This is a genomic window from Parafrankia sp. BMG5.11 (genome assembly GCF_004337455.1).
Window position 1 is genome coordinate 1 of record NZ_SJXI01000007.1, and the last position, 115,343, is coordinate 115,343.

At 72.4% G+C, this 115,343-nt stretch carries 91 protein-coding genes, 2 tRNA genes and 1 pseudogene; 37 read left to right on the forward strand and 57 right to left on the reverse strand.

All coding sequences use genetic code 11. The features are described from left to right. The 3 genes from E0504_RS05105 to E0504_RS05115 form a co-directional block, all read right to left on the reverse strand. Positions 1 to 2,001 (reverse strand): protein meaA, encoded by a 2,001-nt coding sequence (locus E0504_RS05105; protein ID WP_131622235.1) that lies wholly within the window; start codon positions 1,999 to 2,001, stop codon positions 1 to 3. A 358-nt stretch (positions 2,002 to 2,359) separates the two neighbouring features. Then, the gene (locus E0504_RS05110; RefSeq protein ID WP_071059416.1) at positions 2,360 to 2,992 is read right to left on the reverse strand and encodes a hypothetical protein; all 633 of its coding nucleotides are present in this window, start codon (positions 2,990 to 2,992) and stop codon (positions 2,360 to 2,362) included. A 212-nt stretch (positions 2,993 to 3,204) separates the two neighbouring features. Further along, positions 3,205 to 3,633 carry an STAS domain-containing protein gene (locus E0504_RS05115; RefSeq protein ID WP_112106202.1) on the reverse strand — a complete coding sequence of 143 codons (429 nt, stop codon included), beginning with the start codon at positions 3,631 to 3,633 and terminating at the stop codon, positions 3,205 to 3,207. Positions 3,634 to 3,971: 338 nt separating this feature from the next. Between E0504_RS05115 and E0504_RS05120 the strand changes: the two genes are divergently transcribed. Further along, positions 3,972 to 4,427, forward strand: coding sequence for a hypothetical protein (locus E0504_RS05120; protein WP_112106206.1), 456 nt, complete (start codon positions 3,972 to 3,974; stop codon positions 4,425 to 4,427). A gap of 77 nt (positions 4,428 to 4,504) precedes the next feature. Here the strand turns inward: E0504_RS05120 and murA are convergent, their stop codons facing one another. After that, complete coding sequence (gene murA / locus E0504_RS05125) at positions 4,505 to 5,767, reverse strand: UDP-N-acetylglucosamine 1-carboxyvinyltransferase (protein WP_112106205.1); 1,263 nt, start codon at positions 5,765 to 5,767, stop codon at positions 4,505 to 4,507. A 147-nt stretch (positions 5,768 to 5,914) separates the two neighbouring features. Then, positions 5,915 to 6,384, reverse strand: a pseudogene (locus E0504_RS54045) (NUDIX hydrolase). On the opposite strand from E0504_RS54045, the gene E0504_RS05135 reads away from it, so the two are divergent. The 3 genes from E0504_RS05135 to E0504_RS05145 are packed head-to-tail and all read left to right on the forward strand — an operon-like array spanning position 6,383 to position 8,933. Then, the gene (locus E0504_RS05135) at positions 6,383 to 7,426 is read left to right on the forward strand and encodes a hypothetical protein (RefSeq protein WP_243657421.1); all 1,044 of its coding nucleotides are present in this window, start codon (positions 6,383 to 6,385) and stop codon (positions 7,424 to 7,426) included. The pseudogene E0504_RS54045 and the gene E0504_RS05135 sit on opposite strands and share 2 nt — an antisense overlap. A 40-nt stretch (positions 7,427 to 7,466) precedes the next feature. Continuing rightward, entirely contained in the window at positions 7,467 to 8,315 is an 849-nt protein-coding gene (locus E0504_RS05140) for a hypothetical protein (RefSeq protein WP_112106201.1), read from the forward strand. Between the two features lie 45 nt (positions 8,316 to 8,360). After that, positions 8,361 to 8,933, forward strand: coding sequence for a cob(I)yrinic acid a,c-diamide adenosyltransferase (locus E0504_RS05145; protein WP_071059412.1), 573 nt, complete (start codon positions 8,361 to 8,363; stop codon positions 8,931 to 8,933). Between the two features lie 124 nt (positions 8,934 to 9,057). Here the strand turns inward: E0504_RS05145 and E0504_RS05150 are convergent, their stop codons facing one another. The 22 genes from E0504_RS05150 to E0504_RS05255 form a co-directional block, all read right to left on the reverse strand. Beyond that, positions 9,058 to 9,315, reverse strand: coding sequence for a F0F1 ATP synthase subunit epsilon (locus tag E0504_RS05150; RefSeq protein WP_018502335.1), 258 nt, complete (start codon positions 9,313 to 9,315; stop codon positions 9,058 to 9,060). Continuing rightward, positions 9,315 to 10,754, reverse strand: coding sequence for a F0F1 ATP synthase subunit beta (atpD, locus tag E0504_RS05155; RefSeq protein ID WP_020458662.1), 1,440 nt, complete (start codon positions 10,752 to 10,754; stop codon positions 9,315 to 9,317). The genes E0504_RS05150 and atpD overlap by 1 nt, the downstream gene beginning before the upstream one ends. Positions 10,755 to 10,942: 188 nt before the next feature. Next, positions 10,943 to 11,839 (reverse strand): F0F1 ATP synthase subunit gamma, encoded by an 897-nt coding sequence (locus E0504_RS05160; protein WP_071059411.1) that lies wholly within the window; start codon positions 11,837 to 11,839, stop codon positions 10,943 to 10,945. A gap of 3 nt (positions 11,840 to 11,842) precedes the next feature. Beyond that, positions 11,843 to 13,504, reverse strand: a complete 1,662-nt coding sequence (gene atpA, locus E0504_RS05165) for a F0F1 ATP synthase subunit alpha (protein WP_071059410.1) — start codon at positions 13,502 to 13,504, stop codon at positions 11,843 to 11,845. Between the two features lie 99 nt (positions 13,505 to 13,603). Beyond that, complete coding sequence (locus tag E0504_RS05170; RefSeq protein WP_071059409.1) at positions 13,604 to 14,443, reverse strand: F0F1 ATP synthase subunit delta; 840 nt, start codon at positions 14,441 to 14,443, stop codon at positions 13,604 to 13,606. Between the two features lie 2 nt (positions 14,444 to 14,445). Then, positions 14,446 to 15,027: a F0F1 ATP synthase subunit B gene (locus tag E0504_RS05175; RefSeq protein WP_020458658.1), complete on the reverse strand. Its 582-nt coding sequence runs from the start codon at positions 15,025 to 15,027 to the stop codon at positions 14,446 to 14,448. Between the two features lie 13 nt (positions 15,028 to 15,040). Beyond that, positions 15,041 to 15,289, reverse strand: a complete 249-nt coding sequence (locus E0504_RS05180) for an ATP synthase subunit C (RefSeq protein WP_020458657.1) — start codon at positions 15,287 to 15,289, stop codon at positions 15,041 to 15,043. Positions 15,290 to 15,358: 69 nt separating this feature from the next. Continuing rightward, a complete protein-coding gene (gene atpB, locus E0504_RS05185) occupies positions 15,359 to 16,246 on the reverse strand; it encodes a F0F1 ATP synthase subunit A (RefSeq protein WP_071059408.1) in 888 nt (295 codons plus the stop codon). Between the two features lie 372 nt (positions 16,247 to 16,618). Continuing rightward, a complete protein-coding gene (locus E0504_RS51930) occupies positions 16,619 to 16,906 on the reverse strand; it encodes an AtpZ/AtpI family protein (RefSeq protein ID WP_020458654.1) in 288 nt (95 codons plus the stop codon). A 188-nt stretch (positions 16,907 to 17,094) separates the two neighbouring features. Continuing rightward, positions 17,095 to 17,616: a hypothetical protein gene (locus E0504_RS05195; protein WP_071059407.1), complete on the reverse strand. Its 522-nt coding sequence runs from the start codon at positions 17,614 to 17,616 to the stop codon at positions 17,095 to 17,097. Next, a complete protein-coding gene (locus E0504_RS05200) occupies positions 17,613 to 18,722 on the reverse strand; it encodes an MraY family glycosyltransferase (RefSeq protein WP_112106199.1) in 1,110 nt (369 codons plus the stop codon). The genes E0504_RS05195 and E0504_RS05200 overlap by 4 nt, the downstream gene beginning before the upstream one ends. Positions 18,723 to 18,839: 117 nt before the next feature. Beyond that, positions 18,840 to 20,096, reverse strand: a complete 1,257-nt coding sequence (gene glyA / locus E0504_RS05205; RefSeq protein ID WP_112106198.1) for a serine hydroxymethyltransferase — start codon at positions 20,094 to 20,096, stop codon at positions 18,840 to 18,842. 171 nt (positions 20,097 to 20,267) lie between these two features. Continuing rightward, the gene (locus E0504_RS05210) at positions 20,268 to 20,918 is read right to left on the reverse strand and encodes an L-threonylcarbamoyladenylate synthase (protein ID WP_071059404.1); all 651 of its coding nucleotides are present in this window, start codon (positions 20,916 to 20,918) and stop codon (positions 20,268 to 20,270) included. Beyond that, positions 20,918 to 21,922, reverse strand: coding sequence for a peptide chain release factor N(5)-glutamine methyltransferase (gene prmC / locus E0504_RS05215; RefSeq protein WP_112106197.1), 1,005 nt, complete (start codon positions 21,920 to 21,922; stop codon positions 20,918 to 20,920). Before prmC ends, E0504_RS05210 begins: the two co-directional genes overlap by 1 nt. Then, positions 21,919 to 22,989: a peptide chain release factor 1 gene (prfA, locus tag E0504_RS05220; protein WP_112106196.1), complete on the reverse strand. Its 1,071-nt coding sequence runs from the start codon at positions 22,987 to 22,989 to the stop codon at positions 21,919 to 21,921. Before prfA ends, prmC begins: the two co-directional genes overlap by 4 nt. A 72-nt stretch (positions 22,990 to 23,061) precedes the next feature. Then, positions 23,062 to 23,298: a 50S ribosomal protein L31 gene (rpmE, locus tag E0504_RS05225; protein WP_018502318.1), complete on the reverse strand. Its 237-nt coding sequence runs from the start codon at positions 23,296 to 23,298 to the stop codon at positions 23,062 to 23,064. 182 nt (positions 23,299 to 23,480) lie between these two features. After that, positions 23,481 to 25,901, reverse strand: a complete 2,421-nt coding sequence (gene rho / locus E0504_RS05230; RefSeq protein WP_131622237.1) for a transcription termination factor Rho — start codon at positions 25,899 to 25,901, stop codon at positions 23,481 to 23,483. 508 nt (positions 25,902 to 26,409) lie between these two features. Next, positions 26,410 to 27,363 (reverse strand): homoserine kinase, encoded by a 954-nt coding sequence (gene thrB / locus E0504_RS05235; protein WP_112106203.1) that lies wholly within the window; start codon positions 27,361 to 27,363, stop codon positions 26,410 to 26,412. A gap of 128 nt (positions 27,364 to 27,491) precedes the next feature. Continuing rightward, a complete protein-coding gene (thrC, locus tag E0504_RS05240) occupies positions 27,492 to 28,616 on the reverse strand; it encodes a threonine synthase (protein ID WP_020458645.1) in 1,125 nt (374 codons plus the stop codon). Next, positions 28,613 to 29,932 carry a homoserine dehydrogenase gene (locus E0504_RS05245; RefSeq protein WP_083390627.1) on the reverse strand — a complete coding sequence of 440 codons (1,320 nt, stop codon included), beginning with the start codon at positions 29,930 to 29,932 and terminating at the stop codon, positions 28,613 to 28,615. Before E0504_RS05245 ends, thrC begins: the two co-directional genes overlap by 4 nt. Before the next feature lie 7 nt (positions 29,933 to 29,939). After that, positions 29,940 to 31,652 carry an arginine--tRNA ligase gene (gene argS / locus E0504_RS05250; protein WP_071059400.1) on the reverse strand — a complete coding sequence of 571 codons (1,713 nt, stop codon included), beginning with the start codon at positions 31,650 to 31,652 and terminating at the stop codon, positions 29,940 to 29,942. A gap of 219 nt (positions 31,653 to 31,871) precedes the next feature. Continuing rightward, positions 31,872 to 32,258 carry a response regulator transcription factor gene (locus E0504_RS05255; RefSeq protein WP_018502312.1) on the reverse strand — a complete coding sequence of 129 codons (387 nt, stop codon included), beginning with the start codon at positions 32,256 to 32,258 and terminating at the stop codon, positions 31,872 to 31,874. 73 nt (positions 32,259 to 32,331) lie between these two features. On the opposite strand from E0504_RS05255, the gene E0504_RS05260 reads away from it, so the two are divergent. Further along, positions 32,332 to 32,403: transfer RNA gene (locus tag E0504_RS05260), tRNA-Arg, on the forward strand. A gap of 603 nt (positions 32,404 to 33,006) precedes the next feature. Here E0504_RS05260 and E0504_RS05265 read toward each other — a convergent pair. Together E0504_RS05265 and E0504_RS05270 are read right to left on the reverse strand one after the other, a co-directional pair. Continuing rightward, the gene (locus E0504_RS05265) at positions 33,007 to 33,699 is read right to left on the reverse strand and encodes a hypothetical protein (RefSeq protein WP_235013939.1); all 693 of its coding nucleotides are present in this window, start codon (positions 33,697 to 33,699) and stop codon (positions 33,007 to 33,009) included. 339 nt (positions 33,700 to 34,038) lie between these two features. Then, on the reverse strand, positions 34,039 to 35,241 hold the full coding sequence (locus tag E0504_RS05270) for a DNA methyltransferase (protein ID WP_071059398.1): 1,203 nt from the start codon (positions 35,239 to 35,241) through the stop codon (positions 34,039 to 34,041). Positions 35,242 to 35,569: 328 nt separating this feature from the next. Between E0504_RS05270 and E0504_RS05275 the strand changes: the two genes are divergently transcribed. Next, positions 35,570 to 36,400: a patatin-like phospholipase family protein gene (locus E0504_RS05275; protein ID WP_071059397.1), complete on the forward strand. Its 831-nt coding sequence runs from the start codon at positions 35,570 to 35,572 to the stop codon at positions 36,398 to 36,400. Between the two features lie 134 nt (positions 36,401 to 36,534). Here the strand turns inward: E0504_RS05275 and E0504_RS05280 are convergent, their stop codons facing one another. After that, the gene (locus E0504_RS05280) at positions 36,535 to 37,407 is read right to left on the reverse strand and encodes an LLM class F420-dependent oxidoreductase (protein WP_020458637.1); all 873 of its coding nucleotides are present in this window, start codon (positions 37,405 to 37,407) and stop codon (positions 36,535 to 36,537) included. A gap of 922 nt (positions 37,408 to 38,329) precedes the next feature. Between E0504_RS05280 and E0504_RS05285 the strand changes: the two genes are divergently transcribed. Next, on the forward strand, positions 38,330 to 40,885 hold the full coding sequence (locus tag E0504_RS05285) for a putative bifunctional diguanylate cyclase/phosphodiesterase (RefSeq protein WP_373693868.1): 2,556 nt from the start codon (positions 38,330 to 38,332) through the stop codon (positions 40,883 to 40,885). Next, positions 40,876 to 41,847, forward strand: a complete 972-nt coding sequence (gene aat / locus E0504_RS05290) for a leucyl/phenylalanyl-tRNA--protein transferase (protein ID WP_131622239.1) — start codon at positions 40,876 to 40,878, stop codon at positions 41,845 to 41,847. The genes E0504_RS05285 and aat overlap by 10 nt, the downstream gene beginning before the upstream one ends. Before the next feature lie 43 nt (positions 41,848 to 41,890). Here the strand turns inward: aat and E0504_RS05295 are convergent, their stop codons facing one another. Next, a complete protein-coding gene (locus E0504_RS05295; RefSeq protein WP_020458633.1) occupies positions 41,891 to 42,628 on the reverse strand; it encodes a class I SAM-dependent methyltransferase in 738 nt (245 codons plus the stop codon). Positions 42,629 to 43,165: 537 nt separating this feature from the next. Here E0504_RS05295 and E0504_RS05300 point away from each other — a divergent pair. Beyond that, positions 43,166 to 44,626 (forward strand): pyridoxal phosphate-dependent aminotransferase family protein, encoded by a 1,461-nt coding sequence (locus E0504_RS05300; RefSeq protein ID WP_243657428.1) that lies wholly within the window; start codon positions 43,166 to 43,168, stop codon positions 44,624 to 44,626. A 102-nt stretch (positions 44,627 to 44,728) separates the two neighbouring features. On the opposite strand, the gene E0504_RS05305 is transcribed toward E0504_RS05300, so the two are convergent. Beyond that, entirely contained in the window at positions 44,729 to 48,172 is a 3,444-nt protein-coding gene (locus E0504_RS05305) for a UvrD-helicase domain-containing protein (RefSeq protein ID WP_131622241.1), read from the reverse strand. Between the two features lie 339 nt (positions 48,173 to 48,511). Between E0504_RS05305 and E0504_RS05310 the strand changes: the two genes are divergently transcribed. Further along, on the forward strand, positions 48,512 to 56,452 hold the full coding sequence (locus E0504_RS05310; protein ID WP_131622243.1) for an AAA domain-containing protein: 7,941 nt from the start codon (positions 48,512 to 48,514) through the stop codon (positions 56,450 to 56,452). 81 nt (positions 56,453 to 56,533) lie between these two features. On the opposite strand, the gene E0504_RS05315 is transcribed toward E0504_RS05310, so the two are convergent. After that, entirely contained in the window at positions 56,534 to 58,009 is a 1,476-nt protein-coding gene (locus E0504_RS05315; RefSeq protein ID WP_131622244.1) for an acetamidase/formamidase family protein, read from the reverse strand. A 436-nt stretch (positions 58,010 to 58,445) separates the two neighbouring features. Between E0504_RS05315 and E0504_RS05320 the strand changes: the two genes are divergently transcribed. Beyond that, positions 58,446 to 59,561: a thiamine-phosphate kinase gene (locus tag E0504_RS05320; protein WP_131622246.1), complete on the forward strand. Its 1,116-nt coding sequence runs from the start codon at positions 58,446 to 58,448 to the stop codon at positions 59,559 to 59,561. Between the two features lie 269 nt (positions 59,562 to 59,830). Here the strand turns inward: E0504_RS05320 and E0504_RS05325 are convergent, their stop codons facing one another. After that, a complete protein-coding gene (locus E0504_RS05325) occupies positions 59,831 to 61,966 on the reverse strand; it encodes a hydantoinase/oxoprolinase family protein (RefSeq protein WP_112107912.1) in 2,136 nt (711 codons plus the stop codon). 429 nt (positions 61,967 to 62,395) lie between these two features. On the opposite strand from E0504_RS05325, the gene E0504_RS05330 reads away from it, so the two are divergent. Beyond that, the gene (locus tag E0504_RS05330; protein ID WP_112107913.1) at positions 62,396 to 66,118 is read left to right on the forward strand and encodes a multifunctional oxoglutarate decarboxylase/oxoglutarate dehydrogenase thiamine pyrophosphate-binding subunit/dihydrolipoyllysine-residue succinyltransferase subunit; all 3,723 of its coding nucleotides are present in this window, start codon (positions 62,396 to 62,398) and stop codon (positions 66,116 to 66,118) included. 144 nt (positions 66,119 to 66,262) lie between these two features. Beyond that, complete coding sequence (locus E0504_RS05335; RefSeq protein WP_018502297.1) at positions 66,263 to 66,442, forward strand: DUF6104 family protein; 180 nt, start codon at positions 66,263 to 66,265, stop codon at positions 66,440 to 66,442. Between the two features lie 44 nt (positions 66,443 to 66,486). On the opposite strand, the gene E0504_RS05340 is transcribed toward E0504_RS05335, so the two are convergent. Beyond that, positions 66,487 to 68,508: a serine/threonine-protein kinase gene (locus E0504_RS05340; protein ID WP_243657422.1), complete on the reverse strand. Its 2,022-nt coding sequence runs from the start codon at positions 68,506 to 68,508 to the stop codon at positions 66,487 to 66,489. A 192-nt stretch (positions 68,509 to 68,700) separates the two neighbouring features. Then, entirely contained in the window at positions 68,701 to 69,675 is a 975-nt protein-coding gene (locus tag E0504_RS05345; protein ID WP_112107915.1) for a zinc-binding dehydrogenase, read from the reverse strand. 393 nt (positions 69,676 to 70,068) lie between these two features. Here E0504_RS05345 and E0504_RS51935 point away from each other — a divergent pair, with 393 nt between their 5' ends. After that, positions 70,069 to 70,212 (forward strand): hypothetical protein, encoded by a 144-nt coding sequence (locus E0504_RS51935; RefSeq protein WP_198145458.1) that lies wholly within the window; start codon positions 70,069 to 70,071, stop codon positions 70,210 to 70,212. Between the two features lie 152 nt (positions 70,213 to 70,364). Here the strand turns inward: E0504_RS51935 and E0504_RS05355 are convergent, their stop codons facing one another. Next, the gene (locus tag E0504_RS05355; RefSeq protein ID WP_112107916.1) at positions 70,365 to 71,639 is read right to left on the reverse strand and encodes an NADP-dependent malic enzyme; all 1,275 of its coding nucleotides are present in this window, start codon (positions 71,637 to 71,639) and stop codon (positions 70,365 to 70,367) included. A gap of 1,049 nt (positions 71,640 to 72,688) precedes the next feature. Between E0504_RS05355 and E0504_RS05360 the strand changes: the two genes are divergently transcribed. After that, positions 72,689 to 73,312: a dTDP-4-dehydrorhamnose 3,5-epimerase family protein gene (locus tag E0504_RS05360; RefSeq protein ID WP_018502293.1), complete on the forward strand. Its 624-nt coding sequence runs from the start codon at positions 72,689 to 72,691 to the stop codon at positions 73,310 to 73,312. Positions 73,313 to 73,333: 21 nt separating this feature from the next. Here the strand turns inward: E0504_RS05360 and E0504_RS05365 are convergent, their stop codons facing one another. Then, entirely contained in the window at positions 73,334 to 73,669 is a 336-nt protein-coding gene (locus E0504_RS05365; protein ID WP_112107917.1) for a S24/S26 family peptidase, read from the reverse strand. Between the two features lie 152 nt (positions 73,670 to 73,821). On the opposite strand from E0504_RS05365, the gene sodN reads away from it, so the two are divergent. From sodN to E0504_RS05385, 4 genes are all read left to right on the forward strand, one after another. Then, positions 73,822 to 74,220 carry a superoxide dismutase, Ni gene (gene sodN / locus E0504_RS05370; protein ID WP_018502291.1) on the forward strand — a complete coding sequence of 133 codons (399 nt, stop codon included), beginning with the start codon at positions 73,822 to 73,824 and terminating at the stop codon, positions 74,218 to 74,220. Between the two features lie 164 nt (positions 74,221 to 74,384). Next, positions 74,385 to 74,897 (forward strand): GNAT family N-acetyltransferase, encoded by a 513-nt coding sequence (locus tag E0504_RS05375; RefSeq protein WP_112107918.1) that lies wholly within the window; start codon positions 74,385 to 74,387, stop codon positions 74,895 to 74,897. Positions 74,898 to 75,447: 550 nt separating this feature from the next. Further along, a complete protein-coding gene (locus E0504_RS05380) occupies positions 75,448 to 75,984 on the forward strand; it encodes an anti-sigma factor (protein ID WP_018502289.1) in 537 nt (178 codons plus the stop codon). Then, positions 75,981 to 77,066 carry an RNA polymerase sigma factor SigF gene (locus tag E0504_RS05385; protein ID WP_083390624.1) on the forward strand — a complete coding sequence of 362 codons (1,086 nt, stop codon included), beginning with the start codon at positions 75,981 to 75,983 and terminating at the stop codon, positions 77,064 to 77,066. Before E0504_RS05380 ends, E0504_RS05385 begins: the two co-directional genes overlap by 4 nt. A 260-nt stretch (positions 77,067 to 77,326) precedes the next feature. On the opposite strand, the gene E0504_RS05390 is transcribed toward E0504_RS05385, so the two are convergent. Beyond that, positions 77,327 to 77,767 carry a hypothetical protein gene (locus tag E0504_RS05390; protein ID WP_071059380.1) on the reverse strand — a complete coding sequence of 147 codons (441 nt, stop codon included), beginning with the start codon at positions 77,765 to 77,767 and terminating at the stop codon, positions 77,327 to 77,329. 141 nt (positions 77,768 to 77,908) lie between these two features. On the opposite strand from E0504_RS05390, the gene E0504_RS05395 reads away from it, so the two are divergent. Further along, positions 77,909 to 79,006: a diacylglycerol kinase family protein gene (locus E0504_RS05395; protein WP_112107919.1), complete on the forward strand. Its 1,098-nt coding sequence runs from the start codon at positions 77,909 to 77,911 to the stop codon at positions 79,004 to 79,006. An 89-nt stretch (positions 79,007 to 79,095) separates the two neighbouring features. Here E0504_RS05395 and E0504_RS05400 read toward each other — a convergent pair whose 3' ends face one another. Beyond that, a complete protein-coding gene (locus E0504_RS05400; protein WP_112107928.1) occupies positions 79,096 to 80,088 on the reverse strand; it encodes a glycerophosphodiester phosphodiesterase in 993 nt (330 codons plus the stop codon). Positions 80,089 to 80,758: 670 nt separating this feature from the next. On the opposite strand from E0504_RS05400, the gene E0504_RS05405 reads away from it, so the two are divergent. Beyond that, positions 80,759 to 81,073 carry a WhiB family transcriptional regulator gene (locus tag E0504_RS05405; RefSeq protein ID WP_243657423.1) on the forward strand — a complete coding sequence of 105 codons (315 nt, stop codon included), beginning with the start codon at positions 80,759 to 80,761 and terminating at the stop codon, positions 81,071 to 81,073. Positions 81,074 to 81,463: 390 nt separating this feature from the next. Here E0504_RS05405 and E0504_RS05410 read toward each other — a convergent pair whose 3' ends face one another. After that, the gene (locus E0504_RS05410; RefSeq protein ID WP_041253694.1) at positions 81,464 to 82,933 is read right to left on the reverse strand and encodes a sensor histidine kinase; all 1,470 of its coding nucleotides are present in this window, start codon (positions 82,931 to 82,933) and stop codon (positions 81,464 to 81,466) included. 52 nt (positions 82,934 to 82,985) lie between these two features. Here E0504_RS05410 and E0504_RS05415 point away from each other — a divergent pair, with 52 nt between their 5' ends. The 3 genes from E0504_RS05415 to bioB all read left to right on the forward strand — a co-directional run bounded on the left by E0504_RS05415 (position 82,986) and on the right by bioB (position 86,323). Then, on the forward strand, positions 82,986 to 84,335 hold the full coding sequence (locus tag E0504_RS05415) for an 8-amino-7-oxononanoate synthase (protein WP_207912180.1): 1,350 nt from the start codon (positions 82,986 to 82,988) through the stop codon (positions 84,333 to 84,335). Continuing rightward, positions 84,332 to 85,048: a dethiobiotin synthase gene (gene bioD, locus E0504_RS05420; RefSeq protein ID WP_071059377.1), complete on the forward strand. Its 717-nt coding sequence runs from the start codon at positions 84,332 to 84,334 to the stop codon at positions 85,046 to 85,048. Before E0504_RS05415 ends, bioD begins: the two co-directional genes overlap by 4 nt. 195 nt (positions 85,049 to 85,243) lie before the next feature. Further along, positions 85,244 to 86,323, forward strand: coding sequence for a biotin synthase BioB (bioB, locus tag E0504_RS05425; RefSeq protein ID WP_131622248.1), 1,080 nt, complete (start codon positions 85,244 to 85,246; stop codon positions 86,321 to 86,323). A gap of 472 nt (positions 86,324 to 86,795) precedes the next feature. On the opposite strand, the gene E0504_RS05430 is transcribed toward bioB, so the two are convergent. Continuing rightward, entirely contained in the window at positions 86,796 to 86,984 is a 189-nt protein-coding gene (locus tag E0504_RS05430) for a hypothetical protein (protein ID WP_131622250.1), read from the reverse strand. A gap of 153 nt (positions 86,985 to 87,137) precedes the next feature. Further along, entirely contained in the window at positions 87,138 to 87,356 is a 219-nt protein-coding gene (locus E0504_RS05435) for a biotin/lipoyl-binding carrier protein (RefSeq protein ID WP_020458608.1), read from the reverse strand. A gap of 377 nt (positions 87,357 to 87,733) precedes the next feature. On the opposite strand from E0504_RS05435, the gene E0504_RS05440 reads away from it, so the two are divergent. Next, complete coding sequence (locus tag E0504_RS05440) at positions 87,734 to 88,801, forward strand: DUF5317 domain-containing protein (protein ID WP_243657424.1); 1,068 nt, start codon at positions 87,734 to 87,736, stop codon at positions 88,799 to 88,801. A 98-nt stretch (positions 88,802 to 88,899) separates the two neighbouring features. Further along, a complete protein-coding gene (locus tag E0504_RS54050) occupies positions 88,900 to 88,974 on the forward strand; it encodes a 50S ribosomal protein bL37 (RefSeq protein WP_369299096.1) in 75 nt (24 codons plus the stop codon). 43 nt (positions 88,975 to 89,017) lie between these two features. On the opposite strand, the gene E0504_RS05445 is transcribed toward E0504_RS54050, so the two are convergent. The 4 genes from E0504_RS05445 to E0504_RS05460 form a co-directional block, all read right to left on the reverse strand. After that, complete coding sequence (locus E0504_RS05445; RefSeq protein ID WP_131622253.1) at positions 89,018 to 90,001, reverse strand: NAD-dependent epimerase/dehydratase family protein; 984 nt, start codon at positions 89,999 to 90,001, stop codon at positions 89,018 to 89,020. A 57-nt stretch (positions 90,002 to 90,058) separates the two neighbouring features. Continuing rightward, positions 90,059 to 90,343, reverse strand: a complete 285-nt coding sequence (rsrA, locus tag E0504_RS05450) for a mycothiol system anti-sigma-R factor (protein ID WP_020458605.1) — start codon at positions 90,341 to 90,343, stop codon at positions 90,059 to 90,061. Beyond that, positions 90,340 to 91,152: a sigma-70 family RNA polymerase sigma factor gene (locus E0504_RS05455; RefSeq protein WP_020458604.1), complete on the reverse strand. Its 813-nt coding sequence runs from the start codon at positions 91,150 to 91,152 to the stop codon at positions 90,340 to 90,342. The genes rsrA and E0504_RS05455 overlap by 4 nt, the downstream gene beginning before the upstream one ends. Positions 91,153 to 91,363: 211 nt before the next feature. Next, positions 91,364 to 92,218 (reverse strand): alpha/beta family hydrolase, encoded by an 855-nt coding sequence (locus E0504_RS05460; protein ID WP_112107929.1) that lies wholly within the window; start codon positions 92,216 to 92,218, stop codon positions 91,364 to 91,366. A gap of 29 nt (positions 92,219 to 92,247) precedes the next feature. Here E0504_RS05460 and E0504_RS05465 point away from each other — a divergent pair, with 29 nt between their 5' ends. The 6 genes from E0504_RS05465 to E0504_RS05490 all read left to right on the forward strand — a co-directional run bounded on the left by E0504_RS05465 (position 92,248) and on the right by E0504_RS05490 (position 98,044). Beyond that, the gene (locus E0504_RS05465; protein WP_020458602.1) at positions 92,248 to 93,054 is read left to right on the forward strand and encodes a methyltransferase domain-containing protein; all 807 of its coding nucleotides are present in this window, start codon (positions 92,248 to 92,250) and stop codon (positions 93,052 to 93,054) included. Positions 93,055 to 93,080: 26 nt separating this feature from the next. Beyond that, entirely contained in the window at positions 93,081 to 94,478 is a 1,398-nt protein-coding gene (gene aroA / locus E0504_RS05470) for a 3-phosphoshikimate 1-carboxyvinyltransferase (RefSeq protein WP_235014384.1), read from the forward strand. Between the two features lie 14 nt (positions 94,479 to 94,492). Next, positions 94,493 to 95,521 carry a ribosome small subunit-dependent GTPase A gene (gene rsgA / locus E0504_RS05475; RefSeq protein ID WP_071059459.1) on the forward strand — a complete coding sequence of 343 codons (1,029 nt, stop codon included), beginning with the start codon at positions 94,493 to 94,495 and terminating at the stop codon, positions 95,519 to 95,521. 145 nt (positions 95,522 to 95,666) lie between these two features. Continuing rightward, positions 95,667 to 96,368 carry a TetR/AcrR family transcriptional regulator gene (locus E0504_RS05480; protein ID WP_131622255.1) on the forward strand — a complete coding sequence of 234 codons (702 nt, stop codon included), beginning with the start codon at positions 95,667 to 95,669 and terminating at the stop codon, positions 96,366 to 96,368. Between the two features lie 45 nt (positions 96,369 to 96,413). Continuing rightward, positions 96,414 to 97,256 (forward strand): histidinol-phosphatase, encoded by an 843-nt coding sequence (hisN, locus tag E0504_RS05485; RefSeq protein ID WP_020458598.1) that lies wholly within the window; start codon positions 96,414 to 96,416, stop codon positions 97,254 to 97,256. Between the two features lie 23 nt (positions 97,257 to 97,279). Next, positions 97,280 to 98,044 (forward strand): glycerophosphodiester phosphodiesterase, encoded by a 765-nt coding sequence (locus E0504_RS05490; RefSeq protein ID WP_131622257.1) that lies wholly within the window; start codon positions 97,280 to 97,282, stop codon positions 98,042 to 98,044. 393 nt (positions 98,045 to 98,437) lie between these two features. On the opposite strand, the gene E0504_RS05495 is transcribed toward E0504_RS05490, so the two are convergent. The 3 genes from E0504_RS05495 to E0504_RS05505 form a co-directional block, all read right to left on the reverse strand. After that, entirely contained in the window at positions 98,438 to 98,635 is a 198-nt protein-coding gene (locus E0504_RS05495; protein WP_131622259.1) for a hypothetical protein, read from the reverse strand. A gap of 476 nt (positions 98,636 to 99,111) precedes the next feature. Then, complete coding sequence (locus E0504_RS05500; RefSeq protein WP_373693869.1) at positions 99,112 to 100,164, reverse strand: alpha/beta fold hydrolase; 1,053 nt, start codon at positions 100,162 to 100,164, stop codon at positions 99,112 to 99,114. A gap of 5 nt (positions 100,165 to 100,169) precedes the next feature. After that, positions 100,170 to 101,621 (reverse strand): gamma-aminobutyraldehyde dehydrogenase, encoded by a 1,452-nt coding sequence (locus E0504_RS05505; RefSeq protein ID WP_112107925.1) that lies wholly within the window; start codon positions 101,619 to 101,621, stop codon positions 100,170 to 100,172. Between the two features lie 394 nt (positions 101,622 to 102,015). Here E0504_RS05505 and E0504_RS05510 point away from each other — a divergent pair, with 394 nt between their 5' ends. Then, on the forward strand, positions 102,016 to 103,335 hold the full coding sequence (locus E0504_RS05510; protein ID WP_235014393.1) for an FAD-dependent oxidoreductase: 1,320 nt from the start codon (positions 102,016 to 102,018) through the stop codon (positions 103,333 to 103,335). Positions 103,336 to 103,407: 72 nt separating this feature from the next. On the opposite strand, the gene E0504_RS05515 is transcribed toward E0504_RS05510, so the two are convergent. Then, a complete protein-coding gene (locus E0504_RS05515; RefSeq protein WP_112107931.1) occupies positions 103,408 to 104,775 on the reverse strand; it encodes an aspartate aminotransferase family protein in 1,368 nt (455 codons plus the stop codon). A gap of 242 nt (positions 104,776 to 105,017) precedes the next feature. On the opposite strand from E0504_RS05515, the gene E0504_RS05520 reads away from it, so the two are divergent. After that, positions 105,018 to 105,506 carry an Lrp/AsnC family transcriptional regulator gene (locus tag E0504_RS05520; RefSeq protein ID WP_071059368.1) on the forward strand — a complete coding sequence of 163 codons (489 nt, stop codon included), beginning with the start codon at positions 105,018 to 105,020 and terminating at the stop codon, positions 105,504 to 105,506. A gap of 145 nt (positions 105,507 to 105,651) precedes the next feature. Here E0504_RS05520 and E0504_RS05525 read toward each other — a convergent pair whose 3' ends face one another. Both E0504_RS05525 and tnpA read right to left on the reverse strand, forming a co-directional pair. Next, complete coding sequence (locus tag E0504_RS05525) at positions 105,652 to 106,851, reverse strand: RNA-guided endonuclease TnpB family protein (protein ID WP_112108637.1); 1,200 nt, start codon at positions 106,849 to 106,851, stop codon at positions 105,652 to 105,654. Beyond that, a complete protein-coding gene (gene tnpA / locus E0504_RS05530; RefSeq protein WP_112108629.1) occupies positions 106,848 to 107,270 on the reverse strand; it encodes an IS200/IS605 family transposase in 423 nt (140 codons plus the stop codon). Before tnpA ends, E0504_RS05525 begins: the two co-directional genes overlap by 4 nt. A 95-nt stretch (positions 107,271 to 107,365) precedes the next feature. Between tnpA and E0504_RS05535 the strand changes: the two genes are divergently transcribed. Together E0504_RS05535 and E0504_RS05540 are read left to right on the forward strand one after the other, a co-directional pair. Further along, positions 107,366 to 107,632, forward strand: coding sequence for a hypothetical protein (locus E0504_RS05535; RefSeq protein WP_041253688.1), 267 nt, complete (start codon positions 107,366 to 107,368; stop codon positions 107,630 to 107,632). Between the two features lie 76 nt (positions 107,633 to 107,708). After that, positions 107,709 to 109,628, forward strand: a complete 1,920-nt coding sequence (locus E0504_RS05540) for an ABC transporter ATP-binding protein (RefSeq protein ID WP_112108628.1) — start codon at positions 107,709 to 107,711, stop codon at positions 109,626 to 109,628. A gap of 175 nt (positions 109,629 to 109,803) precedes the next feature. Here the strand turns inward: E0504_RS05540 and E0504_RS05545 are convergent. Both E0504_RS05545 and E0504_RS05550 read right to left on the reverse strand, forming a co-directional pair. Further along, positions 109,804 to 109,877: transfer RNA gene (locus tag E0504_RS05545), tRNA-Met, on the reverse strand. Positions 109,878 to 109,990: 113 nt separating this feature from the next. Beyond that, positions 109,991 to 113,080, reverse strand: coding sequence for a UPF0182 family protein (locus tag E0504_RS05550; protein ID WP_112108627.1), 3,090 nt, complete (start codon positions 113,078 to 113,080; stop codon positions 109,991 to 109,993). A 93-nt stretch (positions 113,081 to 113,173) separates the two neighbouring features. On the opposite strand from E0504_RS05550, the gene E0504_RS05555 reads away from it, so the two are divergent. Beyond that, positions 113,174 to 113,680, forward strand: coding sequence for a PPA1309 family protein (locus tag E0504_RS05555; RefSeq protein ID WP_018502257.1), 507 nt, complete (start codon positions 113,174 to 113,176; stop codon positions 113,678 to 113,680). Positions 113,681 to 113,832: 152 nt separating this feature from the next. On the opposite strand, the gene E0504_RS05560 is transcribed toward E0504_RS05555, so the two are convergent. Beyond that, positions 113,833 to 114,879 carry a PDZ domain-containing protein gene (locus E0504_RS05560; protein ID WP_112108626.1) on the reverse strand — a complete coding sequence of 349 codons (1,047 nt, stop codon included), beginning with the start codon at positions 114,877 to 114,879 and terminating at the stop codon, positions 113,833 to 113,835. Positions 114,880 to 114,995: 116 nt separating this feature from the next. Continuing rightward, the gene (locus tag E0504_RS05565) at positions 114,996 to 115,307 is read right to left on the reverse strand and encodes a hypothetical protein (RefSeq protein ID WP_131622261.1); all 312 of its coding nucleotides are present in this window, start codon (positions 115,305 to 115,307) and stop codon (positions 114,996 to 114,998) included. Positions 115,308 to 115,343 lie beyond the last annotated feature (36 nt).

A 115,343-nucleotide genomic window follows, 5' to 3' on the forward strand; every position in this document is an offset into this window, starting at 1 on the left:
TCAGGCACTCGCGAGGCCGTTTGAGGTGCGCACGATGTTCACGATGCCACGCATGATGTCGGTCAGCCCGTAGTCCTTCGGTGTGAAGACGGCCGCAACACCGAGCGTCGCCAGGCGTTCCGCGTCCGCGGGCGGAATGATCCCGCCGACCACGACCGGGACGTCCCCGAGACCAGCCGCACGCAGCCCGTCCAGCACCTCGGGCACCAGGTTCATATGCGAACCGGAGAGCACCGACAGCCCGACCACGTGGACGTCCTCCTCCACAGCCGCGGCGACGATCTGCGCCGGCGTGAGACGGATCCCCTGATAGACCACCTCAAAGCCCACATCACGAGCCCGTACCGCGATCTGCTCGGCACCGTTGGAATGCCCGTCCAACCCGGGCTTACCCACCAGCAGCCGCGGCCGGCGACCCAACTCACCGGCGGTCACGGTCACCAGGTCACGCACCTCCCCCAGCCCGGCGCCCGCAGCGGCGGCCGACGGCGCGGCGGACACCCCGGTCGGCGCACGGTACTCACCGAACACCTCACGCAGCACACCCGCCCACTCCCCCGTCGTCACACCGGCACGAGCACACGCCAACGTCGCCGGCACCAGGTTCGCATCCGTCTTCGCCGCCTCACGCAACCCCAGCAGCGCCTCGTCGACAACGGAGGCATCACGGGCGGCCCGCCACGCCGCGACCTGGACCCGAGCCGCCTCCTCACCAGCCGGATCCACCGTCTGCACGGCCGCGTCCAGGTCGGCGAGCAGCGGACTCGGCTCGGTCTCGGTGAACCGGTTCACCCCGACAACAACGTCCTCACCGGACTCGATCCGCGCCCGCCGCATCGCCTGCGAGGCCACCAACCGGGACTTCATGTAGCCGCTCTCCACAGCGGCGACAGCCCCACCCATCGCCTGCACCCGGTCGATCTCCTCGGTCGCGGCGGCAACCAGCTCCTCCACCCGCCGGGCCACCACCACCGAGCCCTCGAACAGATCCGGGTACTCCAACAGATCCGTCTCATAGGCCAGGATCTGCTGGATACGCAACGACCACTGCTGATCCCACGGACGCGGCAGGCCGAGGGCCTCGTTCCACGCAGGCAGCTGCAACGCGCGGCAACGGGCATCCTTCGACAACGTGACCCCGAGCGCCTCCAACACGATCCGGATCACGTTGTTCTCCGGCTGCGCCTCGGTCAACCCCAACGAGTTGACCTGCACCCCGTAACGGAACCGGCGGTGACGCGGATCCGTCACCCCGTAACGAGTCCGCAGCAGATCATCCCACAGGGCGACGAACGCCCGCATCTTGCACATCTCCTCCACGAAACGCACCCCGGCGTTCACGAAGAACGACATCCGGGCACACACCTCACCCATCCGCTCCGCCGGCACCTGACCGGAAGCGACCACCGCGTCGAGCACCGCGATCACCGTGCACAACGAGTACGCCAACTCCTGCACCGGCGTCGCACCCGCCTCCTGCAGGTGATAGCTACAGATGTTGATCGGGTTCCAGCGCGGGATCTCCGTCACCGTGTACGCCACAATGTCCGTGATCAGCCGCAGCGACGGGCCGGGCGGGAACACATACGTCCCCCGCGACAGGTACTCCTTGATGATGTCGTTCTGGGTCGTGCCGGTCAGCTCCTCGGCCGCGACACCCTGCTCCTCCGCCACCACCTGGTACAACGCCAGCAACCACATCGCCGTCGCGTTGATGGTCATGGACGTGTTCATCCGGCCCAACGGGATCTGCTCGAACAACGCCCGCATGTCACCGAGATGCGCGACCGGCACACCCACCTTCCCGACCTCACCACGCGCCAGCACATGATCCGGGTCGTACCCGGTCTGCGTCGGCAGATCGAAGGCCACCGACAGACCCGTCTGCCCCTTCGCCAGATTGCGCCGGTACAGAGCGTTACTCTCCGCCGGACTCGAATGACCCGCGTAGGTCCGGACGATCCACGGCCGGTCACGCTCCGACCTGGCCACATCCGTCATCGCCGCCTCCTAGCGCTCCGTGCGACGCCCAGGAACCGGCAGCCGGACGGACGCCGCCCCCGCGCGCAGAGCCACAGGCACGGGCCGTGCGCACGGACCTCGGGGCACATCCGACGCCGAGCCAGGACGGGGATCAATGGCCGCCGATCCTCGCGAGATCCGGCGACGGCAGCAGCGTAGCCGCCGATGCCGGTCCGGCGCCCCCAGTGCGCAGGGCCCGGGCCGGCCGAGAGCTCCTACGGAGAGTTACCCGGAACAGGGCTACCCAGACGCTGGACGTCCAGGCGGCTGCCGTTCAGCGGCGGACGTTCAGGCGACGGAAGGGCTCGACGGCGGCGGACGCGGGTGGCGGCGGGCCTCAGGCGGAGGAGCAGGCGCTCGGGCCCCAGATGTTCTTCAGGTCGGCGGGGATCAGGTCGCAGGCCGCGGTGCCGCGGCCGACCAGGGTCCACGGGGCGCTGCCGACGCGCTTCCACACGTGCGGGTCGGGGGCGTCCGTCTCGGCGACCCCACGGATCTCGGTCATACCGACGGCCCAGAACTCGTCGCGTTCCTTGTCGACGCCCTCGACGGCGCCGTAGAACATCCCGTTGGGGATCGTGACGTCCGACGCGACCGGGGCGGCGGCACCGGTCTTCTTGCGCACCTCGTAGGCGGCGAGCCACATCAGCGGCTGGCGCAGGGTCGTGGGCTCGTTGCCCTTGAGCGCCAGCGTCCGCGCCCTGCCGGCGACCCGGCTGGTCTCCCAGGGGACCGAGGGCAGCGGGGGGCTGAGGATCGCGTCGTCGGGCTGCTCGACGGCGACGGCGCCCGGCGTGGCGGAGTCGTCGGAGGCCCAGACGAGCCCGATGACCACCCCGAGCACGACCGCGACCACGAAGGAGGCGGCCACGAGGAGCGGCCGCTGCTGCTGGGTCCAGGCCGCGGCCCCCGGCCGGGCCGCCCGACCACCGGCTGGGTCCACCCCCGCGGGCACCTCCACGTCCAGCATGTCTGTGTCTTACCTCCACCATGCCACGACCCGGCCCGATTATCGGGAAAGCATGCCCTATGCCGGCTCGGCGCCCGCCAACGGGGACTTGCCGATCACTCAGCGTCCACGGACGATCGTCGCCGGTGACGAATCTCACGGGACGAAGCCGCACCCCCGGGGGCGCTCTCTCAGGCTGCGGGCACGCTCAGGCCACGGACCCGGTGGGGACTTCAGGCCGCGGGGACGCTCAGGCCGCGGGCGCGGCGGGCGTGGCCGACCGTGCCGTGCCCGCCAGCACCGGGAGGCACGGCAGCGAGCCGGTCGGGCGCGATCTGGACGCGCAGCAGACGTCCAAGGCGGTCGACCGCGAGCAGGCGTCCGAGGGCCGCGGAGGCGTCCACCAGGACGAGCGTGCGGCCGAGGGCGCGGGCCCGGCGGGCGCCCCCGAGCAGCACCCCGACACCCGCGTGGTCGCCCAGCTCCAGCCCGCCGACGTCGACGTGCAGTGGGCCGCGACCGGCGTCGATCGCGTTGTGCAGCAGCATCCGGAGCTCCCCGACGGATCGGACGTCCACCGTCCCCACCAGTCGGAGGGTCTGGTTCCCGCCCTCGCCGGGACAGTCCGCCTCCACCGCCCGCACCGTCGACGACTCGCCCATCGCGGCCTCCGATTCCCCATGCACCGGCAGGCCGAGACTGTCGCGTCGGGCCCGCCGTTGGGCACCTGCACCTGCGCTCGGCTTGCCGCACACAGCTGGACGAGTCCCGCGGACAGCCGATCGCAGTGGGGGGCTACTCGGAACCCACCCATGGCGATGATCTCACCAATCTCTCCCATATGTTCCATTTGACTGGTGTGACGATCCAGCTCAGGCCCAAAGACCCATCCGAACGTCGGTGTCGGTGCGACGATGGACCTGGCGGGAAACGAACCTGGGACCAGGGCACCGAAGGCCCCGGGCGCCCCGCGACAGACCAGACGGACCAAGGGGTGATCATGGAGACCACCGCTCTCGGCTTCCTCTATGGACCCACCCTGGTCCTGATCGCCGTCGGTGTGCTGGTCGCCGTCTGCCGGCTGACCTCGACGCCGGACGCGCACACCGATCACGACGCCGATCACGACGCCGACCACGACCCGGACGCGGATGGCGGCGCCGATGGCGGTACCGGTCATCCGGGCGGCGACCGGCGCGCGGATGACTTCGGCCTGCTGGTCGCCGTCGCCACCGTGCCTAGCGAGCGGGCCGAGCGGCTGCGGGCGACCCTCATCGGCAGCGGCGTGCGCGCCACCCTGGCGCCCGCGCGGCCGGTGCCCGCCCCGGTGAGCCCCCGCGGCGACCTGCTCTACCTGGCCGGGGAGCTCCAGCACGTGCTCGTCTTCGCCGCCGACCTGCCCAGGGCCGTGCACGCGCTCGCCCAGAGCCGCCGCGAGCCCACCGACGGCGCCTGACCCGCCCGCCGACACCCGTACCAGTCCTGGCCCAGGTCCGCCGGTCGGTTGTCGCGGTCAGCTCGGCCGCGGTCGACTCAGGCCGCGGCCGCCGAGGACGGCTCGCGGCGGATCTCGGCGCCGAGCGCGGTGAGGTTCTCCACGAAGTGCGCGTACCCGCGGTCGATGTGGTGGACGTCACGGACCACGGTCGTGCCCTCCGCCACCAGGCCTGCCAGCACCAGCGCCGCGCCGGCGCGGACGTCCGAGGCGAGCACGGAGGCGCCGGTCAGCCGCGGGGTGGGCCGGACGACCACGTGATGGCCGTCGGTGCGCAGGTCGGCGCCGAGCGCGTGCAGCTCCCGGCAGAACACGAACCTGCTGTCGAAGACGTTCTCGGTGATCAGCGAGATTCCCTCGCTGACCGCCTCCAGTGCGATCACCTGCGGCAGGAGGTCGGTCGGGAAGCCCGGGTAGGGCAGCGTGACGACGTCGATCGAGCGCGGCCGCCCGTCCGCGCTCACCCGGAAGCCGTCCTCGACGAGCTCGACGGCCGCCCCCGCGCCCGCGAGCTTCTCCAGGACGATCCCGAGGTGCTCGGCCCGGCCGTGCCGGATGGTCACGTCGCCACCGGTCATCAGCGCGCCGATCGCCCACGTACCCGCGACGATCCGGTCCGGGACGGTGCGGTGCAGCACCGGCCGCAGCCCCTCCACCCCCTCGATGACGAGCGTGGACGTGCCCGCGCCGTCGATCCGGGCGCCCATGGCGGTGAGCAGCGCGCACAGGTCGGCGATCTCCGGCTCCTGGGCCGCGTTGTCGATCACGGTCGTGCCCTTGGCGAGCGCCCCGGCCATCAGCAGGTTCTCGGTGGCCCCGACGCTCGGGAAGTCCAGCCAGATCGAGGCGCCCTGCAGCCGCCCGGAGCAGCGGGCCACCAGTACCCCGGCCTCGACGTCCACCACGGCACCGAGCTTCGTCAGGCCGTTCATGTGGATGTCGAGCGCGCGCGAGCCGATCGCGTCGCCACCGGGCAGCGCCACCCGGGCCTCCCCGCGGCGGGCGACGAGCGGCCCCAGGATGGCCACCGACGCCCGGATCCGGCGGACGAGCTCGGCGTCCGCGGTGGCATCGACCACCTCGGGTATGTCGATGACGATCCGACCCCCGGCCCGGTCACGCTCCGCCCCGGCCCCGAGGCCACGCAGGACGTCGGCCATCACCGAGACGTCAAGGATGTCGGGTACCGCGTCCAACGTGGTGCGGCCGGGCGCGAGCAGGCTCGCCGCCATCAGCTTCAGCACCGAGTTCTTCGCGCCCGGAACGGCGACCTCGCCGACCAGCCTGGTCCCGCCTGTCACGACGAAGCACTCCACGGGCTCCGATGCTAGGTGCTCCGTGGAAGATCTTCAGCGCGGCCTCGGCAAACGGCGCGCCCCGGCCACAACCGGACACCAACGAAGACCTCCGGGGACCACCGACATCCATCCGACGATCTGACCGGATTGCTATGCATGCGGCGCCGAGGCAGAGTCCACGGCAGCACCGGGCGAACCGGCGACGCCCAGCACGCGCACTCCGTCGTGGTGACGCAGGAAAGGCTCCGGCTGGCCGGCGAGCGCGTCGGTGACCCGCACGGCGAACGCGGGCACCGACCGCTGGACGACCTCGTCCACGGTGAGCCAGTCGACCGCCACGGACTCGTCGGTCTGGGAGCTGATCACGGCGGAGACCGCACGGCAGAGGAAGACCATCGCCACGACGCCCATGGGCAGGTTGAGGTAGATGCCGTAAGGCGAACCGGCTCCACGAGCGCCCCGGTCTCCTCCCGCACCTCGCGGCGAAGCCCGTCCTCGAAGGTCTCACCACGCTCGAGGACTCCGCCCGGAATCTGCCACGCGCCGGTGTCCCGCCGCTGGATGCAGAGCACGCGACCGTCATCTCTGCGTGTCACACCGGCTACGCTTACGGAATGCATGCGCGGAACCTACCAATTGGGTTACGTCGACTTGGATTACCTGGACCTGACCTGGACTTCGGTTTCGGTGCTCCTAGCGCGCCTTGAGTCCCTGCCGCCGGAAACCCACGCCTCGTACGGGACCGAGGCCCGGGCGTTGCTCGAGGATCCGATCGCCACGGATGACGCGCTCGCCGCGATTCTGGGCGACCCGTCCCAATCCGAACAGGCGCGATTCAACGCGTTCTATTGCGTGCAGGCGCGCGCCTGGCGTCGCAGGGATCACCTGACTCACCGGGCGAACGTGGACCAGTACCAGTCCGCGTTCGGCGATCATCCGATGTTCTACTTCATGCAGGCCGAGTACTACTCCTCACTCGACGGCGAGCCGGCGAACAGACAGGCAGCTCTCACTTTCGCGCTCGAAGCGGTGCGCCGGCTGTCGTCGATCCCAGGGGTCCTCCATCTGGCGGCCTCGATCATCGCGGATCAGTACGAGGCGGACACGGACCCGGATCCCCAGCTCCTGCTGGAGGGAGAACGGCTGATCCGGCAGGCGATCGCCCTCAGCCACGGCGCCTACCCGCGTTATCACGGCACTCATGCCCGCATAGCCACTCTCCGGGGCGCATACGCCACGGCTCGAGCGAGCATCGCGCGAGCCATCGACGAGGAGGACAGCTCGGGAGCCGAGTACGCGCTGCGAATCGGTGACTACCAGTTGATCCGCGCCCGCATCCAGTACGCGCAACAGGCCGATCTGCTCCGGATAGGACAGAACGAGGCGACCACGGAACTGCGCGGTATCCGGACCCAGATCCTCGAGATCATGGGCCTGCTCGCGGCGGTGATCGCGTTCATCACGACCGCCGCCAACATCGCGGCCGGGCAACCTCCGGGACCGGCGTCGGGCCTCCTCACCTGCGCCGGAGGCGTGACGCTCCTGGTGTTCTGGGGCTTCCACATCCTGGTCATCGGTGGCGGAGACTCCCGACGGCGCCTACTTCCCCTCCTCCTGGGGGCGATACTCCTCGGCGTCGGCCTGGCACTCGCCGGACACTGACCGACGAAGCAGGGGCGAGAGGGGAAGGTGACTGGCGGAGATGCAGGTGACGGTGGCCTCGAGCTGGTCGGCAAAGGCCCACAACGAGGACGCTTGCGGATTTCGAGCGGACGGCGCCTGGGTGGTCGACGGAGCGACAGCCCTCGAAGCCGGACCGCCGATCGAGGGCCTTCCCGCCGCCGCCTGGCTGAGCTCGGTGGCCGACGACTACCTGCGCAGCGTCGACTGGGACGGTGCCGAGCTCGCGGACGTCCTCGCACGGCTGGTCGGACACGTGACGGCGCGGGCGCGGCTCGCCGGGCTGCCGTACGCGGGCACGTGCCGCTCCACCGGGTTCCCCACCGCCGCGATCTCGGTGGTGCGGCAACGCGGTGACCTGCTGGACCTGTGCCTTCTCGGCGACGTCCCCGTCGTGCTGGCCCCGGCCGGCGGCCGGCCGTCTCCAACCGTGTTCGTGGATCCTCAGTTCGCGACGACCGAGCGGACGATCCTCGATGCCATCCGGGCGGACATCGACCACGGCGACGATCCGGCGGCAGCTTATGGACGGGCACGCGGGACCCTGCTGGAGCGCCGCCGGCGGCGTAACACGTCGCGCGGGTCGTGGATCCTCGGGGACGTCCCGGAGGCCACCCGTCACGCGCACTGCCGCACTCTTCGCCTGACCGGCGGCGAGGACCTGCTGCTGCTCTCGGACGGCTTCGCCCGGCTTGTCGAGCCGTTCGCCCTGGTGGACGGGTACGGGGCTCTCGTTGACGCGGTGCGCCGCGGAGCCGCGGAGGAGCTGGTGCACCGGCTCCGCGAGACCGAACAGGCGGACCCCGAGTGCCGGCGCCATCCGAGGTTCGGGGTCAGTGACGACGCGAGCGTCGTGCATGCCGTGATCTGAAGGTCTTCACGGGCACCGGGACGGCGGCGCCCATACAGTGACGCCATGGCGGTGCACCTGACCCGGATCTACACCCGTACCGGCGACGACGGCACGACGGCGCTGGGTGACATGTCGCGGGTGGCGAAGACGTCGCCACGGCTGGCCGCCTACGCCGACGTCGACGAGGCGAACGCGGCGATCGGGGTGGCGCTGGCGCTGGGCGAGCTGGGCCCGGACATCCGCGAGACGCTCGGGCAGGTGCAGAACGACCTGTTCGACGTGGGTGCCGACCTGTGCACCCCGGTGGTCGCCGAGCCGAAGTACCCGCCGTTGCGGATCACCGACAGCTACGTCGACCGTCTTGAGCAGGCCTGCGACCACTACAACGAGAACCTGGCGAAGCTCAGCTCGTTCATCCTGCCCGGTGGCACGCGCGGGGCGGCCCTGCTGCACGTGGCGCGCACGGTGGCGCGCCGGGCCGAGCGGGCCTGCTGGGCGCTGGTCGAGGCGGAGCCGGAGGCGACGAGCCCGTTGCCGGCCCGTTACCTGAACCGCCTGTCCGACCTGCTGTTCATCCTGTCCCGGGTCGCGAACCCGGACGGGGACGTCCTGTGGAAGCCGGGCGCCGGCGGCTGAGCAGAGCCCCGGCGACGGCCTGGGGCCGACGGAGCCTGGGGCTCTGCCGGCCTCTGGAGCCGCCGTCTCGGCTTCGACGCCGACAGGTGTCAGCGCCGAAGCCGGGGTGTTCCGGCGAACCGCGTCAGGCGATCGTCGCGCTCTCGGCGAGGATGCTGACGCCCTCCTTGGTGACGGAGACGAAGCCCCCGTCGACGGCGGCCGAGATCTCCTGGCCGCCGACCTTCACCCGCACGGTCTGGTCGCGCACGAGCACGGCCAGCATGGGGATGTGTCCCGGCAGGACACCGATGTCGCCGTCGACGGTCCGGGCGACGACCATGTCGGCGTCGCCGGACCACACCTCCTGCTCGGGCGAGACGATCGCCACCCGCATCGGCATTACAGGTTCTCCGCGTTCTTCTCGGCGTCCTCGATCCCGCCGCACATGAAGAACGCCTGCTCGGGCAGGTGGTCGTAGTCGCCCTGGGTGAGCCGGCGGAACGAGTCGATCGTCTCGTCGAGCGGGACGAACTTGCCGGGGATGCCGGTGAACTGCTCGGCGACGAAGAACGGCTGGGACAGGAACCGCTGGATGCGGCGAGCCCGGTTGACGAGGATCTTGTCCTCTTCGGAGAGCTCGTCGATACCGAGGATGGCGATGATGTCCTGCAGGTCCTTGTAGCGCTGCAGGATCCGCTGCACCTCGCGGGCGGTGTCGTAGTGCTCCTGCCCGATGTACCGGGCGTCGAGGATCCGGGAGTTCGAGTCCAGCGGGCTCACGGCCGGGTAGATGCCGAGGTCGGAGATCGCCCGGTCGAGCACCGTGTTGGCGTCGAGGTGGGTGAACGTCGTCGCCGGGGCCGGGTCGGTCAGGTCGTCCGCGGGGACGTAGATCGCCTGCAGCGAGGTGATCGAGTGACCGCGGGTCGAGGTGATCCGCTCCTGCAGGGCGCCCATCTCGTCGGCCAGCGTCGGCTGGTAGCCGACGGCGCTGGGCATCCGGCCGAGCAGCGTCGACACCTCGGAGCCGGCCTGGGTGAACCGGAAGATGTTGTCGATGAACAGGAGCACGTCCTGCTTCTGCACATCCCGGAAGTACTCGGCCATGGTGAGCGCGCCGAGGGCGACCCGGAGCCGGGTGCCGGGCGGCTCGTCCATCTGGCCGAAGACGAGCGCGGTGTCCTCGATGACGCCGGCCTCGGTCATCTCCAGGAACAGGTCGTTGCCCTCACGGGTGCGCTCGCCGACGCCGGCGAACACCGACACGCCACCGAACTCCTTGGCGACCCGGCGGATCATCTCCTGGATGATGACGGTCTTGCCGACGCCGGCGCCGCCCATCAGACCGATCTTGCCGCCTCGCACGTACGGGGCGAGCAGGTCGATGACCTTGATGCCGGTGGTGAACATCTCCGTCTTCGACTCGAGCTGGTCGAAGGCCGGCGCCGAGCGGTGGATCGGCCAGTAGGTCTCGGCGTCGACCTTGTCCACGTCGAGCGGGTTGCCGAGCACGTTGAACACGTGGCCCTTGGTGGCGTTCCCGACCGGGACGGAGATCGGCGCGCCGGTGTCGCGGACCGGAGCCCCGCGCACGAGGCCGTCGGTCTGCTGCATGGAGATGGCGCGGATGGTGTTGTCGCCGATGTGCTGCGCGACCTCAAGGGTCAGGACCGCGGTCTCGCCGTCGATCGTGCGGTCGACGTGCAGCGCGGTGTAGATCTCGGGAAGCTCGTCGGGGGCGAACTCGACGTCGACGACCGGTCCGATGACTCGGGCGACTCGGCCGATCCCCGGAGTCCGGCCCTCCGCCGTGGTCGGCGAGCTGGTGGTGACGGTCATGGCGTCCTCGGTTTCACTGTCGTTGCCCGCCGCCGCGGGCTTCGGCTTGACGTTCGTCGGTGTCGACGCCGGCAGCGGAGTCGATGCCGGCTGTGAGCCCAGTGTCCACACCGGTCCGCCCGCCGCCTAGTGCGTCGGCCCGCCGCGGTGCACGCCGGGGCAGGGGTGGCCGGAAGATCACAGGTCTCCTACGCGCCGGACGCCAGGGCGTTCGCGCCACCCACGATCTCGGAGATCTCCTGGGTGATGGCGTCCTGGCGGGCCCGGTTGGCCGCGCGGGTGTAGGTCTTGATGAGGTCCTCGGCGTTGTCCGTCGCCGACTTCATCGCGCGCTGGCGGGCCGCCGACTCGGAGGCCGCCGACTCCAGCAGCGCCGCGTAGAGACGGCTCTCGACGTACCGCGGGAGCAGCGCGTCGAGGACGGCCTCGGCCGACGGCTCGAACTCGTAGTTCGGCAGCGGCCCACCGGCCGGCGGCTCGTCGTGCTCGCGCAGGACCATCGGGAGCAGGCGGTGCGCCACCGCGTTCTGGGTCATGGCGCTGACGTACTCGGTGAAGACGAGATGGATCTCGTCGACACCGCCCTCCTCGGTGGGCGTGGTGAAGGCCGTGATGAGGGCGTCCGCCACCGCCTTCGCGTCGCTGTAGCTCGGCTGCTCGGAGAAGCCGGTGTAGTCGCCGGCCAGCGCCCGGCCGCGGAAGCGGTAGTACGTCCCCGCCTTGCGGCCGACCGCGTAGAGCAGCGGCTCCTTGCCCTCCTCACGCAGCAGCTCGACCAGCTCCCCGGCGCGCTTGAGCGCGTTGGAACTGTAGCCGCCGGCGAGGCCGCGGTCGCTGGTGATCACGACCACGGCTGCCCGCGTCGGCTCCGGGCGCTCGGTGGTGAGCGGATGAGCGATCGTCGTCTGCGACGCCACGGCACTGATCACTCGCGTGATCTCCTCCGCGTACGGCCGGGACGCGGCGACCCGCGCCCTGGCCTTGGCGATCCGCGAGGCGGCGATGAGCTCCATCGCCTTGGTGATCTTCTTGGTGGACTGGACCGTCTTGATCCGCCGCCGATATTCGCGAAGCTGGCCCGCCATGGGTCAGTGACCCGCGGTCTCGTCGGACGGCTTGCGGTGGTGGACGGCGATCTCCTCGCGCTCCACCGCGGACGGGTCGAGCGCCTCGGGGACCGCCTCGTTCACCAGCTGCTTGCCGCTCGACAGCGTGAACTGCTCCTTGAACTCGGCGATGGCCGACTCCAGGGAGGAGACGAGGTCGTCGCCGAGCTTCCCGGTGTTCACGATGGTGTCGTAGATGGCGCTGTGGGTCCGCCCGACGAAGTCGAGGAACTCGGCCTCGAAGCGGCGGATGTCCTCCACCGGCACGTCGTCCAGCTTGCCGGTGGTGCCGGCCCAGATCGACACGACCTGGCGCTCGACGGAGAACGGCTTGTTCTGGGGCTGCTTGAGCAGCTCCACCAGCCGGGCGCCGCGGGCGAGCTGGTCGCGGGAGGCCTTGTCCAGGTCGGAGCCGAACGCCGAGAAGGCCTCCAGCTCGCGGTACTGGGCGAGGTCGAGGCGCAGGCGGCCGGCGACGGACTTCATCGCCTTGACCTGCGCGCTGCCGCCCACTCGGGAGACCGAGGTACCGACGTTGATCGCCGGCCGGACGCCCTGGTTGAACAGGTCCGACTCCAGGAAGATCTGGCCGTCGGTGATCGAGATGACGTTCGTCGGGATGTAGGCCGAGATGTCGTTGGCCTTGGTCTCGATGATCGGCAGCCCGGTCAGCGACCCGCCCCCGAGCTCGTCCGAGAGCTTCGCGCAGCGCTCCAGCAGACGGGAGTGCAAGTAGAAGACGTCGCCCGGGTAGGCCTCACGGCCCGGCGGGCGGCGCAGCAGCAGCGAGATCGCGCGGTACGCCTCGGCCTGCTTGGAGAGGTCGTCGAAGACCACCAGCGAGTGCTGGCCATTGTACATCCAGTACTGCCCGATCGCCGAGCCGGTGTACGGGGCGATGTACTTGAAGCCCGCCGGCTGGTCGGCCGGGGCGGCGACGATCGTGGTGTAGGCCAGCGCGCCGGCCTCCTCGAGGGTGTTCACCACCTCGCGGATGGTCGTCTTCTTCTGGCCGATGGCCACGTAGACGCACTTGACCTGCTTCTTCGGGTCACCGCTCGCCCAGTTGTCACGCTGGTTGATGATCGCGTCGATCGCGACGGTGGTCTTCCCGGTCTGCCGGTCGCCGATGATCAGCTGACGCTGACCCCGGCCGATGGCGGTCATCGCGTCGATGGCCTTGATGCCGGTCTGCAGCGGCTCCTTGACGGGCTGGCGCTGCACCACCGACGGGGCCTGCAGCTCGAGCGCCCGGGTGCCGGCCGCGGCGATGTCACCGAGGCCGTCGATCGGGCGCCCTAGCGGGTCGACGACCCGGCCGAGGAAGCCGTCGCCCACCGGGACGGCGAGGATCTCGCCGGTCCGGCGGACCTCCTGGCCCTCCTCGATGTGCTCGGCGTCGCCGAGGATGACGCAGCCGATCTCGCCGACCTCGAGGTTGAGGGCCAGTCCCAGCACGCCGCCGGAGAACTCCAGCAGCTCGTTGGTCATGGTGTGCGGAAGGCCCTCGACCCGCGCGATCCCGTCACCGGTCACGACGACACGGCCGACCTCCTCCCGGTCACCGGAGGTGGCCTGGAAGGAGTCGACGTACTCCCGGAGGGCGTCGCGGATCTCCTCCGGCCGGATGGACAGCTCAGTCATCGCGTTGGTCCTTCATGGCTGGCGTGGATCTGGTCATCGGTCGTCTCTGCCGGTTCTGGGATCGGTCCCGGCTTCAGCTCACCCATCGCGCTCCGCGGCCTAACGGGTCAGCCCGCGGCGGGCTGCCGCGAGGCGGCGCAGGACGGTGCCGTCCACGACCTCGTCACCGACCCGTACGGCGACACCACCGAGGACAGCGGGGTCGAGATCGATCTGGAGCTGGATCTGCCGGCCGAAGAAGCGGCTGACCGCCACCTTCAGCCGCGCGATCTGGTCGTCGTCGAGCACGGTCGCGGTACGGACGACGGCGACCACCCGCCCGCGGCGGGCGGCCGCGATCCGGCTGAGCTGCTCCAGGCGCCGCTCGATGTCGCCCTGCTCGCGGTCGGCCACCGCCTGCTCGGCCAGCCGCAGGGTCACCGGGTGGGCGCGGCCGGACAGCAGCCGCGTCACCAGTCCCACCTTCGCGGACGTCGGCGCCGCCGGGTCGGTGAGGGCGAGCGAGAGCTGCGGGTTCTGGCCGAGGATCCGGCCGAACCGGAACAGCTCGTCCTCGACCTCGTCGAGGGCGTCGGCCGCCTCCGCCTCCGCCAGCGTCGCCTCGACGGCGAGCTCCTCGAGCGCGTACCTGAGGTCGACGGGACGCGACCAGCGACCGGCGACGGCCGCCGAGACGACGGCGAGCGCCCCCTGGCTGATCTGCCCGCCGAGCAGACGGGCCGCGAGGCCCGTCCGCGACTGGGGCGGCGCGCCCGGGTCGGTGAGGGCGCGCCGAACCGTCGGCTCGCCCCCGACGAGGGTGGCGACCGCGCTGAGATCGCCGGCGATCCGACGGACCTCGGGCGCGACCGTACCGGCGGTTGCGCCGATCGGCACCGCCGTCACCTGGTCGAGGACCGACCTGGCGGCGGCGAGCGACTGCCGGCTGGCTCCCTCCACCGTCAGACTCCCGGCCCGGCCGGGACGGCGTCAGGCTGCGGAGCCTCGTCGAGACCCGCGATGAAGTCGTCGACGAGCTGCCGCTGGCGGGTGTCGTTCTCCAGCTCGCGGCCGACGATCCGGGTCGCGAGCTCGAGCGCGATCTCACCGATCTCACGGCGCACGGAGGCCACGACCTGGGCACGTTCCGCGACCAGCGCCGCGTCCGCCCGCTCGCGGATCTCGGCGACCTCCTGCTGCACCTGCGTGCGCAGCTCCTCGACGATCTGCCGCCCCTGTGCCTGGGCGTCCTCGCGGATGCGAGCCGCCTCCGAGCGTGCTTCGGCGAGCTGGGAACGGTACTGCTCGAGCAGGGCCTGTGCCTCGCGCTCCGCCCGTTCGGCGCGGTTGAGACCACCTTCGATACGTTCGGCCCGCTCGGCATAGGTCTTACGGATCTGTGGGTAGATCTTCCAGAAGAAGAATCCGACGAGAAGACCGAAGGCCAGCAGGCCGACGATCAGCTCGGCGAGCGGCGGCACAAGGACGCTGTCCTCGTGTTCCGCGCCTTCTTCGGCGGCGGCTAGAACTAGATTCTGCAGCACAGGGCGCCCCGGATCAGGTGAAGACGAACGGCACGACGAAGCCGATGAGGGCGAGCGCCTCGACGACAGCGAAGCCGATCAGCATGTAACGGAAGGCCACCTGCTCGGCCTCGGGCTGGCGGGCGATGGCCTGGATACCCAGACCGAAGATGATGCCGACGCCGATGCCAGGGCCGAGGGTCGCGATGCCGTAGGCCACCGTGCCGATGTTGCCGCTGATCGCGTCATCAGCGGCGAGCAACGTGGCCGCGGAAAGAGACATCGTAGGGATCCGTCCTTCTGTGGTCGGTGCACCGGGGCTCTCCCACGGTGCGCGTGGGTCGATTCAGGTTCAGGCCCGCGCCACCGCGCCAGCGGCGGTGACCGGCGCACTTGTTTCGTGGCCGTGGATCGGGGAGTGGTCCGCCGCGTGGTCTCCGCCGCCGTGCGAGGAGATCGCGCCGCCGATGTAGGCAGCTGTGAGGACCGTGAAGATGTAGGCCTGCAGCACGTCGATCATCAGCTCGAACAGCGTGAGAGCGATCGCCATCAGGCCGGAGACCAGCCCGAACACGAACTGGGGCTTCGGCAGCAGGTAGTCGGCGCCCAACGCGAAGACCAGCAGCAGCATGTGGCCGGCGAACATGTTGGCGAACAGCCGGATGGCGAGGGTGGCGGGGCGGGCGATCATCGTCGAGACGAACTCGATCGGAGCCAGGATGACCTTCACGAACAGCGGCGCGGTCGGCGCCGGCACCAGCATGTCCTTGAAGTAGGTACCGGCCCCGTGTTCGCGGATACCGACGATGTTGAAGATGAACCAGCTCACCGCGGCCAGGATCATCGGCAGCGCGATCCGCGACGTCGTCGGGAACTGCGCGACCGGAATGACCGCCATGACGTTGGAGAGCAGGATGAAGCAGAAGAGAATTGTCAGGTACGGGGAGAACGTCCTGCCTCGCTCGCCGATGACGTTCTGAGCGATCTGGAGATCGACGAAGTCGTAGATCGACTCGCAGAAGTTCTGGAGCCCGCGCGGCACCAGCGTCGCCTTGCGGAACCCCAGCCAGAGGAAGCCGCCGACGAACAGCGCGACGAACAGAGTCAGCGCGGACCACTTGTTGAAGTAGAAGTCGATCGGGCCCAGGTCGAACTCGAACCAGCTCTTCGGCTTGAAGACATCGGGAGTCGGCCCGTGGAAGCCGTCATCGGCCGCCAAGAGCACCGATCCGCTCGGCACTTCCGATACCTCCAAGATCATTTATGCTGACAAAGTTCGCGATCCCCCCGGGGTCGGATCGACCTCACCCTATACGGGATGGGCCGCCGCTCCGGGCAATCGAAGACACGCGGATGACCGTCGGACGCGACCCGCTCACAGCCCCGGTGGCAAGGGACACGCTGTCCCGGACCCGGCGCGTTCGACGCGGGGACGTCCTGTGTCGAAGGCATCTTCACGACGCTCTTCGACAGGGCAGATGCTATCTGCCCGGGCGCTGGAGAGCACTGGTTGCAGGACTAAGATCTCCGACAGACAGTCGAACGTTCATCTTCCGTTGGGTTTTTGGACATGTTGTCACACTACGTCATCGACACACTGCCCTGAGCACCGTCAGCGGCGGGCTCCGAACCGGTAGATGACCAGATAGAGCGACGCGATGATGCCGACGATGAGCCCGATCGGGAAGAACAGGGCGTCGAAGCCGGCGAGCCGATCGATCCCCAGACCGACCAACCCCCAGAAGCCGCCGCCGGCGATGAGCGTGCCGATGACGCCCCAGGCTTCGCCCGGCGGTGGATTCGGTGACGCGGCCGAGCCCGAGCTTAGTCTTTCTTCCCTTTCACTATTGTCCTTTTTGCCCGAATCTTCGCGATCGGGCCCGTTGGTGCCGTTCGCCATCACGTTGTTCCTAATCCTGGATCACCGCTGATCCGCTGATCCCCGGCCGCCCCGAGGCTCGTCCTCACCGGTCCGGCGGCCTGTCCTCGCCGGTCCCCCGACTGGTCCGCACCGGCCGCCGGCCGATCCGCACCCGGCTCCCGGCTGGGCGCACGGCCACCGGTCATCGCGGTGGCGGCCGCCACGGTCTACGGCTGTTCGCCGGACGCCCGCGGCGGGCGCGCGGCCGCGGATGACGGATTCCCCCGGACGGGGCCGCCGGGGCGAGCGACCCGCGACGGATCGAGCGGAGCGACGCGGGACGGATCGAAGGTCGCCGGATCGTAGAACGGCACGCGCAGCCTGGTGGCGGCCCAGACCTCGGCGCCCACCCAGCACAGTGTCGCGGCCATGATCGACCAGGCGAAGCTGGGCAGGTCGATCGCCGTCGCGTCGCGCAGCGCCACCAGGACGACCCCCAGAGTGGCGACCTTCGCCGCGTAGATCCCGAGCGCGGCCGGCAGCAGCATCGTGGTGGCGCCGCGCCGGGCGACCGCGACCAGGGCGAGCTTGCCGAGCGCGAAGAACGCCGCCACCAGGCCGACCGCGAGGGCTCCGCCGGCGATTCCGGCCGCGCCCCGAATGGCGCCGGTCAGCACAAGGACCACAGCCAGCAGCACCGCCATCGTGCACAACCCGGCGCGCAGCGCCGGGCGAGCCGCGGCGATCATGCGCGCCGGGCCGCGCGCTGGCCCGTCAGAAGAAGGGCGAGCAGCGCGAGCAGCCCCACGCCGACTGTGGCGACGAGGATCGGCAGCGGCGAGTCGGAGAAGGAGGCCGCCACTCCCCCGAAGCCGACGAGCGCGGCCCAGAAGTACATCAGCAGAACCGCCCTGACGTGGGAGTTGCCAATCGAAAGAATTCGATGATGCAGGTGCATCTTGTCCGCCGCGAACGGCGAGCGCCCCGCCTTCGTCCGCCGGATGACCGCGAGCCCGAAGTCGAGCACCGGGACGGCCAGCACCGCCAGCGGGATGGCCAGCGGAATCAGCGACGGAAGCTGTTGGGAGGGTCCAGCGTAACCCCCGTACGCGACCTGACCGGTCACCGAGATCATCGAGGCGGCCGAGAGCAGCCCGATGAGCATCGAGCCGGAATCCCCCATGAACAACCGGGCTGGGTTGAAATTGTGCGGAAGGAAGCCGACACACACCCCGGCGGTGACCGCGGCGAGCAGCGCGGCCGGTGAGGCCCGGTAGAAGCCGTTGGTCACCGCGATCTGGTAGGCGAAATAGAACGTGGCACCGGCCGCGATCGCGGCGACCCCGGCGGCCAGGCCGTCCAGGCCGTCGATGAAGTTCATCGCGTTGACCAGGATGAGCGTGGCGAAGATGGACAGCGGGACGGCGGTCTCCGGCCCGAAGCTGAGTGTGGTCTCGCTGTTCCGGTCGATCGCGAAGGACCACTGCACGCCGAGCAGGACCATGACGCCGGCGGCCGCGACCTGACCGGCGAGCTTGGTCAGCGAGTCCAGCTCCCAGCGGTCGTCGGCCGCCCCCAGCAGGCAGATCAGCGTGCCGGCGACCAGGACGGCACGAGTCTCCGACCAGTCCTGGGAGACCACGGAGAGGAACGGCAGTTGATCGGCCACCTCGAGGCCCGCATAGAGCCCGGCCAGCATCGCCAGGCCACCGAGCCGCGGGGTGGGCGTCGCGTGCACGTCCCGGGCCCGGGGCCGGGCGACCGCCCCGACACGGAAGGCGATCCAGCGGGCGATCGGCGTCGTGAGGAAGGTGACCGCCGCCGCCACCGCGAAGACGAGCAGATACTCGCGCATCCCTACCTGTTCCGCCGTTTCATCCTGCGCCGTTCCGGGCTCTCATCGTGCGCCAGCCGGCGCGGTCGCCCGCCGCCACCCGCAGCCGCGAACGGGCCGTGGCCCGCGGCCGCCCGGCTATCTCGGATAGGCCGGATGGCGGTTGACCAGCACGGACACCGCGGCGGAGACGTCGGCCGCCGCGGACGGGTCACGCACCGCACGGGCGATCAGACCGGCGATCTCCTTCATTTCGCCCTCCCGCATGCCCTGCGTCGTCACCGCGGGAGTGCCCACCCGGATGCCGGAGGAGATCGCGGGCGGCTGCGGGTCGTACGGGATGGCGTTCTTGTTGAGCGTGATGCCCGCCGCGTCGCAGCGTGCCTCGGCGTCGCGGCCGGTCACGCCGAGCTCCCGCAGGTCGAGCAGGGTCAGGTGGGTGTCGGTGCCGCCCGCCACCGGCCGGACGCCCTCGGCCGCCAGCCCCTCGGCGAGGGCCTGGGCGTTCGCGATCACCTGGTGGGCGTAGATGGCGTACTCGGGGGTCGCGGCCTCCTTGAGCGCCACCGCCTTCGCCGCGACGGCGTGCATCAGCGGCCCGCCCTGGCTGAACGGGAACACCGCCTTGTCGATGCGGGCGGCCAGCTCCTCCCGGCAGAGGATCATGCCGCCGCGCGGGCCGCGCAGCACCTTGTGCGTGGTGAAGCTGACGACGTCGGCGTGCGGCACCGGGCTCGGCAGCGCGCCGCCGGCGACCAGCCCGATGAAGTGCGCCGCGTCCACCATCAGCCAGGCGCCGACCTCGTCGGCGATCGAGCGGAACGCGGCGAAGTCGATGCGGCGGGGGTAGGCCGTCGCCCCGCAAATGATCATCTTGGGCCGGTGCTGCAGGGCCAGCTCACGGACCTGGTCGTAGTCGATGAGCTCGGTGTCCTCCCGGACCCCGTAGGCCACGACGTCGAACCACCGCCCGGAGAAGTTGACCCGGCTGCCGTGCGTCAGGTGCCCGCCGTGCGGCAGCGACATCGCCAGGACGGTGTCCCCCGGTGTGAGCAGGGCGGCGTAGACGGCGAAGTTCGCCTGCGTGCCGGAGTGCGGCTGCAGGTTCGCGTGCTCGGCGCCGAACAGCTCCCGGGCCCGCGCGATGCCGATCTCCTCGGCGCGGTCGACCACCTGGCACCCGCCGTAGTAGCGGCGCCCCGGGTAGCCCTCGGCGTACTTGTTCGACAGCGTGGAGCCGAGCGCCGCGAGCACCGCCGGCGAGGTGAAGTTCTCGCTCGCGATGAGCTGGAGGCCGCCGCGCAGCCGCTCCAACTCGTCGACCACGACGGCGGCGATGTCCGGATCGGTGGCCCGCAGCTGGTCGAAGTCCGGGCCCCAGAACGGAGTACTCACGATGACCCACCTCCCGCCGGCTCGATGCCCAGGATATGACCGGCCGCCCCGGGCCCGCGCGTCGCCCGCCGGGTCAGCCGCCGGCTCGCGCGGGGCCCAGCCGGCGGCCAGCCCGGGACGGCGGCCGGCCCGCGCAGGTCAGCGGGCGGCGCACAGCGGTCCGCGCGCCGGTCAGCGGGCGGCCGGTTCCCGCACGAGGGGCAGCACCGAGCGCAGCGCCGCGAGGTCGACCGCCCCCTCACGGACCACAGTGGGAACCGGCCCCGTGCAGTCCACGATCGTCGACGCGGTGCCCACCGGGGTGGTCCCGCCGTCCAGGTAGACCGCTGCGGCACCGCCGAGCTGCGCCACCGCGTCGATCGCGCTCGTCGCCGGCGGACGTCCGCTGATGTTGGCGCTGGAGACGGCCATCGGCCCCGTGCGCCCGAGCAGCTCGATGGCCACCGGGTGCAGCGGCATGCGGACGGCGACTGTCCCCCGGGCGTCGCCGAGATCCCAGCGCAGGGACGGTGCGTGGTTGACGACCAGCGTCAGCCCACCGGGCCAGAACGCCCGGACGAGATCCCGGATGTGCCCCGTGACCTGCTCGGCCAGGCCGTCGAGGGTCCGCCACGAGCCGACCAGCACGGGCACCGGCATGTTCCGCCCGCGCCCCTTCGCCGCGAGCAGCGCGGTGACGGCGTCCCGGTTGAACGCGTCGGCGCCGATCCCGTAGAGGGTGTCGGTCGGCAGCACGACGAGCTTGCCGCGGCCCACCGCGTCGGTGGCGGCGTCCAGCCCGGCCTTGCGCTGCCCCTCGTCGGAGCAGTCGAAAACCTGCATCACACGTCCTCTCCGGCGCTGCGCGGCGGGCGCGGCCCCGGCGGGTTCCAGCGGGCGGTGACGAACCGGTCCCGCCCAGCGAGATCGGGATGATCCACGATTTCGGACCACGAACCAGCCCACCAGCCCTCGCCGGCGAGCAGCGCGGGCACCGTCTGGCCATGTCCGTCCGCGTGTTCCATGACCAGTAAACCGCCTGGCCGCAAGAGTCCCCCGGCGGCGGCCACGACCGCGCGCGGCCCGTCCAGGCCGTCGGGCCCGCCCCACAGGGCCGCCGGCGGGTCGTGCCGGCCGACCTCGGGCTCGACCCTCGGCCGTTCATGATCGGGCAGATACGGCGGGTTGCTGATGACGACGTCGACCCGTCCCGCGAGGTCCGTCAGGACCGTGCCGACCGGCGCGACCGGCCTGCCCGCGTCTGTTGGCGACCGTGGGATGCCGACGTCGGCCTGGTGCACCCGCACCGGCAGGCCCGTGCGCTCGACGTTGCGGCGCAGCCAGCCGAGCGCCGCCGGCTCCAGCTCCACCGCGTGCACCTCGGCGTTCGGCACCTCATCGGCCACCGACAGGGCGATCGCCCCCGAACCCGCACAAAGATCAACACAGATTGGACGTCCAGCCACGACCGCGTCGGGCGATCGCAGGGCCGCGATCGCCCACTCGGCCACCCACTCGGTCTCCGGGCGGGGGATGAACACCCCGGGCCCGACGGCGATGTCCAGGTGGCGGAAGCCGGCAAGGCCGGTCAGGTGCTGCAGTGGGACCCGGCTCGCCCGCCGCTCCACCAGCGCGCGCAGCTCGCCGGCCGCGGCCGGTTCGACCCGGGTGACCAGCACGAGCCGGCCGCGCGACACCCCGAGCACGTGCGCCGCCAGCTGCTCGGCGTCGCCGCGGGGGCTGGCGACACCGGCCGCGGCCAGCCGGGCCGTCGCGGCGGCGAGCTCGACGGCGAGCGTGGCGTCCGCGTGGTCGGCCCGCGTCGTGGACGCGGCCGGGCCTGTCACGGCGTGGCCGCCATCCGGGATTCCAGGTCCGCCTCGGTCAGGGCCTCGATCACGGCGTCGAGGTCGCCGTCCAGCACGGCCTCCAGGTTGTGCGCCTTGTAGCCGATGCGGTGGTCGCTGATCCGGTTCTCGGGGAAGTTGTAGGTGCGGACCTTCTCCGAGCGGTCGACCGTGCGCACCTGGCTCGCCCGCGCCGCCGCCGCCGCCGTCTCGGCCTTCTCCCGCGCCGCGGCGAGCAGCCGGGCCCGCAGGATGCGCATCGCCGACTCCTTGTTCTGGAGCTGGCTCTTCTCGTTCTGGCAGGAGACGACCACCCCGGTGGGCAGGTGCGTGATGCGCACCGCCGAGTCGGTGGTGTTGACGCTCTGGCCGCCCGGCCCGGACGAGCGGAACACGTCGATCCGCAGGTCGTTCGGGTCGACTTCGATGTCGACGTCGGCCGCCTCGGGCAGCACCAGCACCCCGGCCGCGGAGGTGTGGATCCGCCCCGCCGACTCGGTCACCGGCACCCGCTGCACCCGGTGCACACCGCCCTCGAACCGCAGCCGGCCGAAGACCCCCTGGCCGGGGGCCGCCGTCCCGCGGGACTTGACGGCCACACTGACGTCCCGGTAGCCGCCCAGGTCGCTGGGGTTCGCGTCCAGGATCTGGGTGCGCCACCCGCGCCGCTCGGCGTAGCGCAGGTACATGCGCAGCAGGTCGCCCGCGAACAGCGCGGACTCCTCACCGCCCGCGCCCGCCTTGACCTCGAGGATGGCGTCCCGGCTGTCGTCGGGGTCGACGGGCACCAGGTAGGCCCGCAGGCGGGCGGCGAGATCGGCCTGGCTCGCCTCTAGGGCCACGACCTCGTCGCGGAAAGACGGGTCCTGCTCGGCGAACTCGCGGGCGGTCTCCAGGTCACCCTCGACGCGCTCCAGCCGCTGCGCGAGGTCGACGGGGGTGGCGAGCTCGGCGTACCGGCGCGTCAGCTCCCGGGCCCGCGCCGGATCGTTGTGGATGTCCGGATCCGCGAGCCGCTTCTCGATGTCGGCGTGCTCGGCGATCATGCCAACGAGCGGGGAGGTCATCAGGGGTTCCTTCAGGTCGTCGGGACGCGAACGGCGCCCGCCCGGGGATCCGGGACGGGCGCCGAGGACGACCTACTTCGCGCCGCCGACCTTCTGGCCCGGCTGCCGGCGACCGAAGCGCCGCTCGAACTTCTCGACCCGGCCACCGACGTCGAGGATCTTCTGCTTGCCGGTGTAGAACGGGTGGCACTGCGAGCAGACCTCGGCGCTGATGGCGCCGTTCTCCTTGGTCGACCGCGTGGTGAACGTGCTGCCGCACGTACAGGTCACCGTGGTCTCGTGGTACTGCGGGTGAATATCAGCCTTCATGATCCCTCTTCCGATGTGGCCGCCGGGTCGCCGCCGCGGGAGCGGACGGCGTGAACCGGAGCCGGTTGTCGCCAGTGTGCCAGACCCGGCGCCCCGGGCCGGACCAGCCAGCCGCCGACGACAACGCCGCCGCCGGGCCCTGATGTTCCCGGGCCCGGCCGGGGGCTGCCGCCGGGCGGCGGTCAGTCCTGGGGCGGTGCCGTCTTCGCGATCTGCATCAGGAACTCGTAGTTCGTCCTGGTCTGCTTCAGCCGGTCGAGCAGGAGGTCGAGAGCCTGCTGCGGCTCCCGGGTATGCAGGACCCGCCGGAGCTTGTGCATGATCGCAAGCTCGTCGGGGGCCAGCAGGATGTCCTCCTTGCGGGTGCCGGAGGCGTCGACGTCCACCGCCGGGAAGACCCGCTTGTCGGCGATCTTCCGGTCCAGCTTGAGCTCGGCGTTGCCGGTGCCCTTGAACTCCTCGAAGATCACCGTGTCCATCGTCGAACCGGTCTCGACCAGCGCGGTCGCGATGATCGTCAGGGAGCCGCCGTTCTCGATGTTGCGCGCCGCGCCGAGGAACCGCTTCGGCGGGTAGAGCGCCGTCGAGTCGACACCACCGGACAGAATGCGCCCCGACGCCGGTGCCGCGAGGTTGTAGGCGCGACCCAGCCGGGTGATCGAGTCGAGCAGCACGACCACGTCGTGGCCGAGCTCGACGAGCCGCTTGGCCCGCTCGATGGACAGCTCGGCGACGTTGGTGTGGTCGGCCGGCGGGCGGTCGAAGGTCGAGGCGACGACCTCGCCCTTCACCGACCGCTGCATGTCGGTGACCTCCTCGGGCCGCTCGTCGACGAGGACGACCATGAGGTGGCATTCCGGGTTGTTCGTGGTGATCGCGTTCGCGATGGACTGGAGCACCATCGTCTTGCCGGCCTTCGGCGGGCTCACGATGAGCGCGCGCTGGCCCTTGCCGATCGGCATCACCAGGTCGATGACCCGCGTGGTCATCATGTGCGGCTCGGTCTCCAGCCGCAGGCGGTCCTGCGGGTAGAGCGGGGTGAGCTTGTGGAACTCCGGCCGGCCGCGGGCCTCCTCCGGCTCCATCCCGTTGATCGTGTCCAGCCGGACCAGCGCGTTGTACTTGTCGCGGCGCTGCTCGCCCTCCTGCGGCGCGCGCACCACCCCGGTGATCGCGTCGCCGCGGCGCAGGCCGTTGCGACGGACCTGGGCGAGGCTCACGTACACGTCCGTCGGGCCGGTCAGGTAGCCGCTCGTGCGGACGAAGGCGTAGTTGTCCAGCACGTCGAGGATGCCGGCCACCGGCACGAGGACGTCGTCCTCGCGCACCGTCGGCTCGGCGGTCTCGGCCGTGCCGCCCTGCCCGCCGCGGCCACGGTTGCGGCCGCGCTCCCGGAACCGGCCGCGGCGCCGGCCGCCGAACTCGTCGTCGTCCTGGACGCCGCCCTGGGGTGCACGGTCGCCCGGCTGGGTGCGCTCGACCGTCCTGGACCGGTCTGAACCGGCACGGTCGCCGCGGTCGCTGCGGTCGGCACGTTCGCTGCGATCGGCACGGTCGTTCCGGTCGCGGTCGCCGGCCGGCTGTGAGCGGCCCTGGCGGTCGCTGGAACGGTCCCGGTCGCTGGAACGGTCCCGGTCGCCGGAGCGGTCCCGGTCGCCGGAGCGGTCCCGGTCGCCGGAGCGGTCCCGGTCACCGGAGCGGTCCCGGTCACCGGAGCGGTCCCGGTCACCCGAGCGGTCCCGGTCACCGCCGGAGCGATCCCGGTCACCCGAGCGCTCGCGGCGGTCGTCACGACCGCGCGTGGGGGTCTCGGAGCCGTTCGTCCCGGCGCGGACGGAGACGGGCGCCGCGGCGGGCGCGGTCACCGCCGGGCCGTCCGCGGCAGCCGCGGCGGCCTGCGGGCGGGCGGTGTCGTCGGACGACTCCGCACCCCCCGGACCGGTCGGCAGTGTCTGCTGCTCGCCCGCGGGGCTCGTGACGCCACGAGAGGCGCCCCGCCGCCCGCGCACACGGGTCGGGGCCGACGCCGTCTCTGCCGCGGAGCCGGAAACGGAGCCGCCCGTGGTCGCCTCGGCGCCGCTGGAACCGCTCGTCTCCTGGACGGGAGCGACCGAGCCGGCCGCCGCCCGGGGCGCGGAGCTCACCGCGTCCGCGGCGGGAGCCGCCGCGGGCGGAGCGCCCTGCGCGACCGGGGCCACGGAGGCCGGCGCGGACGCGGGCTGGGAGGTCGGCGACGAGGCCGCCGGCACCGATCTGGAGGCCACCTCACCGTTCTGGACGTTCTGGATCGCCGCGATCAGCTGGCCCTTGCGGAGCCTGCCGACCCCGGGGATGCCCATCTGGGAAGCCATGGCCTGCAGCTCGGGCAGGAGCATCGCGGACAGACCGGTACCGGAACGCCGGCGCCGGGGGGCGGAGGACGCGTCAGGCCCGTCCGCGGGGACGTCGACCGACGCGGGCCGGACGGCGTGGTTGCCGTTCGACCGAGTCGTGACGACGGTGTCTACGGACGTCGCGCCGGCCGCGGCGGAACTGTCGACGGGCGAGGCAGGCGCCGCAGACTCACGTGCGCTGTCGGGCAGCACGTCGGTGGTGTCGCTCAAGGTTTTCCTTCCTGGAAGGAACCGGCTTCTCGGGCCGGGCGTAGCGTGTGAACTTTCTTCGCCTGCGCACATGCCGGATGAAGGAGATGTAGCGCCATTCGGACGGCGAGCAACGCGCCCTGAAAGGCGCTGACGGCCGACAGCCGCGAGCGAACCCGATTTCCCGCCGACGGGTGCCGGTACGCCAGCCGAGGCAACGGCGACGAGGTCTGAAGCACCGGGATCCCTGACCAGGACCGGCCACCGTGCGAGGCCAACCGCTGCGGTGAGGCTCCACTGCAGCAAGGCCACCACCGCGTACCAGATCAGGCTGGCGGGGCGAGCACGCGCCGCGGCGCAGCGGGTGCAGTCATCAGACTATCCAGACGGAGACACCTCGGCAACAACCTAGAGACCTCTGGACTTCCCGATGACACCACGAGGGACTCCCTGATGACAGCCTGGAGCCCTCCGCGGGGGTCCGTGCGACCCCTGAACCAGCATCCAGGAACGCAGCGGAGTACCATAATCACTCCGAGGAGTCGACCGCCTCGACTCGAACACCCTCGGTGTCGACAGCCAGCGGGACGACCGAGAAGCCCGGGGCGGCAACGCCGATCGCCGCCGCGGCCTGTCCGCCACCGACCCCGAGCGCCACCACGGACGGCCCGGAACCCGACAGCGCGGCCGGTATGCCGGCGGCGCGCAGCCGCCCGACCAGATCCGCGGAGGCGGGCATGGCGGGAAGGCGGTACGGCTGGTGCATCCGGTCCTCGGTCGCGGTCAGCAGCAGCCGCGAGCGTTCCTCGCCGGCGCCGGCCGCCGGTTCCGCGCCGGACAGCGCGAGCGCGAGCAGCGCCGCGCGGCCGATGTTCACCGCGGCGTCGGCATGCGGGACCTGCTTCGGGAGAGCGCCCCGGGCCTGCTCGGTCGACTGGCGTCGCGATGGGACGAACACCACGGGCCGTAGCTCGCCGAGCGGTGCCACACGGAGGGACCGCGGCACATCGCCCTCGTACCAGGCAACGGTGAGGCCACCGAGCAGGGCCGCCGCGACGTTGTCCGGATGCCCTTCGATCGCGCTGGCCACCCGCAGCCGCCCGGCCGCACCGAGCGGCCCGCCGGCGAGGGCGTCGGCGGCTGTGACTCCGGCCACAATCGCCGCGGCGGACGAACCGAGACCCCGCCCGTGCGGGATCCGGTTCACGCAGCGCAGCGCGAGCCCGGGTTGCGCCCACTCCAGCTCGTCGAAGGTGGCGCGGATCGCCCGGACCACCAGATGCGCCTCGTCCGCGGGGACAGCGTCCGGGCCGACCACGTCGATGGAGAGCCCGGACGGCGTCAGCCGCACGGACACCTCGTCGTACAGCCCGAGTGCCAGGCCCAGCGCGTCGAAGCCCGGACCCAGGTTGGCGCTCGTGGCCGGGACCCGCAGGCGGACCGCGCCCGGCGGGCGGCCTCCACCCGGCCCGGTGGTGCTCACCGTCACGCTCGCCGACGCACTGACGATCGTGCTCACCCGTGTGCTGACGGAGACATTCGCCGACGCGCTGGCCGTACCGCTTCCCGAGGCGCTGCCGGCGGCACCGGCGGCGAGGCCGTCGGCGGTCGTCACGACCGCTGCAGGCCGAGGGCCCTGGCGGCGCCGGCCACGGTCGGCGGGATGGTCTCGGGCTTCGCCGCGCCGCTGATGGCCCAGTCCGGGTCCTTCAGCCCGTTGCCGGTGACGGTGCAGACGACCCGCTGGCCCGGGCTCAGCCGGCCGTCGGCGTACGTGGCGAGCAGCCCGGCGACGCTGGCGGCACTGGACGGCTCGACGAAGACGCCCTCGCGGCGCGCCAGCAGCCGGTAGGCGGCCAGGATCTGCCGGTCGTTGACCGCGTCGATCAGACCGCCGGAGGCGTCCCGCGCGTCGGTCGCGAAATCCCAGGAGGCCGGGTTGCCGATGCGGATGGCCGTGGCGATGGTCTGCGGCGAGGTCACCACCTCGCCCCGCACGATCGGCGCCGCGCCCGCCGCCTGGAACCCGAACATCCGCGGCCGGCCGGACCGGATCCGGGTGTCCTCCTCGACGTAGCCGCGCCAGTAGGCGGTGATGTTACCCGCGTTCCCAACCGGCAGGCAGTGCACGTCGGGCGCGTGGCCGAGCGCCTCGACGATCTCGAAGGCGGCGGTCTTCTGCCCCTCCAGGCGGTGCGGGTTGACCGAGTTCACCAGCGTGACCGGGAACGTGTCGGCCAGCTCGCGGGCGACTCGGAGGCAGTCGTCGAACGACCCCTCCACCTGGAGCAGGCGCGCGCCGTGCACCAGGGCCTGCGCGAGCTTGCCGAGGGCGATCTTGCCGCTGGGAACCAGCACCGCGCAGGTCAGCCCGGCGCGGGCGGCGTACGCCGCGGCCGAGGCCGAGGTATTGCCGGTGGACGCGCAGATGACGGCCTGGGAGCCCTCTCCCACCGCCCGGCTGATCGCGACCGTCATGCCGCGGTCCTTGAACGAGCCGGTGGGGTTGGCACCTTCGACCTTGAGATGAACATCACATCCGGTCAGCTCGGACAGATGGTCCGCGTGCAGCAGCGGGGTGCCGCCCTCCCGCAGGGTGATCACCGGTGTGTCGGCGGTGACGGGCAGCCGGTCCCGGTACTCCTCGATGATCCCCCGCCAGGCCCGCGACGCGCGCTCGGGGGCACTGCTGCCGGCCGGGTCGCTCGAAACCGGCATCGACGACATCGTGGTCATGACTCAACTCCCTCGACCCGTACCACGCCCGACACCGCACGCACCCCGTCGAGAACCCGCAGGTCCTCGACGGTCGTGGACAGCGCCGCATCCGCGGCCGGATGGGTGACCAGGACGAGGCTGGCGTCGTCGCCGCGGCCGTCCTGACGGACGCTTCTGATGGACACATCGTGCCGGGCGAACGCGCCGGCCACCGCGGCGAGTACCCCGGCCTTGTCCGTGACGTCCAGCTGCACGTGGTAGCTCGTGATCGTGGGGCCCATCGGCAGGATCGGCAGGGCCGCGTAGGCGGACTCACCCGGCCCCTGCCGGCCCGCGACCCGGTTGCGGGCCACCGCGACCACGTCACCGAGAACGGCCGAGGCGGTCGGCGCGCCGCCGGCACCACGACCGTAGAACATGAGCTGCCCGGCGGCCTCGGCCTCGACGAAGACCGCGTTGAACGCCTCGCGCACCCCGGCCAGCGGATGCGAGCGCGGGATCATCGCCGGATGGACCCGCACGCTCACGCCGGGCCGGTCACCGGCACGCTCGGCGATGGCCAGCGCCTTGATCGTGCACCCGAGCTCGCGGGCACTGGCGATGTCGGCGGCGGTGACCGCGCCGATCCCCTCCCGGTAGACGTCATCGATCGTCACCCGGGTGTGGAAGGCGAGCTGGGCGATGATCGCCGCCTTGGCCGCCGCGTCGAACCCGTCGATGTCGGCGGAGGGGTCGGCCTCGGCGTACCCGAGCTCACCGGCCTCGGCCAACGCCTCGGCGAACGAGGCCCCGGTCTCGTCCATGCGGGTCAGGATGTAGTTCGTCGTCCCGTTCACGATGCCGAGGACGCGGCGGATCCGATCCCCGGCGAGGCTCTCGCGCAGCGGGCGCAGCAACGGGATCGCGCCCGCCACCGCCGCCTCGTAGTACAGGTCGACGCCGGCGGCCGCCGCGGCGTCGTGCAGCGTGGAGCCGTGGCTGGCCAGCAGGGCCTTGTTCGCACTGACCACCGACTTGCCCGACCGCAGCGCCGACAGCAGCCAGCTCCGCACCGGCTCGATCCCGCCGACGACCTCGATCACGATGTCGACGTCGTCGCGGGCGACCAGCGCGCCCGCGTCGGTGGTGAGCAGCTCCCGATCCACCGCTGCGGAGCGGATCCGGTCGGGATCGCGGACCGCGATCCCGACGATCTCCAGCGGCGCTCCCACCCGGGCGCCCAGATCCTCGGTGTGCGTGCCCAGCAGCCGCACCACCTCGGTTCCGACGACCCCGCAGCCGAGCATCGCGATCCTCATCGGGCGCCCGAAACCGCGCCCGCCGTCGATCGTCATTCGCCTCTCACATCCGTTCCGGCGCGCTGACGCCCAGCAGCCGAAGGCCGTTCGCCAGGACGGTCCGGGTGGCCTCGGCCAGCAGCAGTCGAGCCGCGGTGATCGCCGTGGGCTCCTCGTCGCCCTGCGGAAGCACGCGACAGGAGTCGTAGAAGCGGTGGTACGTCCCGGCCAACTCCTCCAGGTACCTCGCGATGCGGTGCGGCGCGCGCAGCTCCGCCGCCGACGCGACCACCCGCGGCAGCTCGCCGAGCGCGCCCAGCAGGTCGACCTCGCGTGGGTGGGTCAGCAGCGACACGTCGACCCCGTCGACGTCGAACGCGGGATCCGCGGAGGTCGCCAGACCCAGGGCGGCGGCGTTCCGGATGAGCGAACTGATCCGGGCGTGGGCGTACTGGACATAGAACACCGGGTTGTCGTTCGTCTGCCGCGCGATCGCGTCCAGGTCGAGGTCGAGAGCGGAGTCCATCGACGCGCGCACCAGCGAGTAGCGGGCCGCGTCGACCCCCACCGCGTCGACAAGGTCGTGCAGGGTCAGGAAGTTACCTGCCCGCTTGGACATCTTCACCGCCACACCGCCCCGCGACAGCGTCACCATCTGGCCGATGAGCACGTCGAGGTTGTGGTCGGGGTCGTCGCCGAAACAGGCCGAGATCGCCTTCAGCCGGCCGATGTAGCCGTGGTGGTCGGCTCCGAGCAGGTAGCAGAGCCGGTCGAAGCCACGGCGCCGCTTGTCGCGGTAGTAGGCCGCGTCGGCGCAGAAGTAGGTGGGCTGACCGTCTCTCTTGATCAGCGCGCGGTCCTTGTCGTCGCCGAAGTCGGTGGTGCGCAGCCAGACCGCGCCGTCCGCCTCGTAGACGTGGCCCTGGGTGCGCAGCTCGTCGATCGCGGCGGTGAGCTCCCCCGCCTCGTGCAGGCTGCGCTCGGACTTCCACAGGTCGTACTCGACCCCGAACCCCGAAAGCGTCGCGCGGATCTCGGCGAGCATCAGCTCCACACCGTCGCGGGCGCAGACCGCGAGCGCCTTGTCCTGCTCGGCGCCGCCGTCCTGCTCGCCGCCGGAGGCGGCAAGGAGCTGCTCCAGAGCCGGGTTCGCCGCCAGGACCTTCGCGGCGATCTCGGCGACGTAGGCGCCCTGGTAGCCGTCGGCGGGAGCCGGTTGGCCGCGCAGCGCGGCCAGCACCGACGCGCCGAACCGCTCGACCTGCACACCGGCGTCATTGACGTAGTACTCGGTGCCGACCTCGTAGCCCGCCGCGGCGAACACCCGGGAAAGTGCGTCGCCCACCGCCGCCCAGCGCGCGGACGCCAGTGTCACCGGGCCGGTCGGGTTCGCGCTGACGAACTCGAGGTTCACCCGAACGCCCTGGGACACCGCGGCGCGGCCGTAGGACTCGCCGTCCCGGACGATCCGGCGGGCGATGCCGCCCAGAGCCGCACCGGCCAGCCGGATGTTCAGGAAGCCCGGGCCGGCGACCTCCACCTCCGCCACACCCGCCTCGGCCCGCAGGCGGGCGGCGAGCAACTCGGCCACCTCCCGGGGCCGGCGGCGCGCCGCCTTCGCGAGCTGCAGGGCGACCGGAGACGCGTAGTCTCCGTGCTCGGGCTGCCTCGGTCGCTCGACGGTGACCGAGTCGGGCACGGCCACTTCCAGGTCGCCGTTCGCGACGGCAGCCCGAACGGCCGCGACGATGGTGTCGGCGAGCTCGGCGGGGGTCATGTCGCGATGCTATCGGCGCGCGGCGTCCGACCGGTTCCCCCGCGTACCAACCATCCAGCGGTCATCGGCCCGCCCACCGATGGGACGGCCCAGGTCGCGCGCCCCGAACGACCCGAAAGCCCCGGCTGCCGGCGCTCCCGGAATGCCACGAGGGGACACCTCGCACGAACTCCCGCGCGCCGGACACGCCCCGCCCGGCGCACCCGCGGCGGACCGGACTCAGACCGGCTGACCCGCGGCGAGCCTGCTGACCACCCCGATGAGCATGTCCGGGTCGAACGGCTTGGTCAGGTAGTAGTCGACACCCAGCCGGGCACCACGCTTGATGTCCGCCTCCTGGGCGCGCGCGGTCAGCATGATCACCTTGATGTCGGCGGTCACGGGATCGTCGCGCAGCCGCGCCGCGACGTCCCAGCCGTTCACCCTCGGCATCATGATGTCGAGGGTGATCACATGCGGCGCGATCTCATGGACGCGCTCGAGACAGTCCGCGCCGTCGACCGCGGTGTGCACCTCGAAGCCTTCCAGTTCGAGGTTGACGACCACGAGCTGACGGATCACGGCGTCGTCGTCGACGACGAGCACCCGGGGGGCGGTGAAGTACACGGCCGAAGCTTACGGGCACGGCGTTGGACAGTCTGCCGATCCCACCTGGTACGGTATGCCTGCTTGCCCTGGAGCCCCCGTAGCTCAGGGGATAGAGCACCGCCCTCCGGAGGCGGGTGCGCAGGTTCGAATCCTGCCGGGGGCACACGACTTGGGGTGTGGTGTGCTCAGGCTTTTGGCCTGAGCCTTGGCGTCGTGTCATGTTGGTCGGGGGGCGGTGCCCCCCGGGCCCCCCTTCGGCGGGTGGCTTCTCGGCTTGTGGTGGTTGGCCCCGTTCGGGTTGGCTGGATGGGCCCGACTCGACTTGCGGCGGTTAGCCCGCTTCGGCTGACTGGATGGGTTCGACTGGCTTGTGGTGGTTGGCCCCGGTTCGGGTTGGCTGGATGGGCCTGGCTTACTTTGGTTGGTCCTGGTGGGCCGGCGGGGTGGTCGGCTTGCTTTCCTGTTCGGCCGGGTTGTCGGGGTGTTGCACCTTCTGGCGGATGGCGGCGCCGGCGTTGTCGGCAGGCTGTTGGGCGGATCGGCTTCTTTCCTCAGGTGCGGATCGCGACTGATGGCGGAGAGCCGTATGTGTGGTACCTCACTATCCTCGCCGACCTTTCCGGATGGTCGCGCCCGTCCCGATCTCCACCGCGCGGCGCTCGGCCGCGGAGCGCCCTCGAAGCGAGTTGTCTGAGCCACTCCACGCGCCGCTCACGCAACACGCTTCGGAGCGGCCCCCACCCGGCTCGCCGCGATCCGGGTCGCGTCAGAGGCCTCCGATTGTCACGTAGGCGGTGGTGACTATCGCTGCTGCTACGAGCGCGGCGGCTACGGTCTGTGCGGGGGTGTGGCCGTCCAGCTCGTCGTGGTCGTCCGCGGTGCCCGCCGCGTGGGCCTCTGCCAGCCGTGCCTTCCTTGTCTGGACGCGCGCCCAGGCGATGACGGGCACCGCCGCCCAGGTGAAGGCGAGCACCGGGCCGTACACGAACGTGACGACGGTGGCGCAGCTCGCCGCGGCCGCGACATGACCGCTGATTTTCCAGAACCGCGTGATGGCGGTGAGGATGAGCGCTTCGGTGATCATCGCGGCGTACACGGTGACGATGTCCTTCGGTGCGTCCGTCGCACGGAGCAGCACATAGCCGACAGCGACCGACGCGCAGCCGAACAGCATCGGCTGCATCCGTTTGCTGCGCTCCGGCACATGGTGGTCGGACCAGCGGCGCTGGCGGACGCCGAAAAAAACGAAACTCATCGGGACGACCGTGCCGAACAGGACGGCGATGACTCCCGAGAGAACGCCGTGCCCGAGATCTCGCGCGTCGTGCTGTGCGACCACCGCCAGCAGCGCGGTGACGAGCACGGTGGGCGCGGCGACCTCGGTGATGCCGAAGGCGAACCGCGTCGCGGGCGTCCGCTCCCCCGAGTTCACCCGCCTGCCCCGGCCGCCCGTGTCCACGGCCGTGCCTGTGGTCGTATCAGCGGACGGGTCCGGCGTCGTTTCTCCGGTCGTGTTCCGGTTCTTCTTTCCGTTATTTCCTCTGGTCGGGCTGCTTGTCGTTGTCGTCGTCACGGGATACCTGTCTGAGTCGGTACTTTTCGACGCGGGACGGATTGCGGCAAGATCGCCGGCGGCCAGGCGACCGGGGGAAGGACAGCCAGACACGGATGGACGGCTCGAACTGTCGATACCGCTCTCCGAACCGGTCGCGCCGGCCGATTCGATGCTAGACGAGTGGCGGCGAGGCACGGGGCAGCTGAGGAGCGCGGGCCGACAGCCCCGGGTCAGAGTGGCGGATCAAGGCCGGCGGGCCCGGACGTCGAATTCGAACAGGGCCTTGTTTGAGTTCCGCTTGCGAATAACCTCCACCTCGACGTCGGCGTAGCCGAGCTCGTGCAGCATCAACGCATACCAGTCCTGAGCAGGGACACCGTGGCCGTAGAACGTCGAGTTCCCCACGATGTAGGAAACCTGCCCGCCGCGTTTCACCAGTGGTGTGACGGCCTGGAAGTGCAGCCACATGTCGTGGTGGTATTTTCGCACATAGGTCGCCAGCAGCGGCCCGTTCCGGTCGCCGTCGGCCGCGATCCGCGCGCAGACGGCCTCCAGCGCGTCGTCGACCGGGGTGGGCGTGGCCGGCGTCCAGGAGCGCAGGTTGGACGTGGCGCTCCCCCAGGTGCCGCCGATCGCGCGCCAGTCCAGCTCACCGGCGTCGCCGGCGCGGTCGAGGTAGCGCAGCCAGTACATGTACGGCCGGAGCTCGCGGATGTAGGACATCCGGTTCACGTAGGGCGGGCTGGTCAGCACGAGATCGGTTTCGCGCAGGTCCGGCACGACGGAGCGCGAGTCGCCCTCGTGGACGGCGGCGGAGCCCGGCAGCTCGACCCGGGCGGATTCGATCAGGGCTGCCGCCTCGGTGCCGAACAGCGCGATGGTGGCCGCGGCCGCGGCCGGGTCGAAGGAGCCGGGCCGGGTCTCGCCGGCGGCGGCCTTGAACGACATGGACTGATGATTGAAGGCCGCGTTGCTGACGGAGATCAGTACCCGGCACAGTGCGATCTGCAGGAGATCACCCGCCGGTCCTGAATATGCGTCGAGCGCCGCCCTGAGTGCGCGCAGCGCGTGCAGCGCCCCGGGGCTCCACCATTTCTCGATCCGGAAGATGTTCGGCTGCCACAACTCGGTGTCACGGCCCATGCGGGCGGCGGCGTCCCCGGCATCGGCGGCCGCGGTGGCCGCGTCCGCAAGGGTCTGCCGCGGGTATTGGCGGACCTTGGCCCGCCCCAACCAGACGAGGAAGGGATTGAGATCGGCGCTCTGGCCGTGATGGCCGAGCTCGGCCGCGGCGAGCGGGGTCGTCCCCGTTCCGGAGAACGGGTCGGTGATGACCGAGCCGGCGGGCAGGTGGGAGATACGCCCCCGTACGAGCCGGACTCCGTAGGCGGGCGTGAGCCGCAGCCAGCCATGCCGCCCTACGCCCCGGTTAGCCCGGAATGTCATGTGCTCGTTGCGCGCGTGGGACGTCCGGTCGGCTGTCGTACTCACGTGGCCTCCAGGAGAGGGCCGGCGGCGTGGGGAGAGCCCCGGCTCGGGGCTCCGCAGTATGCGCGAGGGGGCCCGGGACGCTTGCGCGGGGGCACGAACGGTCTGGGGCCGATCTGGCCTGGTCGCTGTCCTGTGCGCGACACCCAAACGATCACCATGCCGCAATGGCATAGCACGATCGGGTGATTTCGGTGGTGCCTTGCCACCTCCGGTGCGTAGTTCCCAAAAGCCCTTCAGAAAGCGACGGACCCTGACGAGGGCCGTCGCGGAGAGGTGTGTCTGGATGCGGCACGCGCTGGTCCTCGGCGGCGGAGGCGTGGCCGGCATCGCCTGGGAGATCGGCCTGTTGGTCGGTCTCGCCGAGGCGGGCGTCGACGTCACCGACGCCGATCTCGTCGTCGGCACCTCGGCGGGCTCCGCCGTGGGGACGATGATCAGCAGTGGCGCGGACCTCGACCTGCTGTACTCCCGGCAGATCGCTCCCGCCGACCCGACCGCCGAACCGACGGTGAATTTCGATTACGGCGAGCTCATGTCAACCCTGGCCCAGGTCACCGCGGGCTCGCGTGGCGCACGCGACGCCCGCGCCCGGATCGGCGCCTACGCGCTCGCGGCCGAGGTCGCCTCGGAGGAGGACCGCTGGCAGATCATCGCCGGGCGGCTGCCCGTCCGCGAATGGCCGCGGCAGCGCCTGGTGGTGACAGCGGTGGACGCCGAAACGGGTGACTGGGTGGCCTTCGACCGCGACTCGGGCGTCCATCTGGTCGACGCGGTCGCGGCCAGTTCCGCGCTCCCCGGTGTGTTCCCGCCGGTGACCGTGGATCACCGCCGGTACGTGGACGGCGGTATGCGTTCCGTGATCAACGCCGATCTCGCGGAAGGCCACGAACGGGTACTGATCGTTGCGCCCATTCTGGGCATGGGCATACCCACCGAGGTACGGCGGCTCGAACGCGCGGGCAGCCGGGTCCTCGTCGTGGCCGCGGACGAGGCGTCGCGGGCCGCCTTCGGCTCGAACATCCTCGATCCCGCGATCCGCGCCGCGTCCGCGCGGGCGGGGCGGAACCAGGCAGCCGCGGTCGCGGACAGCGTCCGCGAGCTGTGGAAGGACTGATCCGACAGGTCCGCGTACAGATACCCGTACGACAGATCCCCGTACGACAGGTTCGCGCACCGGCGCCGGCGGGCCGCCGAGCCCGCCGGTGCCGGCACGGACACGAACCCCGCCGACGCCGGCCGCCGCCGGCCTCAGATGTCCGCGGCGGCGGGGACGACCCGCTCACCCAGGACCCGCAGCGGCTCGACGTCCCAGATGTCGGCGACGCCGCCGATGGCCACCGAGATGCCGAGCTCGGCCAGTTCGCCGAGCTCGTCGAGGATGCGCCCGACGTTCTCGCCCGACTTGCCCGGGTCGAAGCGGTAGTAGCAGGTCTTGACGATCTCGTCGTAGTCGCGGCCCTCGGCGTCGCAGTGCCGGCGCAGGACGTCGAGCTTGTGCGGCAGGTCAGGGCCGGAGAAGAGGTTGCAGGCCTGCCCGTACTTCGCGACCAGGCGCAGCGTCTTCTTCTCCCCACCCCCACCGATCATGATCGGCGGGTGCGGCCGGGTGAGCGCGGCGGGCGAGTTGAGCGGCCGGGCGAGCTGGTAGTGCTTGCCCGTCCAGGGGCTCTCGTCGTCCGACCACATCCGAAGACAGATCTGCAGGGTCTCCTCGAGGCGCTCGAAGCGCTCGGCGACCGGGGGGAACGGGATGCCGAGCCCGACGGACTCCTGCTCGTTCCACGCCGCGCCGATTCCGAGCATCGCCCGGCCCCCGGAGAGCACGTCGAGGGTACTGATGATCTTCGCGAGGATTCCGGGCTCCCGGTAGACGGTGCCGGTCACCAGGGTCAGCAGGGTCGCCCGGCGGGTGTGCGCCGCCAGGAAGCCCAGGGTGGTGTAGGCCTCGAGCATGTCGTTCTCGGGCGGGCCGACCATCTCGATCTGGAAGAAGTGGTCCATCACCGCCAGGTAGTCGAAGCCGGCCTCGTCGACCTCACGGGCGACCTCGGCGAGCGCGCGGCCCAGGTCGGCAGGCCCCTCGGGCCGGGTGAAGTCGGGAATCTGTACACCAAGTCGCACTTCTTTTTCTCCTCCGGGAGCTCACCGCGGGCCGCGTCGCCCGCGACCATGTCCGGTGGACGTCCGCCCCACCCGGCGACGTTCCCGCATCGGCGGGACAGCACGGGCCGGCGGGCACGGCGCGTTCGCGTCGCCACCGTCCCCGGCATCAAACCCCACCCGCCCGTGCAGGCATTCCCCAACGGGCCAGCCCGCGCGCCGCCCACCCGGCCTCGTTCCGCCCCCCATGCCTGCCTTGCACACGCCTCACACCCGTGCCCCGCGGCCACGATCCGAGCACACCCCACGGCCGCGGGCCGGAGCCGCCGTCGGGCCTCCACGACCTATGGCCCACAGCGACGGGCGAGGTGGTGCACACAACGCCCACCCAGGCACCCGGCCACGGACCACCACCCGTCGCGACCTGCCAACACCCATGTATGAGAATTCCTCTCATGTCCGGGCTTGTCAGTCGTCGCACCGGTCACAGCCTGTTCCGGCGACGCGACCCGGCGCGGTCCCGGTGGCGGGGTGCCCGGAACCGCCGTAGCCTTTTCTTTCGGGCGGATCGTTCCGACGGCGCGCCTGGGGGTGCCACGGCCCGCGCCCCGGCGCCCCGCGGTGCCGGCGGCCCACCCGCCGCGGGTGCGATCCCCCTACGACCGGGCCGAGACCGGCCCGGGTGTGCCGTGCACGCCCGCGCGCCGGCCGCGCCCATCGAGAGCGGTCCGGCCGCCGAGACCGGCCCAGTCATGTCGGTCACAGCGCCGCTTCCGCGATGCCCGCCCGGGCGCGCGCGTCAGTGCGCCGTCAGCCGGGCCAGGGCGCCAAGGTGGGGAGGAGACCTCTCCTGTACTCGACGCCACCTGGTCCAGCAGCCCGTCACCACCGTGCGCGGCGGGCCGGTTCCCGGCCGGCCGGCCCGGATCCGGCGAGGTGACGCTTGACGATCTCGCCGCCGGCGCCACGCAGGTTCCGCCTGATCCGCCTGGCGCAGATGCTGCTGCTGCTCGCGGCCGTGCTGTTCGTGGCAGTCACGATCACCGGGACGCGGGGAAGTGAACCCGCCGTCGTCGCGCTGCGGTCCTTCGTCACGCTCGTCTCGGGGCTGCTGTGCATCCTGCGTGCCGTCCTGCTGCGCGGTGAGCGGCTGCCCTGGGCGCTGTTCGGCGCGGGGATCATCAGCTACGGCGCGGCCAGCGTCTACTTCAGTCTCGCGGTCAGCGGCCCGGCCGAGGGGGCGGCGGTCGAGGTGTCGGCGGCGGACGTCGGCTGGCTGCTTTTCTATCCGGCCTGCTACGTGGCCGTCATCCTGCTGCTGCGCCAGCGGGTGCTGCGGTTCCACGCGAGCGTGTGGCTCGACGCGCTGGTCGGTGTGCTCGGGGTGGCCGCGCTCAGCAGCGGCATCGGCGCGCGCCTCACCACGGACGGCCCCGCGGACATCTCCTCCGTCGTGGTCGGCCTGGTGTACCCGCTCGCCGACCTGCTCCTCGTCCTGCTGGTGGTGACGGTCTTCGGGCTGCTGCGCTGGCATCCCGGCCGGGTGTGGTGGCTGCTCGGCGGCGGGCTCGTCGGCTTCGCCCTCGCCGACTCGTGCGTGTTCGTGCTGATGGCGGACGGCGACTACGCGCCGGGCGGCCTGCTGGACATCGTCTGGGTGCTCTCCCTGTTGGCCCCGGCGTTCGCCGCCTGGCAGCGCCAGCCCTGGCGGAAGCCCGCGCGGATGTCCGGCTGGAGCGTGATCGCGGTACCGCTGGTGCTGACCGTCCTCGCGCTGGCGCTGCTGGTCATCGGGTCCATGATGGATCTTCCGCTGCTCACCGTGGTGCTCGCGGCGGCGACGGTCCTCACCGCGCTGGCCCGGGCGGCGATGACCTTCGTCGAGGTCCAGCAGCTCGCCGAGAGCAAGGTGCTCGCCCGCACCGACGACCTCACCGGCCTGACGAACCGGCGCGGGTTCATCGAGCGCCTGTCCACGCTCGAGGGGAACATCGCCGACGGGGACTCGTTCGCGCTGCTCCTGCTCGACCTCGACCGGTTCAAGGAGATCAACGACTCGCTGGGCCACCATGTGGGCGACGCGCTGCTCGTCGAGGTCGGGTCCCGCATCGCGGGGGCGCTGCGGCCCGGCGACCTGCACGCCCGGCTCGGCGGGGACGAGTTCGCCGTCCTGCTGGAGCACGCCGACACCGACGCCGCCCGGCGGGTGGCCGACCGCGTCCTGGTGGCGCTGTCCGGCGCCTTCGAGGTCGGCGGGATGACCCTGCACGTCGGCGCGAGCATCGGCGCGGCGCTCTACCCGGACCACGCCGCCGACGCACAGACCCTGCTGCAGCGGGCCGACGTCGCCATGTACGGCGCGAAGTCCGGCCGGACCGGGGTGGAGTACTACCGCCCCGGCGCCGAGGTGAACACGCTGCTGCGGCTGGACATGATCGAGTCGCTGCGCGCCGCGCTGGGCACCGGTCAGCTCGAGGTCCATTACCAGATCAAGGTCGAGCTCGCCTCGGGCAGGTCGCACGGCGTCGAGGCCCTCGTGCGGTGGCGCCATCCCACCCGCGGCCTGCTGACGCCCGAGTCGTTCGTGCCGCTGGCCGAGCAGGCCGGCCTGATGCGGATGCTCACGATCGAGGTGCTCGAGACCTCGCTCGCCCAGTGCCGGCGGTGGCGCGAGGCCGGCCTGGAGGTCGCCGTCGCGGTGAACCTCTCCGCCTCCGACCTGCTCGACCGCGCGTTCCCCGACCAGGTGCGCGGGCTGCTCGCCCAGTACGGGCTGCTGCCGTCCGCGCTCGAGCTGGAGATCACCGAGACGACGCTGATGCTGGACCGGGTACGCACCGCGGCGGTGCTCGGCGAGCTGCGCGAGCTCGGCGTGCAGATCGCCGTCGACGGCTACGGCACGGGCTACTCCTCGCTGGCGTACCTCCAGGAGCTTCCGGTCGACATGCTGAAAATGGACAAGTCGTTCGTGACGAGACTCGAGGACGGATCCGGGCTGCGCCGCGCGAAGGCGGAGGCGATCGTCCGGTCGACGGTCGGACTCGCGCACGCCCTGGGCCTGCGGATCGTGGTCGAGGGCGTGGAGAGCGCGAGCGCGCTCGACAAGTTGCGGAACTACGGCTGCGACGTCGCCCAGGGCTACTTCCTGGGGCGCCCGCGGCCCGCGGACGAGGTCACGGCGATGCTGTCGTCACCGGTCGTCCGGGCAGCGGTCGACGCGGCCGCCGCCGAGGCGACGACAAAGGCGACGACGGAGGCCACGACGACAGCGCAGGCGGCGGCGGAGGTGGCAGCTGAGGTGGTCGATGTGTCCTCGGCGGAGGCTGCGGGCGAGACGGTCGCGGTGGCCCAGGCTGAAGCCCTTGCCCAGGCGGAGGCGGTCGCACAGGCGGAGGCTGCCGCCACGGCGGAGGCCGCGGCCAGGATCGCGGCCGAGATCGACGATCACGATGACGGCGGCACCGGCGCGCGAACCCCCGCGGGCCAGCTGTGGGGCTGACCCCGCCGCTACCCGAACCCCCCCGGTCGGGCTGGGATCATCCCCTGCTCGAGCCATACCTGGAGCGGGCAGCCGCCTACGGACCGGTGGCGGCGGGCGGGGGGCTCACCCCCCCGGCGCTGATCGGCGCCTACCGCCGCGGGGCCTTCCCCTGGCCGGCGGACGACCTCGCCGAGGCGGCCGAGCTGCGCGGAGCACTGCGCGCGGCGGCCGCGCGCGGCGTCATCCCGCTCATCGGCCACGTGCCCGAACGCACCGCCGGTGCGGCTGGTGCGGCTGGTGCGGCCGCCGCCGGCGCGGCTGGTGCCGCCGGTGACGGCCCGGGTGACGACGTGGACCCGCCCTGGTGGTGCCCGGACCCGCGGACCGTCCTCGCGCCGGGCGAGATGCGGATCCGGCGCTCACTCATCATCCGGATGCGCAACAGCACCTGGACCAGCACGCTCAACGAGTGCTTCGTGGACGTCGTCCGGGCCTGCCGCCGCGACGGGCCGCACCAGTGGATCACCGAGCAGCTGATCGAGGGCTACGCCAGGCTCCACGCCCTCGGCTGGGCACACAGCGTCGAGATCTGGGACGGCGACGCGCTCGTCGGCGGGATGTACGGCGTCCAGGTCGGACAGGTCTTCATGGGCGAGTCCATGTTCCACCGGGCCTCGGACGCCTCGAAGGTCGCGCTGGTCGACTTCCTCGACCGTTTCGGCCGGGCCGGCGGCGCGCTGCTGGACGTCCAGCTGACGACGGCGCACCTGACGACACTCGGGGCCCGGGAGGTGCCGCGCGCGGAGTTCCTCGCGACGCTGCGGGCCGTCCGGGACGACGAGACGCGGATGGTCTGCGACCGGCTGCCCGTCTCCCGCCTGGCGCCGCCGCGCAAGCCGGGCCCCGCCGAGACCCGCCCCCCGAGACGCCCACCGGCGCCGCCCGGGGAGCCCGCCGACCCGGGCCGGGCCGCGCGGTGACGGCCGGGCCCGGAGGTCGGGGCTCTGGCAGGGCGCTAAAACACTAGATCTTGCGCAGGAGCATGGCGAGGTTCCAGGTGACAACCTCACGAGCGCCGGGGACACGCAGGATGGCCTTCGCCCAGTCCGGCAGGTAGCGCGGCATCGCGTCGACGACGACCACGTCGGAGCGCTGGCGGGCCCAGGCGAGGGTGCCCGCGACGGACACCGGGAACAGCGTCTGGCCGAACCGGTTCTTCGGCGGGCGGCCCTGCCGCTTCTCGAAGCGGTCGGCGGCGCGGTCACCACCGAGGTAGTGCCACGGCGCCGTCTCGTGCCCGCCCCACGGCGAGAGCCAGTTCGTGTAGCTGAGGAAGATCAGCCCGCCGGGGCGGGTCACCCGCACCAGCTCCGAGCACATCCGCCACGGGTCGGGTACGTGCTCAAGCACGTTCGAGCTGTAGCAGAGGTCGATCGAGTCGCTCCGGAACGGCAGCTCGAGCGCGCTCCCGCGGATCCGGCCGGGCACATCGAGACCACCGGCCTCCATCTCGGAGACGTCGGGCTCGACCCAGTAGTACCTGGCGCCCGCGTCGAGGAACGCGGACCGGAAGTAACCGGGGCCGCCGCCGACATCCAGCACCAGCTGGCCGGACAGCGTCGTGTACCGGCGGAGCTGGCGGACGGAGTCGGCCGCGATGAGCGAGTAGAAACCGGCCGGGTCGACCGGCTCCTTGCGGTGCGCGCGGAACAGCGTGACCGACCGGGAGAGACCGAAGCCGGAGTACGGCAGGTCGCGCACGGCGGGCCGGTCCCCCGACGCCCGCCTGCTGGACGTCGACGCGCTCGACGTCGACGTGTTCGGAGCTGGCGTGCTCGAAGCCGGCGCACTCGACGTCGGGCGGCTCGAGGCGGACGCGGTCTCGGACATGCCGGGGACGATAACACTGTGCCCCCACAGGGTTGTCCGCCCGTGGCGGCGCCCGGCGCAGCCGGCCCCCGATCAGAGCAGCCGGCCCACCGGCCTCGCCCGGTCGACCGGCGCAGAGCGGGGGAATCTTCGCCATCGGTGGAAAAAGCCCCTTCTCCGAGCTAATGTGCAGACATAGATCTTCGCCGTGCGCCACGATCTTCACAATACGATTCACGGCGCACCGGGCGGCACTCCGTCGTTTCTTTCGTTTCCCGTGACCCGGAGAGAATGTTTCCGGCGATCCTGAAAGGCCGGTGACGGCGATGGCGCCGATGCCCGCATGCCCGACCTGCGACCGGAAGTAGGAAGCCGGTGTCGCAGACCTCGGAATCCCTGCCCCCGTCCAGCGAACCGGTCCGCAGGCCAATGATCGACGTCCCGGCACCACCCACCACCGTCCAGACGGCATCTGTAACAACACCGCTCTCTCCGCAACAGATCTCCCCGCAACCGCTCTCCCCGCACCTGGCCGACCCCGCGGCGCCGGCCGCCCACGAGGCGCCGCCCGGGCCCGCACCCGGAACCGGAACCGGAACCCCCAGTCACACCGGGACTCCCCCTGCCGGGCGCCCGCAGGCCCACGCCGGCGCAGGCATCCGCCACGTCCTGGCCCGGCCCTACGGCGTCATGGCGGAGATGGACCACATGCGCCGCCAGTCGCCGTTCTACGACTCGCGGGTGGACGAGATCGACGGCCGGCGCATTCGCATCGGCGACCGTTGGCTGATCGATTTCGCGTCCTGCAACTATCTCGGATTCGATCTCGACCGAGAGATCATCGAATCCGTTCCGGAGTATCTGGATCTCTGGGGAACCCACCCGAGCTGGTCACGCATCATCGCTAATCCACGACTGTTCGTGGAGATCGAGGAGACGCTGGCGGACCTTCTCGGCGCGCCGGACACGCTGTTACTCCCGACCATCAGCCATATCCACCTGTCGGTGCTGCCCGCACTCGTCGGCCAGGGCACCCTGTTCGTCGAGCTGCACGCGCACAGCTCGGTGCATGACGGCGCCACGATGGCGCTGGGCCGCGGCGCCACCGTCCGGCGCTTCCGGGAGGACCGGCTCGATCGGCTGGAACGCCGGCTGCGGGCATGTACCACCTATCCCCGGGTCGTGGCGATCGACGGGGTGAACAGCATGACGGGCAACGGCCCGCCGCTGGCAGAGCTGCTCGAGCTGGTCCGGGCGTACGAGGCCGTCCTGTACGTCGACGACGCCCACGGCTTCGGGGTCATCGGCGAGCGCGCGCCGGACGAGCCCACCCCGTACGGCCTGCGCGGCAACGGGATCGTGCGGCACCTGGGGCAGAGCTACGACGACCTGATCCTGGTCGGCGGGTTCTCGAAGTCCTACTCCTCGCTGCTCGCGTTCGCGACATGCCCGACCGAGCTCAAGGACTTCCTGAAGACGATGGCCAACCCGTACATCTTCTCCGGCCCGCCCCCGGTCGCCTCGCTGGCGACCGCGCAGGTCGGGCTGCGGGTGAACGCCGAGCGGGGCGAGCGGGCGCGGGTGGCCCTGTACGGCCTCACCGCCCGCCTGCTGGCGGGGATCCGCGCGCTCGGGCTGACCACGCTGAACACCTCCGGCTACCCGATCATCGAGATCCCGCTGACCGACCCGGCGCGGGCCGACGCGCTCGGCGCTTTCCTCTACGAGCGCGGGATCTACGTGACGGTGGCACCGTTTCCGCTGGTGCCCCGGGAGCAGGTCGGGGTGCGGATCCAGGTGACCGCGGCCAACACCGACGCCGAGATCGACACCCTCCTGGACGTCCTCGACGCGGCGGCGCGGCGCTTCCCCCTCGCCCGGATCGGCTGACCGCCCGGGCGCGGCTGGCCCGACGGATACGCCCCGGGCCAGCCGCGTCCGTCACGTCAGACGCGGCTGGCCCGGCCGTCAGATCGGGCAGCCGCCGCGCCGTCAGATCAGGCGGAGCTGGCGGCCGGCTGACCGGCGACGTGCGGCGGCGGCTGTGCCCTGCGCGGCCCGCGTGCGCTTGTCGAGATGACGTCCGTCGATGGCGGAGAGGAACGCCGACGGGCCGGTGTCGGCCAGGTCGCCGCCGCGCCGGCGCCGGGCGGCATGGGTGAGGACGAGCTGGCGGCGGGCCCGGGTCATCCCGACGAAGAGCAGCCGCCGTTCCTCCGCCTCGGCGTCGGCCGACGGGCTCGACCCACCCCAGCGCAGCGGCAGCAGGCCGTCCTCGCAGCCGACGATGATGACGAGGCCGAACTCCAGCCCCTTGGACGCGTGCAGCGTGAGCAGGGAGATGCGGTCCGCCCGCGGGTCGAGCCCGTCCACCTCCGTCGCCAGGGTCACCGAGGTGAGGAACGCGCCGAGATCGTCCCCGGCGACCGCGGCCGCCGGGGCGAGCAGCTCCGCGGCGCGTCGGATCTCCGCCTCGCTCGGCAGCCGTCCCGCCGGGACCCCGCCGGGCCGAGCGACACCGGGCGCGAGGGCGGCAGCGGTGCCGAGCTCGGTGCCGGCGGCCGCGGCGAGGTCGGTGAGCCGCGCGGCCGCGTCCCGCAGCAGCGCGGTGACCGTACGGGGCGCGGTGTCACGGCGATCGCGCAGCAGGGCGAGCACCGCGGCGACGGCCGGGACGTCCGCGAGCGGGGTGTGGGCATGCTGGCGGAACGGGAACCCGCGGCGCACCAGCGCGTCCATCACCGGCTCGGCCTGGCGCGCCGTCCGGTAGAGCACCGCGATGTCGGCGAACGACAGCCGGCCCCGCTCCGAGCCGTCCACGCCCGAGTCGAGGGAGTGGAACGAGGTGCCGCCGAGGGCCTCCTCGATCAGGTCGGCCACGGCGATGGCCTCCTCGGCCTCGCTCGCGCACTGCCGGACGACGACGGGGCCGTCCTCGTCCAGGCCGGTCACCGCGCGCAGCTCGCGGCCGGGCACGAAGGTGGTGGGCGCGATGGCGTCCAGCGCGGCGCTGACGATGGTGGGCGTCGAGCGGTAGTTGCGGGTGAGCGAGACCCGCCGGGCGCCGGGACGGTCCTGCTCGAAGCGCAGGAAGAAGCCGACCTCGGCGCCGCGGAAGCTGTAGATCGCCTGGTCGGGGTCGCCGATCGCGCACAGGTCGGCCGCGGGCGGGCAGAGCTCGCGCAGCAGGCCGTACTGCACCTCGTCGATGTCCTGGAACTCGTCGACCCAGACGTGCCGCCAGCGCCGCTGGTACTCGGCCGCCAGGTCCGGGTTCGACCGCAGCAGCCCCAACGGCAGCGTGAGCAGGTCGTCGAGGTCGACCATGTTGCGATCACGCAGTGCGGCGTCGTAGCGGGCGAGCACCCCGGCGAGCGCGTGGTCCCGGTAGGTGCGCCCCAGGGCGCGCTGCCGCTTGAGCTCGGCCAGCTCCGCCGCGGCACGGCGCCGCGCCTCGGGACCGTCGGTCCCGTGCATCGCCTCGTCGATCAGCTCCCCGCGGATGGCGTCGTCGGCCACCTGCACCCGTGGCGCCCGCGCGAGCGCCACATGCTGCTCCCGGATGATCAGCAGGCCGAGGCCGTGGAAAGTCGTCGCCAGCGCGCCGGCACCGGGCCTCCCCGTGTCTCCTGGTGCCTCGTCCACGGCCGCACCGCTCGTGGACGCCGCATCTGTGGGCGTGCCGTCCGCGGGTGTGCTCTCAGCACGCGTCCCGGCCGGGCCTGGCGCAAGCAGAACATCGAGCCGTTCTCGCAGCTCGCCGGCAGCGCGGCGGGTGAACGTGACCGCCAGGCACTGCTCGGCGGGCACGCCGAGCTCACGGACCCGGTGCGCGATGGCGTGCACGAGCGTGCGGGTCTTCCCGGTGCCGGGGCCGGCGAGGACCAGCAGCGGCCCGCCGACGTGCTCGGCCGCGCGCCGCTGGTCGGGATCAAGCCCGTCGAGCACCGACGGCGGGCCGCTGCGCTCCACCGCGTCATCGCCCGGGAACAGGTCACCGGCTTCGGTGACCTTGGCGACGTCGGTAGCTCCGGCGGCCTGGGGGACCTCGGCTGCTTCGGCGGCACCGGGCGCGAGCGCGGTGCCGCCCCGGCCGGCGCCACGGCCCCGGCGGATGCCGGCCTGCGGCGCCGTCGCGAGGCCGGGCGTGCCGAGGTCGAACAGCGTGCCCGCGTCGGCGGTGAGCTCGTCGGGCTGGAAGAGCCGGATGACGCCGTACTCGCCGTCGAAGCCGGCCTGGCGGATCACCTCGCCCCGGCGCAGCCGTCCGATGCCCTCGACCAGCGTCGGCGAGCCCACCTCCGCGATCGCGTCCAGCGGGACGTCCGAGAGGATGCCGAGTTCGGGGCCGAGCCGGGAGACGAGGGTGCTGACCTGCGTCGCCACCGACTTGCTCTTCGGCCCGACTCCGAGGATCTCGCCGACGATCTCGGGCAGGGCCACCAGCGACGTGACGTCACCCGCCGTGTCAGGTCGGTGCACTTCCGTGCGGTCGGCGAGCGTGTCCACCCGGTTGAGTACGCCCACCGTGAGCGGACGCCCGCACTCGGGGCAGATGCCACCGACCGCGCGGGTCTGCTCCGGCGTCAGCGCCACTCCGCACTTGCGGTGGCCGTCGTGGTGGTACTTCCCCTCCTCGGGGAAGAACTCGACGGTGCCACCGAACCCGTCGCCGGTGCGCAGCGCACTGAGGATCGAGAAGTAGTCGGGCTCGCAGGTGAAGGCGGTGGCCTCCCGCCCAAGCATCGGCGGGGAGTGCGCGTCGGAGTTGCTGACCAGCCGGTAGCGGTCCAGCCCGGAGATCCGCCAGAACATCTCCGGGTCCGCCGACAGGCCCGTCTCCAGCGCGAAGACGTGCTCGGCGAGGTCGGCGTAGCAGTCCTCGACAGCGTCGAACCCGGATTTTGAGCCCAACACGGCGAACCAGGGCGTCCACACGTGCGCGGGGATCAGGTAACAGCCCTCGCCGGCACCGAGCGTGATCTCGAGCAGGTCACGGGAGTCCAGGCCGAGGATGGGCCGTCCGTCTGCGGAGAGATTGCCGATTCGGGCCAGTGCGGACGTGATCCGACCGGCCGATTCGCGATCGGGCGCGTAGAGGAGGTGATGAACCTTCCTTGTACGGTCGCCTCGCTTGTAGATGGTGGAGATCTCCGTAGAGATCATGAATCGGGTCGCGGTGCGGCACGACGCGGGCAGCGTCGCGAGCACGTCACGCTCCAGGTCGGGACGCAGCCGGAACAGTCCCGGCTCCGCCGGCACCAGCTTGGTCGTGAGCTCCTGCGACCAGGCCGGATGGGTGAAGTCGCCGGTCCCGACGACGCGGATGCCTTTTCGGGCCGCCCACCACGCCAGATGCTCCAGGTCGCAGTCGCGGCTACAGGCCCGCGAGTACCTGGAGTGCACGTGGGTGTCGGCAAAGAACCGTGACCTCACGGATGCGTATGTTGTCGCATCCGGGCCCCGGGGCCGGTCACGGCACGCCGGAGAGCACGCCGGATCCCACGAACAAGCGGCCCGGGCGGGGCGCGTCGGGCCGGGCTGCCCCGGTTCCGGGGGCCATCGCCCCGGATCGCCACACCCCCTGGGCCAACTGTGCATGCGGATGAGCACCGATATCCGCGGGTCGCGACCGCGTCGTCCGCATTCGTCCGGGAGGCTTGCACGAGTTCCGGTACCGGGCGTACCGGTCCTGGAACGCACGAGACGGGACATCCGCGATGTCCTGTCGCGAGTTCCGACGCCGGCACTCGCCGGCCGGAATCGGGGAGAGATATGACGACGGACTCGGGAACAGCGGATTCGGGAGTGGCGGACGCGAGGCAGGCGGACACGCGGCACTCGGACGCCCGGCACGTGGACGCGCGGCACTCGGAGACCCGAGCCGTGGACACCCGGAGCATGACCACGGACGGCGGCATGACCCGCGCGGCCCGGGCCGCGGCCCGGAGCACCGCCCGCGCCGCTGCCGCCGTTGCGGACGCGGCCGCGGCCGGCACCCGCGGCACGGGGGCCAGCGACGCCACCGACGGCGGCCTGGCCGCGAGTGATCCGAACGCCGGCGCGCCCACGGGCCCGGGGGTACCCACCGACGCGGACGCAGCAGCCGAGGCGGTCAGCGCCGCCGAGGCGGAGGCCAGGGCAACCGCCGCCGCGGACGCCGAGCAGCGCGCCGCCACCCTGCGCGAGCGGAACGCGGCGCTGAGCGACCGCTGCCACCGGCTCGTCCGGTTCCTGCACGAGGTGGCCGTCTCCCAGTCCGAACAGGTCGTCGACGTCGACGACAACCCGCTGGTGATCTGGCTCGCCGACCTCCCCGCCGGCCTGTCCCTGTTCGAGCACGCGGGCGCCGGTGAGGTGCTCCTCGAGGCACCCGCCGCGGCGCTGCTGCCGCCGGCCCCACCGCTGCCCGAGATCCTGCGCGGACGGGTGCGGCTGCCGGTGCGTGGCGGCGGCCTCGCCGCGGGCCTGCCCAACCCGGGAATCGTCCTGCACGGCCCGGTGCCACCCGCCGACATCGACCTGACCGCCACGCCGGTACTCGTCTACGACCCCCCGCCCCGCCCGACTCCGGCACCCGCCAAGCCCGCACCCCCGCCTCTCGCCCTACCACCGCAGCCGCAGCAGCCACCGGCACCGGCACCGGACGGATCAGCCGGCGCCGGCAGCGACGGCGCGCAGGCGCCGGCCACCGAGCCGGCCGACGGCGGTGCGGGTAACAGCGAACCGCGCGGTGCCGCCGAGACGAGCGGTGCCGCCGAGACGAGCGGGAAGGCCCCCGGCGACGGGCCGCCCACGAACAGCCCGACCCGCAACGGAGCCGGCACCAGCAACGGCGTCGTCGTGCCAGGCACGACAGACGGTGGCAGCCCCAACGGGATCAGATCGAACGGCGCCAGCCCCAAGGGGGCCGGCTTCAACGGCATCAAGTTCACCGGAATCAGCCCGAACGGCATCAGCTCCAACGGGTCTGGTCACAACGGGTCTGCTCACAACGGCGTCGGCCCGAACGGGGTCGGCCCGAACAGCGTCAGCCCCGACGGGACCGGGCACACCGCCGCCCCGGGCGAGCCCGGCCACGGCGAGCCGCGGACCGGGGCGGGCCCCGGCGAGGCCGGCAGCAACGAAACCGACGGTAAGGGAACCGACGGCCACGGCGCAGCCGGCCACGGGTCGGACGACAACGAGACCCGCGGCCACGAAGACGGCGACCAGCCGACCGCCAGCCAGCCGACCGGCGGCGAGGCCGGCAGCTCCGGGGCTGCCAGCGTCGAGGACGGCATCGAGGACGGCATCGAGGACGAGGCCGAGCAGGTACCCGCCGACGTCCAGGCCGCCTTCACGGAGTGGGCGCGGGCCTGGCACGTGTGGAGTGCCCGGGCCCGGGCCGACGCCGACCGGCGTCACCTGCACACCACGCTGTACGGGGTGGCGCAGCGACTGGCCCAGGAGGGCGACACCCTGGAGCTGGTGCTCGCCACCGGCCTGCTCACCTGGTGGCTGCCGCGCCCGGTCCGCCGGCACCTGCTGGTCACCCGGCTGGTGGTCGAGGTCGACCCGATGACGTCCGCCGTCCGGCTGCGGGTGCCGGGAGGCACGTCCACCCGGCTCGAGGACAGCGCGTTCCTCGACGGCGTCCCCGCGTTCCGGCCCGAGCGGACCAACGCGCTGCACGAGCGCCTGCGCTCCCGGGACGCCGCCCCGCTGGGCGCCGACGACGAGCGCCTGCTGCGGGACTGGCTCACCCTCGCCGTCGACGGGACGACCGCCGGGTACCGTCCGGGCTGGCCGCCGCCTGGCCCGGCCGGGCCGAGCGCCGCCGTAACGCTCGCGCCGGCGCTCGTCCTACGCTCGCGCGGGCACGCCGCGCTGCTCAACTACTACGAGCAGATGCTGGACGCGCTGCGCGGCGACGGTCGTCCGCCGCTGGGCCTGGCCCAGCTCGTCGAGACCCTGGACACCTCCGAACGGCTGGCGTGGCTCGCCTCCCGCGACGGCCCCGACCCCGGCCCGGGCGCCGGACCGGGCCCGCGCGCGATCACCGCCGCCCCGGGTGAGCGTGGCGCCGGGCGGCACCGCGAACCGGCGGAGTCCGGACGTCCCGCGGAGGCCGAGGAGTGGCTCTCGCCGCTGCCGATCAGCCCTGAGCAGGCGCGGGTCATGCGGCGGCTGCGCATGGACAACGGCGTCGTCGTGGAGGGCCCGCCGGGCACCGGCAAGACGCACACCATCGCGAACCTGATCAGCGCGCTGCTGGCCGAGGGCCGCCGGGTCCTGGTGACCAGTCAGAAGGGCCAGGCCCTGCGGGTGCTGCAGGAGAAGCTCCCGCCCGAGCTGCGCCGGCTGTGCGTCTCGCTCACCGACAGCGCCGAGAGCGGCGCGGGCGAGCTCGCCACCAGCGTGAGCGCGCTGGCCGCGCAGAAGGCCGTCTACGACGCCGGGTCGCAGGACGAGCGGATCCGGACGGCGCGCTCACGCCGGGATTCCGCTGTCGCGGAACGCGACCGGATCTCGACCGCGGTCGCGGCCCGGCGAGCGGCGGAGTGGCGCCGCCACGGCACCTACGAGGTCGGGCCGGGCTGGTCGGGCACCCGGGCGGAGATCGCCGCCCGGCTGCGGGACGAGGCCGCCGAGCACGGCTGGATCCCGGTGCCCGTGCCGGGGCCGGAGGGCGGCGGCTGGCCGCGTCCACCGATCACCGACGCGGAGGCCGCCGAGCTCTGGCAGCTGCTGACCGCGCCGGACGCCACCCCACCCGGCCGCGCCGCCGCCGACGCGGCGTCCTCCCGGCAGGGCGGGTTCGCCGGGTTCGGCGACACGTCCGCCGCGCCGCCCACCTCGCCGCTCGTGCTCGGCCCGGCGGCGCGCCTGGCCCCACCGGGCCAGCGCACCCCGCTCGGCCAGACCGTGCAACCCGGCCGGACCGAACAGTCCAACCGGGTCACACAGTCCGGTGAGACCGCACGGCCCAGTCGGGCCGGACAGCCCGGTGAGACCGCACGGCCGGGCCAGGCGGTCGACGGCGCCTCGGAGACTGCGGGCGGGCCCGGCGCGCCCCACGGGTCGGCTACCGCGGGTGGCGAATCCACGCCGGCCGAGGAGCCGACGCCGGCGGACGGCTCACGGCCAGCGAACGGCTCAGGACGGGCAGACCGCTCGGGGCAGGCGGAGGGCTTCGGACCGGCCGGCGGATCGACCGGGCTGCTCGGATCCGGCGGCGGGCCTTCGGACCCGCCGACCGTGCCCTCCCCGATCACCTCCGCGCTGGCGCTGTCCGCCCTGCGCGAGCAGCGGGCGTTCGGCCTCCCGCCGGAGCTCGGCGAGCTGCCCACCCGCTCCGAACTGTCCGTCCTCGCGCACATCGAGCGGGTCGCGCTGACAGCCGCGAAGGCCGCTGAGGACGCACTGAGCCGGCAGGCCGTGCTCATGGCGCCCGTGATCGCCGACGCGCTCGCCCGGGCCGGCGACGAGGCGGCGGAACGGATGGCGGCCGGCGCCGACGACGTGCGGCGTGCCCTCGATGCCGTCGGCCGGCGGGCCGTCCGCCAGCAGTGGGTCGCCGACGCCCTCGCCGACGCCTTCGCCGGGCGGGCCGCCGTCCTGTGGACGAAGGTCGCTGCCGCGGCACCCGCGATCGCGGAGGCCAGCCAGGCGGTGGTCGAGCTCGGCCTGCACCGGGTCGAGCTCCCCACCGGCGGCGAGGGTCCGGGCCGCGACCTGACCGGGCTGCTGTCGTCCGCGCTGGCGCTGCGCGAGCACATGGAGGCCGGCGGCTCGCTGCGCCGACTGTTCCGGTCAAAGGCGCAGAAGGACGCCGGTCTGCTCCTTGACGGCACCACCGTCGACGGCGTCACGCCCCGCTCCCCCGAGCTGCTCGATCTGGCCCTGTGCCGGCTGCGGGCCGAGGTGGCCCTCGAGGCCGCCACCCGGGCGTGGTCGCTGCTGGGCGTCGCCCCCGATCCCGCCGTCGAGCTGGAGGTGCGTCTGGCCCGGCTCACCGAGGCCCAGGACGCCGCACGGGCCATCGACGTCGCCGTCGCCGCACGCGACCGGCTCGCGGCGCTGCTCGACGCGCTCGGCGTGGAGACGATCACGCTCGACTCGCCCACGTCCTGCGCGGACGTCGGCGCCGCCGTGAACGCCCATCGGCTGCGGCAGTCCGCCACGGTCGCCGGCACCCAGCTGCGGGACCTCACCGCCGACCTCGTCGCGGCGGCCGGCCAGCCCGACGCCGTCCCGGAGCTGGCACTGCTCGCGATCGCGGTCGAGGCGCGCGACCCCGCCGAGTACGTGGCGGCCCTGGAGGCGACGGCGGGCGCGCTCAACGGCCGCGCGCGGGCCCGCCGTCGCGCCGAGCTGCTCGGACGTGTCCGGGAGGCACATCCCCTGCTCGCCGACCTGCTCGCGCTGGGCAACCTCACCGCGGGAAACCCGAACCCGGAATGGGGCGGTCACGGCTCCGCGGCGGGCGGCGCAGGCGGCTGGAACAGCCCGAACGGATTCGCCGCGGGCGCCTTCTCGGCAGGCGGTTTCGCGGCTAGCGGATTCAGCGGGGGCGGATTCGGTACGGCCGGATCCGGTACGGGCGGATTCGGTGCGGGCGGATTCGGCATGACCGGGGTCGGCCTCAACGGCGTCGGGCCGGAGCGGATGGAGTCGTTCGGCCGGGCCTGGTCGCACGCCGTCGCCGCGACCTGGCTGGCCCGCGTCCGCGCCGTCGACCAGACCGACCTCGACGCCGACCTGGACGCCGCCGACGAGCTGGTCGCCTCCGCCACCGCCGAGCTGGCCGGCGCCCTGGCCTGGAAGCACTGCCTGGAGCGGATGGGCACCGAGCAGTCCGCCGCCCTGCGCGCCTACGCCGACGCCATGGCCGCCGGCGGCCGGTTCACCGGACGCCACGCCGAGCGCTACCGGCAGGCGGCCCGGGAGGCCATGCGCATCGCGCAGACCGCCGTCCCGGCCTGGGTGATGCCGATCAGCGAGGTCCTGTCGACCATCCCCGCGGTACGCGACAGCTTCGACGTCGTCATCGTGGACGAGGGCAGTCAGGCCGGCCTGGACAGCCTCTTCCTGCTGTGGCTGGCCCCCCGGGTGATCGTCGTCGGGGACGACCGGCAGTGCACCCCGCCGGACGCGTCCGTCGAGGAGCTCGAACCCGTCTTCACCAGGCTCGACACCCTCCTGCCGGACATCCCGAGCTGGCTTCGGGTGGGCTTCACGCCGCGGTCCAGCCTGTTCTCGCTGCTGCGGACCCGGTTCGGGGACGTCGTCCGGCTGCGCGAGCACTTCCGGTGCATGCCGGAGATCATCGAGTGGTCGTCGGCGATGTTCTACCGGGACGCCCCGCTCGTCCCGCTGCGGCAGTTCGGCGCGGACCGCCTCGCCCCGCTGCGCGCGCAGTTCGTGCCGCACGCCTACACCACCTCGACCCCCGCCGGCCCGCGCAACCCGATCGAGGCCGAGGCGCTGGTCACCCAGGTGCTCAACTGCGCCGAGGACCCGCGCTACCGGGGGCTGAGCTTCGGCATCGTCGTGCTGCAGGGCACCGCGCAGGCGGAGCTGATCCGCTCGGAGCTGTCCGCCCGGATGTCCGCGGCCGAGCAGCTGCGGCGCCACCTGCGGGTGGGCTCGCCTCCGGACTTCCAGGGTGACGAGCGGGACGTGGTCTTCCTGTCGCTCGTGATCGCGCCAGGCACGTCCACCACCTCGCTGACCAGGCTGGAGTACCAGCGCAGGTTCAACGTCGCCGCGTCCCGGGCCCGGGACCAGGTCTGGCTGTTCCACTCGGTCTCCACCGCCGACCTGGACCCGGGCGACCTGCGGCACAGCTACCTCAGCTACGTCCTCGCGCACTCGGTGTCGGCGCCGATGGCGATCATGGCGACCCCGCTCTCGCCGTCCGAGGTGAGCCCGGTGCTGCCGCACCCCAGGTTCGACTCGCTCTTCGAGCAGCGGGTGTTCCTGGCGCTGAGCTCACGCGGATACCACGTCACCCCGCAGGTCGAGATCAACGGCCGGCGGTTCGACCTCGTGGTCTCCGGCGGCCGCGCCCGGCTCGCCGTCGAATGCGACGGCGACGCGACCCGCTCCACCGAGGACGTCGAGCGGGACCTGACCCGCGAACGCGAGCTGCGCCGGGTCGGCTGGCGCATCTGGCGGGTCCGCCGCTCGGAGTTCGAGATCGACCCGGAGGCGGCGCTCGCCCCGCTGTGGCCCCGGCTCGCCGCGGCCGGCATCGCCCCCACCATCCCGGTGGCGCTCGCGCCGCCGGTCTCCGATCAGCCGGATCCGGCGATGCTGGTGACCCAGCTCCTCGCCGCCCCCGCCTACGCGAGCCCCGTACCGCCGGCGCCGGCGGCGCCCGCGGCCGCGCCGGCGTCCGTACCGCCGTCGGCGTCCGTGCCGCCGCCGGCGCCGGCCAGCCCGGCCACGTTCGGTCCGGGCTCGGGGCCAACCCCCCAGAGCGACCCCTCAGCGACAGGTTTCCACGGCTACGCACGCTCGACCGCCACACCGGCGGAGCCGTCGGGTCGGGACGCGGGCAGCTCGGGCACCGCCCAGCCGGGCGGGGGCATCGGCGCGGGCACCGGCACCGCTGGCCTGGGCGAGGCAGGCATCGGCGCCACCGGCCCTGGATCAGGGGGCACCGGCAACGCGGACCGCGGCAACACGGACGTCGGCGACGCGGGCCTCAGCGTCCTCGGGCTGGGTGTCGTGGGCCGGGGCACCCACGGCTCCGGACTCGCGGGCCCGGGCATCACGGGCCACGGGGCCACCGACCCGGACCTCGCTCCCGGGGCCGCGGGAGCCTCCTGGGACCCTCGGACCGACTCGGCCCTGCCCAGCACCGCGCCCCCGGCCCCGGCCGGCTCGACCAGCCCGTCCGGCCCAATCGCGGCACCCGGCCCGTCCGGCTCACCCGGCGCGAACGGGGCACCCCTGCTGAGCGGCACACCCGGCTCGGGCCAGGCCGCCGCTGCGGCGGCCTCGGAACCACAGACCCCCGGATCACGACCGGCCGGAGGCCCGACTCCGAGCACCCAGACCTCGGCCACCCCACCGGCGAACGCGGCCACGCCGAACTCGGCGACCGCGGGATGGCCCACCTCCGGCGGGTCACCGACCGGCTGGGCATCGGTCGGGACCGCCCCGAACGGGTTCCCGGGCGTCCCGCACATCTACCCGGGTCCGGACTCCTGGCCGGGCGTATCGCTCTCGCCCAACGCACCGTCACTGCCTGGCGATGCCGCCTCCCCCGGCGGGAGGACTCCCTCGAGCTCACCCCAGGCCGGCGGACCGGCGCGCCCCAGCGCACCGGAGCCCCTCGACGATCTGACGCGCATCGACTGGGCGGCAACCCCCGGTGGATCAGCACCGCCCAACGCGATGCCATCCCCCACCGGCAGCATGCCGCCCGGTGGGACCACGGCACCCGGCGGGACCCCGACACCCGGCGACACCACATCGTCCAGCCGCAGCATGCCGCCCAGCGGGACCACGGCGGCTGGCGGGACCGGCGCGGCGGCCGGAGCATTCGGGCCAGTCGCACCGGACGGGGCGGCCGGCCTCCCGAACGTCCCGCAGAACGGCATGATGGCGGGCTCGTTTCCCCCGGTCGGCGGCGTGCCCTCCGTCCACTCCGACCCCGACGAACGTCGCCAGCGCTGGCGCCCCATCCCCCTCTCCGACCAAGAAGGCCTAGACGACGCCTAACCAACCCCGATAAATGCGTGGCGGGTGAATGAGTCCATACGCTCACTCACCCGCCACGCTTGTATTGAGAGGCCTCTCCGGTCAGGCGGCCGGGCCCCGGGTAATGGAGGCGGCCCCGTCGTCGGTGGGGGTTTCCAGAGGCTGGGGCGGCGGGGCGTCGCGCATGCGGTCCCGCTCCTGGTCGCGGTCCCGCTCAGGGGCACGGTCCCGGTCAGAAACGTGGTTCTGCTCCGGGAGGCGGGCCTCGTCACCGCCATGGTCACCACCACCGCCATGGTCACCACCGCCATAATGACCACGGTCGACGTCGAGGTCACCGTCACCGCCGCGGCCGGCATCATGGTCATGGTCGCGGTCGGTGTCATGGTCGCGGTCGGTGTCGCCGTCCGTGCCGCCGACGATGCGGGCGAAACCGGCTCGGGGCAGTCGGGCCTTCACCGGTGTGGGCTCGCTGAAGTCCGCGCGCCGGATGCGGCAGTACCCGGATTCCGGGCCGCCCGCCAGCCGGCCGACCCCGAAGTCCGCCGCCGAGGACAGGTAAGCGACCGCGGCCGCCCGGTCCAGCCCGACCTTCGTCTGGAGGAACATCACCGCCGCGCGGGCCGCCCGGCGCAGGGCCTCCCGCGGATCGGGGTCGAATCCCGACGTTATCCACAGCTCGTCGGTCTCGATGAACGGCTCCCGCAGTGAGCCGAGAGCGGCCCGGGCCGCCGCGTCCCGCAGGGTCACCAGGCGGAGGGTGGCTCGCAGCGGACCTTCCAGCGCGGTCGCGCCGATCATGCCGTCGCCGATGGCGTAGTGGGGGTCACCCACGGCGAAGAGCGCGCCCGGTGCCTGGATCGGCAGGTAGAGATGTGAGCCCGGGCCGAGATCACGGCAGTCCAGCGCGCCGCCGTGCCGGCCCACCGAGTCGGAGGCGACCGGGCCGTCGGGGACGTCCGCGGCAACGGTCATGATGCCCAGCGACGGGTTGAGCGGAAAGCGGATCCGGGTGTCGCGGCCGCTCGGCATGGATCCGAAGAGCCGGCCGCGGCGGCGTTCGACCGCGCAGAAGGACGTGTCCGTCCGATATGCCTGCCAGCGCCGGGCGTCGGCGTCGAGGTCGGGTGCCGGGGTCTCGGGAAACTCGCCGGCGAGCAGGCCGGCGCCGTGCCGGGTGGAGATCACGCCGTAGCGGGCGCGCGGGTGCAGTGAGATGACGTCGATCCGCAGCACGTCGCCGGGTTCGGCGCCCCGGACGTACACCGGGCCCGTCACGATGTGCGCGCCGTCGCGGCCGAAGCGGTGCGGTATCCCGGACGCGGCGATCGCCCGCGCGTCCTCGAGCACCTCGGACGGCGCCACGCCGAAACCGCGGAAGAACGTGTCCGGGTCCCGCCCCTGGTCCTCGAGGATCCCTTCCTGGCTGACGGTGTCGATGGTGACGGTCGTGCCGGGGTCGATGCTGAGGACCGGCCGCGTCCGCGCGGTCGGGAGGGCACCCCAGCTGATTGTCTCGGGGGTGGAGGGCAGATAGTGCCGGCCCTCGATCTTTCCTCGTCCGGGTTGCAGGGCCACTCGCGTTCTACCCGTGCCGGCGACCGGCGTAGGCCGGAATCGTCCTGGTCGTCGCTCGGCGCTCCGGATCGGAGGGCGCACCGGCGGACGGGACAGCGGACGACCGGACGGCGACGGCGGCCTCGGTAGGGGCCGGTCGCAGACGGTGGCGGTGGGGGCGCTGCACGCGCGTCAGAGTCGCAGCGCGACATGACGCCGAGATGTCCTGGATGTTGCAGTCGCGGTCCAGCCCTCGCTCAGCTCCAGCTCAGCGCCGCGCGTCACCCGGTGAGGAGCCCACGGAAGGGGTACCAGAGGGGCACGCGCCGGTATCCGGCGGCTGCTGTTCGTCACGCGGGCGGGGCCCGACGGCCCCGATCCGGGTCCGGCGGAAGACGTCAGCCAACGTCCAGACACGCACCGGAGACGAGGACCGGCCGACTACCGTGGCTCCACAATGAGCACACGCGGCCAGCCGGACACCGAAAGCACCGACGACACCACCGACCCCGGCAACACCGGCAACACCGGCAACACCGGCAACACCGGCAACGGGCCGACGGTGGCGGAGACCGGTGAGTTCGGGCTGATCCGGGCGATCACCCGACGCCTCCCCGTCGGGGCGGACGTCCTGCTCGGGCCCGGTGACGACGCGGCGGTGGTGGCCGCTCCCGACGGACGGGTGGTCGTCACGACCGACCTGCTCGTCGAGGGTCGGCATTTCCGGCGCGACTGGTCCTCCGCGTACGACACAGGGCGCAAGGCGGCGGCGCAGAACCTCGCCGACGTCGCCGCCATGGGCGCGCGCCCGACCGCCCTGGTGGTGGGTTTCGCCGCGCCCGGCGAGCTGCCCGTCGCCTGGGCCGAGCAGCTCGCCGACGGCCTGCGTGACGAGTGCGCGCTGGTCGGCGCGTCCGTGGCCGGCGGCGACGTCAGCTCGGCCGCCGGGATCGTGCTGGGGATCACCGCGCTCGGCGACCTCGCCGGACGAGCCCCGATCCGCCGGGACGGCGCCCGCCCCGGCGACCGGGTGGTGCTGGCGGGACGGATCGGATGGGCCGAGGCCGGCCTCGCCCTCCTGCGCGCCACCGAGCTCCCCCCCGAGATCCTGCGGGCGCACGCCGAGGTTGTGGACGCGCACCGGCGGCCCCACCCGCCCTACGCGCTCGGCCCGCTGCTCGCGGCGGCGGGGGCGCACGCGATGTGCGACGTGTCGGACGGTCTCCTCGCCGATCTCGGCCATGTCGCGGCGGCCTCCGCCGTGTGGATCGACATCGACCCCACGGCGCTGCCGGTGCCCGGACCGATCCGGGACGCCGCCGCGGTGCTGGGCGCCGATCCGCTGACCTGGGTTCTCACTGGAGGTGACGACCACGCGCTGGTCGCCTGCCTTGCTCCTACCGCCCTGCTCCCGGCCGGCTGCGTCGTCATCGGACGGGTACTGGCCGTCCCCGCCCATGTGGGCCCGGACGGGACCCGGCCTGATGACCGCGGCGCGGGTCACGGGGTGCTCGTCGGCGGGCTCGACTACCGGCGGGGCACCGGATGGGACCACTTCCGCCAGGCCACCTGAGCCCGCGGGCTCGACAACCCCCGGACACGACGGCGCCCCGTCCTCTGGAGAGAGGACGGGGCGCAACGTGTTAGGGCGCCGGCCCGCCAGGTCGCCTCGCGGCGCGATGTCGCACGTAGCGACTCAATTTGGGTCCGGGGGCCATGATACGGACCGGCGCTGTTCATAGTAACGGCCCACACCCCGACCCTGTTCCCGTTCGCTGGATACCCGTCAAACAATCCAGCGCCGCCCACCCGACTCCGTCAGACGGCGGACGGCGGACGGGTTCAGACGGCGGACGGCGTCGTGTGGGTGAGGACGATCGTCCCGATGTCGTCCACGACGCCGGTCCAACCACGGCGGAGCAGGCAGGTCGCCTCGGCGAACTCCACGACGGCCGGGCCGGTCACCGTGTCTCCCCGTCCGAGGGCCGCCCGGGGGATCACGTCGATCTCGTGCCACGCGCCGTCCGTCCAGGCCCGGCGCCGGCCGCGGCGCGCCGTGGGGTCGGGGCGCGGGGCGACCGGTCTCGGTCTGGGCCCGGGCACGGTCACCACCAGGCGGACGGCCACCGTCTCGATCTCGCGGCCCGCCGCGATGTGCCCGTAGCGGCGCAGGTGCTCGGCCTCGAAGGCAGCACGGACGGCGTCGACGAGCCCGCCGGCCCCCGCCGCACCACCGCCGCTTGCCGCACCACCGCCGCCCGCGGCCTCGCTGCCGCCGCCCCCGGGCTCCGCCACGTCGATGGTCAGCTCGTGGGACTGCCCCACGTAGCGGCAGTCCAGCCGGTGTTGGAGCACGACCGCGCCCGCGGAATCGTGGCCCCCGGCCAGGCCGGCGCCTGCCGCGAGGTCGGCGCTCGCGACGAGGTCGGCGAACGCGGCCGCCAGGTCGACCTCGCCCAGACGGCCGATCAGCGGGCGGGCGTGGTCACGCCGGACGTCGCCGATCGCCAGGCCCAGCGCGGAGAGGACGCCGGCCGCGAGCGGGACGAGGACCCTGGTCATCCCGAGCTCCTCGGCGAGCGCGCAGGCATGCGTCCCACCGGCTCCGCCGAAGGCGACCAGCACGAGCTCGCGCGGGTCGAGGCCGCGTTCCACGGAGACGACGCGCAGGGCACGGGTCATCTCGGCGTCCGCGACCGCCACCACCCCGGCGGCGGTCTCGACCGGTGAGAGCCCGAGGGGAGCGCCCAGCGCGCCCAGCGCGGCCTCGGCCGCCGCCCGCGAGAGGGTGACCTCGCCGCCGAGCCCGGCGCCGTCGGCGAGGTATCCGAGGCAGAGGTCGGCGTCGGTCACCGTGGGCCGCGTGCCGCCGCGGCCGTAGCAGGCCGGTCCCGGGTCCGCGCCGGCGGAGCGCGGGCCGACGCGCAGCGCGCCGCCGGCGTCGACCCAGGCGATCGACCCGCCGCCGGCGCTGACCGAGTGGACGTCCACGGTGGGCAGCACGATCGGTACCCCGGCGAGCACCGACTCGGAGGTGGTCAGCGCGCGGCCGTCGAGGACCGGCGCCACGTCGGTGGAGGTGCCGCCCATGTCGAAGGTCAGCAGGTCGCGCACGCCGGACAGGCCGGCCACGTACGCGGCGCCGACCACTCCCCCGGCCGGCCCGGAGAGCACGCAGCGGGCGGCGTGGCCGGCCGCCTCGGCCAGCTCGGTGACCCCGCCCGAGGACTGCATGATCATCGGGACGGTGACGTCCCGGGCGGCGCAGCGCCGCTCGAGCGCCCGCAGATAGGACGACAGCCGCGGGGTCAGGTAGGCGTCGGCGACGGCCGTGGTGAACCGTTCGTACTCGCGGAAGACCGGCAGGACCTCGCTGGAGGCCACCACCGTGACCCCGGGCAGCCGGGCGCGCAGGGCGGCCGCGACGGTGCGTTCGTGGTCGGGGTGGGCGAAGGAGAACAGCAGGCACACGGCGACCGCGTCGAGGCCGGGGACGGCCGCGACCTCCTCGACGACCCGGTCCACCTCGGCGGCCCGCAGCGGCTCGAGCACCCCGTGCGGGCCGCACCGTTCCGCCACGGTGAAGCGCAGCTCGCGCGGGACGAGGGCGGGCGGCCGGTCGAGGGTCAGGTCGTAGAGCGACGGCCGGTTCTGCCGGCCGATCTCGATCACGTCCCGGAACCCGCGGGTGGTCACCAGGGCCGTGCGGGCACCGGCCCGCTCCAGCAGCGCGTTCGTGGCGACGGTGGTGCCGTGGGCGAACGTGCCCACGAGTGGTCCGTCCAGCCCCGCGGCGGTGAGGGCGGCGAGCACTCCGTCGGACGGGTCGACGGGCACCGAGGGAACCTTGGCGAACCGCACCGCGCCGTCCGGGTCGACGGCGACCAGGTCGGTGAAGGTGCCGCCGACGTCCACCCCAAGGCGGATCTTGCCGCTTGGACGGACCCGGCCGGCGGATGACTCCTCGTGATCGACCACTCGGCTTTCCACCCCTCTGACGGCTCCCCTGACGTGCTCACTCCCGCGCCCGCCACCCTCCGGCAGGCAGTCACCCAGAGCGACGGCGCCGGGCCTCCCGATCGGCCGGTGAACGTCGGGCGCGAGCCTGGCACCGGGAGCTCCGGACGGGCGTCACAAGACCTCGCGCTCTGCACCGGACGGCCGACGCGAACCGGGTCCGTGGCCTGACCATTGCTTCTGGTGTCAGGGAAAGCCACCGACGGCCGACGGGCGGCACGGCGAGAACGCCGGCCGACCGATCGACCCGGCCAAATGGTGTCAATTGTGATGTGACGTCCGGCAGGGCACCTCAAGCGGGTCCGTCCACAGCGGGTAACCTGAGCAGACGGTAGCGAAGGGCCTGTGAACAGGCAGAGATGTACACCGTGGATAGAGGCGATTGGCCCCGTGACAGCACCGACGGTACCCGCGTCAGAACCTGACTTCGGCCCCAACGAGTGGTTGGTCTTCGAGATCTACCAGCAGTATCTCGAGGACCCGGAGAGCGTCTCCGCCGAATGGCGTGAGTTCCTCTCCGACTACCGTCCCGCGAACCCGTCCGCCCCGCATGTGGCGGGCACACTGGTCGCCGGCGACGGACAGGCGGCCGCCGCCACCGACCCCGGTTCACCGCGCCCGCCCGTGCCCTCCGCACCCTCCCCGGCACCGGGGGCGCCCGCAGCCGCGGCGGCTCCGGCGCAGGCCCAGGCCACGGCGCCGGCTGCTGCGCCCGTGGCGAAGCCGGCGGTGGCGAGGCCCGCCGCAGCCGGGGCCCAGACCCCGCTGCGCGGCGCGTCCGCCCGGGTGGTCTCGAACATGGAGACCTCGCTGCACATCCCGACGGCGACCTCCGTGCGCGCCGTGCCGGCGAAGCTGCTGGCCGACAACCGGATCGTCATCAACCGGCATCTCGCCCGGTCCAGCGGCGGCAAGATCTCCTTCACCCATGTCATCGGCTACGCCATGGTCAAGGCGCTGGTCGACCACCCGGCGATGAATGCTTCGTACGCCGAGGTCGGCGGCAAGCCCACCCTGGTGCAGCCCGAGCACGTCAACCTTGGTCTCGCCATCGACCTGGTGACGCCCAAGGGCCGCCAGCTCGTCGTCGCCGCCGTGAAGAAGGCCGAGACGCTCGACTTCAGCCAGTTCTGGCTGGCGTACGAGGATCTCGTCCGCCGTGCACGGACGAACAAGCTGACGATGGACGACTTCGCCGGCGTCACGATCAGCCTGACCAACCCCGGCGGCATCGGGACGGTGCACTCCGTCCCGCGGCTCATGGAGGGCCAGGGCACGATCATCGGCGTCGGGGCCATGGAGTACCCGGCCGAGTTCCAGGGCGCGTCGCAGCAGACCCTGTCGAAGCTCGCCATCTCCAAGATCATGACTCTGACCAGCACGTACGACCACCGGATCATCCAGGGCGCGCAGTCCGGAGAGTACCTGCGGCGCATTCACGAGCTGCTGCTCGGCGCCGACGGGTTCTACGACGAGATCTTCCACTCGCTGCGCGTGCCCTACGTCCCGGTGCGCTGGCTGCCCGACATCTCCGCGCACCACGAGGGCGACCTCGACCACGGCGCGCGGGTACTCGAGCTCATCCACGCCTACCGGGTGCGCGGGCACCTGATGGCCGACACGAACCCGCTCGAGTTCGCCATCCGCAGCCACCCCGACCTCGACATCATCGGGCACGGGCTGACCCTGTGGGACCTCGACCGGGAGTTCCCCGTCGGCGGGTTCGCCGGCCAGCGCACGATGTCGCTGCGTGACGTGCTCGGCGTGCTGCGCGACTCGTACTGCCGCCGCGTCGGCATCGAGTACATGCACATCCAGGAGCCCGCGGAGCGCACCTGGATCCAGGCCCGGGTCGAGCGCTCGGCCGAGCGGCCCGACCCGGCCGAGCAGCTCTACGTGCTGGAGCGCCTCGGCGCCGCCGAGGCGTTCGAGTCCTTCCTGCAGACGAAGTACGTCGGCCAGCGCCGGTTCTCCCTCGAGGGCGCCGAGTCGACGATCCCGCTGCTCGACGAGGTCCTCAGCCGGGCGGCGGAGGCCGCCATGGACGAGGTCGTCATCGGCATGGCCCACCGCGGGCGGCTCAACGTGCTGGCGAACATCGTCGGCAAGTCCTACCGGCAGATCTTCGACGAGTTCGAGGGCTACGTCGACCCGCAGACCGCCCACGGCTCGGGAGACGTGAAGTACCACCTGGGTGCCGACGGCGTCTACACCGACCAGGACGGCCGCACCGTCCCCGTGTCGGTGGTGGCGAACCCGTCCCACCTCGAAGCCGTCGACGCGGTGCTCGAGGGCGTGGCCCGCGCCAAGCAGGACGTGCTGGACAAGGGCTTCAGCGGCTACACCGTCCTGCCGGTGCTGATCCACGGTGACGCCGCGTTCGCCGGCCAGGGTGTGGTCGCCGAGACGCTGAACCTCTCCCAGCTGCGCGGCTACCGCACCGGCGGCACCGTGCACGTGGTCATCAACAACCAGGTCGGCTTCACCACGTCGCCGACGTCCAGCCGCTCCTCGGTCTACGCCACCGACGTGGCGCGAATGGTGCAGGCGCCGATCTTCCACGTCAACGGGGACGACCCCGAGGCGTGCGTCCGGGTCGCCACGCTGGCCTTCGCCTACCGGCAGGAGTTCAACAAGGACGTCGTCATCGACCTCGTCTGCTACCGGCGCCGCGGCCACAACGAGATGGACGAGCCGTCCTTCACCCAGCCGCTGATGTACGACACCATCGCCTCCAAGCGCTCGGTGCGCAAGGTCTACACCGAGGCGCTGATCGGCCGTGGGGACATCACCCGCGACGAGGCCGAGCATGCGATGAAGAGCTACCGCGCCGAGTTGGAGAAGGCGTTCGCCGAGACCCGGGAGACCACGACCCGGCCCACGCCGCAGCCACGGATCGTGACCACACCGGCGGAAGCAGCCGCGGCCGCCGCGGTCACCACCGCGGTGTCGCCCGAGGCGGTCAAGAAGGTCGTCGACACCCAGGTCAGCCTGCCGGACGGGTTCGTCATGCACCCGCGCCTGCGCCCGCAGATCGAGCGCCGGGCGCAGATGGTCGAGACCGCCTCCATCGACTGGGCCCTGGCCGAGACCATCGCCTTCGGGACGCTGCTCCTCAACGGCGTCTCGGTGCGGCTCACCGGCCAGGACAGCCGGCGCGGCACGTTCGGCCAGCGGCACTCCGTGCTGGTCGACCGCTACACCGCCGAGGAGCACACCCCGCTGCGCACCCTGCGCGAGGAGGGTGACTCGCAGGTGGGCACCTTCTACACCTACGACTCGCTGCTCTCCGAGTTCGCGGCGATGGGCTTCGAGTACGGCTACTCGGTGGCCCGCTCCGACACCCTGGTGCTGTGGGAGGCGCAGTTCGGCGACTTCGCCAACGGAGCGCAGTCGATCATCGACGAGTTCATCTCGGCCGGTGAGGCCAAGTGGGGCCAGCGCTCGTCGCTGACGCTGCTGCTCCCGCACGGCTACGAGGGTCAGGGCCCCGACCACTCCTCCGCCCGCATCGAGCGCTTCCTCTCACTCTGCGCGGACGGCAACATGACCGTCTCGGCGCCGTCCAGCCCGGCCAGCTACTTCCACCTGCTGCGCCGGCAGGCGTTGTCGCCCGTGCGCCGGCCGCTGATCGTCTTCACACCGAAGTCGATGCTGCGGCTCAAGGCGGCGGCGTCCTCCGTCGAGGAGCTCACCGGCGGTTCCTGGCAGCCGATCATCGACGACGCGGCGGTCAGCGACCCGGCCAGCGTGAAGCGCGTGCTCCTGTCCGCCGGCAAGGTCTACTACGACCTGGCCGCCGCGCGGGTGAAGCGCAACGACGCGCAGCGGTTCGCCCTGCTCCGCGTCGAGCAGCTCTACCCGACCCCCGGGCCGGAGCTCACCGCGCTGCTGCGCCGCTACCCGAACGTGACCGACCTCGTCTGGGTCCAGGAGGAGCCGGCGAACCAGGGCGCCTACCCGCACATGGCGCTGAACCTGCCCGAGTCGCTGCCGGACGGCCTGCGGTTGCGGCGGGTCTCGCGGCGGGCCGCGGCCGCCCCCGCGGGCGGCTCGTCCTCGGTGCACGAGCGCGAGCAGGCCGCGCTGGTCGAAGCGGCCTTCGAGGGCTGATCACCCCGCGGGCACACCCGTGCCCGCTGGCCGCATGCCGGTCAGGAGACATTCGGCGGTGAGCCGGGCCCGCTTGCTCCGGGCCCGGCTCACCGCCGGACCTCGTTGAGGCCGCCGCAGCGTCGGGACGGATACCTTTCCACCATGTACTTCACCGACCGGGGCATCGAGGAGCTGGCTGCCCGCCGCGGCGAGGAATCGGTGTCGTTCGACTCGCTCGCCGACGCTCTGCGCACCTTCGTCGACCTGCACCCGCAGTTCGAGGACGCCGTCGAGCAGCTCGCGACCTGGCTGGCCCGCCCCGACGACGACCCGGACCTCTAGCGCCACCGGCCGAGAGCAGGCCGGCGCGCCGTGCCGCGCCGGGATCAGCCCGTCGCTGTCGGGTTCGGGGGAACGGCGCCCTGTCGGCCGATCACCCGAGCGTCCCCGAACACGGTGCTGCTGCGGTAGTAGGCATAGCTGCTGTCGACGGTCTCCTCCTCGCCGAGGAGCGTGGTCGACAGCCTCAACCGCAGGATGCCGGTCACATCCAGGTCGACCTGCTCCGCCTCGCCGAGGCCGAGGGTGTACTCCGTGAGCCGGCGGCCGTCACCGTGCACCTCGACCAGGTATTTCACCGAGCTCGTGGCGTCGTCGGCGAGACCGACCGTGGTCTGGAAACGCAGGAAGTGCCGGCCCAGGTCGAACTCCACCTGACCGACCTTCAACGGCTCTTCGTGGTAGGAGTACGCGACGGCATTGATGATCAGACTGCGCGGTTGCGCGACACCGCCCACCGTCGCCTGCCCGGTCTCCACCGACCCCCGGACCTGTAGTTGCCTGCTGTCGGCGAGATGGACGGTGACCTCGGCGTTCGGGTCGTCCGAACCGTTCTCCGCCAGTGCGGCGGCCGGATCCCGGGGACCGGACGAGCGTTCCTCGACGGCGTCGATCGCCCCCAGGACCACCCCGAGACCCACCAGACCGGCAAACGGCACGATCAGCACCAGCAGGAGGATCCCCACGGGGCGCCGCCAGAACGACCGCGGGCGGCGCGGTGGCGAGTGCGGCCAGGTCACATAACCCGCCGGACGGCCCGGTGCGGGCGACCACGCCTGGCCGGCTGCCGGGTGTCGGTACTGCGGCACGGGAGTGTGCGGCGCCGGGGACCGCTGCCACCACTGCGCCGCGGGGACGGCCGCGGAGGCCCCCGGCCAGTGAGCATGCCCCGGACGCGGCGCGGGAGCGGGCCCAGGCACCGATCGCGACGTCGGGTCCGGAGAGGACGCCGGCTCAGGCCCCGCGCCGGGCTGCGACCGCGGATACGGCGGGTCGGCCCCACCTCCCGAGTCCGCCCCGCTCACGGCCCGTGCGGCCGCCCCCTCCGCGGCATCAGCCGCTCGTGCGGGCTCGTTCTCCGGTCCCGGCGCCGCCAGGGCGTCGGCGGCGGGCCGCGGATCGGCTGCGGCCGGGTTCTCGTCACCGGGCCCCAGTTGCTCCCACGAGTCGTACTTGCGGGTCCCCATCCGCGTGGGCCCGGTGTCGAGGACCGCCGCTGCCGGGCCCGACACCCGGGTACCCGCCGGCGGGACGTCCAGTGCCGGCCAGGGTGGCAGGCCCTCAAGCCCCTCGGCCGCCGCCGCCAGCATGCGCACAGTGTCCTGTGCCGTCCGCGGGCGCTGAGCCGGATCCTTCTCGAGCAGGCCGGCGACGACGTCCCACAGCGGCTCGGGGATACCGGGTGGCCGGCCGGGCACGAGGTCGACGTGCGCGCGCAGCGCGGCGATGGGCGGGCGGTCCGCGAACGGGCTCACCCCGCAGAGCAGCTCGTAGAGGACGACTCCGACGGCGTAGAGGTCGGCGGCGGTGTCGGCCCGGCCCGCCTCGATGGTCTCCGGTGCCATGTAGTGCGGGGTGCCGAGCACCCCCGACAGCTTCGTCAGGCTCGTCGAGCCGTCCAGCAGCCGGGCGATGCCGAAGTCGGTGACCATGGCCCGCCAGGCATCGGTGTCGCCCCGCGCCATCAGGATGTTCTCCGGTTTGAGGTCACGGTGGACGATCCCGAGCTCGTGGGCGGCACCGACGCCGTGGAGGATCTCGCTCGTCGCGGTCACGGCCTCCAGCGGGGCCAGGGTGCGGCGGCGGCGGATCTCCCGGCGCAGGTCGGATCCGTCGACGAGGTCCATGACGATCGCGAGCTGCCCGCGCTCGGCCACAAGGTCGTGCACCCGCACCGTGTGGGGCGAGTCGAGCCGGCGCAGGATGGAGCGCTCACGCAGGAAGCGGGCGACGAGCTCCTCGTCGGTCGCCAGCTCGGCGCGCAGCACCTTGAAGGCGAACACGGTCCCGTCGTCGGAGCGGCCGCGCCACACCTCACCCATGGCGCCGCGGCCGATCAGGGAATCCAACGTGTACGCACTACCGAGGCGTTGGGCCAATGTCCCGTCCCGTGTTCGTCATGCCGGCAACCGCGTCCACGCCCATGACACCGCGCGGACGGGATGGTCGACGACATAGTGTCGCAGATCGGACGCGGAACGGCGCAGAACCACAGAAGCCCAGGTACCGGGTCCTCCCACTCGCCGGGAGCGGTCAACCGGCTACGGCGTGAGAACGAGTTTCCCGAAGACCTCGCCATCCGCGAGACGCTCGAACGAGGCGCGGGCGTCGGTGAGCGGGCGGACGTCGTCGATCAGCGGGCGGGTACCGGTGCGGTCGAGGAGCTCGACGAGGTCCGCGAGTTCGCCGCGGGTGCCCATCGTCGAACCGATCACCGAGAGCTGCAGGAAGAAGATCCGGTTGAGCTCGGCCGGCGGGTTCGGGCCGCTCGTGGCGCCGGAGCAGACGATCCGTCCGCCCGGGCGCAGTGAGCGCACCGAGTGCGACCAGGTCGCGGCCCCGACCGTCTCGATCACTCCGTCCACGCGCTTCGGCAGGCGCGCGCCCGACTCGACGGCGAGATCGGCCCCGAGCTCGAGCGCCCGCCTACGCTTGGACTCGTCCCGAGAGGTGACGAACACGGTGTGACCGGCCGCCTTGCCGATCACCAGGGCCGCGGTGGACACTCCGCCACCGGCTCCCTGGACGAGCAGCGTCCCGCCACCACCCGCCGGCAGGCCCGCCCGGTTGACCACCATGCGGTACGCCGTGAGCCAGGCCGTGGGCAGGCAGGCCGCCTCCTCCCACGACAGCGCCGCCGGCTTGGGCACAAGGTTCCCCCGCGGGACGGCGATCCGCTCCGCGAGCGTGCCGGGATGCAGCTCGGAGAGCAGGGTCCGCTTCGGGTCCAGGGTCTCGTCACCGCCCCCGCGAGCCGGGTCACCGATGACGGCATGGACGATCACCTCGTCGCCGTCCGCGCTGACCCCGGCCGCGTCGCAGCCCAGGATCATGGGCAGGCGCTCGGGCGGCAGCCCAACTCCGCGCAGGCTGAACAGGTCGTGGTGGTTGAGCGCGGCGGCCCGCACGGTGACCGTGGTCCAGCCCTCGGGCACGACCGGTTCCGGCTGGTCGCCGACCACGAGGCCGGCCAGCGGGTCGTCCGGGTTGATGGAGACGGCGGCGGCGGCGAGCACGAGGGTAACCCTAGGATGACGCTCCCCACCAACGCCACCGAACCGTCCGCTCCACGCTCGGTCCGATCCGTGTCCGATCCGTGTCCGGTTCCGGTGAACGCGGCATACGACAGCGCCCGACGCCGCCGTTGCTCTTCGTCATGGTTCGCCCCGATCCCGCCGCACGCCGCGGAAGCCGGGGAGATCGACCACAGGCCGATTGACAGGCTTCGGGCAGCCCGGCCGTCGCGCGGTCGGACCGGATGTGTTGAACTCAATCCCGTGGTTACACAGGGGAGTACGCCGGCCCCCCTCAGCCGGGACACAGTCAGCCGGGACGCAGGCGGCCGGGACGGGGGCGGCCGTCGGTTCGGCTGGCGACGGCGCCGGCCGGCGCCCGTACCGGAACCGCCGGTGGTGCTCGTGACAGACGGCGATCCAGTGATCATCGTCCCGTCAGCGGACTTCGTCTGCTGCTCCTACAAGGGCTGCGGCGCGCTGCGCCCACTGACCGAGGCCAGCGAGAACCGCCCCTGCCCCGGCTGCGGCCGGGTCTGAGGCGGCGCCCCGGGCTCCTGGGCGGCGGCGGTCTCCCGGATTCCGAACGGCGACCGCCGCGGAACTCTGAGGTTCCGCGGCGGTCGCGTTAGGCTCTGTCTTTCCCTGCCCGCAGCGCTCCGGACGACCCGAGCCCTGCCGCGGCGGAGGTGCTAGCGGCGTGCGACTCCGTCGGCGCGGGCTGCCGCGGCAACCGCGGTCGAGACCGCGGGCGCGACACGCTCGTCGAAGACGCTCGGGATGATGTGGTCGTCGGCCAGCTCGTCGGCGATCACCTCGGCGAGTGCCCGGGCGGCCGCGAGCTTCATGCCCTCGGTGACCCGGCTGGCGCGGACGTCCAGCGCACCGCGGAACAGACCCGGGAAGGCCAGCACGTTGTTGATCTGGTTCGGGTAGTCGCTGCGGCCGGTCGCCACGATCCGGGCGTACTTGTGCGCGATCTCGGGGTCGATCTCCGGGTCCGGGTTGGCCATCGCGAAGACGATCGCCTCCGGCGCCATCGTGGCGACGGCCTCCTCGGGCACCTTGCCCGCGGAGAGGCCGAGGTAGACGTCCGCCCCGGCGAGTGCCTCGTTGATCGAGCCGCGCAGGCCGGCCTTGTTCGTCTCGGCGGCGAGGGCGGCCTTGACCGTCGTCAGGCCGTCCCGACCGGGGTAGATCATGCCGCGACTGTCGCCGACGGCGATGTCACCGATGCCGGCGGCGAGCAGGATGCGGGTGACGGCCACACCGGCGGCGCCGGCGCCCGACACGACGGCCCGCAGGTCGCCGAGGGTCCGCCCGGTCAGCCGGGCGGCGTTCTCCAGCGCGGCGAGCGCGACGATCGCGGTGCCATGCTGGTCGTCGTGGAAGACGGGGATGTCGACGCGGTCCTGGAGCATCGACTCGATCGCGAAGCACCGGGGGGCCGAGATGTCCTCGAGGTTGACGCCACCGAAGCCCGGGGCGAGGCGGGCGACCGTGTCGACGATCTCCTCGACGTCGGTGCAGTCGAGGCAGATCGGCACGGCGTCGACCCCGCCGAAGTGCTTGAAGAGGGCGGCCTTGCCCTCCATGACCGGCAGGGCGGCCGCGGGGCCGATGTCACCGAGGCCCAGGACGGCCGTTCCGTCGGTCACCACGATCACGGTGTTGGAACGCCAGGTGTACTCGTCGGCCAGGGCCGGCGTCTCGGCGATCGCCGTGCACACCCGGGCCACGCCGGGGGTGTAGGCGAGCGAGAGGTCCTCGCGGTTGTTCAGAGGTGCGGTCAGCCCGATCCCGATCTTCCCGCCCCGGTGCAGCGCGAAGGCGGGGTCGTCGTCGGACGGGCGCGGGCTCGGCCCGTCGAACCCCGGCGACGTCACCGGTGCCGCGGGCGAGACGGGCCCATCGGTCGGGGCCGCGAGGGACGAGTCGAGGGTCGTGTGGTCTGTGGTTGCGGTCACGAAAGGGGCTCCTCGGACAAGCCACGGCGGTTCCGTCCGGCGAACGGTGTCACTGACCGGACGTGGCTGGACGTTCCCGGGGCCCCGGCGAAGATCGGGCGTTCGCGGGGCGGCGGGCACTGCTGCGCCACCTCGACGTGTGAGGTGGCTGGACTGCCACATGCCTGCGACGGGGGTGGCCCGACGCTGCTTCCAATATGGCACGCGCGAGGCTCCGGGCCTCCCGGTCCGGTTCACCGGCGGCCAACCCGGGATGACATCCGCGTGAAACATGCGTGCGTCGCCCGGGCGCCGTGACGTAGCTGAACTGTGACGTAATGGCACTTGTCGGGCTCCCCGGGATGAGTCCAACCTCCGCCGCTCACAACCGTCTGTCGCCTCGTGTTTCCCTACCTGTCGCCCATCCGACTCCGACGGGCGGTGCCGCCGGAGTCCGCACCGCCAGGTCCGGCACACCCGGCCGCCTGCCAGGCCCACCTGAGGGCCGGGGCACGGCGGGAGCCAGGGCACACGACGGCCGGCCGCCGCACGTCCTCGCGCCGGCCACCCTACCGATCAGCCGATCAGCTCCCCGGCCGCGCCCGCCAGCCGACGCGGGCCGGCGCCGGTCCGCTCCCGGGGACCCGCTGGAAGGCCGCCACCGGAGCTGCCGTTGCGTTTCTGGAAACGACCTGAAACCGGCCCGCATCGTCCGACCCGGGTGCGGAATCCACCGCGTTTCAAGCCGGTTTCCACACAGGCGCGACGGCAATGATCTCGTGCCTCGCGACACATCCACGACCGATAAAGCGTGAGACGATTCACTCGAAACGCGAGCGTTGTTCGTCCGTGGACCTGCGGAGTGCGACAGGCGACACGCGGGGGTTTCGAACACGGCTCGAGCCGGCCCGCGATCACCATCCGCCGACCGTCATCTCACAGAGCGGAAGCCCCGCGTGTCAGGCTGATCCTGATGTCAACCAGTCGAAGCGGGACGTCCACCGACGGCACACGGCAGGCGACGAGGCTGACCGGGAATCGCCGCGCCCAACCTAGTAGCGTGCGTTGTCGTGGAGGTAACCGAGCTGCCGATCGCCGATGCCTGGTTGTTCACCCCTCGCCAGCACTCCGACCCGCGCGGAACATTCCTCGAATGGTTCCGCGTCGACGCGCTGGAATCGGTGACCGGGCACCGGCTTGAACTCGCCCAGGCGAACGCCAGTGTCAGCCGGGCGGGAACGCTGCGCGGCGTGCACTACGCCCAGGTGCCGCCCAGCCAGGCAAAGTACGTCACCTGTGTCAGCGGCCGCGTGCTGGACTGTGTCGTCGACATCCGGGTCGGTTCGCCGACCTTCGGGTCGCATGCGGCCGTCCTGCTCGACGACGTCGACCGGCGGGGCCTCTATGTCTCCGAGGGGCTCGGGCATGCCTTCATGGCGTTGACGGACGGCGCCGCGATCACCTATCTGTGCTCCACGCCGTACACGCCGGAGCGCGAGTTCGGGATCAACCCGCTCGATCCCGACCTGGCCCTGCCGTGGCCGGCCGAGCTGACCCCGCTGCTGTCGGAGAAGGACACCGCCGCGCCGACACTGAGCCAGGCCGCGGCGGCGGGCCTGCTCCCCACCTACGCCGACTGCCGGGCGTTCTACGACTCGCTGCGGCCGCTGAGCACCGGCGCGAGCCGCGGCTGACCCGCCGCCCGCCCGGGCGGCTCACGCCCGGGGTGGCCGGCTGCGGCGCAGTGCACGCGGGCGCGGCCAGTACCGCGCCACGACCCGACCGAGGACGTCGCCGGCCGGGATCATCCCGAACGTCGCGCTGTCGGTGCCGGTGCGCACGTTGTCCGAGCGCAGCCACCAGGATCCGTCCGGGTCGGTGAACTCGGCCCGTTTGACCCCCAGCCCGCGCTCGGGCAGCCGCGCCACCACCACGTCACCCGGTCTGGGTGACGCGCCCCACAGCACGAGGCATGTGTCGCCGTCGTTCAGGGTTGGTTGCATCGACTCGCCGCGGACAGCGACCGCCCGCACGGAAACACGTGGCCTCACGGGGGTAGGTTGCCAGAAGGCGGGAAACTGGTCCGCGGACTCCTACTCGCGATCCACGTCCCGCGATCGCAACCACCCAGGGCCGACCCGCCCGGCGCGGACGCGGCCGCCCCTGGGCGACAGACCCGAGGCGATACAGAGAGGACGGCGGCATGAGCCTGCTGCATCCCGCGATCAGCGTCAGTGCCCACTGTGACCTGCCCTGCGGCGTCTACGACCCGGCCCAGGCGAAGGTCGAGGCCCAGTCGGTCAAGGCCATCCAGGAGAAGTACCAGGCCAACACGGACCCGGAGTTCCGGGCCCGGGCGCTCGTCATCAAGGAGGAGCGCGCCGAGCTGGTCAAGCACCACCTCTGGGTGCTCTGGACCGACTACTTCAAGCCGAACCACCTCGAGAAGTACCCCCAGCTGCATGACCTGTTCTGGCAGGCCACCAAGGCAGCCGGCGCGGCCGGCGCCAAGGGCTCGGTCGACCCGACACAGGGCCAGAAGCTCCTGGACCTGATCGACGAGATCTCCACGATCTTCTGGGAGACGAAGGCCGCCGCCTGAGACTCGGGCGACAGGTAGGGCCGGGCGTTCCCCCGGGTGGCCGAGTGCCATCCCGGCGGGGGCGCCCGGTTTTGTGTGTGGGTCGGGTGTCCCGTCGGCCGGTGGGGCGAGCGCCTGTGATCCCGTCCACCGGGGATCTAAATGATCACATCCCGGGAGCGGACATGATCAGACCTGCCCGGCACGGGGACGTCGAAGCCGTCCTCGCCCTGGTCCGCGGCCTCGCCGCCTACGAGCGCGAGCCGGACGCGGTCGCGATGACCGCCGACGACCTCACCATGGCCCTGTTCGGCGACCCACCCGCGGCGCACTGCCTGGTGGCGGGGTCGCCGAACCCGGCCGGCGACGTGGCCGACGTTGTGGGCTTCGCGATGTGGCACCCGACCTTCTCCACCTGGACGGGGAAAAGCGGGATGTACCTGATCGACCTGTTCGTCCGGCCCGAGCACCGCCGCGCCGGGCACGGCCGGGAGCTGCTGACCGAGCTCGCCCGGATCTGCGGGCGGCGCGGCTACCTGCGGCTGGAATGGGCCGTCCTGGACTGGAACACCCCCGCGCACGCCTTCTACCGGTCGGTGGGGGCGGCACCCACCTCGGAGTGGACCACCTGGCGGCTGGACGCCCGCGCGATCGACACGCTGGCAGGCCCCCGCCCACATCACGACAGCGTTACCTGACGTGCGCCTTCCCGGCTGAAACCGTGCCCTGAAGGTCACTGTCACCTGACCTCCGCACCGGCACCCCGGCCGCCCGCGGCCACCTGGTCGGCCGTGCCCGGCGCCGAGAACACCCAGGTGGCCGGGCAGGAAGCGGCCATCCGCGACCAGTCGGGCCTTCGGCGCCCTCTTCTGATCACCCGACCTGCGATACCCCAGGCGGGCTGGGTACGGTGGTGAACGACGGGGCCCACGCGAGTCGGACCTCCTCGGCAGGGCCATCATCGGAGTAACGCCCCGATGGATCGGGCAGGCGCCGGCACCGGAGTGTCGTCCGGAAACGGACGCAACACCACGGGTCGCGGGAAACCCGCCTCGCAGCGCCGGCGACCGCAAGACACCGGCAACAGCAAGGCACCGATCACGGGACGGAACCCGAGCCAGACCCAGCCAGATCGAGATCCACGAACGAGCGACACCCGGTGGCGGAAACACCCGACACAAAGGCACGAAGACCGACATCATCGACGAGGACCTTCCTCGCACGACCCGGGCTCTTGGGGGTAGGAACGTGAATCCGACGCCTTCGACCGGCGGCGCGGAGAACTCCGGCGGCACCTCGGGCGAGGCCACCCACGGCGGCGGCCCGCACGACGTCGTCCAGCTCACCCTGCCCGCCGCGAGCGCCTATCTGACCGTCCTGCGGACGGCCACCGCGTCGCTCGCGGCCCGGCTGGACTTCACCCTCGACGACATCGAGGATCTCCGGATCGCGGTGGACGAGGCGTGCGCGCTGCTGCTCGTCTCCGCCGTTCCCGGCTCGTCGCTGGAATGCAGGTTCGCCCTCGAGCCCGGCGTCATGAAAGTCCTGGTAACCGTCGAGAGCCTCGACGGCGAGCCGCCCTCCACCGAGACGTTCGCCTGGACGGTGCTGACCGCGCTGGCCGGCGACGTCTCCAGCTCGACCGGTCCGGGCTCCCGGGTAAGCATCGCCCTCCAGAAGCGCCGCGGTGTCCGGGCCGACCTGGGTGAGCCCCCGGCCGGGCACGTCCGCGGCTCCGGCGCGGCCTCCACAGCGGCCCTCGGCGACACGGTAGGCACGTCGTGACTTCAGCCGGCAGAACACCCACCACCCCTCGTACGGTCCCCACGAACCGCGCGGGCGACCCGGTCGCGGCACTCAGCCAGCGCGGTGCCGGCGACATCACCAGCGCTGACATCGCCAGCGCTGACACCGCCGGCCCCGACGTCGGCGGGATCACCGGGACGGCGCACGAGGCCGACGGCCTGGCCGAACGCGGATCCGGGCCTGGCGCCGAGCACGGTGGTCCGCCGCCCGCCTCGGCCGTGGGCGAGCAGGCCCAGCCCGACGAGGCCGTCGACGCCGCCGGTGCGGGCTCCCGCTCCGGCGCGTCCGGGCACGGCGCCGGGTCGCCGGATCGGATCCGGGCCCGCGCGCTGTTCGTCCGGCTGGTGTCGCTGCCCGAGGGAGATCCGGAACGGGCCGCCCTGCGCGACCAGCTCGTCCGCATGCACCTTCCCCTCGTCGAGTACCTCGCCCGGCGGTTCCGAAACCGCGGCGAGCCGCTCGACGATCTGGTGCAGGTCGCGACCATCGGGCTGATCAAGTCCGTCGACCGGTTCGACCCGGAGCGCGGGGTCGAGTTCTCGACCTACGCGACCCCGACCATCGTCGGGGAGATCAAGCGGCACTTCCGCGACAAGGGCTGGGCGATCCGGGTGCCCCGTCGGCTCCAGGAGCTCAAGCTCTCGCTGACGAAGGCGACCTCCGAGCTGTCCCAGTCGCTGGGCCGCTCGCCGACGGTCAGCGAGATCGCCCGTCACCTGGAGATGAGCGAGGAAGAGGTCCTCGAGGGCCTCGAGTCGGCGAACGCCTACTCGGCCGTCTCGCTGGACGCGCCCGACTCCGGGGACGACGAGGCTCCGGCCGTCGCCGACACCCTGGGGGTGCAGGACGAGTCGCTGGAGGGCGTGGAGTACCGCGAGTCCCTCAAGCCGCTGTTGGAGAAGCTTCCCCCGCGGGAGAAGCGCATCCTGCTGCTCCGCTTCTTCGGCAACATGACCCAGTCGCAGATCGCGAACGAGCTCGGCATCTCGCAGATGCACGTGTCCCGGCTGTTGGCCCGCACACTGGCCCAGCTCCGCCGCGGGCTACTGGAAGACGGCTGAGCCGACCAGCATTCGGTACGCCCCGGGGCCGCACCCCCGCCCCTGGCCCGGCCAACCGCCCGGCCTGAGCCTGACTGCTCACCAGCAGCAGCCCGTCCAGCACCTGTCTGTCCAGCAACGCCTGTCCAGCAACGCCTGTCCTGTTCGCTGCCCGTCCGACCCGCGCTCGGCGCGGGTGCCGCACGGCACAGCCTGCCGGCGAACCGACCCCTGGGCCCGGGTCGGTTCAGCTCCTCACCCGGCCGCCCAGCCCGCCACGATCAAGCGTCGCCATCTTCGGCCGGCCTGGCGTACCCGCCGCCGAAGCCCAGGGACACGATGATCGCGAGCGGAACTACCACCAGCGGCACACCATAGCCGTACAGACCACCCTGCAACAGGCCCCAGGCAACGGGGAGACACAGAACCTGTGTCACCAGCGCAGGCGACCGGAAACCGGACCGGCCGCGCAGGACCCCCCAGGTCACCAGGCCCAGGCAGGCCGCGCCCACCAGAGCGAGCACACCACCGGTCTCCGCCCGGCCGACGTCCTCGATGTCGGAACCGAAGCCCCGGACAACCAGCAGCGCGCCCAGGCCCGCGAGCACCGCCGTCTCAACGCCGAGCAGCACGCCAGCGGCAAGCAGCGGACGCGGTACGACCCGCGCGCTCGGTGCCGGAGCAGGGCCGGACGCCCCGACGGGGCCGCGGTTGGTACCCATCCGCCGAGATTACGTCCCGTTCGCCACGACGGCGCTGGGGACCACGCCGCGAGGCCCACGCCACGGCGCGGGATCCGCACGGACGGTGTGAGAGTTTTCCCAGCCGACGCCCGGAATGGTTGCGCAGGCTACCGTATTGGCATGCGCGGGCTGCTGGTCGTCAATCCGGTCGCGACCACCACTACCGAGCGGGTCCGCGACGTGCTCGCCACCGCTCTCGCCGCGGACGTCGCCCTGGAGACGGTGGTCACCAAGGGGCGCGGCCACGGGCTGGAGCTGGGTGCCCGGGCCCGCGAGCTCGGCATCGACGTGGTGATCGTCCTCGGTGGCGACGGCACCGTGAACGAGATCGTCAACGGCCTGGTCGAGAGCGGCCCGGCGGGCGAGGGCCCGGCACTCGCCGTCGTCCCGGGCGGGAGCACGAACGTCTTCGCCCGAGCGCTCGGGTACTCGGCGTCGCCGGTGGAGGCCACCGGGGAGCTGCTTGCCGCGCTGCGCGAGGGCCGCTCCCGGCAGGTGAGCGTGGGCCGGGCCCGGTACGGCGACCAGACCCGCTACTTCACCTTCTGCCTCGGCATGGGTCTCGACGCCGATGTGGTCGCCGCGGTCGAGCGTCGCCGTGACAAGGGACGTCGCAGCACCGCCGGGCTCTTCCTGCGCTGCGCGACCGCCGAGCTCGTCCGCCGGGTCGGGCGCTCCGGCCCGGCGATCAGCATCACCGCGGCGGGCGGCATCCTGGGTGGGGTGGCCACCGGGCGCGCGGCGCCCGACGGCGACGCGCCCGACGGCGACGCGGCTGACGGCGACGCGCGGGACACCGAGGCCGGCGGGGCGGCCGGCACCGGGGAGACCGGCGGGGCGGCTGTCGACCACTCCGAGCCCGGGGCGCAGGGCCGTGAGCCCGTCGAGGTGTCGCTCGCGATCGTCTGCAACACCCGGCCCTGGACCTACCTGAACAACCGGCCGGTCGCCGCCTGCCCGGAGGCCTCCTTCGACACCGGCCTCGACCTGGTGGGGCTGCGCCGCGCCAGGCTGTCGAGCGTGCTGCGGACGGGGCTCCAGATGCTGGGCGACGAGCCGACCCCCCGGGGGCGCAACGTCGTCACGCTGCACGACGCGGCGGCGGTGACCCTGCGGGCCGATCAGCCGGTCGCGGTGCAGATGGACGGCGAGGTCCTGGGGAACTTCGAGCTGGTGGAGCTCACCGACCACCCGCGGGCACTGCGCGTCATCGCCTAGCCCGACCGAATCGCCCGAGGCTCCTGAGCGTCGTCACCTGAGCCGGGACCGAGTCGACTGAAGCTCCTGAGCCGACTGAGAGCGCTCGCTCAGGGGCGCCGCAGCGCCTGGCCGACGCCCACGGGGTCGTCACAGATCACGCCGTCCACACCGGCGTCGCGCAGCTCGATCGCCGTCGCCGGGTCGGTGACCGTCCAGGTGACGAGGCGGAGGCCGGCCCGCCGCGCGCGCGGGACCGCGTCGGTCACGCCCAGCACGGCGGACACGTGCGCGTGCAGCTCCGTGTGGCCCGCCGAGCGGGCGTAGGCGACCCCGCCGCTCACCGACATCCGCGGCATCGTGAGGAACGCGGTCGCGACGCCGAGCCCGGCGTCGCGGATCGCCTCGATCGCGAACCAGTCGAAGGACGAGACTGTGATTCCCGACACAGATCGGCTTGCCGGCGCCGGGTTCCCGGTGGAGCTCGGCCCACTCGATTCGCCGGCCGGCCCACTCGATTCGCCGGCCGGCCCACTCGATTCGCCGGCCGGCCCACCCGCCGAGCCGGTCGCGGAAAGCGCTCCGTTCGAGGGAAGCGCTCCGTTCGCGAATGGCGTACCGGGGCCGGGCGGCGCACCGGCGGCCAGCTGGGCGAGCTGTGGGTCGACGTCGGATGGCGCACCAGGGGCCGGCGCTGTCGCCTGATCGAGGTGCGCGCCGGTGACGGAGGAGCCCGGCAGCCCGCGAGCCCGCAGCAGCTCGATGAGCGCGCGGGCCGTCCGCTCGCGTGGAGCGTCGAAATCCGGCTGGCCCGGCTGGTTCTTGATCTCCAGGATGAGGCGGCCACGGCCGTCCCAGACGTCGAGCATCTCGGTCAGCAGTGGGATGCCACGGCTGGCGAGCTCACTGGTCGACCGGCGGATGACGGCCCGACCGCCCAACCGCGGCAGCCGCGCGTCGTGCACACACACCAGGTCGCCGTCGGCGCTGCGGCGCACGTCGAGCTCGACGCCGTCCGCACCTGCCCGTAACGCGGCGTCTACCGCCTCGAGCGTGTTCTCCGGACCGGGTGTCCGGCTTCCACGATGGCCCAGAACCTCCATCGCCCCATCCTGCGCGGTCCGTTCCATGCGGTCACGCCGCGTGGAGAGTGGATCGGTCGGGTGTTCCGCGACTCACCTGCCGTCGGTTACCTGCGGTCAGTTCACGTGCTGGTCGTATGCCCCGCTGTCAGCGCGGTTGCCTGCGTGGTCCTCAGTGCTACGCCGGCCGACCGCGCCACTCCACACGGCGACAGCCAGATCGACACCAAGAGGGCAGCCTAGCACGAGATGACTAACCGGCATCACCCGACAGGCCAACATCGTTTGACCCTGCGGGGCGAGCCGACCCATCGTTACGCCACAACGATTCAACATGATCCGAAGGTCCTCGAAGTACTACAAACCACGGGATCCACTCGTGATGACCACCGGCCGACGTAGGGCAGGGTGATCCTTGGTCCGCTTGTGTCCCCGTCGGACAGGTAGCGGCCAGACCGGGCGTGACGGACCATGCAGGTTCTTGCGCCCCTGCCCGTTCCGGTGGGAGGGTGGCGAATGTCCGAGGTGGATGCACGTGCAGTTGGGTCCGCACACATGCACTCGCACAAGCCCCGGTCGCCGCGACCCGATCAGACATCCGGAATTTTCTTCTGGGACGCGACGCAACCAAGGCGGCTCACCGAGCGTCTGATGTGCAGTGTGACCCGAGACGAGAGAGGGAGTAGTACGCATGGACTGGCGCCACAGAGCGCTCTGCCGTGAAGAGGACCCCGAGCTCTTCTTCCCGATCGGTACGACCGGTCCGGCAGAACGCCAGGTCGAAGAGGCGAAGGCCGTCTGCAGGCGGTGCGCAGTCACTAGTGACTGCCTCAACTGGGCACTGGACACCGGGCAGGATTCCGGCGTCTGGGGCGGGTTGAGCGAGGATGAACGTCGGACGCTCAAGCGCCAGGTGCGGCTGAGAGTCCGGACCGCCCAAGCCCGGGGCGCCCCACACTGGGCGCGATCGAGCCGGTCGGCATCAGGACCGATCAGGCCTACCTGAGGTAGGCCGCACACAACCGAACAATGATCGTGAACCGCCTGTCCGCGTACGGACGGACCGGATGTCCACTGCGGAGCCACGCAGTGGTCCGTTCCCATCCGCTCGCGGGTCGATCGACGCATGCCCGAGGCGAGATTCACGATACGCATCACCATCGGCCGCTCTGTCCGCTGGTCCGGCGCACACCCCTGCGCGGACCCGGACGGAGCGGCCGAAAAATCTTTCGGGTCGGCATCCCCTTCGGGGTACTCGGCCTCCCCGCCGGCACCATCGGCGGCGCCCGATGCGCCACGACCGCCCTGCGGCGACGACACGACCGCCGTACGCGGATCGTGAACAGAGGACACATTGGCCTGCATACCCGCGCCAGCGAGGCCCAAACACACAACTTCAAGAAAGTGGGATCGACAGGAGCGCCTCGGTCCCTCGTGCCGGACCGGCCTGCAGCCGGATGGTCCCGCGCATCTCGCCCAGCACCAGCTGACGGACGATCTGCAGCCCGAGCCGGGGTGAGTGCTCGAGCTGGAAGTCGTCCGGCAGGCCGGCGCCGTCGTCGGCGACCACGACGTCGAGGCGGTCCTCGGCGCGCCGCACGCGGAGCTCGATCGCTCCCGACGATCCATCGAACGCATGTTCGACAGCATTCTGCAGAAGTTCCGAGAGCACAAGGGCCAACGGCGTGGCGAGTTCGCCCGAAAGCCGGCCGAACGACCCGATCCGCCTGGTCGTCGCGCGGGTCCCGGTCGACGCGAGGTCGACGGTCACCGAGGTGATCTGGTCGGCGATCTCGTCGAACGGGACGGACTCCCCCAGCGTCTGGGAGAGCGTCTCGTGGACGACGGCGATCGAGGTCACCCGGCGCACCGACTCGCGCAGCGCGTCGCGGGCCTCGTCCGCCTTCGTCCGGCGCATCTGCAGGCGCAGCAGCGCCGCCACGGTCTGCAGGTTGTTCTTGACCCGGTGGTGGATCTCCCGGATCGTCGCGTCCTTGCTCAGCAGCTGGGCCTCCCGGCGCCGCAGCTCCGAGACGTCGCGGACGAGGACCAGCACCTCGCGGATCGCGCCGGGGAAGAGCGGGATGGCCCGCAGCAGCACGACCGTGCTGCCCACCTCGATCTCGACCTCGACCGGCCGGCGCCGGCTGATCGCGTGCCAGACCGCGGGTGTCGTGGCCGGCAGGTTGAGCGCGCGGTGCACGGTGCGCAGGTCCTCACCGGTGACGTTCCCGGTGTGGCCGAGCCGGCGGTACGCCGACAGCGCGTTCGGGCTGGCGAAGATCACCTTGCCGGCGCCGTCGAGGCGCATCATGCCGTCACCGACCCGCGGCGCCTCGGGCAGCTCGGCGGAGCTGCCCCGGAACGGGAACGCACCCTCGGCGATCATCAGGGCCAGGTTGTTCGCGCCCTGCAGGTAGGCGGACTCCAGCGCGCTCGGCGTCCGGGTCGTCGCGAGGTTGGTGTCCCGGGCCAGGACGGCGATCACCCGGTCGCCGTGGCGCACCGGGATCGCCTCGGTGCGCACCGGCACCCCGCCGTCCCACTCGGGCTCACCCTCCCGCGCGATCCGGTGCTCGCGCCAGGCGTTCTGCACGACCCACCGGTTGATGACGACGCTGCCGACCTCGTCGTTGTGATACGCGGTGGGTCCGGTCGTGGGACGTACCTGCGCGACGACCTGGAACTCCATGCCGCCGGCGTGCCCCGCCCGCACCGAGCCGGACCGCACCGGGACAAGCAGCAGCAGGTCCGCGAAGGACAGATCGGCGAGCAGGGCCCAGTCCGCGACGAGCGCATGGAGATGGTCGATGTCGTCGCCGCTGAGATCGGTGCTCGCTCGCAGGGCGTCGGCGAGGGTTCCCACGGGACGCAGACTGCCAGACGCCGTGGTGGGCGTGCCGGGCGGCCGGGCCGGAATGCGCCGTACGCTCGCCGACGTGACGCCCGACAGCACCATCACCACCCCATCCGCGACCTCGGCCGACGCATCGGACGGCGTCCCGGCCAGCCCCGCCGGCACCGTGCCCGGCCCCGCGGGCGGCGCGACCAGCCACGCGAACAGCCCCGCCCCGCTCGGCTGGCTGGGCGAGGCGGCCCGGCTGCGGGCCGAGGCCGGGCTGCACCGCGTGCTGCGCCCCCGGGCGCCCCGCGCCGAGCGCGGGCCCACGGGCGCGCCGGCGCTGCCCGCACACGGCTCGCTGCAGCCATGGACCGACGGTGATCTCCTGCTCGACCTCGCCGGCAACGACTACCTCGGGCTGGCTCGCCATCCGGAGGTGGTCGAGGGCGGCATCGCCGCGCTGCGCGCGTTCGGCGCCGGGTCCACCGGCAGCCGGCTGGTCAGCGGCACCACGACGCTGCACGGGGAGCTCGAGTCCGCGCTCGCCGAGCACCTCGGCTTCGGCTCCGCGCTCGTCTTCTCCTCGGGCTACGCCGCCAACCTGGCGATGCTGACCGTCCTCACCGGACCTGGTGACCTGGTGCTCTCCGACGAGCGCAACCACGCCTCACTGGTCGACGCCTGCCGGCTGTCCCGCGCGGACGTCCTGGTCACGCCACATTCGGACGTCGATGCGGTCGACGAGGCGCTGGCCACACGTTCCTGGCGGCGCGCGTTCGTCCTCACCGACTCGATCTTCTCCGCGGACGGCGATCTCGCCCCGCTGGCCGCCCTGCACGCGGTCGCCCGGCGACACGGCGCCGTCCTGCTCGTCGACGAGGCGCACGGGCTCGGCGTCGTGGGCCCGGGCGGGCGCGGGGCGCTCGCCGCGGCCGGGCTGGCCGGCGAGCCGGACGTGATCGCCACCGTGACCCTCTCCAAGTCGCTGGGCAGCCAGGGCGGTGCCGTCCTCGGGCCGGCCGCGCTGCGCGACCACCTGATCGACACCGCCCGGACGTTCATCTTCGACACGGGGCTGGCGCCGGCGTGCGCGGGCTCCGCACTGGCGGCGCTGCGGCTGCTCACCCGACACCCGGACCTGCCGGAGCGGGTCCAGCGGCGGGCGCGGGAGATCGCCGCCGCGACCGGGGCCCCGGAGCCGGCCGGCGCGGTGGTGTCGGTGGTGCTCGGCGATCCCGAGCGGGCCGTCTCGGTGGCCGCGGCCTGCCGCGACGCCGGGGTCGCCGTCGGCTGCTTCCGGCCCCCGACGGTCCCCGCCGGGACGAGCCGGCTGCGGGTGGCGGCCCGCGCCGACCTCACCGAGGCCGATGTGAGCCGCGCGGTCGGCGTGATCACCGACGCCATCGGCCGGTTCCCCGCGCCGTGAGCGTGCTCATCGTCACCGGCACCGGGACGGAGGTCGGCAAGACCGTGGTGACCGCCGCCCTCGCCGCCCTCGCCGCGGACAGGGGGACGGCGGTCGCCGTGGTCAAGCCGGCGCAGACCGGCGTCCGGGCCGGCGAGCTGGGCGACGTCGACCTCGTCCGGGACCTCTCCGGGGTCGACGACGTGCACGAGCTCAGCCGGTACGCCGACCCGCTGGCGCCGGTGAGCGCCGCGCGGCGGGCCGGCCTGCCCACGCCCGACCTCGGCACGGTGGCGGTGGCGGTGCGGCGGCTGCAGGCCGACCGCGGGCTGGTCCTCGTCGAGGGCGCCGGCGGTCTGCTCGTCCGGTACGACCACGACGGCTCCACCCTCGCCGACCTGGCCCGGACGCTGGCGGCACCGGTTCTCGTGGTCACGACCGCCGGGCTCGGCACGCTGAACGCGACGGCGCTCACCCTGGAGGTCATGGCCAACCGCGGGCTCGACCTGGCGGGCATCGTCGTGGGCTCCTGGCCGGCCGAGCCCGACCTGGCCGCGCGCAGCAACATCGTCGACCTCGAGCTGCTCGCCGCGCGGCCGCTGGCCGGGGCGGTGCCGGCCGGGGCCGGGCTGCTCGGCACCGGGCAGTTCCTGCAGATCGCGCGATCCTCGCTCGAACCGGCCCTCGGCGGCGCATTCAACGCCGCGGAGTTCCGACGCCGGTACGCCGTGTGACGACCCCGGCCGGACTCACGTCACAACACGGGCACGAGTCACGAGGATGACTGAACAATGGTCTCGGCGCGGATCGACCGGCCCCGGCCGGCCACAACCCCCGCCACCCGACCGCTGATACGAGAAGACGGACGTCCAGCCCGACCGCTGGCCGCGAGCCACGCCGCCGGCACGACCTCCTGATGGAGATCACCTGTGACCGCACCTGTGACCACGCCCGCGACCGCGGAAGCGTCCCCGACCGTCGAGACCACCAACGTCACCGAGGCACCCCGACCCGTCGACGACGACATTCTCGCCCGTGCCCGCCGGCAGGTGCTCGACGAGGGGCGCGGCCTCGACGAACAGGACGTGCTCGCGGTCCTCCAGCTGCCGGACGAGGCACTGGGCGACCTGCTCGCGCTCGCCCACGAGGTGCGGCTGCGCTGGTGCGGGCCGGAGGTCGAGGTCGAGGGCATCATCAGCCTCAAGACCGGCGGCTGCCCCGAGGACTGCCACTTCTGCTCCCAGTCCGGCCGCTTCGACTCCCCCGTGCGCTCCGCCTGGCTGGACGTCCCGTCCCTGGTCGAGGCGGCGAAGGCGACGGCGGCCACCGGCGCCACCGAGTTCTGCATCGTCGCCGCGGTCCGCGGCCCCGACCAGCGGCTGATGGAGCAGATCCGCGAGGGCGTGGCGGCGATCCGGGCGGCCGTCGACATCAACGTCGCCTGCTCGCTCGGCATGCTCACCCAGGAGCAGGTGGACGAGCTCGCCGGCCTGGGCGTGCACCGCTACAACCACAACCTGGAGACGGCGCGCTCGCACTTCCCGAAGGTGGTCACCACCCACAGCTGGGAGGAGCGCTGGGAGACCTGCGAGCTCGTCCGCGCCGCCGGGATGGAGCTGTGCTGCGGCGCGATCATCGGTGTGGGCGAGTCCCTCGAACAGCGCGCCGAGCTGGCCGCCCAGCTCGCCGCTCTGGAGCCGGACGAGGTGCCGCTGAACTTCCTCAACCCGCGACCCGGCACCCCGTTCGGTGACCTGCCCGCGGTGGACTCACGCGAGGCCCTGCGCACCATCGCCGCGTTCCGGCTGGCGCTGCCCCGCACGATCCTGCGCTACGCCGGCGGGCGCGAGATCACGCTGGGCGACCTGGATGTCCAGGGAATGCTCGGCGGCATCAACGCGGTGATCGTCGGGAACTACCTGACCACGCTCGGCAGGAATCCGGAGAGCGACCTGGCCATGCTCACCGAGCTGCGGATGCCGATCAAGTCCCTGCAGGCCACGCTCTGAGCAAGTGAGTCCGGACCTTCCGTCACCCTAATGTTGATCTATCATCGGGGGTTCGTGTCCGGTTCGGGTGTTCCGCGGAGCACCGCGGTCGACCGTGGTTCGTGGTGATCACGGCTCGCGGGAGTTCGGGTGTTCCGCGGAGCACCGCGGTCGACCGTGGTTCGTGGTGACCACGGCACGGCCAGCCGTCATTTATCGGACAAAACCCCTACACGTCGGGGTGGCCTGCTCGCCGTTTGACATCCTTCTCGCCCTCCCAGAGCGAACGTCGCAGGGCGTGCCGTCTGAAACGGCGAGAAAGAAACCAAACGGCGAGTAGCCGAGCGCGCGGAAGCGAACCGGAGCCTGGACGGTCGGCACCGAGGGCGAAACTGTCGGACTACTCGTCCAGACCACGAGCCCCGCCACCGACCCAGGGCCGGGTAGCGGGACGAGCCCGGCCCCGCGGCCAATGCTGGGAAGCGGCCACGGGTCAGGCCGACACCGACGTCCCGTGCTCGGCGCAGCGCGCGCTCCAGCCCAGCGGGGTCACCTGGACGACGAGGCGACGCCGACAGGACGAGCAGTACCGCGGTGGTTCCAGCGCGCGCGCCCGCGCGCAGACGTCATGACTGCCAATGCGCGCGAGCTGGCCACACCGGTCGCAGAACGAGGCCTCCATGACAGAGCAGCCTAGGGCACCCGGCCCGCGACCGGCGGCGGGAAGTCCGCGCCGTCACGTCACCACCGGTGGCCTGCCGGGCGGCTGCCTGCCGGGCCGTCGCGGGCCACCGGCGGCAGCATGTCACCCGCGCAGCATGTCACCGGTGACCGGTCAGGAGTCGACGACGGCGATCAGGTCCCCATCCTGCACGACGTCGCCCTCGTTGACGGCGATGCTGGCGACGGTGCCGCCCTCCTCGCTGATCACCGGGATCTCCATCTTCATGGAGTCGAGGATTACCAGGGCGTCACCCGCCGCGACCGAGTCGCCGACACCGACGACGACCTTCCAGACGTTGGCGACCATCTCGGCACGGACTTCCTCGGACATCGGAATCCCTTCTCCACGTCGACCGCTCTCCCGGTCGACCGCGCTGCGGCGCCGGCTGATGTGAGCGTAGTAGCCGCCGGGTCGGCGCAGGATCGCAATCGACCCGACGCGCCATCCGGACGACCCGCGGCGGGGCCGCGCCCGGCTGGGAGGACGACCCCACACCCCCGGGCCATGCCGGTGCGCGGCGCCGGATCGGGCGCCCACGCGGGCACGGGCCGCGACCTCGTCGTCGGCGCCGTCGTCGGCGCCGCTGCGTCCCGGGCCCGTCGCGGAAGGGTCACACCGGCGGGCGGTGCTGCGCGATCGAGCGGCGACCCTCCACACTTACGGATGTGCTCGTACTCCTCCTCCTGACCCTGTTGTGCGGGTTGGCCGTGGGGCTCGCGAGGGGCGGAACCCTCGACGCCCTCAGTCGCGTCCACGTCGCCAGGCCCTGGCTGTTCGTCGGCGTACTGGTCGTGCTGGCCGTCGGCAGGCTCGTCGGAGCACTGCACAGCCCGGCCTGGATCCTCGCGTCAGCCGGTCTGGTGGTCTTCGCCGTGGCCAACCGGCGGCTCCCCGGCCTTCCGCTGCTGTGCGCCGGCGTGCTGCTCAACGCGCTCGTGATCAGCGCCAACAGCGGGGACATGCCGGTCTCGGCGTGGGCCGCCGACCGGGCCGGCGTATCGGTCCAGAGCATCCACGACTCGCACTTTCACACGGTGGCGGGAGGGGACACGTCGCTGCGCCTGATCAGTGACATCCTGCCGCTCCCGACGCCGGGCGCACCGGCCGTGGTGAGCCTCGGGGACGTCCTCATGGCCGCCGGCCTGGGCATGTTCGGCGCGGTGGCACCGGTGCGGGCACGGCGGACGTTGCAGGCCCGGCTCGCCGCCGGCCTCGCCCGACCCCGGCGGGCCGCTGGCGCACCGGACACCGACGGACACGACGCGGACGACAGCGACGGCGACGGGCCCGGCGACGACGAGGGACACCTCGACGACGAGCACCTCGAAGACGAGAGACCCCGCGTCGACGGGCACGGCAGAGACCACGAGGACGTCAGGGATCACGAGGGTGACGGGCTCGAGAGCGACGGGCGGGACGGGGACCGTGAGGACGACGGATACGTCCTGGACCAGGACCCGTCGGCCGAGGAGCCTCTCGCCGAGGGCCCGCCCGGCGACGAGCACACGGAGCGGGACGGCACGCCACGGCTCGTTCCCGCCATGACCGGGCCCGCGGACGACCCGGCCGGACCCGTGGGCGCCACGGCCGCGCCGGAGCGCCCCGGAGCGGGGGACGTGCCGCCCGGCCGCGAACCCGCCGACGATCATCCGGGCGGTGACGGGCCCCCGCCCGGCGACGGGACCAGGCTCGGCGGACGCGCCGGCGCGGGCCCGGACTCCGGCCCCACCAGCGGCCTCGCCCGCCCCGTCGACAGCGGCCACGCCGCCGAGTAGGCCGACCAGCCGGGTCCGCCGCCGCTGCGCGGCAGCCGGCGGCTGGCAGTATGTGCCCAGAGCGACCATGTGCTCAGAGCGGCGGAGAGGAGTTCATGATGGCGAAGAAGAAGCGCAAGCGGCGCGCGCGGGCGAAGAGCAAGGCCAACCACGGCAAGCGCCCGAACACCTGACAGGTGGACCGGGTGGGACGCCCAGCGCTCCCGCCCGGTCTCGTCAGCCGGTCACGCCGGCCGAGCCGGAGGCGGCGGCGTGGGCGCTGATCCGGGCCCGGATCCAGTCGACGGTCCGGGTGAGCCCGCCGTCCAGGTCCATCCGCGGCCGCCAGCCGATCTCCCGCTCCGCGAGGCCGACGTCCAGGCTGATGCGCTGCAGCTCGCCGGGGCGCGGCGGGGCGAACTGGGGCTCGTCCGGCACCCCGACCACCCGCGCGATGCGGCTGTGCAGGTCGAGAACGGTGGTCTCGGCGCCGGTCCCGATGTTGATCCGCAGGCCGTTGGCCGCCTGGGCCGGCACGCACCGGGCGAAGGCGTCGGCGACGTCCCCGACGAAGACGTAGTCCCGGCTGGTCGTCCCGTCACCGAAGATCTTGGTCGGGCGCCCCTCGAGCATGGCGGTGCCGAAGATGGCGACCACCCCGGCCTCGCCGTGCGGGTCCTGGCGGGGCCCGTAGACGTTCCCGAGCGCCAGCGCCGTCGTCGCGACACCGTAGGTCACCCGGTACACGTTGAGGTACAGCTCGCCGGCGGCCTTCCCGGCCGCGTACGGCGACTCGGGCGCGGGCGGCACGGACTCGTCGACGGGCAGCGCGGCCGGCGTGCCGTAGATCGACCCGCCGGACGAGGTGTGGATGACCTTCGCCACCCCGGCGGCCCGGGCCGCCTCCAGCAGGTTGATCGTGCCGAGAACGTTCAGCCGGGCGTCGAGCAGCGGGTCGGCGACGCTGATCCGGACGTCGATCTGCGCCGCGAGATGAGCCACCGCGGCGGGGCGGACCCGGGCGACGAAGTCACCGAGATCGGGCGACGTGATATCGCCCTTCTCGAACGAGAACCGGGCATCGGCCGCCGCCTGCGCGAGATTCTCCATGCGCCCGGACGACAGGTCGTCGATGCCCACGACCGAATGACCGTCAGCAAGCATCCGATCGACGACGGTGGAACCGATGAAACCGGCCGCGCCGGTGACGAGGATACGCACAGCAGGCAGCCTAACCGCCCGCCGCCGACCTCCCCGCACGAGCGGGGAGGCGCTCGCCTAGTCGGGGCGGAACTCGGTCGCGTCGGCGCCCGTGCGGGCCGCGCGCAGCCGGGCCAGCACGCTGAGCCGCAGCGAGTCCGGTGCCCGCTCCCCGCCGCACTTGCGCGCGACGAGCATTTTCACCTCGTGTTCGACCCCGAACTCCCGCAGGCACGGCGAGCACTCGTCGAGATGTGCCCGGATCAGGTGCTGCTGCGGGTCGTTGCACTCCCCGTCGAGGTAAAGAAAGACCGCGTCGAGCACCTTGCGGCAATCGATGTTGTGAGGTCCTCCGCAGCTCACGACCCACCGCCCTCGTTCTCGGCAGACCCCGCCGGAACCAGCCCGCGCTCCAGCGCGTACTGCTCCAGCGACTTTCGCAGACCACGCCGCCCACGGTGCAGCCGTGACATCACGGTACCGATGGGAGTGCCCATGATCTCAGCGATCTCCTTGTACGAGAACCCCTCGACGTCGGCCAGATAGACCGCCATCCGGAAGTCCTCGGGCAGCGCCTGGAGCGCCTCGGTGATGTCGCTGTCGGGCAGGTGCTCCAACGCCTCGGCCTCGGCGCTCTTCAGGCCGGTGGACGTGTGCGACTCCGCCTCGGCGAGCTGCCAGTCCTCGACCTGCTCGGTCGGGCTCTGCAGCGGCTGCCGCTGGCGCTTGCGGTACGTGTTGATGAACGTGTTCGTCAGGATGCGGTACAACCAGGCCTTGAGGTTGGTTCCCTCCTGGAACTGGTGGAAGGCCGCGAATGCCTTGACGAAGGTCTCCTGAACGAGATCCTCCGCGTCCGCGGGGTTGCGGGTCATCCGCAGCGCGGCAGCGTAGAGCTGATCGAGGAACGGCAGGGCATCCCGCTCGAACCGGGCGCCGCGCTCCTGGGTGGACTCGTCGTTGGTCTCGTCGACCAGGATCACTCCTTCGCCCCGCCGGGAACCGATCGCCGGCCCGCCGGCTGCCGTCCTGACTGGACCGCTCTCCGCGCCGGACGATACCCCCGCCACCGCCCTGGTGCGCACCGGCGCGGCGACCGGCCGCCCGCGGCCCGGCCCCGTCACCCGGCGATCCTGCGAGCGCGGGCCTGGTGTGCTGTGCTGGAACGTCATCGAACCTCCGTGACGCGGGCACTCCGGCGGTCGCACCACCTCCGTGCGACACCGGCCACGCCTGGCCTCCCGCGCTTCCCACTGGCGCCAACCACCGCGGGCTGTTCTCGATTCCCGGCGGGTGCTGTTCTCGATTCCTGGCGGGTCAGGTGGGTCGAACGGGTCGCGGGTGGGTAACCGAAACAGACGTGAGCACTCAGCCGCGGCGCGCTCAGGCCGTGCCGCCGGGCCCGTCTCCGACCATGCCTCCGGGCTCATGTCCGACCGTGTCCCCGGGCTCGTGCCCGACCGTGCCGGAGGGCTCGTCCCCGAGGCGGGCGAGCAGCCAGGACGCGCCCACCTCCGCGGCCTCCCCGATCACCTCCCCCACGGGCCGGCCGTCCCGGACCCGCACCCGGAACGAGTGGTCGGCCCCCGCCACGACGTGCACCCTGATCCCGCAGGACGGGTCGGCCACCGGCATGCCGAAGGCGTCGCGCGATCCCTGCACCACGAGGACGGGGACGCCGGCCCCCGCCAGCTCCGGCCCGCGCGACGGCTTCCCGCCCGGCGGCTCGAGCGGGAAGCCCAGCGCCAGCACCGCGCGGGCACCGACGGCACGGGCGCAGCGCACCGCCACCCGCGATCCCATCGACGCCCCGGCCAGCGCCAGGCGGTCGGGCGGGCCCAGCGCGGCGACCGCCGCGGTGAGCACGGCGTCCAGCCGGGCGGGGCGGTCCGGGGCGCGCCGGCCGGCCACCCGGTAGGGCATCTCCAGGGCGGCCACCCGGATCCCGGCGGCGGTGAGGCGTTCCGTGAGCGCGGTCAGCGCCGGCGTGTCGGTGCCGCTGCCCGCCCCGTGCAGGAGGACGACGGTGCCGACAACCTCGGCGCGTGGCGGGACGGGAACCACCCGCAGTCGTCCACCGTCCACAAGGAGGGGATCCTCGCCTGCCGTCGCGGCCGCCCTGACCGGCGCCGGTGGCTCGGCCGGGTCACTTCCGTCCGAGCCGCCCGGGAAGGACACTGCGTGGTCGGCCCGAACATCTGTCAGAATTTCACCTTGCGCATGTGACGTGCCTCGCATCATTGCCCCTTGAAGGGTAGGAACGGTCCATGTTGTCTGGCCCCGACGCCGACACTCACTCGTCCCGGGGGTCCTCCAACACGCTGGTGTGTGAGGCCCCCGCCGGCAGTGACGACCCCTACTGGGCCTTCTACGAGGAGGTCGCCTCGGCCCAGCTGAAGGAGTGGCTGCCCGCCGATCCGGTCCGCGTCCTGGACGTCTCCGGCCCGCGGGCCAGATTCGCACGCCAGATGGTCGCGGCCGGGCACGAGGTGGTCCGGGTCGTGGGGAGCCTCAGCAGCGTGGACACGCCGGGCGAGAGCGAGCCCGCTCCCGGCCCGGGGGCCGTGCGGCGGGTCGTCGGTGATGCCCGCTCGCTGGACTGGTTCCGTCCCGGCTCGTTCGACGCCGTGCTCGCCGAGGCACGGGCCCTGTCGTTCTGCCTGGCTACCGAGACCACGCTCGAGGAGATCCACCGCATGCTCCGGCCGGGCGGCCGGCTGCTGCTGTGCGTCGACTCCCTGCTTCTCGGGCTCGCCCGGCTCGCCGAGCAGCACCGCTGGGCGGAGCTGTCCGACGTGCCGCGCGCGGACGTCGTGCTCGTCCCGGCCGAGGACGGCACCATCACCCGGTGCTTCTGGCCCGAGGAGCTGCGCGCCCTGCTCACCAGTGCCGGTCTGGAGGTCGACTGGATCCGCCCGCGCACGGTGCTCTCCGCCGAGGCGGTCCGCCGGGCCGTCGCCGAGGACGTCTCCTGCTTCCCCACCCTGGTGCGCACCGAGGTCGAGCTCGCCGCCGAGCGTGAGGGCGAGTCAATCGGTATTCACCTGATCGCCTCGGCCCGCCGGCCCGACTAGCGCCGGGAATCCGGCATGCTGGCACGGTGACCACCATCACCGAAGTGCAGCGCGGGCAGGGCGACCCGTGGTCGGCTCCGGTCGCGACCGGTCCGGTCCGGGCGACCGTCACCGTGCCGGGCTCGAAGTCCGGCACAAACCGGGCGCTCGTGCTGGCCGCGGCGGCTGACGGGGTCTCCCGCCTGCGCGGGGCGCTGCGCTCCCGGGACACCGTCCTGATGGCCGCCGCCCTGCGCGAGCTCGGCGCGACGGTGACCGACGAGGCCGCACCAGGCGGCGCCGAGCCGGGCAGGCCGGGTGAGCCGGGCGCGGACCAGGGCGCCGCCGACATCGTCGTCACCGGCCCGGTCGGCGCCGTACGGGGCACGGCCGCGATCGACTGCGGCAACGCGGGAACGGTCGCGCGCTTCACTCCCGCGCTGGCGACACTGGCCCGCGGGGACGTGCGCTTCGACGGCGATCCCCGGATGCGGGACCGCCCGCTCGCCCCGCTGCTGCGCGCGCTGCGCGAGCTGGGCGCCCACATCGACGGCGACCGGATGCCCTTCACCGTGCGCGGCACCGGGGCGGTCTCCGGCGGGGCGGTGACGGTCGACGCGTCGGATTCCAGCCAGCTCGTCTCCGGCCTGCTGCTCGCCGCGGCGCGGTTCGAGCGCGGTGCGACCGTGACCCACGCCGGTCACCGCCTGCCGTCCGGGCCGTACCTCGACATGACCGTCGCCGACCTGCGGGCGGCCGGGGTGGTCGTCGACGTCGACGACCCGACCGCGGACCTGCTGCGCGCCGGGGGCACTCCGGCCGCGTCGACCCGGCGCTGGCGGGTCGAGCCCGGCGGGCCGCGGCCGCTGGACCGCGTGATCGAGCCCGACCTCAACAGCGCCGCCCCCTTCGTCGCCGCCGCGGCGGTGACCGGCGGCGAGATGACGATCACCGGCTGGCCGGCGTCCACCGAGCAGCCCGGCCGGATGCTGCCGGACCTGCTGGTGGCCATGGGCTGCCGGGCGGAGCTGGTGCCGGAGGGCCTGCGCGTCACCGGCGGCGGGCGGATCACCGGTATCGACGTCGACCTCTCCGACTTCGGCGAGGCGGCGCCGGTGCTGACCGGGCTGGCCGTGCTGGCGGACTCGCCGTCCCGGCTGCGGGGCATCGCCCACCTGCGCCTGCAGGAGACCGACCGGCTCGCCGCGCTGGCGAGCGAGCTCGGCCGGCTCGGCGCCCGTGTCACCGTCACCGACGACGGCCTGTCGATCACCCCGGTGCCGCTGCGCGGCGCCCGGCTCGACCCGCACGCGGACCACCGGCTGGCGATGACCTACGCCGTGGTCGGCCTGGCGGTGCCCGGGGTCACCGTCGACGACATCGCCACGACCGGCAAGACAGTCCCCGACTTCGCGCGGATGTGGACGACGATGCTGGCCGGCTGACCGTGGCACGCGAGATGGACGAGGACGACGTCCGTACCCGACCCGGCCGGGGCTCCCGGCCGCGGACGCGGATCCGGCCCGAGCACGCGGACGCGGCCCGCGCGGTGGTCGTCGCGGTCGACCGCGGCCGCTACACCTGCCGCCCGGAGATTGGCCCGGGCGGCCGCCCGGGCACGGCCCGGCGTGACACCCCCGCCGGCCGGCGGGAGGGCCCGGCCGGCCTGGTGGCGGCGGTGCGCGGCGGTTCCATGCGGCGGACGTCCGTCGTGGTCGGCGACCGGGTCGAACTGGTCGGGGATCTCTCGGGCAGCGCCGGCTCGCTGGCGCGCATCGTGCGCCGCGACGAGCGGACGAGCCTGCTGCGGCGCACCGCCGACGACTCCGACCCGGTGGAGCGGCCGATCGTCGCCAACGCCGACCTGCTTGTCATCGTCTGTGCGCTGACCGATCCGCCGCCGCGCACCGGGCTGATCGACCGGTGCCTGGTGGCCGCCTACGACGGCGGGCTGACCCCGGTCCTGTGCCTGACCAAGGCGGACCTCGCCGACCCGGCCCCCGTGCGGGCGTCCTACGAGCCGCTCGGGCTGCCGGTGGTCGCCACCCGGCCGGACGGCGACCTCGACCCGCTCCAGACGCTGCTGCGCGACACGACCAGCGTGTTCTTCGGGCACAGCGGGGTCGGCAAGTCGACGCTGGTCAACCGCCTTGTCCCGGACGCCGACCGGGCCATCGGAGTGGTCAACGCGGTGACCGGCCGTGGCCGGCACACCTCCTCTGCGGCCGTCGCGCTCGCCCTGCCGGACGGCGGGACCGTCGTCGACACCCCGGGGATCCGCTCGTTCGGGCTGGGCGCCGTCCAGCTCGAGCGGGTCCTGACGGCCTTCGACGACCTCGCGGCCGCGACCGCCGACTGCGAGCCCGGCTGCGACCACCTGACCGCGCCGGACTGCGGGCTCGACGAGGCCGTCCGGCAGGGGCGGGCCGACCCCGCGCGGGTGGCGAGCCTGCGCCGTCTGCTCGCGGCCCGCGCGACACCCGTCTGACCGGACGGCGCCGGTCGCACGCGGTCGCACAACCGTCTGCGTCGCAGCACAGCGTGCGGCCCCACAGGGCTCCGGCCAGCCATGTGATCGACAAAGGCTGCCCGGCGGATGCCGATCATGGCTGTGCCGCACCTAGTCTCGGTCTGTGACCGATCAAGGAACGGTGCCGCGGGCGGGTGAGTTCGCCCGCATGGCCCGGCGCCGACGCCGGCAGCCGGTGGAGGCCGAGCGCGAGATCCTCCAGGCCGCGATCGAGATGATCGGCTCGGACGAGCCCGGCCCGATGACCGTCGCGGCGCTGATGAGCCGCACCGGGCTCGGCCGCTCCGCCTTCTACGCGTACTTCCGGGACGTCCCCGACCTGCTGCGGCGGCTGCTGCGTGAGATCGAGGGCGAGCTGTCGGCGGCGTCCGCCGGCTGGTTCGACGGCAACGGCGACCCGGTCGAGGACTGCGTCCGCTCCGCCCGGACCATCGTCGGCGTGCACCTGCGCCACGGGTTCGTCCTGCGGGTCATCGCGCAGGCCGCGGCCACCGATCCGGAGCTGGCCGCCGGGTACCGGAGGGCGGCGGTCGAGGGATTTGTCACAGCGGTGACCGAGCGGCTCGGCCGGGAGCAGGCCCGCGGCCGGGTGCGCCCCGACCACCACCCGCAGAGCGCGCGGGCGTTGATGGCGATGACCGATGCTTACCTGCGCGAAACACTGGGCCACCACCCCCGGGCGGATCCCGCCGAGGTCATCCGTACCCTCACCGTGGTCTGGTCGCAGGCGCTCTACGGGCGGGCACCGGCAGAGCCTGCCGAAGCCGCCACGCCGGGCGGGCGGATCCGGGCCGACGTCCGGTGACCACCGCGCCCGTTCCCTCGACGCCGGAACTCGTAGTCTTCCCTCGTGACTCCGCCAAACCCGAGCCCCGTCAGCGCCAACCCGGTCGAGGCGGTCGACCCTGCCGGCTGGCTCGCCGACGACCTCGCACTCGCTCTGAGCCTCGCCGACGCCGCCGACCGGATCACCCTCTCCCGCTTCCAGGCGGTGGACCTCCACGTCGAGTCGAAGCCCGACAACACTCCGGTCTCGGACGCGGACACCGCCGTCGAGTCCATGATCAGGGAACGGCTCGCCACCGCGCGCCCCGGTGACGGAGTTCTCGGCGAGGAGGAGGGCCTCGTCGGCGAGAACACCCGCCGGCGCTGGATCCTCGACCCGGTCGACGGCACCAAGAACTTCGTGCGCGGCGTTCCCGTCTGGGGCACCCTGCTCGGCCTCGAGGTGGACGGCGAGATGGTCGTCGGCGTGGCGAGCGCCCCGGCCATGAGCCGCCGCTGGTGGGCCGCCCGCGGCACCGGGGCGTTCACCCGGGACGCCACCGGCGACACCCGTTCACTGCAGGTCTCCTCCGTCGCCCGGCTGTCGGACGCCTTCCTCTCGTTCGCCTCGCTGGAGGGATGGCGCACCGCCGACCGGCTGCCCCAGTTCCTGAGCCTGGCCGAGCAGATCTGGCGCAGCCGCGCCTACGGCGACTTCTGGTCGCACATGATGGTCGCCGAGGGCGCCGTCGACCTCGCCTGCGAGCCGGAGGTCTCACTGTGGGACCTCGCCGCCCTGCAGGTCATCGTCGAGGAGGCCGGCGGCCGGTTCACCGACCTGCGTGGGCGGCGCGGGCCCGGCTGGGGCACGATCCTCACGACCAACGGGCACCTGCACGACGTCGCCCTGAGCCACTTCCGGGACTGACCCGAGCGGGCACCCGTCCCACGATGATCGGTTTCGCGCACCGCGGCGCGCCGGCCCCGTTCCAGCGGGAGAACCGGCTGCCCGCCTTCCGCCGCGCGCTGGCGGCCGGCGCCAACGGCCTGGAGTCGGACGTCTGGCTCACCGCGGACGGAATCCCCGTCCTGCGGCATGACGGCACGCTGGGCCCACCCGGCCGCCGGCGGCGGCTGGGTGAGCTGCGCGGCGCCGATCTGCCCGGGTGGCTGCCGACACTGGCGGCCTTCTACGACGATCTGGGCTGGGGTTTCGATCTCAGCCTCGATCTGAAGGGCCGTCCCGATCACATGTCCGCGGCCGAGGCGGCGGGCGCCGTCCTCGCGGTCACCCGTGCGGCGGGTGGCACCGAGGCCGCCGCACGGCTGTGGCTGTGTGGTTCGTTTCCCGACCTGCACGAGTGGCGGCAGGCCGACGGTGACGTCAGGCTCGTGAACTCCACCACGGTGGCAAACGTGGAACAGAACGGCGGCGGCGCCGCCTACGGGGGCATCCTGTGCGCGGCGGGCGTCGACGCCCTGAACCTGCGCACACGGGAGTGGACACCACCGCGGGCGGCGATGGTCGACGAGCTGCACGCCGCCGGTATCGCGGCGTTCGGATGGGACGCCCAGTCGACGGCGACACTGCGCCGGCTACGCGGTTACCGCCTCGACGCCGTGTACTCGGATCATCTCGGGCGGTTGATCGATGTCACCGTCGGGCACACCCGATCCGCGATCGGCGACGACTGGCCGGCGGCGGGCTCATCGTAAGGACGCGGGATGGTTGGGCCTGATGGGCCGGGGCCGGCCCGATCACCCGGAAGCGCTCACCCGCAATACATCATGACCCCACACGCGCGAGCAATGGGTCACCCGATTGAGGCGGGCCGGGCCGAATGTAGCCGTCTCACTACCAGAACGATTGACCTGACCGGTCGAATTTGACGAGGTACTCGCGATGGATCTCCCACCGCGAAGACCACATGTCAAGGACATCTAGGCGAAGGGACACGGGCGGACAGGCCCGCAGGGACGTATTCATGACACCGACGGCGACCAGTACCACACGCCCCGCACTACAACCGAGACCGCACGGCCCCGGCGCACACGGCCACGGCCGCCGGCCTGGTCCGCGACTTCACGGGCACGGGCATGGGCGAACGGTCAGTCTTTGACGGCGACTTTGAGCATCTTCGCGGGAAAGCCGGTGCGTTCCGCGACGTTGTCGATGGAGTAGCCCTGCTCTACCAGGTCACGAGCCTGTTCGAGGGTCCAGCCCCGACCGGGGTCGACCCTGCGGATGATCACCTCACTCGCCTGATGATGTTCCTGCGGCCAGCTCAGTCGCGCGCGGCGTGCCAACGGTCGACCTCCGAAGTTATGGCGGGCATTAGCGTTACGAACCAAGGATAAGCCAGATACGCGCCTTCCCGCTCCATGAACTTCGCGATAGAGACCACGCCAGAGTAATGCGCAACCCGTCGACCGGACACCGTCGGGACCACGGCCCGGCCCCATCATCGATGCTCGCCGGACACCTGACGCTGCGCGCCGGGCCGCGTGGACAACACCGTGGTGAGACAACTGTTGACCCGGCGACTGTGCGGCGCCGAGTTGTCCGATCGACATGTCCACTTAACTTGTCCGACCGGTACTTGTCCGGTCGGTTCTTGTCCGGTAATGTCCAGCGCCCGCCGCGAACGGACGGGTGCGAACGGGTCTCTCGAACCGTACCGCCCGGATCGCGCCGGCCCGGGCGGCGGAGGTCACCTGTGGCGGTATCCCTTCATCCGGCGCCACGGGACCGACCGGCCGCCCGGGGCGCGACCGGCGGCGGATCAGTCGTCCTGTGCGGGTGCCGCCGTGCCGTGGGAACGCAGCAGGGTGCGCCACTGGCGAGCGGAGTGGCTGGCCGGTCTGGTGGTCGCCAGAAAATCCTCGAGAACGGCCCGGAATCGCACCGGGTCCGCGTGGTGGGGGAAATGGCCCGCGTCCGGGAAGATCTCCAGCCGGCTGCCCGGCATCGCCTCGTGGGCGATCCTCGCGTGCTCCACCGGGATCGCCGCGTCGTGCGCCCCCCACACGATCAGCGAGGGCATGCCTGCCGCCAGGTAGCACCGGTCCAGCATCGTGATCGCCTGGCCGTGGCCGTCCACCGCCGAGCGCAGGGTGCGCAGGAAGGCCTGCCGGGCCGTGGGGACGTCCAGCGAGGCGAACACGCGCATCAGGTCGTCCGCGTCCCGCCCGACGTCGGTGTGCAGCAGCCGCAGCGCGCGGGTGGCCGCCCAGCCGACCCGGCGCACGGGCGCTCTGGTCAGCAGCGACAGCGCATGGCCCGAGCCCGGCACCGTCGCCGCCCGCAGCACCGGGTGCAGGTCCGGCCCCACGCCCCCGGTCGACACCAGGACGAGCCGCTCGCACCGCTCGGGGAACTGGTAGGCGAACTGCATCGCCACTCCGCCGCCCAGCGAGTGGCCTACCACCGTCGCCCGCTCGACGCCCAGGACGGTCAGCAGGTCGCGCATCCCGCAGGCGTAGCCGGCGATCGAATAGTCGCCCCGGGGCTTGTCGGAGCGGCCGTGGCCCAGCAGATCCGGCGCGATGACGGTGCGGCCGCGCGCCAGCTCCGGGATGAGGTCCCGCCAGGTTCCCGAATTGTCCCCGATGCCGTGGATCAGCAGCAGGGCCGGACCACGACCGGCCCGGAGATAGGCCCGCCGGTAACCGTGGACCGTCACGAACCGGGTGGACAGCTGCCGCCCCGGCCCATCGGAAGCCCGCGCGGCCGCGGTCCCGGCCGCACCCGCACCCGCAGCCGGAGCCGCGACCTCGGTCTTGTCCCCGGCACCGGCCTTGTGCCCCGCCGCTTGCCCGCCGTCCGTCACCGCCACCGACCCTAGAACTCGATGTTGTGCATCACGTGCTTGATACGGGTGTAGTCCTCCAGCCCGTAGACCGACAGGTCCTTTCCGTAACCGCTCTTCTTGAATCCTCCGTGTGGCATCTCCGCAACGATAGGAATGTGCGTGTTGACCCATACGCACCCGAAGTCGAGGCGGCGCGCCACCCGCATCGCGCGGGAGTGGTCACGCGTCCAGACGCTGGAGGCGAGGCCGTACTCGACCCCGTTCGCCCACGCGACCGCCTCGTCCTCGGCCGAGAACTCCTGGACGGTGACGACCGGGCCGAACACCTCCTGCTGGATCAGCTCGTCGTCCTGGCGCAGGCCGGCGATCACGGTGGCCGGGTAGAAGTAGCCGGGCCGGTCCAGCGGCGTCCCGCCCGCGAGCAGGCAGGCGTGCTCGGGGGCACGCTCGACGAACCCGCTGACCCGGCCGAGCTGACCGGCGCTGTTCAGCGGGCCGTAGTCAGCCTCGCCTCCGCCGGCCGCGGCCCCGCCGGCGGCGGGCGGGCCGGTCGTGGTGGCGCGGGCGGCCTCGGCGAGCGCGTCGGCGAGCTCGCCCGCGATGCCGGGCCCGGCGAGCACCCGGGTCGCGGCCGTGCAGTCCTGGCCGGCGTTGAAGTACGCCGCCCCGGCGATCTCCGCGGCGACCACGGCCGGGTCGACGTCGTCAAAGACGATCACCGGGGCCTTGCCTCCGAGCTCGAGGTGCACCCGCTTGAGCGAGTCGGCCGCCCCGCGGGCGACCTCCATGCCCGCGCGCACGCTGCCCGTCACCGAAATCATCGCCGGGCCCGGGTGGGCGACGAGGGCACGGCCGGTGTCCCGGTCACCACAGACCACGTTGAGCACACCTGGTGGGAGGATCTCGGCCGCGATCTCGGCGAGCAGCAGCGAGCTGGCGGGCGTGGTCTCCGCGGGCTTGAGCACGACCGTGTTCCCGGCCGCCAACGCCGGGGCGATCTTCCAGACGGCCATCATCAGCGGATAGTTCCAGGGGGTCACCTGGGCGCAGACACCGATCGGCTCACGCCGGACGTAGCTGGTGTGGCCCGCCAGGTACTCCCCCGCCGACCGGCCCTCCAGCAGCCGCGCCGCCCCGGCGAAGAACCGGATCTGGTCGGCCGACGGGGCGATCTCCTCGTCAAGGGTGAGCTGGCGCGGCTTGCCGGTGTTCGCGCACTCCACGTCGGCGATCTCGGCCGCCCGTTCCTCGACGGCGTCGGCGAGGCGGAGCAGGGCACGGGAGCGCTCGCTCGGCGTGCTGTCCCGCCAGCCCTCGAACGCCTCACCGGCGGCCCGCACGGCGGCGTCCACGTCGGCCGGCCCGGAGCTCGGCGCGTGCGCGAGGACCTCGCCGGTGGCGGGATTGAGCACCGGCATCGTCCGCCCGTCCAGCGACGGTGCCTGCTTCCCCCCGACGAAATTGCTCAGCGTCCGCTCCATGGGTGTCCGTTCCATGGGTGTCCGTTCCATCGGTGTCCGTTCCATGCGTCCGGCTCCCTCCGGTCGTCCGAGCGCCACCCAACGGACACGATGGTTCCACGAACCTGGTGCCACCGATAGCGCATTCAACTCGCTCTTATGCAACCGAAAACTTCGAGAAAGGACCGTTTCAGCGATGTCTGTAGCCCGCCGTGCGGGCCCGGGAGGGGCCGGGTGCGACCCTGGTACACCGGGCCCGACCGGTCCCGGTTCCGGTGGCACAGTCATCACGACGGAACGATCTGTTCCGGCGGAGCGGGAGGCGACGGGCACCGTGCGCGACACCGACACCGGAGCAGAGGCCGACGAAGCGGTCACACCGACGGCCGTCAGCAAGGCGCCGGCGCGCCGGGCGATGGTCAGCCCGACGGGCTGGTCGCTGTGGACGGACACCCTGGACGGCGCGGCGCGCCGCCCCCGGCCGCGGGCCCGCGGCGCGCTCACCGCCGACGTCTGCGTCGTCGGAGCCGGCTACACGGGCCTGTGGACGGCCTACTACCTGGCCCGCACCCATCCCGCGCTACGGGTGATCGTGGTGGAGAAGGAGACGGCCGGGTTCGGCGCCTCCGGGCGCAACGGGGGCTGGTGCTCGGCGCTGTTCCCCAACACTGCCCTCGCCGGGCAGATGCGGCCCGCCCTGGCGGCGACCGTCGACGAGGTCGGCGCGGTCGCCCGTGAGGAGGGCATCGACTGCGACTTCGTCAAGGCCGGCTACCTGAGCGTGGCGACCACACCGGCACAGGCTGCCCGGCTGCGCCGCGAGGCCGGCTCCGCCTGGCTGGACGCCGCCGCGGTGGCGGGCATCGTGCGGGTCGCGGGGGCCGAGGGCGGCGTCCTGGACCCGGACTGCGCCGCGCTCCATCCCGGCCGGCTCGCGCGCGGGCTCGCCGACGCGGTCGAGCGCCGCGGGGTCACGTTGTTCGAGCGCAGCCGCGCGCGCCGGATCGTCCCGGGCCGGGTCGTACTGGAGGGCGGGGTCGTACGGGCGGACGCGATCGTGCGCGCGACGGAGGCCTACACCGCGGCGCTGCCCGGTCTGCGCCGCGAGCTCGTGCCCGTCTACTCGCTGCTGATCGCCACCGAGCCGCTGCCGCCGGCGGTCTGGGACGAGATCGGCTGGGAGCGCCGGGTCACCGTCGGCGACGGCCGCCATATGATCATCTACGCGCAGCGCACGGCGGACGGGCGGATCGTGCTCGGCGGCCGCGGGGCGCCCTACCACTTCGGCTCGCGGGTCCGGCCGTCCTTCGACGTCGTGCCGGCCGTCTTCGACCATCTGCGGCGCACTCTCGGCGCGCTGTTCCCGGCCGCCGCGTCGGCCCGGATCACCCACCGCTGGGGCGGGCCACTGGGAGTTCCCCGCGACTGGACACCCGCCGTCCACCTGGACCGGGAGACCGGGCTGGCCCACGCGGGCGGGTACGTGGGCGACGGGGTCGCGGCGAGCGCCCTCGCCGGCCGGACGCTCGCCGAGCTGATCACCGGGCGCACCTCGGAGCGCACCGGCCTGCCCTGGGTCGGCCACTCCCGGCGGCGTTGGGAGCCCGAGCCGCTGCGGTGGCTGGGCGTGAACGGCGGCGCGCTGCTGGCGTCCGCCGCCGACGCCCGCGAGAACCGCACCGGACGGCCGTCCCGCCTCGGCTCGGCCCTGTCCGCCCTCACCGGCGGCCGCTGACGGCCAGAGACCGCTGACAGTCAGCGGCCGCGACGGCCGGCGGGCGCTCACGGCCGGCGGGCACAGGACCCGTCAGCCGCGGGCGAGGTCCGCGGCCATCGCGTCGAGGCTCGCCAGGTAGCGGTCGACGTCGGCGTCGGTGTGCTGGACGGACAGCGTCCACTCCTCCTCCCGGCCGGGGGCCATCAGCACCTGCCGGTTGGCGTTGTAGAGCCAGCCCAGCTCCGGCAGGACCGCGTTCTGGTGGGCCATGAAGGACGTGTAGTCCCGGATCGGGGCGTCGGTGAAGTGGACGCATCCCTTCGAGCTGATCCCGACTGCGTAGCCGGCGATGCCGTGGCGGGCCAGGATCGCGGTGCAGCCGTCCACCAGGCGGTCGTTGAGGCGGTCGAGGTGGGCGTAGGCGTCCGGGGTCAGGACCTCGGTCAGGCTGGCCCGCGCCGCCGCCATGACCAGCGGGTTGCCGTTGAAGGTCCCCACCTGTTTCACCCTGTCCTCGGCGACCGCGGCCATCAGCTCCGCGGTGGCGCCGATCGCGCCGGCCGGCAGTCCGCCGCCGAGCGCCTTGGCGAGGGTGACCATGTCGGGCAGCACCCCGAACCGCTCGACGGCGCCGCCGGCCGCGACGCACAGCCCGGTCTTGACCTCGTCGAAGATGAGCACGATGCCGTGCCTGCGTGTGATCTCCCGGACGGCCTCCAGGTAGCCCGGCTCGGGCAGGACGACGCCGAGGTTCATCATCGCCGCCTCCATGATCACGCAGGCGGGCTTGCGCCCCTCGGCCTCGAGCGCGGCGATCCGCCGTTCCATCGCCGCCGCGTCGTTGAACGGCACGGGCACCGTCAGGTCGACCACCGCCTGCGGGATTCCCGCGCCGTAGGCCAGGGAGTTCATGTGGTCCGCCGGCCCGATGTCCCCGTAGGGGGTGCCGATCGAGACCATCACGTAGTCGTGATGGCCGTGGTACGAGCCGAAGATCTTGACGATGGTGTCCCGGCCGGTCACCCCGCGGGCGATGCGGATGGCGTCCATGGTCGCCTCGGAGCCGGAGTTGACGTAGCGCCACTGCGGCAGCCCGAAGCGGCGGGCCAGCTCCTCGCTGACCAGCACCGAATCCTCGGTGGGCATGGCGAAGTGCGAGCCGAGCGCCATCCGCTCGGTCACCGCGCGCACGATCGCGGGGTGGGCGTGGCCCTGAACCATCGAGCCGTACCCGTTGTGGAAGTCGGAGTACTCGTTGCCGTCGACGTCCCAGACCAGCGAGCCGCGGCCGTGCGTGAGGTAGATCGGCCAGGGGTCGCGCAGCTGGTAGGAGGACGGGACCCCGCCGGTCATCGTCCGCAGGGCACGGGTGTGCATGGCCTCGGACGCCGGAGTGCGGGCCTGCAGCGCGCGCTCCTCCCGCTCGAGGAGGTCGGTCACCCGCCCGGCGTGCCCGATCCGCGGCGGGTCACCGGGACGAGGAGTCGTGGTCGTCGCGTTGGACACCGTCACCGCACCCTTCCTTTGCTCTCGACTATCGAAAGCGTAGCCCCGGGGCGCTGTTTGCGATGGAATCCGTGGAGACGGAGAGGTAGAAATGCCATATCCAGGCCAACGCCCCCGCGCCCATACGATGACGCGCAGCGAGTACTTGCCCCATGATCGGCGTCCATCGGACGAAACATCCAGGAGGATGTCGCGTGCAGTCACGCAGGTCGCCCGGTCAGCGCCAGACTCCGGAACCGCTGCTGGACGACATCAACAAGGCGATCATCGAGCAGCTCCAGCAGGACGGCCGCCGGTCCTACGCGGCGATGGCCACGGCCGTCGGCCTGTCGGAGGCGGCGGTCCGCCAGCGCGTGCAGCGCCTGCTCGACGCCGGGATCATGCAGATCGTCGCGGTGACGGACCCGCTGCGCGTCGGCTTCCGCCGCGAGGCGATGGTCGGCGTGCGGGTCTCCGGGGACACCCGCCAGGTGGCCGAGGCCCTAGCCCAGCTCCCGGAGGTCGACTACGTCGTCCTCACCGCGGGCACGTTCGACATCCTGATCGAGCTCGTGGCCGAGGACGACGAACACCTGCTGTCCCTCATCAACGACCACATCCGTGCGCTTCCGCAGGTCAGGGAGACGGAGACCTTCGTCTACCTGCGACTGGTCAAACAGACCTACACCTGGGGCGCTCGATGACCGAAAACGTCGGCGCCACGACAACCCTTGCCACCGGGCAACCATGAAGAGCCAACAGGAGTCCAACCTTTCGCTAAGACTGGTTGATTCCGGCTCGATCGATGAGGAGACCGTGACTACTCCGACGGCTGAAGTCGCCGGCTTCTCAGGCGGCTTGCGCCGCTTGAAGGGCCAGCCCGACCCTGAGGATGTTGACGGCGGCGTTCACGTCGGCGTGCGCGGTGTGCCCACAGCCACCGCAGGTGAACACGGCTTGTGCTCTGCGGTTGTCGGCGTGACAGTGCCCGCAGACCGCGCAGGTGCGGGACGTGTTGGCGGGTGGCACCTCGACGACTGTCCGTCCGGCGCTTTCAGCCTTGGCGCGCAGTACGGCGAGGAACACCCCCCATCCCGCATCGAGAATGCTCTTGTTCAGCCCGGCTTTCGCCGCCTGTCCGTTGGGCAGGAACGTCCCGGGCCGCTCCGGGTCGGGTCTCGCAGCCACCCGACGGGTCATGTTCGCGACCCTGAGCGCCTCCACCGCGATCAGGTCGTGGTCGCGGACCAGATCCAGGGCAGTCTTGTGGGCGAGGTCGAGGCGCTGGCGGCGCACCGTCCCGTGCAGCGCCGCGACTTTCGCGACGGCCTTGCGGCGCCGGGCAGCTCCGCGTTTCCTCCTCGCCAGCTCCCGCTGCGCACGGGCCAGCCGCCCGGCCGCCGCCGCCAGGTAGCGAGGGTTACCGACATGGCGGCCCTCAGACGTGGTGGCCAACGACGCCACCCCCATGTCCACCCCGGTCACCACCCCGGTCGGCGCAAGCGGCCGGGCGGGCACGTCATCGCAGGACAGGACCACGTACCAGCGGCCCCCCTCACGCTTGACACCGATGGTCTTGACGGTGCCCTGCACGGGCCGGTGCTGGTTGACCTTGACGTGGCCAACGCCCTGAAGCCTCACTCGGGTCTGGGTCGGGTGACCGGGCTGGGAGTCCCAGCGGCAGCCGTCCCCGCCCTTCGGCCACTCGACCGTGTCAAACCAGTGGGCTCCCTTGAACCGCGGGTAGCCCGGCTTCTCCCCAGCCCTGACCCTGCGGAAAAACGCGGCGAACGCCTTGTCAAGCCGGCGCAGGGTGGCCTGCTGCGAGGAGAACGACCAGCGGGCATGATCCGGATCGGCCGCGCGGATCTCCGTGAGCTGGGCGGACTGGTCGCCGTAACGCACCGTCGTCGCGCTCGGATGACGGTAGGCGTCACGGCGTTCCTGCAAGGCGGCGTTGTACAGCGCCCGGTGGTCCTCGACCATCGCGGTCAGCGCAACCGCCTGCCGGACGGTCGGGCGGAGCTGAAACCTGAAGGTCCGTCTCACCGCGCACGCTCCCTGCGCCACGGCCGCTCGTACTGGGTGTCGATGTACCGGCGGATCCTGTCCGCGGACACCACACCGACGGTGGCCACGACATACGGCCCTGACCACAGGGTGGGAAGCCGGGAACGCACGTGCGGGAACTCCTCACGCAGCACATGCGAGGAGAAGCCCTTGAGCTGGTTGGCGACATACGACGGGGAGTGCTTCGGGTGGGCTTGAACGAACAGACGCACATGGTCGGGCATGACGTCCAGCGCTCCAACGATCCAGCCGTGTTCGGCGCGCTTCTCACGAACCAGCACGTCACAGCGGTCACGAACAGGCCCGGTCAGCACAGGACGCCGGTACTTCGGGCACCACACGACGTGATACCCCAGGTCGCAGACGCCACCCGCGCCCACCGCCACCTGCCGACCCACAAAACGATCATACAAGCGCGACCCATCCATCACGGTCGCGTCCCGTACCCGATACCCCTGACGCCTGAAGGCGTCAGCCCCCTCAGGGATCGCTGATGGCGCTCGTCCACCATGACCCGCGGGACGGCATCCTGATCACGAAGATCGGGCAGGCGGAGATCACCGTCCGGCCGGAGCCCCCCGCGAGCACCGGCGCCGCGCCGGTCGTCCTGCTGCGGGTCGACGCCCCCATGCTGGACAGCCTGGCCGCGGCGTACCTCGACCCCGACGAGGCCCGCTCGCTGGCCCGGGCGCTGCTGCGGGCAGCCGACCAGCTCCGGCCGGCCAGCCCCTGGCGCACTCCGGAGCGCCCGACCGGCTGAGCCACGCCGCTCCTCCGACCACCGCTTCGGTGATAATTCAGGTGCGAGAATCGGAAGTCCTTGTCACGCTTCCGGGGTGACGATCACGTCCTCCCGCACGGCCGACACGTCCCGCCCCGCGGCGAGCCCGGTCGCCGCGCCAGGCTCGGCGGCGGGCCGCAGCCCGCACGCCGGCCTGCGCTCCTACCTCGCGCACCTGATGACCTTCCGGTGGCGGGCGGCGGCGGTGCTGTGCGTGTTCGTCCTCGCGAACGTGCTGCTCGCCGTCGTACCGATCTTCGTGGGCCGGTTCGTGGCCGCACTCGCCGCCGTACCGGTCGACACCGGTGCCGCCTACCAGGCCGCCGCGCTGCTGATCTGCTGCGGGATCGGCCACGACCTGTCCTGGCGCAGCGGTGAGCTGCTGTGGGTGCGGCTGATCCTCGCCCGCGGCTACGACTACGAGAACCTCGTCTTCGACAAGGTGATCACGCAGCCCTACCCGTACTTCGTCGGCGCCTTCACCGGAAAGATCAGCAGCTACGTCGGCACGCTCGGCCGGGAGTACCGCGAGTTCCTCAGCGCGGTGTACTGGGAGTTCTGCGAACAGCTGGTCAGGGTGCCGGCGCTCGCGGTGATCATGTTCACCGTGAACGTCCCGACCGGCTGCGCGTTCACCGTGTCGCTGCTGATGATGCTCGCGCTGGGGCGGCTGACGATCTCGCGGGTCGCCGCCGAGGAGCGCAACACCGCCGACACCGCCTCCGACCTGGACGGCCGGATCATCGATGTGATCGCGAACTTCGTCGCGGTGAAGTCCTTCGGCCGCGAAGGCGCCGAATCCGCGCGGGTGCGCGCCGAGCGCCGGGGCGTCCTGCGGGCGGCGACGGGGTCCTACCGGTGGAACATCGTGTACTTCGCGTCGATGAGCCTGGTCGTGCGCTACCTCGTCGGACCCGGGACGATCCTGCTGAACCTGCACCTCTTCCTGGCCGGCGATCTCACCCTGGCGCAGCTGACCACCTTCCTGGCCGCCCTCGCGGTCTTCTCTGACTACATCTGGAACACGGTCTGGCTGGTCTCACAGCTGAATCTGCGATTCGCCCGGGTCGAGGAGGCCTACCACTACCTGTTCGGCGGCCGCGACATCGTCCGGGAGGACCGGCACCAACAGCCCACCGCACACGGACGGCCTGCCGCCCTCGAACGACCCGACGTCCACGGAGCATCGCAGCTCCACAGGGCGACCCAGCTTCCCGGGCCGGTCGGCTACACCCGGTCGCTCGGCATCCACGATCTGCGCTTCGCCTACCCGGACGAACCCGGGCGCCCGGTGCTCGACGGCATCACCCTGGAGATCGCCCGGAACGAGAAGGTCGGGATCGTCGGCCAGAGCGGCAGCGGGAAGTCGACCCTGCTGAAGCTCCTGCTCGGCTACTACCCGCTGCCCGCCGGGACTCTGACCCTCGACGGCACCCCGATCGACGACCGCCAGCTGGCCGGCCTGATCTCCTACGTCCCGCAGGACGTCACCCTGTTCCACCGCTCGATCCGGGACAACATCGTCTACGGCAGCGCCGCCGGGGTGACCGACGAGCAGGTCATCACGGCCGCGCGCCGCGCCCACGCCCACGAGTTCGTCAGCCGCACCGGTCAGGGGTACGACACCCTGGTCGGCGAGCGGGGCATCCGGCTCTCGACCGGGCAGCGTCAGCGGATCGCGCTGGCGCGCGCGTTCCTCGGTGACGCGCCCATCCTCATCCTGGACGAGGCGACCAGCGCGCTCGACAGTGAGAGCGAACGGCTCGTTCAGGACGCCCTGGAGGATCTGTGGGCCACCCGGACGGTGATCGCCATCGCGCACCGGCTGTCGACCCTGCTGACCATGGACCGGATCGTCGTCCTGGACGGCGGGCGGATCGCCGAGCAGGGCACGCATGAGGCCCTGCTCGAGCTGGGCGGGCGGTATGACCGGCTGTGGCGCCGCCAGAGCGGCGGGTTCGTCGCGGTCGACTGACCGTCGCAGTCAACTGACCAGGACCGGCGGCGGCCAAAGCCGACGGCCGGGAGAATCCCACCCAAACGCCGCCCAGTGGTCGATGGCCGACCGGCCGGGTCGGTTCCGCATCGGAAATACCCGCATAAAGAAATTCCCCCGAGAGAGTGACTCTCTCGGGGGAATTTCTTCTTTGTAGCGGGGGCAGGATTTGAACCTGCGACCTCTGGGTTATGAGCCCAGCGAGCTACCGAGCTGCTCCACCCCGCGTCGGTGTGTGTCTTTACTATACAGGGACGCGGAGCCCGGATGTCAAACGAGCGGGGAAGGAATTTTCCGTCCGCTCGCCGGGCGCCCGGGAGACCCCGGGCGCCCGGTCTGGCTCAGCCGGGATGCGCGGTCCGCGCGACGGCCGGGCGGACCGCCGGTGGGTTCTCTGCGACGGCCGGCCGCACCGGTGGGCCCGGGTCCCCCGCCCCGTCCATGGCGGCGGGCGCGGCGGCTGGCGCCGCGCGGGTCGTCGAGGCGGGCGCCGCGGTGGCCGTCGTCGCCGGCGGTGTCGTCGGTGCCGTCGCCGGCGGTGCCGTCGTCGGCGCCGGGGTCGTCGGTGACAGCTGGCGCAGCCTGTCCAACGCCGCCTGGAGGTCCGTCTGGGCCTTGCCGTAGGCGGCGAAGTCCGGCGGGTTCTTGCCGAGAGCGTCCTGGCCCGCCTGGTAGGCGCGTTCGGCTTCGGCGACGGCGCCCGCCAGATCCCCGGCCGGCGGTGCCGACGGCGTGGGGCTCGACGGCGTCGGAGACGGCGTCCCCGGTTCGGTGCCCGTGGAGGGCGCGGCCGAGGTGCCCGCCCCGGCCGCGGACGCACCGGCCCCGGCCCCGAAGACGGCGTCCAACGCCTCCGCGAGCGAGGAGCCGAACCCGATCCGTTCACCGAAGGCCGCCGCCACCCCCTGCAGGGTCGGATACCCCGTCGCCCCGCGGGCCTGGACGTAGTACGGCTCCACGTAGAGCAGCCCGCCGGCCACGGGCAGCGTCAACAGGTTGCCCTCGATCGTCTGTGAGCCCGCACCGCGCCAGAGGTTGAGCTGCCGGACGACGTCGCCGTTCGACTCGATGGCGGCCTGCACCTGGACAGGACCGTTGATCGTGTCGCCCGGCGGCAGCTGCAGCAGGGTGAACTGGCCGTAGTTGTCCGGATCCATCGAGACGGCCATGTAGGCCGCGAGCTTGGACGACCGTGCCGAGATCAGCGGCGAGGTCAGGTTGTAGGACGGTTCCTTGCGCCCGGGGAGCTGGCTGTAGACGTAGAACGGCGGCTGCGGCTCGCGGGTGTCGTCCGGGGACTCGGAGACCGTCCAGAAGTCCTCCTGGGAGTAGAAGTCCCGCGGGTTGGAGACGTGGTACTGCCCGAGGAGGTCCCGCTGGACCTTGAACATGTCCTCCGGGTAGCGGAAGTGCTCCATCAGCGCCGGCGGGATGTCGGCCTTGGGACGCACCGTGTCGGGGAAGGCCTTCATCCAGGTCCGCAGCACCGGGTCCTGCTCGTCCCAGGCGTAGAGCGTCACCGTGCCGTTGTAGGCGTCGACGGTCGCCTTCACCGAGTTCCGGATGTAGTTGACCTGGTTCTCCGGCTGCTGGGTGCGGTTGCGGCTCTGGGTGGTCACGGCGTCGGCGGTGACGTCACCGAAGGTCCGCCGGGCCGAGTAGGGGTAGCCGTCCGAGGTGGTGTAGCCGTCGAGGATCCAGGTGACCCGCCCGTCGACCACCGCCGGGTAGGGGTCGCCGTCCAGGGTGAGCCAGGGGGCCACCTTGCTGACCCGGTCCCGGGGGTTGCGCTCGTAGAGGATGCGCGACTGGCCGGTGATGTCGCCGGAGAGCAGGATGTTCGGCTCCCCGAAGCGCAGCGCGAACAGCGCCTGCCGGAAGGTCGAGCCGACGGAGACGCCGCCGTCGCCGGTGTAGCTGGTCGTGAGCTGGGTGTCGTTCGGCCCCGGGCCGTCGATCTCCGCCTGGCGGGTGCCGACGATCGAGTACTGCGGGGACATCTCACCGAAGTAGATCCGGCTCTCGGTGACGCCGAAGTCGCCGGTCTCCGGCAGATTGCGCTCGGTGAACGCGGGGCGGCCCTCATCGGCGGTGTTGGACGGCGCCGCGACGAAGCCCCGCCCGTGGGTGTAGGTCAGGTGCTGGTTGATCCAGTTCCGCTGGTCCTCGCCGAGGCCGTCCTGGTTGAGCTCACGGACGGACACCACATAGTCCCGGGTCGTGGTCTTCCCGTCCGCGGTCGTGGTGTAGCGGTCGACGTCGAGGGTCTGTGGGAACCCGTAGTAACCGCGGATCTGCTGGAGCTGCTGGAACGTGGTGGACAGCTTGCTCGGGTCGAGCAGGCGGATGTTCGGGACGGTGCCCTTGTCGTCGGCTATCTGCTGCGCCGTCGCGCCCGTGGTCGCCGGATACGGGACCGGTCTGACGTCCTGGATGTCGTACGCGGACCTGGTCGCGGCTATGTTGCGCGCGATGTAGGGCTCCTCGCGCGACGCCTCGTTCGGCCGGACCTGGAACTGCTGGACGATCGCCGGGTAGATCCCGCCGATGACCACCGAGGACAGCACGAGGATGCCGGCACCGAGCAACGGCAGCGTCCAGCCCCGCTGGAAGATGTTGTAGATGAACAGCACGGCGCAGGCCAGCGAGATGAACAGCAGGATGAGCTTCGCCGGCAGCACCGCGTGGACGTCGGTGTAGGACGCTCCGGTCGACACGCCCCGGGCCGAGAACACCAGGCCGAAGCGGTCCAGGTAGTAGGCCCACGCCTTGAGTAGCGCGACCAGCCCGAGCAGCACGGAGATGTGCGCCTTCGCCGCCGGGGCCACCCGCTCGCCGGCGGACTGCAGCCGGATTCCGCCGAACAGGTAGTGGGTGAGCACCGCGACCAGCAGCGAGAGCATGACCGCGGTGAGCAGGAAGGCAAGCAGGAAGCGCTGGAACGGATAGCTGAAGGTGTAGTAGCTGATGTCCCGGCCGAACTGGGCGTCGGTCTGACCGAACGGCTCGCTGTTGATCCACAGCAGCCAGGTCCGCCAGCGCCCGGACGCCGACAGCCCCGCGATCAGCCCGAACAGGGTCGAGACCGCCAGCAGGACGAGCAGCATGTACGGTTCGATCGCAACGCGGTACCGCTCAAGGTTCTGCTGCTCGGTCGAGAGAGGCCGGATGGGCGGCCGCAGCTTGTAGGCGAGTACTATGTTCGTTCCCACCGCAATTGCCATGACCGCACCGAAGAGCACGAACAGAAGTATTCGTGTGAATACGACGGTGCCGAAGACGTTGCTGAAGTCCACCGAGCGGTAGAACAGAAGATCTGTGTAGAGGCGAGTGAAGACGCCGAGAAACACCACGAGCAGGACCAGAATGACCAGCACCGGCACAAGCAGGCGTGTGCGTGTCAGCAGCGGTCTGCGACTGGTTCCTGCCACAAGCTCCTCCGTCCGTTCCGGGCGCGGGTCGAGTGCCCGCCTTCAGGGCAACCTACGCCAGCCGAGTGTGGCTAGATCCGAGAGGATGGGTCGGTGACCAGTCCGAGCATCACCGAGTTGACCTCCGTCGTCCTGGAGGTCGAACGCCACGTCGCCGAGCTGGGCTGGGACCAGCCCAGCCAGGTCTACGCCCTCGCGGACACATCCGAGCTGCTGATGCGCGAACCGGGCCTCGCCCCCCACATCGGCGACGCCCCGCCAGGATCCCTAACGCCGGTGGAACAGGAACCGCTCCCGGCCGGGCGGCTCGACGAAGTCCTGTCCGGCATCGGCTGGCCGCCCGAGGTTCTCGGCTGCGTCCTGGTCACCGAGCTCGTCGTGCTGCCGCCCAGTGCCGAGGCCGAGGTGCCCTACGACGAGCGCGACATCGAGCACTGGGCCGCCAACCACCCGGAGCGCCAGGACGTCCGGCTCGCGGTCGGGGTGACCCGCGCCGGCATGCATGCCTCGTGCCTGCGGGTGCGCGGCGACGACGAGCTGGTCATCGACCCCGACCTCGCCGACAACCTCGTCGACGGCCTGCTCGAGACGTTCCGGTAGAGCCGCACCCAGGAAACCCGGAGGGGGCGGGTGGCCTCGGGGCCGCCCGCCCCCTCGCCGCTCCCGCTACACGGCCGTCCCCACATGCTGCCGTCCCTGGCAGCTGTCCCTGCTCCGCTGCGTTGCCAGCGCCTACCGAGCCGGCGTTCGTGCTACGCCGCAGAGCAGGTGGGCACGTTGGTGGCGTCGGGCTTGGCCCGCAGGGTGTTGAGCGCGTCCAGGGCTCCCGACAGGTTCGTCACCTGGACAAGCCGCAGGTCGGTGTTCATCCGGACGGCGTCCGCGCAGTTGCCCTTCGGGACCAGGAAGACCGAGGCGCCGGCCCGCTGCGCGCCGAGGATCTTCTGCTGGATGCCCCCGATGGGGCCGACCTCTCCGGCGGCGTCGATGGTTCCGGTGCCGGCGACCGTCTTCCCGCCGGTCAGCTCGCCGGGGGTGAGCAGGTCGACGATGCCCAGCGCGAACATCAGGCCGGCGCTGGGCCCGCCGATGTCGGAGATCCGAATACGGACGGTAAACGGGTACGACCGTTTCTCCGTCGTCGTCACCCCGATCATCGGCCGCGTCGGATCGTCCGTCGCCGGTTTGGTGGTGATCCGCCCGGTGCCGGCGGTGCCGTCCCGCCGGTAGGCGACCTCGACCACCTCACCGGGCTTCACCCGGCCGATCTGCTCCCGCAGGCCGTCCTGACCGGTGATGGCGACGCCGCCGACGGAGGTGATGACGTCACCGGCACGCAGCAGGCCCTGGGCCGGCGAGTCGGACAGCACCTCGTGGACGACGACCTCTGCCCCGGTCGGGGCGATGCCGAGCTCGCTCAACGCGGCCGCGGTCGCCTGGTCCTGGGAGTCGATCATCGCCTGGGTGTTCTCCTGCCGGATCTGCTCCTGGCTGGAGCCCGGCGGACGGACCAGCTCGCTGGGCACAACGGCCCGGTCGGAGGCGAACCAGTCCTGCAGGGCGCCGAGCAGGTTCAGCCGGGGCGTCTCCTCGACGGTGGTCAGCTCGAGGCTGCCGGCCGTCGGGTAGGTCCTGCGGCCGTCGATCTCGATCAGCGGCGCCCCGTCGACCTTACCGAGAGTGTCGGTAACCGGACCGGGCGCAAAGGTCACAAAAGGCACCGGCAGCCACAGGCCCGCGACGGCGAGGATCAGCGTCAGCACCGACGCAACGAAGAGTGTCTGCGCGCGGCGGCCCATTCCCGCAGTCTACGTAGATCGCCGCCGGCAGTTCGGATGACCGCCCGCCGACCGGCCCACCTGCCGGCCGCCCCGGCCGGGCGGCACCAGGGCACCACTCGGCCGGGAGGGACCGGTCAGGCGTCGGCCGGACGGGCCAGGTCGCGGGAATCGCGGGAATCGCGGCCCTGCTCGCCGTCCGCCGGGTCGGGCTCGCTGCCAGCGGGCCGTGCCGACGGGACGGAGACGGGCATCATGGTCACCGAGAGTGACACCTTGGCAGTAGTGGCCTCACGCGCGGACGGGATGGGGCGGGCGAGGGCAGCCATGCTCCGGCGGTAACCCTCGACGGTGATCATGGCTTCGGAGGTGCGGTCGGGTCGGCTGCGCAGGGTGAACCAGGCAAGAGCCAGGAGCACCGCGACAGGTGGGATCAGCAGGAACCACATGGCGGCCTCGACGTCGAGACGGGGGAAGGAAGATGA

Coding starts and splice junctions, on each gene's coding strand:
- E0504_RS05140 (WP_112106201.1), top strand. CDS start 7,467: ATGCAGGTGACGGTGGCCTCGAGCTGGTCGGCAAAGGCCCACAACGAG.
- E0504_RS05400 (WP_112107928.1), bottom strand. CDS start 80,088: ATGGAGGTTCTGGGCCATCGTGGAAGCCGGACACCCGGTCCGGAGAAC.
- E0504_RS05505 (WP_112107925.1), bottom strand. CDS start 101,621: ATGGAGCGGACGCTGAGCAATTTCGTCGGGGGGAAGCAGGCACCGTCG.
- E0504_RS05395 (WP_112107919.1), top strand. CDS start 77,909: ATGCGCGGGCTGCTGGTCGTCAATCCGGTCGCGACCACCACTACCGAG.
- E0504_RS05275 (WP_071059397.1), top strand. CDS start 35,570: ATGCGGCACGCGCTGGTCCTCGGCGGCGGAGGCGTGGCCGGCATCGCC.
- E0504_RS05565 (WP_131622261.1), bottom strand. CDS start 115,307: ATGTGGTTCCTGCTGATCCCACCTGTCGCGGTGCTCCTGGCTCTTGCC.
- E0504_RS05435 (WP_020458608.1), bottom strand. CDS start 87,356: ATGTCCGAGGAAGTCCGTGCCGAGATGGTCGCCAACGTCTGGAAGGTC.
- E0504_RS05300 (WP_243657428.1), top strand. CDS start 43,166: ATGATCGACGTCCCGGCACCACCCACCACCGTCCAGACGGCATCTGTA.
- E0504_RS05270 (WP_071059398.1), bottom strand. CDS start 35,241: ATGACATTCCGGGCTAACCGGGGCGTAGGGCGGCATGGCTGGCTGCGG.
- E0504_RS05415 (WP_207912180.1), top strand. CDS start 82,986: ATGCGCCGTACGCTCGCCGACGTGACGCCCGACAGCACCATCACCACC.
- E0504_RS05430 (WP_131622250.1), bottom strand. CDS start 86,984: ATGGAGGCCTCGTTCTGCGACCGGTGTGGCCAGCTCGCGCGCATTGGC.
- prfA (WP_112106196.1), bottom strand. CDS start 22,989: ATGACCTCCCCGCTCGTTGGCATGATCGCCGAGCACGCCGACATCGAG.
- E0504_RS05145 (WP_071059412.1), top strand. CDS start 8,361: ATGGCGGTGCACCTGACCCGGATCTACACCCGTACCGGCGACGACGGC.
- E0504_RS05405 (WP_243657423.1), top strand. CDS start 80,759: ATGGACTGGCGCCACAGAGCGCTCTGCCGTGAAGAGGACCCCGAGCTC.
- sodN (WP_018502291.1), top strand. CDS start 73,822: ATGAGCCTGCTGCATCCCGCGATCAGCGTCAGTGCCCACTGTGACCTG.
- E0504_RS05115 (WP_112106202.1), bottom strand. CDS start 3,633: ATGGGCGAGTCGTCGACGGTGCGGGCGGTGGAGGCGGACTGTCCCGGC.
- E0504_RS05110 (WP_071059416.1), bottom strand. CDS start 2,992: ATGCTGGACGTGGAGGTGCCCGCGGGGGTGGACCCAGCCGGTGGTCGG.
- E0504_RS05390 (WP_071059380.1), bottom strand. CDS start 77,767: ATGGGTACCAACCGCGGCCCCGTCGGGGCGTCCGGCCCTGCTCCGGCA.
- E0504_RS05375 (WP_112107918.1), top strand. CDS start 74,385: ATGATCAGACCTGCCCGGCACGGGGACGTCGAAGCCGTCCTCGCCCTG.
- E0504_RS05180 (WP_020458657.1), bottom strand. CDS start 15,289: ATGTCTCTTTCCGCGGCCACGTTGCTCGCCGCTGATGACGCGATCAGC.
- atpA (WP_071059410.1), bottom strand. CDS start 13,504: ATGACTGAGCTGTCCATCCGGCCGGAGGAGATCCGCGACGCCCTCCGG.
- rsgA (WP_071059459.1), top strand. CDS start 94,493: ATGGACGAGGACGACGTCCGTACCCGACCCGGCCGGGGCTCCCGGCCG.
- E0504_RS05535 (WP_041253688.1), top strand. CDS start 107,366: ATGGCGCTCGTCCACCATGACCCGCGGGACGGCATCCTGATCACGAAG.
- E0504_RS05455 (WP_020458604.1), bottom strand. CDS start 91,152: ATGACGTTCCAGCACAGCACACCAGGCCCGCGCTCGCAGGATCGCCGG.
- E0504_RS05460 (WP_112107929.1), bottom strand. CDS start 92,218: ATGCGAGGCACGTCACATGCGCAAGGTGAAATTCTGACAGATGTTCGG.
- E0504_RS05135 (WP_243657421.1), top strand. CDS start 6,383: ATGCGCGGAACCTACCAATTGGGTTACGTCGACTTGGATTACCTGGAC.
- thrC (WP_020458645.1), bottom strand. CDS start 28,616: ATGACCACGATGTCGTCGATGCCGGTTTCGAGCGACCCGGCCGGCAGC.
- E0504_RS05465 (WP_020458602.1), top strand. CDS start 92,248: ATGTTGTCTGGCCCCGACGCCGACACTCACTCGTCCCGGGGGTCCTCC.
- E0504_RS05310 (WP_131622243.1), top strand. CDS start 48,512: ATGACGACGGACTCGGGAACAGCGGATTCGGGAGTGGCGGACGCGAGG.
- E0504_RS05320 (WP_131622246.1), top strand. CDS start 58,446: ATGAGCACACGCGGCCAGCCGGACACCGAAAGCACCGACGACACCACC.
- E0504_RS05160 (WP_071059411.1), bottom strand. CDS start 11,839: ATGGCGGGCCAGCTTCGCGAATATCGGCGGCGGATCAAGACGGTCCAG.
- atpD (WP_020458662.1), bottom strand. CDS start 10,754: ATGACCGTCACCACCAGCTCGCCGACCACGGCGGAGGGCCGGACTCCG.
- rpmE (WP_018502318.1), bottom strand. CDS start 23,298: ATGAAGGCTGATATTCACCCGCAGTACCACGAGACCACGGTGACCTGT.
- E0504_RS51930 (WP_020458654.1), bottom strand. CDS start 16,906: ATGGCGAACGGCACCAACGGGCCCGATCGCGAAGATTCGGGCAAAAAG.
- E0504_RS05210 (WP_071059404.1), bottom strand. CDS start 20,918: ATGCAGGTTTTCGACTGCTCCGACGAGGGGCAGCGCAAGGCCGGGCTG.
- argS (WP_071059400.1), bottom strand. CDS start 31,652: ATGACCCCCGCCGAGCTCGCCGACACCATCGTCGCGGCCGTTCGGGCT.
- E0504_RS05335 (WP_018502297.1), top strand. CDS start 66,263: ATGTACTTCACCGACCGGGGCATCGAGGAGCTGGCTGCCCGCCGCGGC.
- E0504_RS05195 (WP_071059407.1), bottom strand. CDS start 17,616: ATGATCGCCGCGGCTCGCCCGGCGCTGCGCGCCGGGTTGTGCACGATG.
- E0504_RS05150 (WP_018502335.1), bottom strand. CDS start 9,315: ATGCCGATGCGGGTGGCGATCGTCTCGCCCGAGCAGGAGGTGTGGTCC.
- E0504_RS05200 (WP_112106199.1), bottom strand. CDS start 18,722: ATGCGCGAGTATCTGCTCGTCTTCGCGGTGGCGGCGGCGGTCACCTTC.
- E0504_RS05245 (WP_083390627.1), bottom strand. CDS start 29,932: ATGACGATCGACGGCGGGCGCGGTTTCGGGCGCCCGATGAGGATCGCG.
- E0504_RS05490 (WP_131622257.1), top strand. CDS start 97,280: ATGATCGGTTTCGCGCACCGCGGCGCGCCGGCCCCGTTCCAGCGGGAG.
- E0504_RS05510 (WP_235014393.1), top strand. CDS start 102,016: ATGGTCAGCCCGACGGGCTGGTCGCTGTGGACGGACACCCTGGACGGC.
- E0504_RS05105 (WP_131622235.1), bottom strand. CDS start 2,001: ATGACGGATGTGGCCAGGTCGGAGCGTGACCGGCCGTGGATCGTCCGG.
- E0504_RS05560 (WP_112108626.1), bottom strand. CDS start 114,879: ATGGGCCGCCGCGCGCAGACACTCTTCGTTGCGTCGGTGCTGACGCTG.
- E0504_RS05120 (WP_112106206.1), top strand. CDS start 3,972: ATGGAGACCACCGCTCTCGGCTTCCTCTATGGACCCACCCTGGTCCTG.